This window comes from Azospirillum thermophilum, assembly GCF_003130795.1.
GTDB classification, from domain to species: Bacteria; Pseudomonadota; Alphaproteobacteria; order Azospirillales; family Azospirillaceae; genus Azospirillum; species Azospirillum thermophilum.
Window position 1 is genome coordinate 1,581,235 of sequence record NZ_CP029353.1, and the last position, 114,439, is coordinate 1,695,673.

95 protein-coding genes, 4 tRNA genes and 5 pseudogenes (2 of these 104 running past the window's edge) are annotated in these 114,439 nt (G+C 69.7%); 41 read left to right on the top strand and 63 right to left on the bottom strand.

What is annotated here, in order from left to right; genetic code table 11:
- On the top strand, positions 1–171 hold the final stretch of the coding sequence (hemB, locus tag DEW08_RS13730; RefSeq protein WP_109327966.1) for a porphobilinogen synthase. The gene continues 834 nt to the left of window position 1, outside the view; only the last 171 of its 1,005 coding nucleotides appear in the window; the start codon falls outside the window, past its left edge; its stop codon occupies positions 169–171.
- Positions 172–230: 59 nt separating this feature from the next.
- Here hemB and DEW08_RS13735 read toward each other — a convergent pair whose 3' ends face one another.
- From DEW08_RS13735 to dapA, 3 genes are read right to left on the bottom strand one after another with little or no spacing between them, the layout of a single operon-like run.
- Entirely contained in the window at positions 231–1,262 is a 1,032-nt protein-coding gene (locus DEW08_RS13735; RefSeq protein WP_109327968.1) for a class I SAM-dependent methyltransferase, read from the bottom strand.
- 40 nt (positions 1,263–1,302) lie between these two features.
- Positions 1,303–1,779, bottom strand: a complete 477-nt coding sequence (gene smpB, locus DEW08_RS13740) for an SsrA-binding protein SmpB (RefSeq protein ID WP_109327970.1) — start codon at positions 1,777–1,779, stop codon at positions 1,303–1,305.
- A 31-nt stretch (positions 1,780–1,810) separates the two neighbouring features.
- Positions 1,811–2,686: a 4-hydroxy-tetrahydrodipicolinate synthase gene (gene dapA, locus DEW08_RS13745; protein WP_109327972.1), complete on the bottom strand. Its 876-nt coding sequence runs from the start codon at positions 2,684–2,686 to the stop codon at positions 1,811–1,813.
- Between the two features lie 30 nt (positions 2,687–2,716).
- On the opposite strand from dapA, the gene DEW08_RS13750 reads away from it, so the two are divergent.
- Together DEW08_RS13750 and DEW08_RS13755 are read left to right on the top strand one after the other, a co-directional pair.
- Positions 2,717–4,729 carry a lytic transglycosylase domain-containing protein gene (locus tag DEW08_RS13750; protein WP_245986243.1) on the top strand — a complete coding sequence of 671 codons (2,013 nt, stop codon included), beginning with the start codon at positions 2,717–2,719 and terminating at the stop codon, positions 4,727–4,729.
- Between the two features lie 234 nt (positions 4,730–4,963).
- A complete protein-coding gene (locus DEW08_RS13755) occupies positions 4,964–5,188 on the top strand; it encodes a hypothetical protein (RefSeq protein WP_109327976.1) in 225 nt (74 codons plus the stop codon).
- 36 nt (positions 5,189–5,224) lie between these two features.
- Here the strand turns inward: DEW08_RS13755 and mltG are convergent, their stop codons facing one another.
- From mltG to DEW08_RS13785, 6 genes are all read right to left on the bottom strand, one after another.
- Positions 5,225–6,232 (bottom strand): endolytic transglycosylase MltG, encoded by a 1,008-nt coding sequence (mltG, locus tag DEW08_RS13760; RefSeq protein ID WP_109327978.1) that lies wholly within the window; start codon positions 6,230–6,232, stop codon positions 5,225–5,227.
- Between the two features lie 27 nt (positions 6,233–6,259).
- Positions 6,260–7,522 carry a beta-ketoacyl-ACP synthase II gene (fabF, locus tag DEW08_RS13765; RefSeq protein ID WP_109327980.1) on the bottom strand — a complete coding sequence of 421 codons (1,263 nt, stop codon included), beginning with the start codon at positions 7,520–7,522 and terminating at the stop codon, positions 6,260–6,262.
- 93 nt (positions 7,523–7,615) lie between these two features.
- Positions 7,616–7,855, bottom strand: a complete 240-nt coding sequence (locus DEW08_RS13770; RefSeq protein ID WP_109327982.1) for an acyl carrier protein — start codon at positions 7,853–7,855, stop codon at positions 7,616–7,618.
- A gap of 169 nt (positions 7,856–8,024) precedes the next feature.
- A complete protein-coding gene (gene fabG / locus DEW08_RS13775; RefSeq protein ID WP_109327984.1) occupies positions 8,025–8,762 on the bottom strand; it encodes a 3-oxoacyl-[acyl-carrier-protein] reductase in 738 nt (245 codons plus the stop codon).
- An 8-nt stretch (positions 8,763–8,770) separates the two neighbouring features.
- A complete protein-coding gene (gene fabD / locus DEW08_RS13780) occupies positions 8,771–9,712 on the bottom strand; it encodes an ACP S-malonyltransferase (RefSeq protein ID WP_109329851.1) in 942 nt (313 codons plus the stop codon).
- A gap of 161 nt (positions 9,713–9,873) precedes the next feature.
- Positions 9,874–10,818 carry an acyltransferase family protein gene (locus DEW08_RS13785; protein ID WP_245986245.1) on the bottom strand — a complete coding sequence of 315 codons (945 nt, stop codon included), beginning with the start codon at positions 10,816–10,818 and terminating at the stop codon, positions 9,874–9,876.
- 436 nt (positions 10,819–11,254) lie between these two features.
- Here DEW08_RS13785 and rpsF point away from each other — a divergent pair, with 436 nt between their 5' ends.
- The 11 genes from rpsF (at position 11,255) to DEW08_RS31195 (ending at position 21,271) form a co-directional block, all read left to right on the top strand.
- A complete protein-coding gene (rpsF, locus tag DEW08_RS13790) occupies positions 11,255–11,695 on the top strand; it encodes a 30S ribosomal protein S6 (RefSeq protein WP_109327988.1) in 441 nt (146 codons plus the stop codon).
- Positions 11,696–11,968, top strand: coding sequence for a 30S ribosomal protein S18 (rpsR, locus tag DEW08_RS13795; protein WP_109327990.1), 273 nt, complete (start codon positions 11,696–11,698; stop codon positions 11,966–11,968).
- A gap of 37 nt (positions 11,969–12,005) precedes the next feature.
- A complete protein-coding gene (locus DEW08_RS13800; RefSeq protein ID WP_109327992.1) occupies positions 12,006–12,977 on the top strand; it encodes a DUF2232 domain-containing protein in 972 nt (323 codons plus the stop codon).
- A complete protein-coding gene (rplI, locus tag DEW08_RS13805; protein WP_109327994.1) occupies positions 12,977–13,537 on the top strand; it encodes a 50S ribosomal protein L9 in 561 nt (186 codons plus the stop codon). Before DEW08_RS13800 ends, rplI begins: the two co-directional genes overlap by 1 nt.
- Positions 13,538–13,792: 255 nt before the next feature.
- Positions 13,793–15,040 carry a cyclopropane fatty acid synthase gene (locus DEW08_RS13810; protein ID WP_109327996.1) on the top strand — a complete coding sequence of 416 codons (1,248 nt, stop codon included), beginning with the start codon at positions 13,793–13,795 and terminating at the stop codon, positions 15,038–15,040.
- A 183-nt stretch (positions 15,041–15,223) separates the two neighbouring features.
- Positions 15,224–16,747: a replicative DNA helicase gene (locus tag DEW08_RS13815; protein ID WP_109327998.1), complete on the top strand. Its 1,524-nt coding sequence runs from the start codon at positions 15,224–15,226 to the stop codon at positions 16,745–16,747.
- Positions 16,740–17,855 carry an alanine racemase gene (gene alr / locus DEW08_RS13820; RefSeq protein ID WP_109328000.1) on the top strand — a complete coding sequence of 372 codons (1,116 nt, stop codon included), beginning with the start codon at positions 16,740–16,742 and terminating at the stop codon, positions 17,853–17,855. The genes DEW08_RS13815 and alr overlap by 8 nt, the downstream gene beginning before the upstream one ends.
- Positions 17,856–17,871: 16 nt before the next feature.
- Positions 17,872–18,648, top strand: a complete 777-nt coding sequence (locus DEW08_RS13825; protein WP_109328002.1) for an MlaE family ABC transporter permease — start codon at positions 17,872–17,874, stop codon at positions 18,646–18,648.
- Positions 18,649–18,659: 11 nt separating this feature from the next.
- On the top strand, positions 18,660–19,448 hold the full coding sequence (locus DEW08_RS13830; protein ID WP_109328004.1) for an ABC transporter ATP-binding protein: 789 nt from the start codon (positions 18,660–18,662) through the stop codon (positions 19,446–19,448).
- Positions 19,449–19,599: 151 nt separating this feature from the next.
- Positions 19,600–20,910: a solute carrier family 23 protein gene (locus DEW08_RS13835; RefSeq protein ID WP_109328006.1), complete on the top strand. Its 1,311-nt coding sequence runs from the start codon at positions 19,600–19,602 to the stop codon at positions 20,908–20,910.
- Between the two features lie 193 nt (positions 20,911–21,103).
- Positions 21,104–21,271: an RSP_7527 family protein gene (locus DEW08_RS31195; protein WP_168220362.1), complete on the top strand. Its 168-nt coding sequence runs from the start codon at positions 21,104–21,106 to the stop codon at positions 21,269–21,271.
- A 53-nt stretch (positions 21,272–21,324) separates the two neighbouring features.
- Here DEW08_RS31195 and DEW08_RS13840 read toward each other — a convergent pair whose 3' ends face one another.
- Together DEW08_RS13840 and map are read right to left on the bottom strand one after the other, a co-directional pair.
- Positions 21,325–21,906, bottom strand: coding sequence for an NUDIX hydrolase (locus tag DEW08_RS13840; protein ID WP_109328008.1), 582 nt, complete (start codon positions 21,904–21,906; stop codon positions 21,325–21,327).
- Positions 21,903–22,727: a type I methionyl aminopeptidase gene (gene map / locus DEW08_RS13845; RefSeq protein ID WP_109328010.1), complete on the bottom strand. Its 825-nt coding sequence runs from the start codon at positions 22,725–22,727 to the stop codon at positions 21,903–21,905. The genes DEW08_RS13840 and map overlap by 4 nt, the downstream gene beginning before the upstream one ends.
- A gap of 166 nt (positions 22,728–22,893) precedes the next feature.
- Between map and radA the strand changes: the two genes are divergently transcribed.
- The 4 genes from radA to DEW08_RS13865 all read left to right on the top strand — a co-directional run bounded on the left by radA (position 22,894) and on the right by DEW08_RS13865 (position 27,421).
- Complete coding sequence (radA, locus tag DEW08_RS13850; protein ID WP_109328014.1) at positions 22,894–24,321, top strand: DNA repair protein RadA; 1,428 nt, start codon at positions 22,894–22,896, stop codon at positions 24,319–24,321.
- A 14-nt stretch (positions 24,322–24,335) separates the two neighbouring features.
- On the top strand, positions 24,336–25,022 hold the full coding sequence (locus DEW08_RS13855) for a CvpA family protein (protein WP_109328016.1): 687 nt from the start codon (positions 24,336–24,338) through the stop codon (positions 25,020–25,022).
- A 128-nt stretch (positions 25,023–25,150) separates the two neighbouring features.
- A complete protein-coding gene (gene purF, locus DEW08_RS13860; RefSeq protein WP_109328018.1) occupies positions 25,151–26,602 on the top strand; it encodes an amidophosphoribosyltransferase in 1,452 nt (483 codons plus the stop codon).
- 96 nt (positions 26,603–26,698) lie between these two features.
- Complete coding sequence (locus DEW08_RS13865) at positions 26,699–27,421, top strand: SDR family NAD(P)-dependent oxidoreductase (RefSeq protein ID WP_109328020.1); 723 nt, start codon at positions 26,699–26,701, stop codon at positions 27,419–27,421.
- 40 nt (positions 27,422–27,461) lie between these two features.
- Here the strand turns inward: DEW08_RS13865 and DEW08_RS13870 are convergent, their stop codons facing one another.
- On the bottom strand, positions 27,462–28,064 hold the full coding sequence (locus tag DEW08_RS13870) for a cation efflux transmembrane domain-containing protein (RefSeq protein WP_211107131.1): 603 nt from the start codon (positions 28,062–28,064) through the stop codon (positions 27,462–27,464).
- Positions 28,065–28,434: 370 nt separating this feature from the next.
- Between DEW08_RS13870 and DEW08_RS13875 the strand changes: the two genes are divergently transcribed.
- On the top strand, positions 28,435–29,424 hold the full coding sequence (locus DEW08_RS13875) for a response regulator (RefSeq protein ID WP_109328024.1): 990 nt from the start codon (positions 28,435–28,437) through the stop codon (positions 29,422–29,424).
- 260 nt (positions 29,425–29,684) lie between these two features.
- Entirely contained in the window at positions 29,685–33,182 is a 3,498-nt protein-coding gene (locus DEW08_RS13880) for an indolepyruvate ferredoxin oxidoreductase family protein (RefSeq protein ID WP_109328026.1), read from the top strand.
- A 368-nt stretch (positions 33,183–33,550) separates the two neighbouring features.
- Here the strand turns inward: DEW08_RS13880 and der are convergent, their stop codons facing one another.
- The 4 genes from der to DEW08_RS13900 all read right to left on the bottom strand — a co-directional run bounded on the left by der (position 33,551) and on the right by DEW08_RS13900 (position 37,902).
- Positions 33,551–34,957, bottom strand: coding sequence for a ribosome biogenesis GTPase Der (gene der, locus DEW08_RS13885; protein ID WP_109328028.1), 1,407 nt, complete (start codon positions 34,955–34,957; stop codon positions 33,551–33,553).
- Between the two features lie 53 nt (positions 34,958–35,010).
- Positions 35,011–36,369: an outer membrane protein assembly factor BamB family protein gene (locus DEW08_RS13890; RefSeq protein WP_109328030.1), complete on the bottom strand. Its 1,359-nt coding sequence runs from the start codon at positions 36,367–36,369 to the stop codon at positions 35,011–35,013.
- Positions 36,369–37,013, bottom strand: coding sequence for a tetratricopeptide repeat protein (locus DEW08_RS13895; RefSeq protein WP_109328032.1), 645 nt, complete (start codon positions 37,011–37,013; stop codon positions 36,369–36,371). The genes DEW08_RS13890 and DEW08_RS13895 overlap by 1 nt, the downstream gene beginning before the upstream one ends.
- A 247-nt stretch (positions 37,014–37,260) precedes the next feature.
- On the bottom strand, positions 37,261–37,902 hold the full coding sequence (locus DEW08_RS13900; RefSeq protein ID WP_109328034.1) for a response regulator transcription factor: 642 nt from the start codon (positions 37,900–37,902) through the stop codon (positions 37,261–37,263).
- Between the two features lie 969 nt (positions 37,903–38,871).
- Between DEW08_RS13900 and DEW08_RS13905 the strand changes: the two genes are divergently transcribed.
- A complete protein-coding gene (locus DEW08_RS13905; protein ID WP_109328036.1) occupies positions 38,872–39,546 on the top strand; it encodes a response regulator transcription factor in 675 nt (224 codons plus the stop codon).
- Between the two features lie 303 nt (positions 39,547–39,849).
- Here DEW08_RS13905 and DEW08_RS13910 read toward each other — a convergent pair whose 3' ends face one another.
- Positions 39,850–40,542, bottom strand: a complete 693-nt coding sequence (locus DEW08_RS13910) for a LuxR C-terminal-related transcriptional regulator (protein ID WP_109328038.1) — start codon at positions 40,540–40,542, stop codon at positions 39,850–39,852.
- Between the two features lie 559 nt (positions 40,543–41,101).
- Between DEW08_RS13910 and DEW08_RS31200 the strand changes: the two genes are divergently transcribed.
- The gene (locus DEW08_RS31200; RefSeq protein WP_168220363.1) at positions 41,102–41,278 is read left to right on the top strand and encodes a hypothetical protein; all 177 of its coding nucleotides are present in this window, start codon (positions 41,102–41,104) and stop codon (positions 41,276–41,278) included.
- A 143-nt stretch (positions 41,279–41,421) separates the two neighbouring features.
- Here the strand turns inward: DEW08_RS31200 and DEW08_RS13915 are convergent, their stop codons facing one another.
- The 4 genes from DEW08_RS13915 to DEW08_RS30745 all read right to left on the bottom strand — a co-directional run bounded on the left by DEW08_RS13915 (position 41,422) and on the right by DEW08_RS30745 (position 45,317).
- On the bottom strand, positions 41,422–42,417 hold the full coding sequence (locus tag DEW08_RS13915) for a group II intron reverse transcriptase/maturase (protein ID WP_211107133.1): 996 nt from the start codon (positions 42,415–42,417) through the stop codon (positions 41,422–41,424).
- A complete protein-coding gene (locus DEW08_RS31700) occupies positions 42,414–42,575 on the bottom strand; it encodes a hypothetical protein (protein ID WP_211107135.1) in 162 nt (53 codons plus the stop codon). The genes DEW08_RS13915 and DEW08_RS31700 overlap by 4 nt, the downstream gene beginning before the upstream one ends.
- Positions 42,576–43,237: 662 nt before the next feature.
- Positions 43,238–44,881: an ATP-binding protein gene (locus DEW08_RS13925; protein WP_245986247.1), complete on the bottom strand. Its 1,644-nt coding sequence runs from the start codon at positions 44,879–44,881 to the stop codon at positions 43,238–43,240.
- Positions 44,882–45,134: 253 nt separating this feature from the next.
- Positions 45,135–45,317 carry a hypothetical protein gene (locus tag DEW08_RS30745; RefSeq protein WP_146214689.1) on the bottom strand — a complete coding sequence of 61 codons (183 nt, stop codon included), beginning with the start codon at positions 45,315–45,317 and terminating at the stop codon, positions 45,135–45,137.
- 300 nt (positions 45,318–45,617) lie between these two features.
- On the opposite strand from DEW08_RS30745, the gene DEW08_RS13930 reads away from it, so the two are divergent.
- Positions 45,618–47,702, top strand: a complete 2,085-nt coding sequence (locus DEW08_RS13930) for a potassium transporter Kup (protein ID WP_245986248.1) — start codon at positions 45,618–45,620, stop codon at positions 47,700–47,702.
- Between the two features lie 24 nt (positions 47,703–47,726).
- On the opposite strand, the gene DEW08_RS13935 is transcribed toward DEW08_RS13930, so the two are convergent.
- The gene (locus tag DEW08_RS13935; RefSeq protein ID WP_109328040.1) at positions 47,727–49,079 is read right to left on the bottom strand and encodes a GH1 family beta-glucosidase; all 1,353 of its coding nucleotides are present in this window, start codon (positions 49,077–49,079) and stop codon (positions 47,727–47,729) included.
- Between the two features lie 124 nt (positions 49,080–49,203).
- On the opposite strand from DEW08_RS13935, the pseudogene DEW08_RS13940 reads away from it, so the two are divergent.
- Positions 49,204–50,564, top strand: a pseudogene (locus tag DEW08_RS13940) (GH1 family beta-glucosidase).
- A 111-nt stretch (positions 50,565–50,675) separates the two neighbouring features.
- Positions 50,676–51,593: a response regulator gene (locus DEW08_RS13945; protein WP_109328042.1), complete on the top strand. Its 918-nt coding sequence runs from the start codon at positions 50,676–50,678 to the stop codon at positions 51,591–51,593.
- A gap of 22 nt (positions 51,594–51,615) precedes the next feature.
- On the opposite strand, the gene DEW08_RS13950 is transcribed toward DEW08_RS13945, so the two are convergent.
- Together DEW08_RS13950 and cobD are read right to left on the bottom strand one after the other, a co-directional pair.
- Positions 51,616–53,241, bottom strand: coding sequence for a sensor domain-containing diguanylate cyclase (locus DEW08_RS13950; protein ID WP_245986249.1), 1,626 nt, complete (start codon positions 53,239–53,241; stop codon positions 51,616–51,618).
- Positions 53,242–53,377: 136 nt separating this feature from the next.
- On the bottom strand, positions 53,378–54,388 hold the full coding sequence (gene cobD / locus DEW08_RS13955; RefSeq protein ID WP_342760736.1) for a threonine-phosphate decarboxylase CobD: 1,011 nt from the start codon (positions 54,386–54,388) through the stop codon (positions 53,378–53,380).
- A gap of 61 nt (positions 54,389–54,449) precedes the next feature.
- Between cobD and cbiB the strand changes: the two genes are divergently transcribed.
- Positions 54,450–55,412: an adenosylcobinamide-phosphate synthase CbiB gene (gene cbiB / locus DEW08_RS13960; RefSeq protein WP_211107137.1), complete on the top strand. Its 963-nt coding sequence runs from the start codon at positions 54,450–54,452 to the stop codon at positions 55,410–55,412.
- 56 nt (positions 55,413–55,468) lie between these two features.
- On the opposite strand, the gene DEW08_RS13965 is transcribed toward cbiB, so the two are convergent.
- The 3 genes from DEW08_RS13965 to cobU are packed head-to-tail and all read right to left on the bottom strand — an operon-like array spanning position 55,469 to position 58,130.
- Positions 55,469–56,944 carry a cobyric acid synthase gene (locus tag DEW08_RS13965; RefSeq protein ID WP_109328048.1) on the bottom strand — a complete coding sequence of 492 codons (1,476 nt, stop codon included), beginning with the start codon at positions 56,942–56,944 and terminating at the stop codon, positions 55,469–55,471.
- A 2-nt stretch (positions 56,945–56,946) separates the two neighbouring features.
- Positions 56,947–57,597: a cob(I)yrinic acid a,c-diamide adenosyltransferase gene (gene cobO / locus DEW08_RS13970; RefSeq protein ID WP_109328050.1), complete on the bottom strand. Its 651-nt coding sequence runs from the start codon at positions 57,595–57,597 to the stop codon at positions 56,947–56,949.
- The gene (cobU, locus tag DEW08_RS13975; protein ID WP_109328052.1) at positions 57,594–58,130 is read right to left on the bottom strand and encodes a bifunctional adenosylcobinamide kinase/adenosylcobinamide-phosphate guanylyltransferase; all 537 of its coding nucleotides are present in this window, start codon (positions 58,128–58,130) and stop codon (positions 57,594–57,596) included. The genes cobO and cobU overlap by 4 nt, the downstream gene beginning before the upstream one ends.
- Positions 58,131–58,322: 192 nt before the next feature.
- Between cobU and DEW08_RS13980 the strand changes: the two genes are divergently transcribed.
- On the top strand, positions 58,323–59,141 hold the full coding sequence (locus tag DEW08_RS13980; RefSeq protein WP_109329859.1) for an alpha/beta hydrolase: 819 nt from the start codon (positions 58,323–58,325) through the stop codon (positions 59,139–59,141).
- Positions 59,142–59,168: 27 nt separating this feature from the next.
- Here DEW08_RS13980 and DEW08_RS13985 read toward each other — a convergent pair.
- From DEW08_RS13985 to DEW08_RS14030, 10 genes are all read right to left on the bottom strand, one after another.
- Positions 59,169–59,243 (bottom strand) — tRNA-Val (locus DEW08_RS13985).
- A 92-nt stretch (positions 59,244–59,335) separates the two neighbouring features.
- On the bottom strand, positions 59,336–59,608 hold the full coding sequence (locus tag DEW08_RS13990) for an HU family DNA-binding protein (protein WP_109328054.1): 273 nt from the start codon (positions 59,606–59,608) through the stop codon (positions 59,336–59,338).
- A 159-nt stretch (positions 59,609–59,767) separates the two neighbouring features.
- Positions 59,768–62,191: an endopeptidase La gene (lon, locus tag DEW08_RS13995; RefSeq protein WP_109328056.1), complete on the bottom strand. Its 2,424-nt coding sequence runs from the start codon at positions 62,189–62,191 to the stop codon at positions 59,768–59,770.
- Positions 62,192–62,589: 398 nt separating this feature from the next.
- Positions 62,590–63,852: an ATP-dependent Clp protease ATP-binding subunit ClpX gene (gene clpX / locus DEW08_RS14000; RefSeq protein WP_109328058.1), complete on the bottom strand. Its 1,263-nt coding sequence runs from the start codon at positions 63,850–63,852 to the stop codon at positions 62,590–62,592.
- A 235-nt stretch (positions 63,853–64,087) separates the two neighbouring features.
- Positions 64,088–64,717 carry an ATP-dependent Clp endopeptidase proteolytic subunit ClpP gene (gene clpP, locus DEW08_RS14005; protein ID WP_109328060.1) on the bottom strand — a complete coding sequence of 210 codons (630 nt, stop codon included), beginning with the start codon at positions 64,715–64,717 and terminating at the stop codon, positions 64,088–64,090.
- Between the two features lie 101 nt (positions 64,718–64,818).
- A complete protein-coding gene (gene tig, locus DEW08_RS14010; protein WP_109328062.1) occupies positions 64,819–66,159 on the bottom strand; it encodes a trigger factor in 1,341 nt (446 codons plus the stop codon).
- A gap of 91 nt (positions 66,160–66,250) precedes the next feature.
- A tRNA-Leu gene (locus tag DEW08_RS14015) sits at positions 66,251–66,335 on the bottom strand.
- A 160-nt stretch (positions 66,336–66,495) separates the two neighbouring features.
- Positions 66,496–68,043, bottom strand: a complete 1,548-nt coding sequence (locus DEW08_RS14020; RefSeq protein ID WP_109328064.1) for a malonyl-CoA decarboxylase — start codon at positions 68,041–68,043, stop codon at positions 66,496–66,498.
- A gap of 74 nt (positions 68,044–68,117) precedes the next feature.
- Positions 68,118–69,590, bottom strand: coding sequence for an NAD(P)H-hydrate dehydratase (locus tag DEW08_RS14025; protein ID WP_109328066.1), 1,473 nt, complete (start codon positions 69,588–69,590; stop codon positions 68,118–68,120).
- A gap of 115 nt (positions 69,591–69,705) precedes the next feature.
- Positions 69,706–69,781, bottom strand: a tRNA-His gene (locus DEW08_RS14030).
- Between the two features lie 328 nt (positions 69,782–70,109).
- On the opposite strand from DEW08_RS14030, the gene DEW08_RS14035 reads away from it, so the two are divergent.
- Both DEW08_RS14035 and glnA read left to right on the top strand, forming a co-directional pair.
- Positions 70,110–70,448 (top strand): P-II family nitrogen regulator, encoded by a 339-nt coding sequence (locus DEW08_RS14035; RefSeq protein ID WP_012974531.1) that lies wholly within the window; start codon positions 70,110–70,112, stop codon positions 70,446–70,448.
- A 286-nt stretch (positions 70,449–70,734) separates the two neighbouring features.
- Positions 70,735–72,143: pseudogene (gene glnA / locus DEW08_RS14040) on the top strand (type I glutamate--ammonia ligase).
- A 138-nt stretch (positions 72,144–72,281) separates the two neighbouring features.
- Here glnA and DEW08_RS14045 read toward each other — a convergent pair.
- The gene (locus DEW08_RS14045) at positions 72,282–72,551 is read right to left on the bottom strand and encodes a hypothetical protein (protein ID WP_109328068.1); all 270 of its coding nucleotides are present in this window, start codon (positions 72,549–72,551) and stop codon (positions 72,282–72,284) included.
- 214 nt (positions 72,552–72,765) lie between these two features.
- On the opposite strand from DEW08_RS14045, the gene DEW08_RS14050 reads away from it, so the two are divergent.
- Entirely contained in the window at positions 72,766–72,981 is a 216-nt protein-coding gene (locus DEW08_RS14050) for a hypothetical protein (protein WP_109328070.1), read from the top strand.
- Positions 72,982–73,264: 283 nt separating this feature from the next.
- Here DEW08_RS14050 and DEW08_RS14055 read toward each other — a convergent pair whose 3' ends face one another.
- Together DEW08_RS14055 and serA are read right to left on the bottom strand one after the other, a co-directional pair.
- On the bottom strand, positions 73,265–73,975 hold the full coding sequence (locus tag DEW08_RS14055) for a hypothetical protein (protein ID WP_109328072.1): 711 nt from the start codon (positions 73,973–73,975) through the stop codon (positions 73,265–73,267).
- 108 nt (positions 73,976–74,083) lie between these two features.
- A complete protein-coding gene (serA, locus tag DEW08_RS14060; protein ID WP_109328074.1) occupies positions 74,084–75,334 on the bottom strand; it encodes a phosphoglycerate dehydrogenase in 1,251 nt (416 codons plus the stop codon).
- A gap of 241 nt (positions 75,335–75,575) precedes the next feature.
- On the opposite strand from serA, the gene arsC reads away from it, so the two are divergent.
- Positions 75,576–75,917, top strand: a complete 342-nt coding sequence (arsC, locus tag DEW08_RS14065) for an arsenate reductase (glutaredoxin) (protein WP_109328076.1) — start codon at positions 75,576–75,578, stop codon at positions 75,915–75,917.
- Between the two features lie 85 nt (positions 75,918–76,002).
- Positions 76,003–76,947 (top strand): 50S ribosomal protein L3 N(5)-glutamine methyltransferase, encoded by a 945-nt coding sequence (gene prmB, locus DEW08_RS14070; RefSeq protein ID WP_245986251.1) that lies wholly within the window; start codon positions 76,003–76,005, stop codon positions 76,945–76,947.
- Here the strand turns inward: prmB and DEW08_RS14075 are convergent.
- On the bottom strand, positions 76,854–78,248 hold the full coding sequence (locus tag DEW08_RS14075; RefSeq protein ID WP_245986253.1) for an exonuclease domain-containing protein: 1,395 nt from the start codon (positions 78,246–78,248) through the stop codon (positions 76,854–76,856). The two genes, prmB and DEW08_RS14075, sit on opposite strands and share 94 nt — an antisense overlap.
- Positions 78,249–78,627: 379 nt before the next feature.
- Here DEW08_RS14075 and DEW08_RS32355 point away from each other — a divergent pair, with 379 nt between their 5' ends.
- Together DEW08_RS32355 and DEW08_RS32360 are read left to right on the top strand one after the other, a co-directional pair.
- Entirely contained in the window at positions 78,628–78,834 is a 207-nt protein-coding gene (locus DEW08_RS32355) for a pilus assembly protein TadG-related protein (RefSeq protein WP_245986255.1), read from the top strand.
- Positions 78,834–79,079: a hypothetical protein gene (locus tag DEW08_RS32360; RefSeq protein ID WP_245986256.1), complete on the top strand. Its 246-nt coding sequence runs from the start codon at positions 78,834–78,836 to the stop codon at positions 79,077–79,079. The genes DEW08_RS32355 and DEW08_RS32360 overlap by 1 nt, the downstream gene beginning before the upstream one ends.
- Positions 79,080–79,112: 33 nt before the next feature.
- Here the strand turns inward: DEW08_RS32360 and DEW08_RS33805 are convergent.
- Positions 79,113–81,508 (bottom strand): annotated as a pseudogene (locus DEW08_RS33805) (ATP-binding protein).
- A gap of 547 nt (positions 81,509–82,055) precedes the next feature.
- Here DEW08_RS33805 and DEW08_RS14095 point away from each other — a divergent pair.
- A complete protein-coding gene (locus DEW08_RS14095; RefSeq protein WP_109328082.1) occupies positions 82,056–82,520 on the top strand; it encodes a hypothetical protein in 465 nt (154 codons plus the stop codon).
- Here the strand turns inward: DEW08_RS14095 and DEW08_RS14100 are convergent, their stop codons facing one another.
- The 12 genes from DEW08_RS14100 to DEW08_RS14160 form a co-directional block, all read right to left on the bottom strand.
- Positions 82,521–85,646: an efflux RND transporter permease subunit gene (locus DEW08_RS14100; RefSeq protein ID WP_109328084.1), complete on the bottom strand. Its 3,126-nt coding sequence runs from the start codon at positions 85,644–85,646 to the stop codon at positions 82,521–82,523.
- Positions 85,643–86,941, bottom strand: a complete 1,299-nt coding sequence (locus DEW08_RS14105) for an efflux RND transporter periplasmic adaptor subunit (protein ID WP_109328086.1) — start codon at positions 86,939–86,941, stop codon at positions 85,643–85,645. Before DEW08_RS14105 ends, DEW08_RS14100 begins: the two co-directional genes overlap by 4 nt.
- 15 nt (positions 86,942–86,956) lie before the next feature.
- Positions 86,957–87,580 (bottom strand): TetR/AcrR family transcriptional regulator, encoded by a 624-nt coding sequence (locus DEW08_RS14110; protein ID WP_245986261.1) that lies wholly within the window; start codon positions 87,578–87,580, stop codon positions 86,957–86,959.
- Positions 87,581–87,852: 272 nt separating this feature from the next.
- Positions 87,853–88,407, bottom strand: a complete 555-nt coding sequence (locus tag DEW08_RS31540; RefSeq protein ID WP_245986264.1) for a BON domain-containing protein — start codon at positions 88,405–88,407, stop codon at positions 87,853–87,855.
- Between the two features lie 803 nt (positions 88,408–89,210).
- Entirely contained in the window at positions 89,211–89,597 is a 387-nt protein-coding gene (locus DEW08_RS14120) for a response regulator (protein WP_109328091.1), read from the bottom strand.
- A 132-nt stretch (positions 89,598–89,729) separates the two neighbouring features.
- On the bottom strand, positions 89,730–90,065 hold the full coding sequence (locus DEW08_RS14125) for an STAS domain-containing protein (RefSeq protein WP_109328093.1): 336 nt from the start codon (positions 90,063–90,065) through the stop codon (positions 89,730–89,732).
- A gap of 78 nt (positions 90,066–90,143) precedes the next feature.
- Positions 90,144–92,261 carry a SpoIIE family protein phosphatase gene (locus DEW08_RS14130; RefSeq protein WP_109328095.1) on the bottom strand — a complete coding sequence of 706 codons (2,118 nt, stop codon included), beginning with the start codon at positions 92,259–92,261 and terminating at the stop codon, positions 90,144–90,146.
- A 14-nt stretch (positions 92,262–92,275) separates the two neighbouring features.
- A complete protein-coding gene (locus DEW08_RS14135) occupies positions 92,276–93,697 on the bottom strand; it encodes a methyl-accepting chemotaxis protein (protein ID WP_245986266.1) in 1,422 nt (473 codons plus the stop codon).
- Between the two features lie 813 nt (positions 93,698–94,510).
- On the bottom strand, positions 94,511–95,338 hold the full coding sequence (locus tag DEW08_RS14145; RefSeq protein WP_109328097.1) for a GNAT family N-acetyltransferase: 828 nt from the start codon (positions 95,336–95,338) through the stop codon (positions 94,511–94,513).
- Complete coding sequence (locus tag DEW08_RS14150) at positions 95,335–96,411, bottom strand: ABC transporter substrate-binding protein (protein ID WP_109328099.1); 1,077 nt, start codon at positions 96,409–96,411, stop codon at positions 95,335–95,337. Before DEW08_RS14150 ends, DEW08_RS14145 begins: the two co-directional genes overlap by 4 nt.
- 74 nt (positions 96,412–96,485) lie before the next feature.
- Complete coding sequence (locus DEW08_RS14155; RefSeq protein WP_245986268.1) at positions 96,486–98,546, bottom strand: MFS transporter; 2,061 nt, start codon at positions 98,544–98,546, stop codon at positions 96,486–96,488.
- A complete protein-coding gene (locus DEW08_RS14160) occupies positions 98,543–99,298 on the bottom strand; it encodes a hypothetical protein (RefSeq protein ID WP_109328101.1) in 756 nt (251 codons plus the stop codon). Before DEW08_RS14160 ends, DEW08_RS14155 begins: the two co-directional genes overlap by 4 nt.
- A gap of 278 nt (positions 99,299–99,576) precedes the next feature.
- Here DEW08_RS14160 and DEW08_RS14165 point away from each other — a divergent pair, with 278 nt between their 5' ends.
- Positions 99,577–100,026: an ATP-binding protein gene (locus DEW08_RS14165; RefSeq protein WP_109328103.1), complete on the top strand. Its 450-nt coding sequence runs from the start codon at positions 99,577–99,579 to the stop codon at positions 100,024–100,026.
- Positions 100,023–101,156: a hypothetical protein gene (locus tag DEW08_RS14170; RefSeq protein ID WP_109328106.1), complete on the top strand. Its 1,134-nt coding sequence runs from the start codon at positions 100,023–100,025 to the stop codon at positions 101,154–101,156. Before DEW08_RS14165 ends, DEW08_RS14170 begins: the two co-directional genes overlap by 4 nt.
- A gap of 3 nt (positions 101,157–101,159) precedes the next feature.
- Here the strand turns inward: DEW08_RS14170 and DEW08_RS14175 are convergent, their stop codons facing one another.
- Positions 101,160–101,375: a hypothetical protein gene (locus DEW08_RS14175; protein ID WP_109328108.1), complete on the bottom strand. Its 216-nt coding sequence runs from the start codon at positions 101,373–101,375 to the stop codon at positions 101,160–101,162.
- A 252-nt stretch (positions 101,376–101,627) separates the two neighbouring features.
- Between DEW08_RS14175 and DEW08_RS14180 the strand changes: the two genes are divergently transcribed.
- Positions 101,628–101,825 (top strand): helix-turn-helix domain-containing protein, encoded by a 198-nt coding sequence (locus DEW08_RS14180; RefSeq protein ID WP_109328110.1) that lies wholly within the window; start codon positions 101,628–101,630, stop codon positions 101,823–101,825.
- Positions 101,826–101,923: 98 nt separating this feature from the next.
- On the opposite strand, the gene DEW08_RS14185 is transcribed toward DEW08_RS14180, so the two are convergent.
- From DEW08_RS14185 to recJ, 3 genes are all read right to left on the bottom strand, one after another.
- Positions 101,924–102,526 (bottom strand): DUF4337 domain-containing protein, encoded by a 603-nt coding sequence (locus DEW08_RS14185; protein ID WP_109328112.1) that lies wholly within the window; start codon positions 102,524–102,526, stop codon positions 101,924–101,926.
- 216 nt (positions 102,527–102,742) lie between these two features.
- Positions 102,743–102,818, bottom strand: a tRNA-Glu gene (locus DEW08_RS14190).
- A gap of 70 nt (positions 102,819–102,888) precedes the next feature.
- On the bottom strand, positions 102,889–104,688 hold the full coding sequence (recJ, locus tag DEW08_RS14195) for a single-stranded-DNA-specific exonuclease RecJ (protein ID WP_109328114.1): 1,800 nt from the start codon (positions 104,686–104,688) through the stop codon (positions 102,889–102,891).
- A 200-nt stretch (positions 104,689–104,888) separates the two neighbouring features.
- Between recJ and DEW08_RS14200 the strand changes: the two genes are divergently transcribed.
- Positions 104,889–105,983 (top strand): glycerol dehydrogenase, encoded by a 1,095-nt coding sequence (locus tag DEW08_RS14200; protein ID WP_109328116.1) that lies wholly within the window; start codon positions 104,889–104,891, stop codon positions 105,981–105,983.
- 79 nt (positions 105,984–106,062) lie between these two features.
- On the opposite strand, the gene glpX is transcribed toward DEW08_RS14200, so the two are convergent.
- The 4 genes and pseudogenes from glpX to DEW08_RS14220 all read right to left on the bottom strand — a co-directional run bounded on the left by glpX (position 106,063) and on the right by DEW08_RS14220 (position 110,206).
- Positions 106,063–107,028: a class II fructose-bisphosphatase gene (gene glpX / locus DEW08_RS14205; RefSeq protein WP_109328118.1), complete on the bottom strand. Its 966-nt coding sequence runs from the start codon at positions 107,026–107,028 to the stop codon at positions 106,063–106,065.
- A gap of 79 nt (positions 107,029–107,107) precedes the next feature.
- Positions 107,108–108,399: pseudogene (locus DEW08_RS14210) on the bottom strand (homoserine dehydrogenase).
- Positions 108,396–109,667, bottom strand: a complete 1,272-nt coding sequence (locus DEW08_RS14215; RefSeq protein WP_109328120.1) for an LL-diaminopimelate aminotransferase — start codon at positions 109,665–109,667, stop codon at positions 108,396–108,398. Before DEW08_RS14215 ends, DEW08_RS14210 begins: the two are co-directional and overlap by 4 nt.
- Positions 109,668–109,840: 173 nt before the next feature.
- Entirely contained in the window at positions 109,841–110,206 is a 366-nt protein-coding gene (locus tag DEW08_RS14220; RefSeq protein ID WP_245986270.1) for a hypothetical protein, read from the bottom strand.
- Positions 110,207–110,507: 301 nt separating this feature from the next.
- On the opposite strand from DEW08_RS14220, the pseudogene DEW08_RS14225 reads away from it, so the two are divergent.
- Positions 110,508–112,306, top strand: a pseudogene (locus DEW08_RS14225) (PHA/PHB synthase family protein).
- A 28-nt stretch (positions 112,307–112,334) separates the two neighbouring features.
- On the opposite strand, the gene pdxR reads toward DEW08_RS14225, so the two are convergent.
- Positions 112,335–113,810 (bottom strand): MocR-like pyridoxine biosynthesis transcription factor PdxR, encoded by a 1,476-nt coding sequence (gene pdxR / locus DEW08_RS14230; protein ID WP_109328124.1) that lies wholly within the window; start codon positions 113,808–113,810, stop codon positions 112,335–112,337.
- 120 nt (positions 113,811–113,930) lie between these two features.
- Here pdxR and DEW08_RS14235 point away from each other — a divergent pair, with 120 nt between their 5' ends.
- On the top strand, positions 113,931–114,439 hold the 5' portion of the coding sequence (locus DEW08_RS14235) for a pyridoxamine 5'-phosphate oxidase family protein (protein WP_109328126.1). The gene runs 121 nt beyond the window's last position; the window shows 509 of its 630 coding nt (coding positions 1–509); its start codon is at positions 113,931–113,933; its stop codon lies off the right edge, out of view.

Consider the following 114,439-nt stretch of genomic DNA (forward strand, 5'->3'; position numbering starts at 1 on the left):
GCCTATCATGTGTCGGGCGAGTACGCGATGCTGCGCGCCGCCGCCGGCAACGGCTGGCTGAACTACGAGAAGGCGCTGCTGGAAACCCTGATGGGCTTCAAGCGGGCCGGCAGCGACGCCATCCTGACCTATGGCGCGGTGGATGCCGCGAAGCTGCTGCGAGCCGGCTGAGCGGCGGTGGACAGGTCGGGGCCGTCTTCGGGCGGACCCCGACCGCATCCTTCAGGTCCTTACTTGGGCGTGCCGCGCCAGACCTGGAACTGCGGGGTCTCCAGCAGCAGGTCGCTGTGGCCGAAGGCGCCCTTGAACAGCTTGCCGACGCCCGCCGTCCGCTGGGTCACCGCGACGAGCGACCCGCGCAGCTTCAGATATTGCTTGGTGCCGGCGACCAGAGCCTCCAGCATCCCGAAATCCTCGTCCTTGCCGCGGTGGAGCGGCGGATTGGAGAGGATCAGGCCGAAGCGGTCGCGGCTGCCCAGCCCGGACAGGCCGTCGCTGAGCACCAGCTCGGCATCCGGGACATTCTGCCGCGCCGCATGCAGGGCGAGCGCATCGACGTCCAGCAGGGTCAGCCGCACGTCCGGCGTACGCTCCCGCACCGCCCGCGCGATGACGCCGGCACCGCAGCCGAAATCCAGCACATTGGTCCCCGGCGCCACCTCCGGCAGCACGCTCAGCAGACACTCGGTACCGGCGTCGAGCCGGCCATGGGCGAACAGGCCGGGGTAGGACACCAGCTCCAGCGGCTCCCCGCCGCCCGGCACCGGCACCGGCACGCTCTCCCGCCAGTCCTCCAGCGAGCCGCGGGCATGGGCGTGGGTGCGGCGCGTCTCCAGAACGCGGACGCGCCGCTTGATGGTCAGCGTCTCCGGCTCGTCGAGCAACCCGTCGACGTGCTTCGGCGCCGAGGCGATGCCCTCGTCGTTGCCGCCGACGATCCACAGCGGAGCGCCGGGTTCCAGCCGGGAGGCCACGGCATGCAGCGCCATCCCGAAGGAGGCCCAGCCGCGCGGCAGGCGCAGCACGGCGGCATCGAAGGCCCCCTCGGCCGGCCAGGGCGTCGCCGCCACCTGCCCGCCGAGCGCCAGCCGGTGCCAGTTCGTGACCTCGGCCCCGCCCTCGGCGAGCGCATGCGATATCCCGCCGTCGCTGTCGAAGGCGACGAGGATGCGGCCCTGCGGACGGCGCTCCGCCAGGGCCTCCGCCGCCACCGCGGCCAGGGTGGCGTCGCGGTCGCCGGCACGATTGTCCAAACGGCTCAAGGGACCTGTTCCTGGGCTGGGGTGTGGAGAGCGGGCGGGATCAGCCCTTGTCCCGCATCAGCCGCGCCTTGTCGCGCTGCCAGCTGCGTTCCTTCTCCGACTCGCGCTTGTCGTGCTTCTTCTTGCCGGTGGCGAGCCCGATCTGCACCTTCGCGATGCCGCGGTCGTTGAAGTAGATCTGCATGGGGATCAGCGTCACGCCCTTCTGCTTGATCCCGGCGGCGAGCTTGTCGAGCTCCCGCCGGCGGACCAGCAGCTTGCGCGGGCGCTTCGTCTCGTGCTGCAGCCAGCGGCCGGCCTGCAGATATTCGGGGATGTACGCGTTGAACAGGTACAGTTCCCCGTCCTTCAGGCCGGCATAGGACTCGGCGATGCTGGCCCGGCCGCCACGCAGGGATTTCACCTCGGTGCCGGTCAGCATCAGACCGGCCTCGAGCGTGTCGTCGATGAAGTAATCGAAGCGCGCGCGGCGGTTATGCGCCGCGATGCGCTTCGCTTCCGGCTCTCGCGAAGCCAAGGCCGTCTCCTTCCTCCCGGTTCCGTACCGGTTATTTCAGCAGCCCGGCCCTGGTCATGGCGGCGCGCACGGCGCTCCGGGCGGCTTCCGACGCGGGGACGAGCGGCAGGCGGACGTCATCGCTGCACAGGCCGAGCTGGCTGGCGGCGAACTTGACCGGCGCCGGGCTGGTCTCCACGAACATGGCGTCGTGCAGCGGGGCCAGCACGTCGCGCAGGCGGAAGGCCTCCTTCAGGTCGCCCTTGGCCCAGGCGGTCTGCATGGCCGAGCACAGGGCCGGCGCCACGTTGGCGCTCACCGAGATGCAGCCGACGCCGCCCTGGGCGTTGAAGGCCAGCGCCGTCGCATCCTCGCCCGACAGCTGGATGAAGTCGGGATCGACCTCCTGCAGCAGCCGCGACGGGCGGGCGAGATCGGCGGTGGCGTCCTTCACGCCGACAATGTTCGGCAATTTCGCGAGCCGGGCCATCGTTGCCACCGACATATCCACGACACTGCGGCCCGGAATGTTGTAAATGAAGATCGGCAAATCCGCCGCGTCATGGATCGCCTTGAAATGCTGGTACAGACCCTCTTGCGTCGGCTTGTTGTAGTAGGGCGTCACGACCAGCGCAGCCTGCGCGCCCGCCTTCCTGGCGTGGCGGGTCAGGGCGATCGCCTCCTCCGTGGAGTTGGAGCCGGTACCGGCCATGACCGGAACCTTGCCTGCCGCCGCCTCGATGCACAGCTCGACGACGCGGTTGTGCTCTTCGTGCGAGAGGGTCGGGGACTCGCCGGTGGTGCCGCACGGGACAAGACCGTGGGTGCCCTGGGCAACCTGCCATTCGACGAAGGACTGGAAGGCGGCCTCGTCCACTTTCCCGTTCTTGAACGGGGTAAGAAGGGCGACGATGGAACCGTGAAACATGCCTGCCACCTCCGACGGACTTCAAGAAAAGTGTCGCGCACCTTAGCCGCCCCCGGCTGCCTGGGCAAGAGTGCCCGGACGGCCATCGCTTCCGCTGTCACAACCACTCTGGCAGGGCCGCTGATCGCCGTCCTGCTGTTCGCCGCACCGGCCGATGCCGGCCAGCTCGGCGCCCAGGATCTGGCCATCTACCGGCAGGCCTTCACCGCCGCCGACAACGAGCGCCACGACGAGGCGCTGCAGTTGGCGGCCCAGGCGAAGGACCGGCTGCCGGCCAAGATCATCCGCTGGATGACGCTGGCCACCCCCGGCGGCGGCAGCTTCGCGGAGATCGCCGCCTTCGTGCGCGAGAATCCCGACTGGCCGAACCAGGCGCAGCTCCGCCGTCAGGCAGAGAAGGCGATGCCGATTGACCTGGACGAGAGCCTGGTGCTGTCCTGGTTCCGCCAGTATCCGCCGCTGACCAACGACGGCGTGCTGCGCTATGCCGACACGCTGCTCGCCACCGGCGGGACGGAGCAGGCGGTGAAGCTGGTGCGCGCCCGCTGGGCGGAGGCGAACTTCACGGCGGACGAGGAAGCGGAGTTCCTCTCCCGCTACCGCTCGCACCTGCGCCAGCAGGACCACAAGGCGCGGCTCGACCGCCTGCTGTGGGAGCGGCAGGAGGCGCCGGTGCGCCGCATGCTCGCCTTCTTCGACGACGCCTACGACACGCTGATCGAGGCGCGCATCGCGCTGGACACCGACAAGTCCGGCGTCGATGCCGCCATCGCCCGGGTGCCCGCCTCGCTGCGCAACGATCCGGGCCTGCTGTTCGACCAGGCCCGCTGGCGCCGCCGCAAGGGCGACGATGCCGGCGCGCTGGAGATCATCGCCAAGGCTCCGGTGGACATGGGCCGGCCTCAGGCCTGGTGGGCCGAGCGGCATATCCTGGCCCGCCGCGCCATCGAGAAGGGCGACTACAACCTCGCCTACCGGCTGGTGAAGGCCCATGGCGTCGCCGACGGCAGCGCCCTGGCCGAGGCGGAGTTCCTCGCCGGCTTCCTGGCTCTGCGCTTCCTCGACCAGCCGTCGGACGCCTTCGGCCATTTCCACAAGCTCTACCGCTCGGTGACCGCGCCGATCAGCAAGGCGCGCGGCGCCTTCTGGTGCGGCCGCGCGGCGGAAGCGCTGGGCGAGGCCGCCAAGGCGAAGGAGTGGTATGCCCGCGCCGCCCAGTACGGCACGACCTTCTACGGCCAGCTCGCCGCCCGCCACATCGCCGGCGGCAAGGTCACCCTGCCCGCCGAACCGCACGTCACCAACGCCGAGGCCACCGCCTTCGAGCGGCGGGAGGTGGTGCGTGCCGCCAAGCTGCTGGCGGAGATCGAGGGACCGGACGACGAGAAGGTAACCGCCTTCCTGCGCCGCGTCAGCCTGGATGCCAAGGCGCCGGCCGACTATGCGCTCGCCGCCCGGCTGGCCCAGGAGGTCGGGCGCCGCGATCTCGCCGTCGCCGCCGCCAAGGACGCCGCGCAGAACGAGATCTATCTGGTGGAGGCCGGCTATCCGGTGATCGACGCCCGGCCGGAGGCCCCGGAAATCGCGCTGGTCCACGCGATCATCCGGCAGGAGAGCACCTTCAACACGCAGATCGTCTCCTCCGCCGGGGCGCGCGGCTTGATGCAGCTCATGCCGGGCACGGCTCAGCTCGTCGCCACCAAGCTGGGGCTGAAGCACGCCCACGCGAAGCTGACGAGCGATCCCGGCTACAACGTGAAGCTCGGCTCGGCCTATCTGGCGGAGATGATCGACCGCTTCAACGGCTCCTACATCCTTGCCATCGCCGCCTACAATGCCGGTCCGGCGCGGGTGCGGCAGTGGCTCGACACCTATGGCGATCCGCGCTCCGGCACGATCGACGCGGTGGACTGGCTGGAGTTGATCCCGATCTACGAGACCCGCAACTATGTGCAGCGGGTGATGGAAGCCCTGCTGGTCTATCGCGCGCGCCTGCAGGGAAGCCGGGCGGAGCTGAACCTGGACCGCGAGCTGCGGCGCTGAGCGAAGCAGAGGAGAGGACAGGCACGGGGCCGGCAGGACTGTCGTTCATGACAGTTTTCCGGCCCTGCTCTTTCCAGTCTTCAGCAAAAAAGTGGTACTTCCAAATCCCTGACCACCGGTGAGAAGCCCTTAATACTGTTTTAACCGCATCAGCGACTAATTCAGTTCACCCGCAGGTCGAAAAAGCCGCCCGGGACTCCGACAACACCGCACCGCTACAAGGAACACCCCGTCATGCGTGCACCGACCGTTCCGGACGAGATTCGCGAGGCCTGCCGCATTCATGCCCGGCTGCTGGACGCTTTCATCGACCTGACGCAGCGGGAACTGGCGCAACTGACCCCCGGCTTCATTGAGGAGAGCCTGACGGAGTCCCTGGAACGGCTGCGCGCCGCCCGCAAGTCCTATGGCGGGCTTGCCAGCCTGGTGGTGATCCACTCGGCGTCCAACGCCGCCTGAGGCGTATGGAAGCGCGCCGGGAGGCGCAGACGCGTCCTATTCCGAGGACGGATCGCCCTGCCCGCCCTGCTGCTGCCGCTGCTGCACCTCGCGCCACTTGGCGACGTTGCGGTTGTGGTCCGGCAGGGTCTTGGCGAAGACATGGCCGCCGCTGCCATCCGCGACGAAATACAGGAACTCGTGCCGCTCGGGCTTCATCACCGCCTGCAGCGAGGCCCGGCCCGGGTTGGCGATCGGCCCCGGCGGCAGCCCCGTCACCTGATAGGTGTTGTAGGGCGAATCGACCTTCCAGTCATTGCGCGTCAGCGCCCGGCCAAGCTCCCCGCTGCCGTCGGTCAACGCGAAGATCACGGTGGGATCCGACTGGAGCTTCATGCCGGCGTCCAGCCGGTTGACGAAGACGCCGGCCACGCGTGCCCGTTCCGCCGCGATCCCGGTTTCCTTCTCGACGATCGAGGCCAGCGTCACCGCCTGCTCCGGCGTCTGGAGCGGCAGCCCGTCGACGCGGCCCTTCCACGCCTCGGCCAGCGCCTGAGTCATGGCGTGCTGCATCCGCTCGACCAACGCCGCGCGGCTGTCGCCATAGGAGAAGTGATAGGTCTCGGGAAGCAGGCTGCCGTTCCTCGGCACCTGCTTGACTTCGCCGGTCAGCGCCGGCTCCTTCTCAAGCAGGGCCATCACCTGTGCCGAGGTCAGCCCCTCCGGCACCGTGAAGCGGCGCACGACGGTGCGGCCCTGGCGCATCTGCTCCAGGACACCTTCGATGCTGATCCCGGGGGCGAAGGCATACTCGCCCGCCTTCAGGTCACGCACCGAACCCGACAGCTTGGCGCCGGCCGCGAAGACCAGGGGCGAGGAAATCACCCCGGCATCGCCGAGCGTCAGGGCGATGCCCTCCAGGCCCAGGCCACGGGGAATGACGACGGTTTCCTGATGGTCGAGCGGACCGGGGGCCATGTAGCGCATGGTCCCCCAGAGCCCGAGTCCGCCGGCGGCAGTGGCGAGGACGAGAGCCCCCGCGGTGATACGGAGGCCCCAGCCCATTCAGCCCCTCCTCCGGAGTTCGCGGATCTACGCGAACTCCTTGAAGACCAGCGAGGCGTTCGTGCCGCCGAACCCGAAGGAGTTCGACAGGGCGGCGCGGACGCGACGCTCCTGCGCGACCTTCGGCACCAGATTGACGCCCAGGCAGCTGTCCGACGGATTTTCCAGGTTGAGCGTCGGCGGGACGATGCTGTGGTTGATCGCCTTGATCGAGTAGATCGCCTCGACCGCACCGGCGGCCCCCAGCAGGTGGCCGATCGCCGACTTGGTGGAGGACATCGCCAGCTTGTCCATGGCCGACCCGAACAGGCGCTTCACCGCCCCCAGTTCGATCTCGTCGCCGAGCGGCGTGGAGGTGCCGTGGGCGTTGACGTAATCGATGTCCGCCGGCGACAGGCCGGCGCGCTTCAGCGCGGCGGTCATGGCGCGGAAGCCGCCGTTGCCGTCATCCGCCGGGGCGGAGATGTGGTGGGCGTCGCCCGACAGGCCGTAGCCGACGATTTCGGCGTAGATGTGGGCGCCGCGCTTCTTCGCGTGCTCCAGCTCCTCCAGGATCACGACGCCGGCGCCTTCGCTGATGACGAAGCCGTCGCGGTCCTTGTCATAGGGACGCGACGCCTTGGACGGCGTGTCGTTGAAGCTGGTGGACAGCGCGCGCATGGCCGCGAAGCCGCCGACACCCAGACGGCTCACCGCCGCCTCCGTGCCGCCGGCGACCATCACGTCGGCGTCGTCCCACATGATCAGCCGGGCGGCGTCGCCGATGGCGTGCGCGCCGGTCGAGCAGGCGGTGACGACCGCGTGGTTCGGCCCTTTGAACCCGTGGTTGATGGAGATGTGGCCGGAAGCCAGGTTGATCAGGCAGGCCGGGATGAAGAAGGGCGACAGGCGTCGCGGCCCCTTCTCGTGCAGGGTGACCGCCCCGTCGGCGATGCCGGGCAGGCCGCCGATGCCGGAACCGACCATCACGCCGGTCCGCTCCCGCTCCTCCTCGGTCTGCGGCTGCCAGCCGGAGTCCTTGATAGCCTCGTGGGCCGCGGCGATCGCGTAGAGGATGAAGTCATCCATCTTACGCTGGTCCTTGGGCGGAACGAAGAGGTCGGGGTTGAAGTCCCCCTCGCCGCTTCCGCGCGGAACCTGCCCGGCCACCTTGGAGGGAAGGTCGGAGACGTCGAAACCCGTAATCCCCCGGATGCCCGACTCGCCGGCGACCAATCGCTCCCAGTTGAGTTTATGGCCCACACCGAGCGGCGTGACCAGACCGAGGCCGGTGACGACGACACGTCTCATGGGAATCTTCCTTGACCTTGTCCTCTCGGAATCACGGCGACGGCCAGGCCACGGCAACCGTGGCGGCTGGCCATCGGAGTGTGCCGCCCTTTATCAGGAGGCGGAGTTCGCATTGATGAAGTCGATGGCGTCCTTCACCGTCAGGATCTTCTCCGCGGCGTCGTCCGGAATCTCGCAGCCGAACTCTTCCTCGAAGGCCATGACCAGCTCGACGGTATCCAGGCTGTCGGCGCCGAGGTCGTCGATGAAGGAGGCGTTCTCCGTCACCTTCGCCTCTTCCACACCCAGGTGCTCCACCACGATCTTCTTCACGCGCTCGGCGATGTCGCTCATCTTTTTTGACCTTCCAATCCTTGAAACCGCTCGGGATAATCCGGTCGGAGCACCACGCGGGAACGTGCCGTCCTGCCGTGAAAAGCCCAGTCCGATAACATATTTCGTCAGCCTTGACCAGCGCCCGCGGGGGCTGGCCGGCTCCGGCGCCTCACTATGGCTTGCCGCCTCAGATCATGGCCATGCCGCCGTTGATGTGCAGCGTCTGGCCGGTCACGTAGGCGGCCTCTTCGCTCGCCAGATACACGACTCCGGCGGCGATTTCCCCCGGCTCGCCCATGCGGCCGGCCGGGATGGCGGCGAGCAGCTTTCCCTTCTGCTCGTCGTTCAGGGCGTCGGTCATCGCCGTGGTGATGAACCCCGGCGCGACGCAATTGACGGTGACGTTGCGCGACGCGACCTCGGCGGCCAGCGCCTTCGACATGCCGATCATGCCGGCCTTGGAGGCGGCGTAGTTCGCCTGCCCCGGATTGCCGGTGACGCCGACGATGGAGGTGATGCCGATGATGCGGCCCCAGCGGCGCTTCATCATGCCGCGCAGCACGGCGCGCGACAGGCGGAAGGCGGCGGTCAGGTTCACGTCGATGACCTGCTGCCAGTCCTCGTCCTTCATGCGCAGCGCGAGCTGGTCGCGGGTCAGGCCGGCGTTGTTCACCAGGATGTCGACGCGGCCGAGCGCGGCCTCGGCATCCTTGGCGAGCTGCTCGGTCGCGGCGGCGTCGGCCAGATTGCCGGCGACCACCTTGGCCCGCTCGCCGAGCGAGGCCGCCAGCTCCTCCAACGCCGAAACACGGGTGCCGGACAGGGCGACGGTGGCGCCCTGCGCGTAGAGCGCACGCGCGATCGACGCGCCGATGCCACCGGAGGCCCCGGTGACCAGCGCGCACTTGCCGGTCAGGTCGAACATGGATTGCCTCACAGGGTCTTGAGGAAGGCTTCGACGTCGGCCGGGGTGCCGATGGACACCGCCGACAGCTCCTTGTCGATTCGCTTGGTCAGGCCGGCCAGCACCTTGCCGGAGCCGATCTCCACCAGCGTGTCGACGCCTTGAGCCTTCATGAACAGAACGCTCTCGCGCCAGCGCACCATGCCGGTCACCTGCTCCACCAGCAGGCGGCGGATCTCGTTGGGATCCGACACGGCCGACGCGGTGACGTTGGCGACCACCGGCACGACCGGGGCGGAGATGGTGACCTTCGCCAGCGCCTCGGCCATCGCGTCGGCGGCCGGCTGCATCAGCGGGCAATGGAAGGGGGCGCTGACCGGCAGGCGGACGGAGCGCTTCAGCCCCCGCTCGGCCGCCAGCACGATGGCGCGATCGATCGCCTCGGCATGGCCGGAGAGGACGACTTGGCCCGAGGAGTTGTCGTTGGCGACGGTGCAGACCTCGCCCTGGGCGGCATCGGCGGCGATGGCCTGCGCCTGCTCCAGCTCGGCGCCCAGCAGGGCGGCCATGGCGCCCTTGCCCACCGGCACCGCCTTCTGCATGGCCTGGCCGCGCAGCTTCAGCAACCGGGCCGTGTCGGCCAGCGTGAAGGCGCCGGCGGCACAGAGGGCCGAATACTCGCCGAGCGAGTGGCCGGCGACGAGGGCGGCATGCTTGGACAGATCGACCCCGCCTTCGGAAGCCAGCACCCGCATGACGGCGACGCTGACCGCCATCAGGGCGGGCTGGGCGTTCTCGGTCAGCGTCAGGTCGGCCTCCGGCCCTTCGACCATCAGGCGCGACAGGCGCTGGTTCAGCGCGTCGTCCACCTCCTCGAAGGTGTGGCGTGCGACTTCGAACGCCTCTGCCAGCTCACGGCCCATGCCGACGGCCTGACTGCCCTGCCCCGGAAAGACGAACGCCCTGGTCATGCTGCGGAACAACCCTGGATGAAAGGCCGGCCACCCCCTGGCGGCACGGCAGATTGCGCGACAGTCATACCCGCCCTTCTGGTCAAGTCAAGCGACGCGCGTGATCCCGATCCCTTTCATCCGCCAAATCATGATCCACAAAAGCCCGGACAAGTCCGTTCTCAGGCCTTTCCGATCAACGTAACGCGCGTCAAAGGACGCAAGGACGCCAATGATTCCAGGATCATAGGCCCGGTGATCCCGGCAACCAATGCGACCAGGAACACCACCAGATCCCCCGCGCCCATCCGATGCAGGACCATCCGCGCCCCGGCAGTGAACAGGGCGTGGTGGAGGTAGATCGGGTAGGACGACCTGCCGATCAGGCGGAAGATCCGGCTGTGCGGCATCGCATGCAGCAGCGTCACCGCACCGCCCATGCCGCACAGCAGGGCCACCCCGCTGTTCCAGCCGAAGCTGTAGTCGAGGAAGCCGAGCAGCGACGCCTGATGCACCGCGACCCCCGCCGCCAGCGCGACGCCCGCCGCCCAGACCCGCGCCGCCCGCGGGACCTGCGCGCCGAACCGCGTCACCGCCAGCCCCAGGAGGAAGTGCGGCAGCAGCGTGACGGCGATGTCGACCGAGAAGAGGTTCGAGTCGGTCCAAAAGGTCAGGCAGCCGGCGACCGACGCCACGAACGCGATGATGAAGCGCTCCGGCCGGTCGAGCAGGCCGGCGACCTCCAGCGCGGCGACCATCGCGAAGATCAGCAGCAGCGCCTGCAGGTACCAGAAATGGGCATAGGGGAAGAGGTAGATCCGCCACATCTGCGCCGGCGCGAACGTTCCGTGGGCGCCCGGCGCATGGGTCTGCAGCAGATAGAAAAGAGTGGAGATGATCAGGAAGGGGACCCCCAGCCGGCGCAGCTTCTTCAGGGAGAACTCCGCAAGTTCGGCCCGCCGCACCGGCCGGTAGGCGTAGACCAGGCCCGACAGGAAGGTGAAGACCGGCATGCGAATCAGGTCGAAGCTGCTGGTCGCGTAACGATAGATCGAATCGTCACCCACCTGCATCCCGGCGCCCGGGATCCCGACGACATGGTAGGCGACCAGCAGCAGACAGGCCAATCCGCGTAATTCGACAACACGATAGGGCTTCTCGGGGCTCTGCATAACTCCCCCCATTCCGGGACCGGGATCGGGGCGGCGCGTCGAGGCCGGCCGCCCAATGGCTGAACCCAAGCTAGAATCAAGTTCGGAAATCGAAGAAAATGCATTGGAACTCATGCCATGGAGTTCCCGGCCCCGCCCGTTGGCGTTCGCGATTTCGCGTCGGAGACGCAGGCTTGACGGGAGTGGTGCCAATTCCAGGCGACCCCGGCTTTCGGGGCAGGCGGGACTTGCCGGACAAGAAGATAAGGCTTGCCCGGAGGGTTGTTCTGTGTATAGTCCGCCGCTTCGAGCTCCTTGCCGGCGGCATGCCGTCGGCTAGGCCCGGGCGGCTGACCTCATCCAGGGCGGATGCGGGAGCAGCGCCGGACCATGAACAGCCATGGGGAGTAAAATGGCGCTCTACGAGTGCGTGCTGATCGCACGCCAGGACATCTCGGCCGCGCAGGCCGAGCAGCTCGGCGAACAGTTCGCCCAGATCATCCGCGACAACGGCGGCTCGGTCACCAAGACCGAGTACTGGGGCCTGAAGACGCTGGCCTACAAGATCAAGAAGAACCGCAAGGGTCACTACACCCTGTTCAATCTCGACGCGCCGGCCGCCGCCGTCGCCGAGATGGAGCGGAACATGAGCATCAACGAGGACGTCCTGCGCTTCATGACGGTCCGCGTCGATGCGCTCGATGCCAACCCGTCGGCGATGATGCAGAGCCGGGGCGAGCGTGGTGACCGCGGCGATCGCGGCGACCGCGGCCCGCGCCGCTTCGACGACCGTGGCCCGCGCCCGCCGCGCCGCCAGGAAGTTGCCGCCGCTGCCGAAGGGGAGACCGCATAAATGAGCGACAAGCAGACCACGGCCGCTCCGGCCCGCACCGGGGGTGGCCCGCGCCGCCCGTTCTTCCGCCGCCGCAAGACCTGCCCGTTCTCGGGCGCCAATGCTCCGGCGATCGACTACAAGGACGTCAAGCTCCTGTCCCGCTTCATCTCGGAGCGCGGCAAGATCGTCCCGAGCCGCATCACCGCGGTCTCGACGAAGAAGCAGCGGGAGCTCGCCCGCGCCATCAAGCGCGCCCGTTTCCTCGCCCTGCTCCCCTACGTGGTGAAGTAAGGCGTCGCAACGGACGACCGAAGGCAAAGGTGTCCCTATGGCCGCCGCCCTGACCACCCTTCTGGCGCTTGCCGTGCTGGGCGGTCTGATCAGCGCGTTCTTCTACCTCGCCGTCCTGTTCGGCGGGTTCGGCGCGCTGATCCTGGGCTATCTGGCGCCGCTGCCGCTGTTCGCGGCCGGTCTGTGGGCGGGAGCCTCCGTGGCCCTGCTCGCCGGCTTGGCCGGTGCGGTGGCGGTGATGGTCGTCAGTTCGGGCAGCGTGCTCGTGCCGCTGACCTATCTGGTGACCGCGGCGGCCCCGGCCGTCCTGGTGTGCAGGCAGGTCCTGCTGGCCAGGGTGGTTCCCGGAGACGGCCCCGAGGGGGGACTTGAATGGTACCCGCCCGGACGGACCCTGATGGGTCTGGTCGGGATGGGGGTCGCGGCCCTGCTCGCCGCGGCGGGTCTGACGCTCGACCAGCCCGGCGGGCTGGAGGGCGTGGTGCGCCGGATCCTGGCCCGCATCGCGGAGCCGGTCTTCAGCGCCCAGGGCCAGACGGCCCCGGATCCCGACGCGATGTGGATGGCGGCGGCCCTGCCGGGGCTGGTTGTCGTGTCGTGGTTGACCATGACGATCGTCAACGCGGCCCTGGCCCAGGGGGCGCTGATGCGGTTCGGCCGCAACCGGCGCCCGGCCATGAGGCTGGTCGACCTCGACCTGCCCTGGTGGCTCGCCCCGGCATTCCTGGGCGCGATCCTGGCTGCTTCGGTGTTGCCGGACCCGTTGGGTTTCCTGGCGCTGAATCTGGCGCTGATCCTGACGGTGCCCTTCGCCTTTGCCGGGCTTTCGGTGGTGCATGCGTTCGCCCGGCGGCGATCGGCCCGCGTGCCGATCCTCATCGGGTTCTATCTGTTCCTGTTTCTCTTCGGGTGGCCGATCCTGCTTTTGGTCGGCCTGGGCATGATCGAGCAATGGATCGGGCTGCGCCGCCGCCTTACCGCGGCGGGCCCCGGTCAGGAGGACGAGTGATGGAAGTTATTCTGCTGGAGCGGGTCGAGAAGCTCGGCCAGATGGGCCAGGTCGTGAAGGTGCGTCCCGGCTTCGCCCGCAACTATCTGCTGCCGCAGAAGAAGGCCATGCGCGCCACCAAGGCGAACCTGGCCGTCTTCGAGAAGCAGAAGGCCCACCTGGAGGCCGTGAACCTCGAGCGCCGCAAGGACGCCGAGCACGTCGCCACCAAGATGGACGGCGTGTCGGTCGTGGTGATCCGTCAGGCCGGCGAGACCGGCGTGCTGTACGGTTCGGTCACCCCGCGCGACGTCGCCGAGGCGCTGGCCGGTGCCGGCTTCACGGTCGACCGCAAGCAGGTCGTGATCGACCAGCCGATCAAGACGCTGGGCCTGTTCAAGCTGCGCGTCGTCCTGCACCCGGAGGTCAGCGTCACCGTGACGGTGAACGTCGCCCGGTCGCAGGAAGAAGCCGAGCTGCAGGCGCAGCGCGGCGGCATGGTCACCGCCGCCGACCTGGTCGAAGAGGACGAGCAGCCCGACTATGCCGAGGCTGCCGCGGAGAACGCCGAGGAGGCCTGATCGCCTTCCGGCCGGAGCCTTCGGGCCTCCGAACAGAACCGCTCGTCCGGAAGCCGCCCACCCCGCCCGGGGTCGGGCGGCTTTCCGCATTTGCAGGGCTGTGTTGCGTAAAACACCTGAAAACACAGCCATCTATGCGGAACAGTAGATCATTTCCAGCTTGCATTGACCGAAAGCCGGGCCGTTTTGGCCGGATGAAATATTGCAGCCCGTCTTTCCCTGTCCACACACTCGTGGAACACGGAGGGTATCACGATGCTGCTGACTCGACTGATCGCCCAGTTGATCGCCAAAGCCATCGGGGATGGGGCCCTTGACCTCGTCGATGCCGACGGGCACCGCCGGCGGATCGGCCGCGGGACGCCGTCCCTGACGCTTCGCTTCCACGACCACCGGGTGCCGCGCGACCTGCTCGTCAACCCGCGCCTGCATTTCGGCGAGGCCTACATGGACGGCCGCATCTCGGTGGAGGGCGGCACGATCTACGACATGCTCGACCTCGTCACCCGCGGCACGGAGGTGCATGGGGCGCTGGGCCGGGTGCTGGAGACGCTGTCGCCGGCGCTGCGGCTGGCGCAGCAGCACAATCCGCTCGACCGGTCGCGCAAGAACGTCTCGCACCATTACGACCTGTCGCAGGCGTTCTACCGGCTCTTCCTCGATCGCGACATGCAGTATTCCTGCGCCTATTTCGCCCGGCCCGACATGACGCTGGACGAGGCGCAGGAGGCCAAGAAGCGGCACATCGCCGCGAAGCTGCTGCTGGCGCCGGGCATGCGGGTCCTGGACGTCGGGTGCGGCTGGGGCGGCATGGCGCTGTATCTCGCCCGCGAGGCCGGCGTGCGGGTCACCGGAATCACCCTGTCGGCCGAGCAGCTCGCGGTGGCGCGGGCGCGGGCCGAGGAGGCCGGCCTTGCCGACCGCGTCACCTTCGAGCTGCGCGACTACCGCCAGATGACCGGCCGGTTCGACCGGATCGTGTCGGTCGGCATGTTCGAGCATGTCGGCGTGCCGCACTACGGCACCTACTTCGCCAAGCTGCGCGACCTGCTGGCGCCCGACGGCGTGGCGCTGCTGCATTCCATCGGGCGGCTCGACGGGCCGGGGGCGACCAACCCCTGGATCCGCAAGTACATCTTCCCCGGCGGCTATTCCCCCGCCCTGTCGGAGGTGCTGCCCCAGGTCGAGAAATCCGGACTTCTGTCCACAGACATCGAGATCCTGCGCCTCCACTATGCCGAGACGCTGCGCCACTGGCGCAGCCGCTTCGTGGCGCACTGGGACGAGGCGAAGGCGATGTATGACGAGCGCTTCTGCCGCATGTGGGAGTTCTATCTGGCGGGCGCCGAGATGAGCTTCCGGTCGCAGGGCCACATGGTCTTCCAGCTCCAGTTGGCGCGCTCCATCGGCGCGGTGCCGATGGTCCGCGACTACATGGTCCGCTGCGAGGAGGCGATGGCGCAGGAGAGGGAGCGGGAGCGGACGCTGCAACATCACGCCTGACTGTGGCATTCCGGCCGGCCGCCGACTCGGGTCCACGGCCGGCCGGGCGACGGCGCATCAAGGCGTTCGTCCCGGTTATCCCCGTCATTGTCCCCAGGTGGATAACACTTATTCACAGAAATTCGGCTGGGCCTGCACCGTTCGCACAGCTCGCCGGCGGCCGGCTTTGCTAGAGTGCCGGCCATGGACGACAAGACCACCCAGCTCTTCGAGCCGCGCCTGCCGGACGCCGGCTCCGCTCGCGTCGGCGCGGTGAAGCCCGTCGCCGAGTACCGCACCCCGCCCAGCAACGAAGAGGCGGAGCAGGCGCTGCTCGGCGCGATCCTGGTCAACAACAAGGCCTATGAGAAGGTCGGCGAGTTCCTGAAGCCGGAGCATTTCTACGATCCGGCGCACCAGCGCATCTTCCGCGCCATCGCGACGCTGATCGACCGGGGGCAGATCGCCAACCCGGTGACGCTGAAGGCCTATTTCGACAACGACCCGGATCTGGCGCCCGACGGCGGCAGCGCCTACCTCGCCGAACTGGCGGCCAACGTCGTCACGGTGGTCAACGCCGCCGATTACGGCCGGACCATCCACGACCTGTTCCTGCGCCGGCAGCTGATCGAGGTCGGCACCGACATGGTGAACGAGGCATACCGCCACGACCTGGAGAGCACGGCGCTCGACCAGATCGGCGAGGCGGAGAAGCAGCTGTTCGACCTCGCCTCCACCGGCGACGTGCAGGGCGGCTTCGTCGCGTTCGGCGAGTCGGTCAAGCACGCCATCGCCACGGCGGAGGTGGCGTTCCGCCGGTCGAGCCATGTCACCGGCGTCACCACCGGCCTGATCGACATCGACCGCAAGCTGGGCGGCCTGCACCCGTCGGACCTGGTCATCCTGGCCGGCCGTCCCTCGATGGGCAAGACGGCGCTGGCGACCAACATCGCCTTCAACGCCGCCAAGGCCTATATGCGGTCCAGCGGGACGGAGGGCGGCGTGGTCGGCTTCTTCTCGCTGGAAATGTCGGCCGAGCAGCTCGCCACCCGTATCCTGGCGGACGAGGTGCAGGTGCCCGGCGACAAGATCCGCCGCGGCGAGATCCGCGACACCGACTTCCCCAAGTTCGTCCAGGCCAGCCAGGACCTCGCCCGCTGCCCCTTCTACGTGGACGACACCCCTGCCCTGTCGGTCGCCGCCGTGCGGACCCGCTGCCGCCGGCTGAAGCGGACCCACGGGCTGAGCATGGTGGTGGTCGACTACCTGCAGCTCCTGCGCGGCTCGTCCTCGCGCGGCAGCGAGAACCGGGTGCAGGAGATCTCGGAGATCACGCGCGGCCTGAAGGCGATCGCCAAGGAGCTGGACGTGCCGGTGGTGGCGCTGTCGCAGCTCAGCCGCGCCGTCGAGCTGCGCGAGGACAAACGGCCACAGCTCGCCGACCTGCGCGAATCGGGCTCGATCGAGCAGGACGCCGACGTCGTGATGTTCGTTTTCCGCGAACAGTACTATCTTGAGCGCGCCGAGCCTTCGCGCCGGCCCGAGGAGAGCGACGACAAGTTCAACGACCGCTATCAGCGCTGGCAGCAGCGCCTGGGCGAGGTGCACAACACCGCCGAGGTGATCATCGCCAAGCAGCGCCACGGTCCGATCGGCACCGTCCGTCTCTACTTCGACGGCCAGTTCACCAAGTTCGGCGACCTCGACCGACGCCATGACGATGACTGACGATTTGCGGCGCGCCAGCGCCATCCTGACGATCGACCTCGGCGCCCTGGTGGACAACTGGCGCCGGCTCCGCGACCGTGTCGCCCCGGCGGAATGCGCCGCGGTGGTGAAGGCCGACGCCTACGGGCTCGGCGTCTCCCGAGTCGTCCCGGCGCTCGCCGCCGCGGGCTGCCGCAGCTTCGTTGTGGCGCAGTTCGAGGAGGCGCTGAAGGTCCGGGCGCTGGCACCGGAGGCCCGCATCCTCTGCCTCGGCGGACTGCCGCCGGGCGCCGAAGGCGACATGGTGGAGCAGCGCATCCTGCCGGTGCTGAACCATCTGGGGGAGGTCGCGGCGTGGCGCTCCCATGCCGCCAGGCGCGGCAAGGCGCTGGCGGCGGTCATCCACATCGACACCGGCATGAACCGGCTCGGCCTCGGCCCCGACGAGCTGGACGCGCTGGTGAACATGCCGGAATGGCTGAACGGCATCGACGTCCGCTACTGGATGACCCATCTGGCCTGCGCCGACGAGTTCGACTCGCCGATGAACCGCCAGCAGCTCGACCGCTTCAAGGCGGCGCTGGCGCGGCTGCCGAAGGCCAAGGCGAGCTTCACCAACTCCTCCGGCATCTTCCATGGCCCGGACTTCCATTTCGACCTCGCCCGGCCGGGCTGCGCCCTCTATGGGGTGAACCCGACGCCCCATCTGGACAACCCGATGCGCGACGTGGTGCGGCTCGACGTCCGGGTGCTTCAGGTGCGCAACGTTGACAGCCCTATGACCGTTGGATACGGTGCCACCCACCGCGTCGAGCGGAAGGGGAAAGTTGCAACCATCGCAGTGGGTTATGCCGACGGATACCTGCGGTCGCTGGGCGGTCGCGGCCATATGTTCGTCAACGGCAGGCCGGCGGCGGTGGTTGGGCGCGTGTCCATGGACCTGCTGACGGTGGACGTCACCGACCTGCCCGAGGAGGCCGTGCAGCCCGGCGGACTGGTCGAGCTGATCGGCCCCAACCGCCCGGTCGACACCGTGGCGGCCGAAGGCGGCACCATCGGATACGAGATCCTCACGTCGCTCGGGCCGCGCTACCACAGGGTCTATCTCGACCCGCCGGCAATGACCTAACTGTGCGGGCCGTCTGATGGGTTTCCTCGCCGCCACCGGCCGGGCCTTCCTGGTTTTCCTCGAAGCGACCGGCCGCCTTGCGCTGTTCACCGCCTCCGCGCTGTCGCACTGCGTGCGGCCGCCCTTCTATCCGCGGCAGATCCTGCGGCAGATGATCGACATCGGCTTCTATTCGCTGCCGGTGGTCGGGCTGACCGCGCTGTTCACCGGCATGGTGCTGGCGCTGCAGAGCTACAGCGGCTTCTCCCGCTTCCAGGCGGAAGGCGCCATCGCCACGGTGGTGGTGCTGTCGGTGACCCGCGAGCTGGGGCCGGTCATGGCCGGCCTGATGGTCGCCGGCCGCATCGGCGCCGCCATGGCGGCCGAGATCGGCACCATGCGGGTGACCGAGCAGATCGACGCGCTGTCCACCCTGTCCACCAATCCGCAAAAATATCTGGTGGTGCCGCGGCTGATCGCCGGGCTGACCATGCTGCCGATCCTGGTGGTGGTGGCCGACATCATCGGCGTGTTCGGCGGCTTTCTGGTCGGCGTGTACCGGCTGGACTTCAACCCCAGCTCCTACATCAACCGCACCTGGGAGTTCCTGGAGACCATCGACGTGGTGTCCGGTCTGGTGAAGGCGGCGGTGTTCGGCTTCATCGTCTCGCTGATGGGCTGCTACCACGGCTACCACTCCAAGGGCGGCGCCCAGGGCGTCGGCATGGCGACCACCAATGCGGTGGTGTCGGCCTCCATCCTGATCCTGGTGTGGAACTACCTCATCACCGGCCTCTTCTTCTCGACCAAGTGAGCGCAGTCGCCATGTCCGCCAACCCGGCCGCCGTTCCCAAGATCGCGCTCAGCAACGTCTACAAGCAGTTCGGCCCGAAGAAGGTGCTGAACGGCATCGACCTGGACGTCGGCAAGGGCGAGTCGCTGGTCGTGATCGGCGGGTCCGGCACCGGCAAGTCGGTGATGCTGAAGTGCATCCTGGGCCTGCTCAGCCCCGACTCGGGCTCCATCAGGGTGGATGGCGAGGAGACGACCCGGCTGCGCTCCCGCGAGCGGGAGAAGATTCTGCACAAGTTCGGCATGCTGTTCCAGGGCGCCGCCCTGTTCGACAGCCTGACCGTCTGGGAGAACGTCGCCTTCGGCCTGATCCAGGGCGAACGGATGCCGCGTGGCCGCGCCAAGGAGATCGCCATCGCCAAGCTGGGCGCGGTCGGCCTGACGCCCGATGTGGGCGAGCTGTCGCCCGCCGAACTGTCGGGCGGCATGCAGAAGCGTGTCGGCCTTGCCCGCGCCATTGCAGACGAGCCGGAGATCATCTTCTTCGACGAGCCGACGACCGGCCTCGACCCGATCATGGCCGACGTGATCAACGAGCTGATCGTGCAGTGCGTGAAGGATCTCGGCGCCACCGCGGTCACCATCACCCACGACATGGCGTCGGCCCGCAAGATCGCCGACCGGATCGCCATGATCCACCAGGGCAGGATCATCTGGACCGGCCACGCCCGGGACATCGACCATTCCGACAATCCCTATGTGGACCAGTTCGTCCACGGCCGGGCGGACGGTCCGATCAAGATGCAGGTGCGGGCACTCTGACCACCCGCCCCACCGGCCATCACAGCGGCCGGCCTGCACGGAAAATCGCCGCAGACTGCCCGCGGACGGCCGGAGGGCTTTGACGACCGGTGCCCGGGCGGAGTAACCCTTCGCCCACGCATAAGCTGTTTCGGCACAGGAACCATCCTCCATGACCGCACCGCGCGACCGCGTGCTGGACGTTCACGATCGTCCGCCGCCGGCAACCTTTCTGCTGCTCAGCCTGCAGCATCTCTTCGCCATGTTCGGCGCCAACGTGCTGGTGCCGATCCTGACGGGGCTCGATCCGTCCGTGGCGCTGGTGACCAGCGGACTCGGCACGCTGATCTATCTGGCCTTCACCAAGTGGCGCCTGCCCGCCTATCTCGGTTCCTCCTTCGCCTTCATCGGGCCGATCGTCACCGCCACCCAGATCGGCGGGGCCGGCGGCGCGCTGGTCGGCGCCTGCGCGGCCGGCGCCGTCTATGTGATCGTCGCCTTCCTGATCAAGGGCTTCGGCGTGCGCTGGCTGCTGGCGATCCTGCCGCCGGTGGTGGTCGGGCCGGTGATCGTGGTGATCGGGCTCGGCCTCGCCTCGGTCGCGGTGGGCATGGCGCAGAACACCGCGGGCGGCGGCACCTACAGCCTGCCGCATTTCCTGCTGGCGCTGGCGACGCTCGGCAGCATCTTCGTCTACTCCATCGTTCTGCGCGGCTTCTTCACGGTGGTGCCGATCCTGCTGGGCATCATCACCGGCTATTTGCTGGGGGTAGCCGCCGGAATGGTCGATTTCACGCCGGTCGCCAGGGCCGAGCTGTTCCAGGTCCCGAACTTCCACCTGATGTTCGCCGGCATGAAGGAGGGCGCCTCGGTCTGGGCGATGATCCTGCTGATCGCGCCGGTCGCCATGGTGACCATCGCCGAGCATATCGGCGGACAGATCGTGCTGAGCCGGGTGGTCGGCCGCAACTTCATCGCCGACCCGGGCCTTCACCGCTCGGTCATGGGCGACGGCGTCGCCACCATGGTCGCCGGCGCGCTGGGCGGCCCGCCGGCCACGACCTATGGCGAGAACATCGGCGTCCTCGCGGTGACCCGCATCTTCAGCGTCTGGGTGATCGCCGGGGCGGCGACGCTGGCCATCATCCTGGGCTTCGTCGGCAAGCTGTCGGCCTTCCTGACCACCATCCCCACCGCGGTGATGGGCGGCGTGTCGATCGCGCTGTTCGGCGTCATCGCCTCCTCCGGCATCCGCACGCTGATCGAGGGCAAGGTCGACCTGGGCGACAAGCGCAACCTGCTGATCTCCTCCACCATCCTGGTGATCGGCATCGGCGGCGCCACGCTGAAGTTCGGCGACGGCGGCTTCGTCGTCTCCTCGATGGCGCTGTCGGCGGTGCTGGGCGTGCTGCTGAATGCCCTGCTGCCAGGCCGTGGCACCGGCGGCGATGCGGAGGCGATCCTCTCCTCCGACCACATCTGATCCGCCCGTCTTCGACACCCATGGTCCCGGCAGCCCATCGCTGCCGGGACCATTTGTTCGTTACGCGGATGCAGCATCCGCATTATCGCACTGCACAACGCGCACTGGTCGGTCAACCTCCCTGCCCTAAATCTCTTGGCGGAGAAACAAACAAGGGAGGGGACGTCACTCGCCATCGACGAGGAGACTCCCTATGAAAGAGACCATGTACGAGTTTGTGCGCGACCCGCGTTCCGAGGAAGACATCTATCGCGAGGCCATGGAAATGCGCTCGGAGTTCATCCGCAGCGCCGTCCGTTCGCTGTGGCGTTCGCTGACCGGCGCCGGCGGCGCGGCGGGTGCCGCAGCCCGCGCCCACTGACCGGGATACGCCGGGCAGGACAGATCTCCTGACCTGCCCGGCAGGGCACCCCTCTAACGGCGGCCCAACGCCGCCAGACCTTCCCGCAGTTCAGGCAGAAGCACTGCCCCCAACATCGCGATCACCGGCAGGAAGGCGTACTCCCCCCTGGCGACCGCGGCCAGCAGTTCGCTGCGGCTGTGGAGTTCGATGCGCATTTCCTCCATGTCGCCGCTGTCCGGCTCCGCCACCTGGCGGGCCTGCCGGGCATGGAACATGTGGCACTGGCAGCCGCGGTGGTTGCCCTGCATCACGAAGCTGCCGAGCGCCGTCCAGTCGTCGGAGGCATAGCCCGTCTCCTCCAGCAGTTCGCGCCTAGCCCCCTCCAGCGGATCCTCGCCCGGCGCCAGCGCGCCGGCCGGGAAGGTCAGGCTGACCCGCCGCGCGCCATGCTTGTAGCAGCGCAGCATGACCGCCCGCCCCTCCTCGTCCTCCACGAAGATCACCGCGAAGTCCGCCTGCTCGACCTGATAGAAGCTGTCGACCCGGCGGCCGTCCGGCAGTTCCACCGTTTCGGCGCGGACCTTCAGGAAGGGGCTGGCGTCGAGCAGCTCGCGGCTGCCCAGGACCCGCCAGGGCTTCAGCTCGTCGCTCACGCCGCCGCTCCTTCGACGCGCTCGTAGGGCGGTTGGGTGTAGCCGGCCGGCGAAAGGGTGAAGATCTCGCAGCCATCCTCGGTGATGCCGATCTGATGCTCGAACTGCGCGGACAGGGAACGGTCGCGGGTCACCACCGTCCAGCCGTCCGACAGCAGCTTCACGTCCGCCTTGCCGGCGTTCAGCATCGGCTCGATGGTGAAGACCATGCCGGGCTTGAGCTCCACCCCGGTGCCGGGCTTGCCGAAATGGTCGACATGCGGCGCGTCGTGGAAGACCTGGCCGATGCCGTGCCCGCCATAGTCGCGCACCACCGTGTAGCGGTTCGCCTCCGCCAGGGTCTGGATGGCATGGCCGATGTCGCCGAGACGGGCGCCGGGCCGGGCGGCGGCGATTCCCGCCATCATGCAGCGATAGGTGACGTCCACCAGCTTGCGTGCCTTCACGCCCACCCTGTCGCCCACGAAGAACATGCGGCTGGTGTCGCCGTACCAGCCGTCGAGGATGACGGTGACGTCGATGTTCACGATGTCGCCGTCAGCCAGCCGCTTGTCGTCGCTGGGGATGCCGTGGGTCACGACATGGTTGGGGGAGATGCAGCAGGCCTTCGTATAGCCGTGATAGCCGATGGTCGCCGGAATGCCGCCATGATCGCGCTGGAAGGTCTCCACCAGCTGATCGAGGTGGGCGGTGCTGACGCCCGGGACCACGAAGTCCGTAATATAGTCCAGCGTCGCGGCGGCCAGCCGGCCGGCCTTGCGTATCGCCTCGAACGCCTCCGGCCCGTGCAGCACGATCTGCCGTTCGTCCTTCTTCGCCACGAAAACTCCTTCCGAATTCAGCCCCGGTCGGCCGGCTCCATCCGCCGCACACTATCCATTCCGGGCGTCCGGGAAAAGCCACCGCATTTTTGCGGCGCGACCGTAGGATTCCAGAAGACGGCTTGCTATATGTGGGCGGCCATCAGCCCTTCGGACTACAACTGCTTTGGCCAAGCCGACGTCCCGATATGCCTGCCAGTCCTGCGGCGCCACCTTCCCGAAATGGGCGGGGCGATGCGACGCGTGCGGGGAGTGGAACACCCTGGTCGAGGAGGCCGTTCCCGACTCCGCGCCGAAGGGCTTGAGCGCCGGCCGCGGACGCAGGATCGAGTTCGTCGGGCTGAGCGGCAGCAGCAGCGCCCCGCCGCGCCGCCTGACCGGCATCGCCGAGTTCGACCGGGTGTGCGGCGGCGGCCTCGTCCCCGGCTCGGTCCTGCTGATCGGCGGCGATCCCGGCATCGGCAAGTCGACCCTTCTGCTCCAGGCCATGGCCCGGCTGGCGCAGGACCACCGCTGCGCCTACGTCTCGGGCGAGGAGGCGGTGGACCAGGTCCGGCTGCGCGCCGTGCGGCTCGGCTGCGCCCAGGCTCCGGTGGCGCTGGCCTCGGCGACCAGCGTCCGCGACATCGTCTCGTCGCTCGACGCGGCGGACGGGCCGGACATCATCGTCATCGATTCGATCCAGACCATGTATGTGGACAATCTGGACAGCGCCCCCGGCACGGTGGCGCAGGTCCGCGCCAGCGCGCAGGAGCTGATCCGCGTCGCCAAGCGGCGGGGCGTCGTCCTCCTGCTGGTCGGGCACGTCACGAAGGAGGGCATGATCGCCGGCCCCCGCGTGCTGGAGCACATGGTCGACACGGTCCTTTATTTCGAGGGCGAGCGGGGCCACCAGTTCCGCATCCTGCGCGCGGTGAAGAACCGTTTCGGCCCGACCGACGAGATCGGCGTGTTCGAGATGGGCGACGCCGGGCTGGGCGAGGTCGCCAACCCCTCCGCCCTGTTCCTCGCGGAACGCCGGGGCGACGTCTCCGGTGCCGCGGTCTTCGCCGGAATGGAGGGCACCCGCCCCGTGCTGGTGGAGGTGCAGGCCCTGGTCGCCCCCTCGCCGCTTGGCACGCCGCGGCGCGCCGTGGTCGGCTGGGACAGCGCCCGGCTCGCCATGGTGCTGGCGGTGCTGGAGGCGCGCTGCGGCGTGCAGATCGGCGCCAACGACGTCTACCTGAACGTCGCCGGCGGCCTGCGCATCACCGAACCCGCCGCCGACCTTGCCGTCGCCGCGGCCCTGGTGTCCTCCCTGACCGGGGAGCCGGTGCCGGCCGACACGGTGGTGTTCGGCGAGATCGGGCTGTCCGGCGAGGTGCGCGCGGTCGGCCAGACCGACACGCGGCTGAAGGAGGCGGCGAAGCTCGGCTTCTCCTCCGCCATCTTCCCGGCGCGCCGGGGCGGCGGCGGCCGGGCGTCGCGCAGCGACAACGGATTGAAGACGGTGGAACTCCACCACCTGGGCGAACTGATGCCGCTGTTCCAAGCCGGAACGCGGCCCGCTCGCGGCCGGTCGCAGGACCGGGACCGCGACGAGTATCGAGGCTGAGGCACCGAGAGTAAATGGACACGATCCCGATCAACCCGGCGGACCTTGCCGTCATCGGCGTTCTGCTGCTGTCGGCCCTGCTGGCCTTCACCCGCGGCATGGTGGCGGAGGTGCTGTCCGTCGTGGCCTGGGCGGGTGCCGCCTTCGTGACGCTCTACGCCCTGCCCTACGCGCTGCCGCTGGTCCAGCAGCACATCAAGGTGGAGATGGTCGCCTATGCCGCGACCTCCGTCGGCCTGTTCGTGGTGGCGCTGATCGTGCTGACCATCCTCGGCCGCGGCATCTCGCGCGGGGTGCAGAACTCCGGCCTGTCGGCGCTGGACCGCTCGCTGGGCTTCGTCTTCGGCATCGCCAAGGGCGCGATCCTCGTGTCGGTCGCCTATCTGTTCTTCATCTGGCTGGTCCCCAACCCGGCGGAGCATCCCGCCTGGCTGCAGACCGCCAAGACCCGCCCCTTCCTGGCCGCCGGCGCCGAGACGCTCTACGGCTTCGTTCCGGAGAACCTCCGCAAGGAGGGGCTGGGCGCCATCGACATCGCCGGGGCCAAGGCCAAGCAGGCCATCGAGGCGAAGGCGGCGCTCGACCGCCTGTCCACCCCGGTCCCCGGCGCGCCGAAGACCGCAGATGCGCCGAAGCCCGATACGGGCTATAAGGATCGGGATCGTGGCGACCTTGAAAGATTGATCCAGAACCAGCGCTGAGGGATGGCGCGGGACGGAAAGAGTTTGTATAGACGCGCCACCGACCGTGCCCGGTATCGGGGGCGGCCCTGAGCACAGCATGACCGACGCTTCTCGACTGACGCTCCTCGACTGACAGGGACCCTGCGATGCTGACGACGCATCCGTTCGACGATGACAAGCTGCGCGAAGAGTGCGGCGTGTTCGGCATTTTCGCCAACACGCAGGCCGCCGCGATCACGGCGCTGGGGCTCCACGCCCTGCAGCACCGCGGACAGGAGGCGGCGGGCATCGTCAGCTTCGACGGCAACCGGTTCCACCTGCAGCACACGATGGGTCTGGTGGGCGACCATTTCAGTTCCGAGGCGGTCATCGCCAAGCTGAAGGGCGGCCAGGCCATCGGCCATGTCCGCTATGCCACCACCGGCGACACCACCATCCGCAACGTCCAGCCGCTCTATGCCGATTTCGAGTTCGGCGGCTTCGCGCTGGCGCATAACGGCAACCTGACCAACGCGCAGACGCTGCGCCGCCAGCTCGTGCGGCGCGGCTGCCTGTTCCAGTCCACCACCGACACCGAGGTGATCGTCCATCTGATGGCGATCGCCCGCGGCGGCTCGCCCGTCGACCGGCTGATCGAGGCGGTGCGGCAGGTGGAGGGAGCCTTCTCGCTGGTGGCGCTGACCTCCGACGCGGTGATCGGCGTGCGCGACCCGCTGGGCGTCCGTCCGCTGGTCCTCGGCAAGCTGGGCGACACCCACATCCTGACCAGCGAGACCTGCGCGCTGGACATCGTCGGCGCCGATTTCATCCGCGACGTCGAGCCGGGCGAGATGGTGGTGCTGGACAAGGACGGCGTGCACAGCATGCGACCGTTCCAGCCGCAGAACCGCCGCTTCTGCATCTTCGAGTACATCTACTTCGCCCGGCCGGACAGCGTGATGGAGGGCACCTCCGTCTATCAGGCCCGCCAGCGCATCGGGCGGGAACTGGCGCGCGAGGCCGGCGTCCCCGCCGACGTGGTGGTGCCGGTCCCCGACAGCGGCGTCCCGGCCGCGCTGGGCTACGCCATGGAAGCCGGGGTCCCCTTCGACCTGGGGATCATCCGCAACCATTATGTCGGCCGCACCTTCATCGAGCCGACCGACCAGATCCGCCATCTGGGCGTCAAGCTGAAGCACAATGCCAACCGCGCGATGATCGAGGGCAAGCGCGTCGTGCTGGTGGACGACAGCATCGTGCGCGGCACCACCTCCAAGAAGATCGTCGAGATGGTGCGGGCCGCCGGCGCCGCCGAGGTGCACATGCGCATCTCCAGCCCGCCGACCTCCCACCCCTGCTTCTACGGCATCGACACGCCGGAACAGAGCAAGCTGCTGGCCCACCGCCTGTCGGTGGATGAAATGCGGGACTTCATCAAGGCCGACAGCCTCGCCTTCATCTCGCTGGACGGCCTCTACCGCGCGATGGGCGAGCCGAAGCGCGATCCGTCGAACATCCGCTATTGCGACGCCTGCTTCACCGGCGATTACCCGATCGCGCTGACCGACAACCTGGACAGCCCACCCGTCGAGGCCAACGCGGTGCGCATCCGGGCCTGACGGCCCTGCGGGTTCCCGACGAGAGCCGGCCGCTTTCCCGCGGTCGGCTCTCGTCGCATCCCTCTCCCTCCACGAAGAACTGCCGAGCCCTGATCCATGTCCCAAACCGTCGGCTCCCGGCTTGAAGGCCGCATCGCCCTCGTCACCGGCGCCTCGCGCGGCATCGGCGCCGCCGTCGCCAAGCGGTTCGCCGCCGAAGGCGCCCACGTCATCCTGACCGCCCGCACCGTCGGCGGCCTGGAGGAGGTGGACGACGCGATCTTCAAGGCGACCGGCCGCAACGCCACGCTGGTTCCTCTGAACCTGCAGGAGTTCGACAAGATCGACCAGCTCGGCTATTCGGTCTACCAGCGCTTCGGCAAGCTGGACATCCTGGTCGGCAACGCCGGCGCGCTGGAGACGCTGGGGCCGGTCGCCCAGTATGATCCGAAGCTGTGGCAGCGGGTGATGGACGTCAACGTGACGGCCAATTTCCGCCTGATCCGCTCCTTCGACCGGCTGCTGCGCACCTCCGACGCCGGCCGGGCCATCTTCGTGACCTCCGCGGCGGCCGGGCAGCCCTATCCCTACTGGTGCCCCTATGCGGCCAGCAAGGCGGCGCTGGAGATGATGGTGAAGACCTATGCGATGGAGATCGCCGCCTCGCCGCTGCGGGTCAACCTGATCGACCCGGGCGTGGTGAACAGCAAGCTGCGCACCCAGGCCTTCCCCGGCGAGGATCCGAAGTCGCTGACCCAGCCCGAGCAGGTGACCGGCCGCTTCGTCGATCTGGCCGAGACCGCCTGCACGCAGCACGGCGAGATCGTGGCGGCGCAGTAGGCGCCCCGCCCGACACAAGTAAAGGGGCGATGCCGGCGCCTCAGTGCGCCGGCGTCGCGTGATAGGCCCGCAACTCGGCCGTCGCCTGCCGCAGGATCGACCAGGCGGCGCCGAGCGCCAAGCAGGCGATGACCGTGCCGACCAGAAGGTCCGGCCACCCTTCCCCCAGGTTCCAGACACCGGCCGCGGCCACCATCACCGAGATGTTCGCCAGCGCGTCGTTGCGCGAGCAGAGCCAGACGGACCGCATGTTGGCGTCGCCGCGGCGGCCGGCGAACAGCAGGGCGGCGACCGAGATGTTGGCGGCCAGCGCCAGCAGCCCGACAAGGCTCATCACCGGCGCATCCGGCACGGTGCCGGCAAGCGCATTCCAGGCGGTGGAGCCCAGCACCCAAAGACCCATCGCGCCCAGCGACAGCCCCTTCACGATGGCGGCCCGCGACCGCCACTCCAGCGCCTTGCCCAGCACCCACAGGCTGACGCCGTAGTTCGCCGCGTCGGCGAGGAAGTCCAGCGCGTCGGCGCGCAGGGCCATGGATTGCGCCTCGATGCTGGCGACCATCTCGATGGCGAACATCAGGGCGTTGACGACCAGGGCGAGGCGCAGAATCCGCCGGTAGTCGGCCTGCCCGCCCCGCGGCATGCGTCCCCCGCCGCCTCCGCCGCCTCCGCCGTTGCTCCCGCAGGACCCGCCGCAGCATCCGCCGGCCATCGTCCGTCCCCCTCTTGCCGTCACCGATCCGGAGGATAAGGCCGCCCCGGCGGCGAGGCAAAGGAGAATTAGACAGGGCTAATGCGCCGGCAGGCGTGGCGCGCCACCGGACACCATGCCGCCCCCGCCGGACGGGCGCCCGGATGTACCACCACCCCCTTCGGAGGGAGCGGGAGGTAGGCACGGCGGTGCCGACGGGGAGGGTCGATGACGCGTTGGTCGTTCCCTCCACTCCGCAGCCTGAAAACCGGGCCGGGAGGGCGGATATCCGGGAAGCAGCCTTGCCTCCCGAGGATCCTTCATGACCAAACGTGCCGCCACCCCGCTCAAGATCCTCGTGGTCGACGACAACCCGCTCCTCCAGCGGGCCATGAAGGACATGCTGGGGCTCTGGGGGGTCGGGATCATCAGCACCGTCGGCAACGGGCAGGAGGCGATGGAACTGCTGCGGCGCGACCGCTTCGACCTGCTGGTGACCGACTGGGTGATGGAGCCGGTCGGCGGCCAGCAGCTGATCGAGTGGGTGCGCAAGTCACCGGCCAGTCAGCGCACCGATCTGCCGATCATCGTCCTGACCGCCAACGCCGACCTCTCCACCGTCCGGGCCGCCTGGGACTCCGGCGCCGACTCCGTCCTGGCCAAGCCTGTCGCCGCCGCCACGCTGGCGAAGCGGATCGAAGCGGTGCTGAACCGGCGCGAGGCGGTGGTGAAGCCGTTCCCCAGCGCGAAGCGCCCTCCCGCCGGGGCGGGCGAAGCCAAGGCCGCCGACGATGCCGGGGTACCGCAGGAGTCCGAGGCTCTGCCCGGCGTCGCGGCGACGCCGCGCCTGCCGTCGCCCACCGCGCCGCGCACGGCCGCCTATCTGCGCTCGTCGGACCACAAGCGCGTGCGGCTGCTGCTGGCGCTCGACCGGCTGGAGGCTGCGATCGAGCGGCCGGACCCGCTGGCGCCCCGGCTGCGCCGCGCCGTCGCCGACCTGCAATCGGCCACTGCCGGCGACCATACCGCCTCCTCCATCGTGTCCTCGCTCGCCACCTGCGTCACCTGGGTCGATCCCGACACCGACGGCTACAGCGACGCGCTGCACGCCCATGCCGCCGCCCTGCGCTGGTTCGCCGGGGACGAGGGCGGTCCGCAGTCGGCCGCCGTCGTGCTGAGCCTCGTCCGGACCCTGCGGGCGACCGTGCGGACGCTCGCCACCCGCGGTCAGGTCGATCTGGGGGGCTGGCCGGAGCGGCCGGGCGGACAGAATGGCGCCCCCTCCCCTGAGTCCCCCCTGCCCCCCGCCTGAGCGCCGCCCCATATCCCTTGCAGAGGGACGAGGGGTGATGCGGAATTTCCGCGGTGGCGGCAATTCCATGCGCTCTGTGTCCGACGACTGCGGGTTGCCGAACCCTTCTTGCTTTTTGAGTTCGGCCTCCTGACTGTCGTTGCGACATACGACAGCCTTCATTACCTTTTCGCCCATCCAACAAAGCAGCGGCCAGCGGTCGAATCCTGGCCGGCCATGCCGCAAGATCGTCGGCGCCCCGCAAGGGAGGGAAAGGTACAATGGCTCTCGCAACCGTCTCACTCGACGACAAATACGCCCTGGAACAGGGGCGCGTGTACCTGACCGGCACCCAGGCGCTGGTCCGCCTGCCGATGATGCAGCGGCAGCGCGACCTGGCCGCCGGGCTGAACACCGGCTGCTTCATCTCCGGCTACCGCGGCTCGCCGCTGGGCGGGTTCGACCAGAATCTGTGGAATGCCCGAAAGTTCCTGGAGAAGAACCATATCCGCTTCCAGCCCGGCGTGAACGAGGAGCTGGGCGCCACCGCGGTGTGGGGCAGCCAGCAGGTCGGCATGTTCCCCGGCGCCAGGTATGACGGCGTCTTCGCCATGTGGTACGGCAAGGGGCCGGGCGTCGACCGGTCCGGCGACGTGTTCAAGCACGCCAATGCCGCCGGCACCTCCAGGAACGGCGGCGTGCTGGTCCTGACCGGCGACGACCACAACGCCAAGTCCTCCACCTTCCCGCACCAGTCCGAGCATGCCTTCATGCATGCCATGATCCCGGTCCTGAACCCGTCGGGGGTGCAGGAGATCCTGGACTATGGCCTTATCGGCTGGGCGATGAGCCGCTATTCGGGCTGCTGGATCGCCATGAAGACGATCGCCGAGACGGTGGACACCTCGGCGTCCGTGTACATCGACCCGCACCGCGTCTCCCCCCTCGCCCCGACCGACTTCCCGATCCCGCAGGGGGGCCTGAACATCCGCTGGCCCGACCCGCCGCTGGAGCAGGAATACCGGCTGATGAAGCACAAGCTGTACGCCGCCCTGGCGTTCGCGCGTGCCAACAAGCTCGACAAGGTGATGCTGGAGAGCGCACGGCCGCGCTTCGGCATCGTGACCACCGGCAAGAGCTACCTGGACGTCCGCCAGGCCTTCGACGAGCTGGGCATCACCGAGGAGATGGCCGCCGACTGGGGCATCACCGTCTACAAGGTCGGCATGCCCTGGCCGCTGGAGCGGGACGGCGTGCGCCACTTCGCCGAGGGCCTCGAGGAGATCGTCGTCGTCGAGGAGAAGCGCGCGGTCATCGAGAACCAGCTCAAGGAGCAGCTCTACAACTGGCACCCCGACGTCCGCCCGCGCGTGGTCGGCAAGTTCGACGAGGAGGGCGAGTGGATCCTGCCCTCCGCCGGCGAGCTGTCGCCCGCCCAGATCGCCGTGGTCATCGGCCGCCGGCTGGAGCGTTTCGTCGACAACGAGAACCTCAAGCGCCGCGTCGCCTTCCTCGACGCGCAGGAGAGGCAGAAGGCCCATCAGGCCCGCGTCATCCGCAAGCCGACCTTCTGCTCCGGCTGCCCGCACAACACCTCCACGGTCGTCCCGGACGGCTCGCGCGCGCTGGGCGGCATCGGCTGCCACTACATGGCGACCTGGCTGGACCGCAAGACCGACACCTTCACCCAGATGGGCGGCGAGGGCGTGCCGTGGGTCGGCCAGGCGGCCTTCACCGAGGAACAGCACATCTTCGCCAACCTCGGCGACGGCACCTACTACCACTCCGGCATCCTGGCGATCCGGCAGGCCATCGCGGCCAAGGTGAACATCACCTACAAGATCCTGTTCAACGACGCGGTCGCCATGACCGGCGGCCAGCCGGTGGACGGCACGCTGACCGTCCAGTCGCTCGCCGCCCAGCTCCGCGCCGAGGGGGTGCAGCGCATCGTCGTCGTCTCCGACGAGCCGGAGAAGTACGGCGTCGGCTCCGGCCTGCCGCAGTACACCACCGTCGAGCACCGCGACGACCTGGACCGCGTGCAGAAGGAGATGCGCGAGGTCGGCGGCGTCAGCGTCCTGATCTACGACCAGACCTGCGCCACCGAGAAGCGCCGCCGCCGCAAGCGCGGCAAGATGGTCGACCCGGCCAGGCGGGTGGTCATCAACGAGCTGGTCTGCGAGGGCTGCGGCGACTGCTCGGCCAAGTCCTCCTGCGTCTCCGTCGTCCCGCTGGAGACCGAGTTCGGCCGCAAGCGGCAGATCGACCAGTCCTCCTGCAACAAGGACTATTCCTGCACCAAGGGCTTCTGCCCCAGCTTCGTGACCGTCGAGGGCGGCCAGCTCCGCAAGCCCAAGCCCGCCGCCAAGGCGGTGGACTCGGCCCCGCTTCCCGCCCCGGCCCTGCCGGCGCTGGACGGCAAGCCGTGGAGCATCTACGTCACCGGCGTCGGCGGCACCGGCGTCGTCACCATCGGCGCCCTGATCGGCATGGCCGCCCATATCGAGGGCAAGGGCGTCGGCGTGCTCGACATGACCGGCCTCGCCCAGAAGGGCGGCGCCGTCACCAGCCACATCCGCATCGCCCCCACCCCGGAGGACATCCACTCCGTCCGCATCGCCGCCGGCGGCGCCGACGCGGTCCTGGGCTGCGACATCGTCGTGGCGGCGGCCGGCGACGGCCTGTCGAAGATGACCGCCGGCCGCACCCGCGCCATCATCAACACCCACGACACCATCACCGCCGACTTCATCAAGAAGCCGGACATGGTGATCCCGGTCCGCGACCTGGTCGGCGACATCCGCAAGGCCTGCGGCGGCGACCAGTCGGTGGATGCCTTCGACGCCACCCGCCTCGCCACCGCGCTGCTCGGCGACAGCATCTACGCCAACCCCTTCCTGATGGGCTACGCTTGGCAGAAGGGCCTGATCCCGCTGTCCGAGGACGCCATCCTGAAGGCGATCGAGCTGAACGGCGTGTCGGTCAGGCTGAACAGCGACGCCTTCCAGTGGGGCCGCCGCGCCGCCGTCGACCTCGCCGCCGTGGAGGCCCTCGCGGCCCCCGCCCCGGTGGCGCAGGACGGCAGCTTCATCATCGACCAGCGCCGCCCCTCCCAGAGCCTGGACGAGATCATCGAGCGCCGCACCCGCTTCCTGACCGACTATCAGGATGCCGCCTACGCCGCCCGCTATCACGCCCTGGTCGACTGGACCCGCCGGATCGAGCAGCAGAAGGTGCCCGGCTCCACCGCCCTGACCGAGGCGGTCGCCCGCGCCCACTTCAAGCTGATGGCCTACAAGGACGAGTACGAGGTCGCCCGCCTCTACACCGACACCGGCTTCGTCGAAAACGTCGCCAGGATGTTCGAGGGCGACTGGAAACTGACCTTCCACATGGCCCCCCCGGTGATGGGCGAGACCGACGAGACCGGCGGCGAGCCCAGGAAGAAGACCTTCGGCCCGTGGATGCTGCGGTTCCTGAAGATCCTCGCCAAGGGCAAGCGCCTGCGCGGCACCGCCCTCGACCCGTTCGGCCGCCTCGCCGAGCGCAAGCTGGAACGCCGCCTGATCGAGGAGTACGAGGGCGTCATGGGCGAGGTGCTCCACACCCTGACCCGCGACAACCACGCGCTGGCCGTCGAGATCGCCGGCCTGCCCATGGAGATGCGCGGCTACGGCCACATCAAGACCCGCAACGTCGAGGCGGCCAAGGCGAAGGAGGCGAAGCTCCTCCAGGCCTACCGCCAGCCGGCCCGGCCGCAGCCGATGGCGGCGGAGTAACGGCGGGAGCAGCGGGGTGCGGGAGGCGTCGCCTCCCGCGCTCTCCACCGAGGGCCGAAGGACCCTCGGCCCCCGCTACGGGAAAGGCGCCGTTCAGCGTGTTGTGCAGTGCGTTTCTGCCGCACAATACGGTGGAGGGCGCTTTTTGCTTTTTACAGCAATGACTTGATCGCAACCGTATGCCAGCGGATGTTGTGCATCGGATGCACAATCCGGGCGATGGGTGCGGGCCAGACGACCGGGCAAACGAAAGGCGCCGCTCCCACGGGGGAAACGGCGCCTGTCGACCGGGACATGTGACCGTAAGCGCGCCCAGGCGTCAACCACCGCCTGCAACGCCGCACCGTGGTTCAGTCGTCGGCGACCGATCAGTCGTCGGCGAACGGGTTCTTGCCCTTGCGCAGCAGCAGGCGCAACGGCACGCCCGGCAGGTCGAAGGTCTCGCGCAGGTCGGCGATGAGATAGCGCTGGTAGGACTCCGGCAGATCCAGCGGCTTGTTCACGAACAGCGCGAGGGTCGGCGGCCGGGTCTTCACCTGGGTCATGTAGCGGATCTTCAGGCGGCGCCCTTCGATCAGCGGCGGCGGATGATGGTCCAGCACGCCCTCCAGCCAGCGGTTGAGCTGGGAGGTCGGGATGCGGCGGTTCCACACCGTGTAGGTCGCCAGCACGGCGTCGAGCAGCGTGTCGAGCTTCTGCCCCTTCAGGGCGGAGATCGTCACCACCTTGACGCCCTTGATGTAGCCGAGCGCCGCTTCCAGCTTGTCCTCGACCTGCTTCAGCGCCAGGGCGCGGTTCTCCACCGCGTCCCACTTGTTCACCGCGATGACCAGCGAGCGCCCCTCGCTGATCACCATGCGGGCGATGGTCAGGTCCTGCTTGTCCAGGATCTGGCCGGCATCGACCACCAGGATCACGACGTTCGCCATGCGGATGACGCGCAGGGCGTCGGCCACCGCCAGCTTCTCCACCTTCTCGTCGACACGGGCGCGGCGGCGCATGCCGGCGGTGTCGACCAGCTTGAACCGGCGGTCGCGCCAGGTCCAGTCCACGCTGATGGCGTCGCGCGTCATGCCGGCCTCCGGGCCGGTCAGCACCCGCTCTTCCCCAACGAGGCTGTTGAGCAGCGTCGACTTGCCGACGTTCGGCCGCCCGACGATGGCGATCTGGATCGGCTTGGCCTTGTCCTCCTCCGGCTCCGGCTGGTCGCCGATGGGGATCTCGTCCTCCTCGGAGCCGATGGAGCCGGCGGCGGCCTGCGCCTCGGCGTCCGCGTCGTCCTCCTTCGCGTAGGGCATCAGGGCCTGGACGAGGTCGGCCATGCCCTCGCCATGCTCGGCGGAGATGGCGAGCGGTTCGCCGAGGCCGAGCTCAAACGCCTCGTACAGCCCGGGCATGCCCGCCTTGCCTTCCGCCTTGTTGGCGACCAGCACGACCGGGGTCCGGCCCTTGCGCAGCAGGTTGGCGAAATGGCGGTCGAGCGGCGTCACGCCGGCCCGCGCGTCGATGATGAACAGGGCGACGTCGGCCCGGTCCAGCGCCCGTTCGGTCTGGCGGCGCATCCGCGCCTCCAGGCTGTCGTCGCTCACATCCTCAAGCCCCGCGGTATCCACCACGGTGAAGGACAGGCCGCCGACATGGCCGGGCGCCGCCCGCCAGTCGCGCGTCACGCCCGGCGTGTCGTCGACCAGCGCCAGCTTCTTGCCGGCAAGACGGTTGAACAGGGTCGATTTGCCGACGTTCGGCCGACCGACGAGCACCACAGTGAAGGACATGGGGCCGGAGGCCTCTCAAAGGTAATCAAAAGGTCTGCGCGCCGGGGCGCCGGTCACCGGTAGGCGACCAGCGTCCCATTGTCGCACAGGACATATAGAGTGTTGTTCGCGACCACCGGAGACAAGTAGCCGGCGTCCGGCAACTGGCGCGTGACCTGCACCGATCCGTCCGCCGGCGACAGGCCGAGCAGCCGGCCGTCCGACCCGGCGACCCACAGCCGGCCGCCGGCCAGCACCGGGCCGGCCCAGACGATCGGGCCGGTGCGGTCCTCCGGATCCTTGAAGCGGTCGAGAGGCGCCACCCAGCGCACCCGGCCGCTCTGCCGTTCGACCGCCACCATCTCGGCGTCGGTCGTCACGACGAACAGATGGTCGCCGGCCACCCACGGGGTCTGCACGCCGCCGACGTCGCTTTCCCACAGACGGTTGCCGATCCGCTCGTCCACCGCGACCATGCGGCCGGAATGGCTGATGGCATAGACCATGTTGCGGTCCATCACCGGCAGGCCGACGATGTCGGCCAGACTGTTCAGCGCGCCGCTGCGGCGAACCGCCGCAAGGCTCTCCTGCCAGGATACCCGGCCGTTCTCCGGCCGCAGTCCATACAGCTCGCCCGAGGAATAGGGGGCGACCACCAGCGTGTTGGTGGCGGCCGGGCTGCTGCTGGCCAACAGGCCGGCGGTCTCCAGGATGCCCTGGTGCGACCACTGCACCGTCCCGTCCGACGTGGACAGGGCGACGAGCTGGTTGTCGATCGTCAGGACGAACAGGCGCCCGTTGAGCACGGTCGGCGCGCCGCGGACCGGGCCGGGGATGCGCTTGCGCCACTGGACATTGCCCGAGGCGGGATCGAGCGCCAGCACCTCGGCGAAGCCGGTGGCGGCGAAGACGCGCCCCTCGGCATAGGCGACGCCGCCGCCGGTGGCGGCGCCGCGCTCGCTCTCCGGCTTGGTCTCGACACGCCAGACGGTGCGGCCGCTGCCGGCGTCGAGCGCCGTGACGTTCGCCTCCGAGTCCATGGCGAAGACGCGGCCGTCGGCGACCACCGGCGGGCTGAGCAGGCGGCGGCCGCTGCCGGAGCCGCGGCCGACGTCGCCGCGCCACGCCTCGGCCGGGGAGGCCGACAGGGCGAGATGGCCGAGCGCGTGGTCCGGCGTGCCACCGGGCTGCGCCCAGGCCGGGTTGGTGACCGGCGCCGGCAGCAGGACGGGGTTGGCGGCGATGCGCGGATCGGCCTCGACCTTGCGCTCGCGCGTCAGCACGGAGACCCGCTTGCCCGGCAGGGGCGGATCGGGCGTCTTGCCGAGCCAGCCGTCGATCGTTTCGCAGCCGCCGAGCAGGAGGGCCAGCAGCGAGGCGGACAGGAGAGCGGTGCGGCGCAGGGACCGCTTGCTGGACAATGTGCGGGTCATCAGGTCTTGCCGTAGAGGGCGGCGAGGTCCGTCGCGCGCGAGCGGACACCCGCCGGCGCCGCCGAATCGTCGGCCAGTTGCTGGAAGAGGGTGCGCGCCCGCTCCTTGTCGCCGCTGCGCACGGCGAGCACGGCGGTCATCTCGCGGGCGGTGAAGCGCCAGGGACTGCTGTCGGCGGTCAGCGGCTGCAGCTTCGCCTGGAGCTGGGCCGGCTCGCCCGTCTCCATCCGCTGCATGGTGCCGAGAAGCGTGGCGAGGTCACGGTAGACGGCGTCGACCGAACCGTTGGCGGCGATGCCGTCATAGACGGCGGCGGCGTCGGCCGGCTTGCCCTGGCGGACCAGCAGGGCGGCGGCGTTGAACTGCGCCAGCGCGGCCATGCGCGGATCCGCCTTGCCGGCGAAGGCGCTCAGCGCCTCCACCCCCTTCTCCGGACCCTGGGCGGTCTGCGAGATGGCGGTGACGAGGGCGGCCGTCTCCTGCTCGTGGCGGGACTGCTGCCAGTTGCGCCAGGCGGTATAGCCGCCGGTGCCGGCCACCAGGGCGATCGCGGCGGCGGCCATGTAGACGCCATAGCGCTTGAACAGCCGCTCGGCCCGGTCCCGGCGCAGATCCTCATCGACTTCGCGGAAAATATCGCTCATGGCCCTGCGGTGGCGTCCTTCGGGTTTCGGCTTCGGATTTCGACAAAGGGCCGGATAGCACTGGTATCCCGGCCGGTCAAGGTTCTGGTCCTGCCGGACGGAGGGACGAAGCGGTGCCGGCCGGACAAAAAGGAAGCGCCGCGAAGGGGATGGACCTTCGCGGCGCCGCCCGGTGCGCTTCCCGAAATCTTCCGCCGGTTCCCCCGAACGTCCCGGTCCTGCGGGCGGGGCCGGCGGTTGCCCTGCCTCAGGCGCTCATCGCCGCGGCGGCGATGACGGCCTGGGTGCGGTTCTTGACGCCCAGCGACTTGAAGATCGCGGTGACGTGGATCTTCACGGTGCCTTCCGACAGGCCCAGCTCGTAGGCGATCTGCTTGTTGGACTTGCCGAGGCGCAGGCATTCCAGCACCTCGCGCTGGCGCTGCGTCAGGCCGTAGCCGGCGCCGCGGTCGACCACCTCGATCTGGCGGCGGCGGGGGGCGGCCTCGGCCGTGGCGGCGGTCAGCGCGCCCGGCGGGACATAGATGCCGCCCGAGAAGACGAGGTTGAGCGCGCCCATCATGACCTTGACGCTGCTCGACTTCGGAATGTAGCCGGTGGCGCCGTGATCGAGCGCGCCGCGGATGTCGGACAGGGTCTCCGACGCGGAGATGATCACGACCGGCACGCCCGGCTGCTGCGCCTGCACCTGGTGCAACCCGTCGAAGCCCGGCCAGCCCGGCATGTGCAGGTCCATCAGGACGACGTCGAAGCCGCCCTTGCGGCACTGCTCGACCAGCTCGTCGAAGGTCCCCGCCTCCACGAAGGTGGCGTCGGTGTGGAGCTGCTCCAGCAGCCGCCGCAGGCCCTCACGGAACAGCAGATGGTCGTCCCCGATCAGAATCTTCATGGTCCCCGTCACCCTCGTTTGCCGGCCTGCCGATCGCGAAGCGGACCGGCCTTCCGCCTGCCTGCCCCCGGTCGCCAGGACTTTTGCCCCTCGAGACAAGATCGATCGATCTTCCGGCGGTTGATCTTCCGGGCGACCCCCGCGGTGCCGGGACCAACCTGCCAAATCGATTTGGCTTGATCAGACAGGTACCACATTCGGAAGACGCCCAGTATACCGACAAGGGCCATAGGTCATTCGCCTTCGCACGATCCCCCGGCATTCCCCCTCGGTCAGAGAGAGACAATAGAGCCCTGGCCGAATGTCATAGGGGACGTCGCTAAAGGCAAGGCGATGTCACGTCTTTGTCGCTCGCCGGGTGGGACGACTACTGTCCGCGCCCGGCCAGGGCCGGCAGATTTTCGCGGAACAACCGGGCGGCTTCTTTTGTTTCTGATCTGAAACAGGCCATTAACCCATATTTGGGCTAGCGAAGCCCTGCGAGGCCTAGCCCACACATGTCGAAAGGACAGATGTACCAAAGCGCGTTCGTCTGTGACCCGTTCAGCACACCACATTCCAGAGGTGTTACCGTACAGAGACGGCAAAACGCCGATGTGGTGCGCTTGACGCCCTCGTGAGGTGCGCTTGACGCTCTCGGTGGATAATCTATCGTTTGATTTACGGGATGCGTCTTCAATTTCTAAAATTATTCCAGCCTTGTCAAGTTTTTTTCCACTTTTAGAGAATATGTCCAGGGAATTCGATGGAATGACGCAGCGAATTGGTCCGAAGCGGATTGTACCGGGACGATGGATTTCAGCGTGCCGATCCTCCTCATCGCACAGGCGGCCCCGGCGCCCGGTGGGCGCGGAAGCCCGGATCGGGCCGGCCGTGGATGCCTCCTCCAGACAGAGCTGACCCATGCAAACGCACCATGAGTACGCCCAAGAGAAAGCATCTCACCAGACCCGCAACGCGGTGAACCCCATGCATGTTTGCCTGATCCTCGACAACAACGCCCTGACGGAGACCGTGGTTCAGGCGCTCGATCGAGCGGGCCGGCATCGCGTCACCGTGTTGCACGACATTACGGAACTGACGCAGAGCACGCTGACGCCGGACGCCATCCTGATCGGACTGCAGCAGTTCACCGCATTGCGCGAGAACGAGCCGATGGTCTATCTGCGGTTGTCGCGCCGCTCGCGGATCGTGGTGGTGCTCTCCTCGCGGGAACTGCTGGACGCCGCGCACATCCTGGCCTTCGCCGACGCCTGGGTGTTCGAGGACATCAACGTCGACCGGATCAACGAACTGCTGGACCTGGGGCTGGAGGGCCATTGCCTGATGCCCAAGCAGTTCCTTTCGCGGCTCGGCGTCGACGAGATCAGGCTGACCCTGCTGCCGCGCCTGTCGGAGCCGGAGTTCGAGACGCTGCGCCTGCTGGGCCAGGGAATGAACAACCGCACGATCGCCAACACGCTCGGCCTGTCGGAGGCGGTCATCAAGTCGATGGTCCGCAGCGTGCTGTCCAAGCTGCACTTCCGCAACCGGACCGAGGCCGGCGTGTTCGCCGCCCGCCAGCAGGGCGCCCTGCAGCCGGCCCGCGACGGCCTGATTCCGCCGCACCTGCACGCCGCGCAGCAGCACCGCGCCCGGGCCTGACCGCCCCCGCGGACGTCCGGCCGCGTCCGCCGCACACCCGCTCCGGTCATACCGCCGGACCGGGGCGTGCAGGCATGTCGGCGCCTCGAGGGGGAATGACGGGGGTCAGGAGCCGGGCTGCGCCGGCGCATGCGAAAGCGCCGAGCGGAACCGAATCCCGCTCGCTCGCGTCATCGCGGAAGGTGGTGTCAAAGGAGAAGCAAGGTCCGGCAGGGAGGGAGCCGCGCGTCGGCGGCCCCGCGATCCTGGTCCGGTTCTGTCGTATGGCGTTCCGTCAGAGGAGCGCCGGAGTTGCAAAGACCTTTACTGGTGCGCCGCCGCCGCCGCGACTGCGCCGGAGCCGGCCAGCTCGCCGCCGATGCCGTTGTTGAGCGCCCAGATGGCAGCCTGGGTGCGGTTCGAGGCGTTGATCTTGCGCAGCAGGCTCTTCAGGTGAACCTTGACCGTCGCTTCGGTGATGTTCAGGTGGTTGGCGATCATCTTGTTGCTGTCGCCGTTCAGCAGGCAGCGCAGGATCTGTACTTCGCGCTGCGACAGCCCCTTGCGCGACACCGGGACGTCGGCCCCGTTGCCGTTCACCCGGCCGGAGATCAGCAGGGCCGCGAGGTGGGTCGGGAACACCTTCTCGCCCATCATCACCAGCTTCAGCGACTGGGCCAGGGCGTCGGAGGACAGATCCTTCATCAGGTAGCCGTCGGCGCCGGCCTCGAGCGCGTTGGCCAGGCGGCGGGTGCAGAGATCGCTGGTCAGGATGACCATGCGGGTCTCCGGCAGCAGGGCGCGCAGGCGCCGCATGCCGTCGGCCTCCTCGTCACCGCCATTCATCAGGTCGAGAAGAACGAGCTGCGGACGCAGGCCGTTCTCGACGGAGATCAACGCCTCGCGCAGGTTCCCGGCTTCGGCGACGATCTGGAAAGGCGAGTCGTCGAGAAGCCGCTTGAGCCCTTCACGGAACAGCTTATTGGAGTCGATCAGAAAAGCGCGCACAGTGTCCATCGTCAACTCCCGCGATTTTATCTAAAGTTATTTGGAAATTCCGGATCCCCGTTAGGGAAGCCGGTTATCCAAGGCGTTCGATCATGCACCCCATTGCGGCAATCATGTGCCGATATTTTGGGTGATGTTACCCATGTGTCGCGAACAACGTTACCACTCTCTGGTGTTAGCAAAAGAACGCATTGGGCATATGCGTAAAGCAGCTTTCCGCACTGTAGATCCTCGGGATCAATTAATGCACTCTTTTGCTTTGTCCGGTGGGATTAACTTCTATGTTAACCACCACCAATTTGGAACCCCTGACGCGCCTGCGGCGAAATAATGTCACAGAGTGTGCACGCGGATTGTGTGGCACCATAATCCAGCGGTCTTTTGTGCGCCGCAGCATGATCTGCCCAACCGTCCGCCATTGGGCCGGATGGAGAGGCCGGGAGGGCCGCCGCGGGTGGCGTCATAGGCCTTTTTCCGTATATCCGGCGGCACGCCGATGTTCCCTCCCCCTGGAAAAGCGGGAGGCGCCGTTCCTATCTGGTGTCGGCCGGAACGGGCGGGAGGGACCATGAGCACGTTGCAGATCACCGGGGCGGCGATGCTGGCCTATCTCCTGCTGCTGGCGCGCAGCGCGTGGAAGCAGGGGGAGATGCGGCAGTTCCTGCGCAGCCTCGCCGTCCTGGCCGTGCTGTGCGGAGCGATCGCCGGGACGGTCGCGGCGGCCATCGCGCTCGACACCCGCTGAGCCGCGGCGGCCGGCGCCGCGCGGGCGCAAGCTCACGCGCACAGACTGAGGCGCAATCGGCATAGGGTGCGACCCGAGAAGGTCGCACCCCTGCCACACCACCCGGCATGCGGGTCCGCACCGGGCGGTTCGGGGGATTGAGGTCATGCGAGCCTGGGCAGTCCGAGTTGGTCTGCCCATTTGATGGTGAGGACTGCATTGAGAAGCTTGCCGCTGTTGCCCCACCAGCGTCGGCCATTGGCCGCGATTCGTTGGGCGACGGCGGGCTTGGCCCCTCTGGCCGTCAGTTCCCGGAAGATGGTCTTCCCCCGCTTCCACTGCTTGAGCTGAATGGCCCGCAGCCGGTGGCGTATCCATTCGTCCAGCGTTCGCCGGACCTTTGGAGTTTGCGCCAGTCGGAAGTAGGCTTTCCAGCCCAGCAGGAAATCGCGCAGCCTCGCCACCACCGCGGCCATCGACCGTCCCGTCAGCCGGGGCGTCAGGTCGCGGATGTGGTCCTTGAACGCCGTGATCGCCTTGTCGGCGACCCTCCGCCTGACCTCTCCCTTCGGTCCGGCCCAGAAGGCATAGCCGAGGAATTTGCGGCCGAAGACGGGGGCCACGGCGCTCTTGGCTTCGTTCACCGTCAGGTGCAACCGGCCATGGAGGCGCCGCAGCAGGGCCATCACCCGCTCTCCCGCCCGACGCGACCGCACATGGACGTTGCAGTCGTCGGCGTAGCGGCAGAAGGCATGGCCCCGGCGTTCCAGTTCCTTGTCCACCTCGTCCAGGATCAGATTGGCCAGCAGCGGCGACAGCGGTCCCCCTTGCGGGGAACCCGTCCGACGCCGTGCGACCGCCCCATCGTCCTCCATGACGCCGGCATCCAGGTAGGCCCGCACCAGCCGGATGATGGCCGGGTCCGGGACCCTCTTGGACAGACGGTCGATCGGAAGGTCATGGTCGATCCGGTCGAAGAACTTCTCCAGGTCCACATCCACGACGATCCGCCGGCCGGACTGCACGAAGCTTTGCGCCGCAAGGACGGCGTCGTGCGCACTCCGGCCGGGACGGAAGCCGTAACTGTGGTCGCTGAAGCCGGGATCGAGGATCGGCTGGAGAACTTGCAGCATCGCCTGTTGGATCAGGCGGTCCGTCACCGGGGAATGCCGAGTGCGCGCTCGCCACCCCCAGGTTTCGGGATCATCACGCGACGCACCGGCTGCGGCCGGTACGTCCCCTCCCGCAGGCTGTCGCGGATCGCCGGCCAGCGGCTCTTCAGCAGTGCGGCGGTCTGGTCGATGTCCAGGCCGTCCACTCCCGCTGCACCCCCGTTGGCCCGCACCTTCCTCAACGCTCGCAGAAGGTTCTCTCGCGCCAGGACCGCATCCAGCAGCCCCGGCCCCATGGCGTCCGTGTCCCGGCGCGGGCGCTCGGCTTCGTCAAGACGGGCCTCCGGACGGGCTTCACCCGTCCTCCTCTCCCGCCTCCCGGATCGCTCCGGCATCTGACGCATGGCCTCACGCATCGTCGGGTGGACTCCATTCTCCCTCGTTCGGCCCTTCGGTCCGGCTCGCGCCTCGCCTACTATGGCCTCTGCTGACTTCCCGCTCCGGCTCGACGCCGTCGCCCTTTCAGGCGCAAGGCGGGATCTCCCCAGGTAAGAACGCGTTCCTTCGCTGCACGACCGCCGGATTTACGCCACCGACCCTTGGTCACAAGAGCTTCGCGGTTCCATGCCCGCTCGCCCTGGTCGGCACCGCCTCATATCCGGTTCTTGTTCATCGGCCCGCAGCTGCGATCCACGCTTCCTTCCCACGGTCGGTTGCCCTTCCGCAGTTGCGCTTCTCTTCGTTCGCCGTGACCAGCTTACGGAGGGACTTACACCCTCAAGAACGCGCTAATGCTGGGCGCACAAAGAAAAGGCCCTTCCCCGGGCGACGGCGAAGGGCCTTCGAGCGCCGGCAGGGCCGGGATGGATCAGATCTGCCCGCGCTCGTGCGCCTGACGCATAAGGACATATTGGCGCATCATCTGGTTACGGAAGCGGTAACGGGTGCGGCCCGGTTCCACCACCGCCGCCAGGACGGCGCCGTGATCCTCCCGCGTCAGGCGTTCCAGAAGGTCGCTCGTCACCGGTCCCGCCGTCTCCAGATCCTCCGGATCGAAGGTGCCGTAGGAGTCGGTCGGGCAGAGCGCGCAGGACAGCAGCATGTCCTCCAACTCCAGGCGCCGGTCGCCGGCCAGCGCGCGGGCATAGCCGTCGACGATGCCCCGCTCCGCCTCCTGCAGGCAGCGGGCGACCGCATAGGCCAGATCCTCCTGCTCCACCACGTTGCTGCCGCGGCTGACGGCGCTGCGCGCCGCGTGCAGGCAGAGGAGCTGGGCATAGTAGGGCAGCCCGCGCACGAACTCGGCGATGCGCTGCATGACGTCGGGAGCGAAGCTGATGCCGGCATTCTCCGCCCCGGCCTGGATCAGCCGGCCGATCTCCTGGTCGGTCATCAGCGGCAGATGGACCGGCACCAGCGAACGCTGGATCGACGGATGCTTGCCGAGGAGCTGGTCCAGGTTCTCCGCCACGCCGACCACCAGCATGGTCACCGGCGCCGCGCTGTCGGACAGGTTCTTGAACAGCTCCGCCAGCTTGTTGCGGAAGTCCTCGTCGGTGACGCGGTCGTACTCGTCGAGGATCAGCAGGACATGGGTGGCATGGATGCCCGAGAGGATCTCGTTCAGTTCGGTGACGCTGAAGCCGCCTTCCGGCAGAAGCTCGTTGAAGTTGGCGAAGCTGCGGCGCGCCGCGAAGGGGTTGTCGTGGGCCGAGCGGTAGTAGGTCGACGGGATCTTCTTCAGGAAATGACGGAAGATGTCCTCGAAGCTCAGCTCGCCGCTGCAGGTCAGCTTCAGGGCGAGGTAGCCGGCCTGGCCGGCGATCTTCTCGATGGCGTTGGCGACGGAGGTCTTGCCCCGGCCGCGGTCGCCGAAGAGGATGACGTGCGCCCGCTCCTCCTCGATGGCCGAGATGATGCGGCGCAGCGTGTCGGTGCGGCCGATGAAGAGGGAGTTGAGCTGCTGCTTCGGCCGCGTCGGCGTGAAGGCCTCGCGCAGAAGGCCGTTCAGCTCCGGCGTCAGCCCCTTCAGCATCGCCGGCGCGCCGACGGCACCCGGGCCGCGCAGGGCGCCGTTGACCGACATGGTGAAGCGCGGCAGTTCCGCCCCGCCGTCGTCGCCGGCCGCGCCCTGGGCGCCGCCCGGAGGCGGGAACATGCGGCTGCGGCGATCGCTGGTCGCGTCGGGGCGCAGGATGTCCGGTCCGCGCATCGGCGCCGGGTCGCCCCCGCCGTGCCCGCCCAGCCCCTGCCCACCCGGCCCCTGTCCACCCGGCCCCGTCATGCCGAGACCGGCGATCTCCGCCGGCCCGCCGACGGAACGCAGATGCGGCTGGCCGGCAGGTCTCCCGGCAGGCTGCATGCCCGGCCCGGCGAACCCGCCGAAGCCCGCGGCATCGGCCGGAGCGTTGCCGGGGATGCCGCCCGGGGCGTTGCCGGTCACCCCTCCCGCCATCGACACCCGCTCGTCCGCACCGGCGGCCGACCGCCGCTTCCGAAAGAAATTCCGCATTCCTGCCGTACCCCGAGCTGTCCGCGTTGACGGCGTCGCCTGTGTCCGGAGTCTTGCGATTCTACTCCGGGCGAGACGCGCACCCCGGATGTAAGCGATGGGAGTGCCGGATTGCGCTGGGATTCCGGATATCATACCGACGCAGCACTGCCCGTACGGAGGCCCCTTTCGGCGAAAACGGAGCCTCCGCGAACGGAGGGGGACGGACGGCGGCGCCGCGTCGAAGGCCGCCGCCCCATCCGGAGGCGGACCGTCAGCCGACCATGGTCCAGCCGTAGAGCGCCACCATCAGCGCGCTGAACGTCACGAACTCGCGCAGGAACGCCAGAGCCGACATGGCACCCTCCCCTTCTGTTCTGCCGCCGCGGACCGTCTGGACATGTCCCGGCCGGCCGGTCGATGGGCTGCCGGCCCCTGCCGGTACTGCCCGATGCACCGACAGATACCGGAACAGATACCGAACATCAAGCTCAATGTTCAGCTTACGTTCGTTTTGTCTCCCTCATACGTTCCATGATGCGCGACGGATCGCGGCCCCCGGAGCCGGAGCCGGTACTCCGTTCGACAATCGTACGGAATGCGACCGAGTTGCAGCGGCGGTCGCTTCCATATGTTGCGTACCGCTGTATTTGATGTAATGACGGGCCAAGCGGGGACGCCGCCGCTGCTGCGGTGGTGTGCCGCGGCAGGGCCCGGCTGGGTAGGCCAGTCGGATAATCGAAGAGCAGGACCGCAGATGAGCACCGATAGCCAACCGGGGTCCGGACCGACCGGCCAGCCCGATCCGGCCCAGACCGACCGGGGTCGGGCGGGCCAGGATCCGGGCGCGACGGCGCAGGCCGCCGGGATACCGGCCGCCGACGGGCCGGGCGCCGATGGGCCGTCAACCGACACCCCGGCCACCGACACCCCGGCCGCCGACACCCCGACGAACGGCCAGCAGGAGCCGGCTGACCACGGATCGGGATCGAACAGGCTGCCGGCACTGGTGCTGGGGGCGCTGGGCGTCGTCTATGGCGACATCGGCACCAGCCCGCTCTACACCCTGCGCGAGGCGTTCGGCGAAGCCGGACTGCCTCTGACCGAGGCGACGGTGCTGGGCATCCTGTCGCTGGTGTTCTGGGCGCTGATCCTGGTGGTGACGGTCAAATACGTGATGGTCATCATGCGGGCCGACAACCGCGGCGAAGGCGGCGTTCTCGCCCTGGGCTCGCTGGCCCATCGCGGGCTCGGCCAGAAGCGCAGCAACCGCATCCTGGTCAGCCTCGCCATCCTGGGCATGGCGCTGTTCTACGGCGACAGCCTGATCACCCCCGCCATCTCGGTGCTGAGCGCGGTCGAAGGCCTGAAGGTGGTGGCGCCGCGGCTGGAGCCCTTCATCGTCCCGCTGACGCTGGCCGTCATCGTTCTGCTGTTCGTCTTCCAGCGGCAGGGCACCGGGCGGGTCGGCATCTTCTTCGGCCCGGTGATGGGGCTGTGGTTCTCCGTCCTCGCCATCCTCGGCCTGATCCAGATCGTGCATGCGCCGGACGTGCTGCGGGCGGTGAGCCCGACCTACGCCATCGCCCTGTTCCAGGCCAACGCGCTGCTGGCCTTCGTCGCGCTGGGCGCGGTGGTGCTGGCGGTGACCGGCGCCGAGGCGCTCTATGCCGACATGGGGCATTTCGGCCGGCGCCCGATCCGGCTGGCCTGGATGTACATGGTGCTGCCGGCCCTGCTGCTGAACTACTTCGGCCAGGGCAGCCTGCTGCTGCATGAGCCGGAGGCGCTGGAGAACCCCTTCTACCATCTGGCGCCGGACTGGGCGCAGCTTCCCCTGGTGGTGCTGGCGACGGCGGCGACGGTGATCGCCAGCCAGGCGGTGATCTCCGGCGCCTTCTCCCTGACGCGGCAGGCGGTGCAGCTCGGCTATCTGCCCCGGCGCGAGATCCGGCACACGTCGGAGCACGAGATCGGGCAGGTCTACATCCCGCGCAACAACTGGATCCTGCTGGTCGGCGTGGTGATCCTGGTGATCGGCTTCGGATCCTCCAGCAACCTCGCCGCGGCCTACGGCGTGTCGGTGACCGGCGCGATGGCGATCGACGCCATCCTGGCGGCGGTGGTCGCGTGGCGCCTGTGGCGCTGGAACCCGCTGCTGGTGATCGTCGCCTTCACCGGGTTCCTGGCGATCGACCTGATCCTGTTCGGCGCCACCCTGACCAAGGTGCCGCAGGGCGGCTGGTTCCCGCTGGCCATCGCCTTCGGCGTCTACCTGCTGATGACGACGTGGCGCCACGGCCGCAAGCTGCTGACCGACCGGCTCTATTCCGACGCCCTGCCCATGGAGCTGTTCCTCAGCCGCATCACGCCGCAGTCGCCCCAGCGCGTCGCCGGCACCGCGGTGTTCATGACCGGCCGCTCCGACCTCGTGCCGCACGCCATGCTGCACAACATCAAGCACAACCGCGTGCTGCACGAGCGCGTCGTCATGGTGACGGTGAACATCGAGGAGGTGCCGCGCATCAGCGACGACCGCACCATGGAGGTGGACAAGCTGGGCAAGGGCTTCTGGCGCGTGGTGCTCCACTTCGGCTACCTGGAGCAGCCGAACATCCCGCGCGCGCTGGAGTCCTGCCGCCGCTTCGGCCTGCATCTCGACCTGATGGACACGTCCTTCTTCCTGGGACGCGAGACGCTGATCCCGTCCAGGCGCCGCGGCTTGCCCGGCTGGCGCGAGCCTATGTTCATCCTGATGTCCAAGACCGCCCTGTCGGCGACCGAGTTCTTCTGCATCCCGCCGGGGCGCGTGGTGGAGCTGGGCACCCAGGTGGAGATCTGAGGCCCGGCCCCGCCGGGGCGTGCGCTACGCGCCCCCGGCCCGCGCCTGCCGGATCAGGTCGGCATACCAGCGCGACGAGGCCTTCGGCGTGCGCTTCAGCGTCTTGAAGTCGACATGGACGAGGCCGAAACGCTGGCCGTAGCCGTTGCCCCATTCGAAGTTGTCGAGCAGCGACCAGACGAAATAGCCGCGCACGTCGGCCCCCAGCGCCATCGCGTCGCGCATCGCCGCGTTGTAGGTCTTGAGGTAGGCGATGCGGTGGGGATCGTCGACCGCGCCGCCGGCGTCCGGCGCGTCGCTGCCGCCGCAGCCGTTCTCCGTCACCACGATGGGCAGCCGGTAGCGGCGGGAGATGGTCAGCAGCTCCTCCCGGAAGGCGTCGGGGAAGATCGCCCAGCCGACGGCGCGCGAGGCCTCGCTGTTGGCCGCGGCGGCCGGCGCATTGCCCCAGCCATAGCCCCAGGTGCGCTCCGGCTCGGTCTTCGCGAAGATCGGGCCGTAATGGTTGAGGCCGAACCAGTCCACCGGCCGGGCGATGCGCGCCATGTCGCCGGGCTGGACATGGGGCTCGATCGCCTCGGCGGTGCGCGGCGGGTAGTGGCCGCGGATCTGCGGATCGGGGAAGACGAGGTTCCAGTGCTCGTCCAGCAGGGCGGCGGCCTCGCGGTTCTCCGGCGTGTCGGTTTCCGGCACCACGACCTGACGGTTGTGGATGGCGCCGATCGAGGCCTGGGGGACCAGGGCGCGCAGCACGTCCACCCCGGCGCCGTGGGCGAGGTTGACGTGGTGGATGGCGCGCAGATGCTGCACCCGGTCGGTGATGCCGGGCGCCGCCCAGGGGATCGCATAGCCGAAGAGGGTGAAGACGGAGAACTCGTTGAAGGTGGCCCAGCGCTTGACGCGGTCGCCGTAGCGGCGGGCGCAGAGCGCGGCGTAGTCGGCGAACCAGCCGGCGCTGTCGCGGCTGGCCCAGCCGCCGAGGTCGTGCAGGGCCTGCGGCAGGTCCCAATGGTAGAGACAGGCCCAGGGCTCGATGCCGGCCTCCAGCAGCCGGTCGATCAGCCGGTCGTAGAAGTCGAGGCCCTTGTCGTTCACCGCGCCGCGTCCGCGCGGCAGGATGCGCGGCCAGGACAGCGAGAAGCGGTAGGCCCCCACCCCCATGCCCTTCATCAGGGCGATGTCCTCGGCATAGCGGTGGTAATGGTCGCAGGCGACGTCGCCGGTATCGCCGTTGACCACCCCGCCGGCGGTGCGGCAGCGGGTGTCCCAGATGCTGGGACCGCGGCCATCCTCGGCGGCGGCGCCCTCGATCTGGTAGGCGGAGGTGGACACCCCCCAGACGAAACCCTGCGGATAGGGGGGCGGCGTGGCGGACATGCTTCCTCCAGGAGGTCGGGCGGGAGACCGGGTGGGCGGACGTTTTCGCGTATACTACCTTTGGCAGAGTGCCTGTGGAATGGGCATAATGGGGCGTCCGAACCCTGCTGCGGAGCGGCCTGCCATGACGTCGTCCCTTCCCGGGTCCTTTCCCGGCCCCTTCCCCGCCGGCTTCCTGTGGGGAGCCTCCACCTCCGCCTTCCAGATCGAGGGGGCGGCGACGGAGGACGGGCGCGGCCCCAGCATCTGGGACAGCTTCTGCAAGCTGAAGGGACGGGTCGACAACGGCGACACCGCGGACGTCGCCTGCGACCATTACCACCGCTATGCCGAGGACGTCGCGCTGATGCGGGACCTCGGGCTGCAGGCCTACCGCTTCTCGATCTCGTGGCCGCGGCTGCTGCCGCGCGGGCGCGGCGCGGTGAACGACAAGGGCCTCGACTTCTACGACCGGCTGATCGACCGGCTGCTGGAGGCCGGCATCGAGCCCTGGGCCTGTCTCTACCATTGGGACCTGCCGCAGGCCCTGCACGACCTCGGCGGCTGGGCCAGCCGCGACAGCGCCGGCTGGTTCGCCGACTATGCCGCGCTCTGCGCCCGCCGCTACGGCGACCGCGTCAAACGCTGGGCCACCTTCAACGAGTTCTCCGTCTTCACCCTCTTCGGCTACGCCTTCGGCTGGGGCGCGCCGAGCATCGCCGACCGGGCGGTGCATCTGCAGGTCATCCACCACGTCAACCTCGCCCATGGCGCCGGGGTGGACGTGCTGCGCGCCCTGGTCCCCCAGGCCTCCATCGGGCGGTGCACAGCGTGCAGCCCATGCGGCCGGAGACCGACCGGCCGGAGGATGTCGAGGCCGCCGCCCTGTTCGACGAACACTGGAACTGGGCCTTCCCCGATCCGCAGATCCGCGGCCACTACCCGCCGCGGATCGCCAGGGCGATCGAGCCCCATGTCCAGCCCGGCGACATGGCGCGCATCGCCCGGCCGCTCGACTGGTTCGGCCTCAACCATTATGCGCCGGTCTACGGCCGGGCCGATCCGGAGTTGATCTGGGGCTTCGGCTTCGGCTCGCCGCCCGCCGACATGCCGCGCACCGACGTCGGCTGGCCCTATGATCCCAGCGCCTTCCGCGACGCCCTGCTGGAGCTGACCCGCCGCTACCGCCTGCCGGTCTATGTGACGGAGAACGGCTTCGGCACCAAGGCGGAGGAGGCGCCGGATGACGGGGGAGTGGTCCGGGACGGCGCCCGCATCGACTATCTGCGCGCCTGCATCGGCGAGATGGCCCGCGCCCGCCAGGAGGGGGCCGACGTGCGCGGCTATTTCGTCTGGTCGCTGCTGGACAATTTCGAATGGGGCGGCGGCTACGGCACGCGATTCGGCATCGTGCGCGTGGACTATCCGACCCAGCGGCGCGTCCCGAAGGAGTCGGCCCGCTGGTATGCCGGCCTGATCCGGCAGAACCGATCGGACGCGCGGTAAACTGTCGCAGAAACACACAATATGTCAGCACCGAAACCTATTGCAATTTTCTAACCTTCTTTACAAAGTTCCGATCCGGAAATTGCCTGCCCCGGAGAGGGACGCCCCGCCATGACCGAGACCGTGACCGCCCTGGTGGTCGATGACGAGGAAATGACGCGCGCCATCGTCGGCGGCTATCTCGCCCGTCTCGGTTACCGCACGCTGGAGGCCGGGAGCATCGCGGCGGCCTGGGACATCCTGTCGGCGCCGGGCTGCCCGGTCGGCGTCCTTCTGCTCGACCGCCGGCTTCCCGACGGCGACGGGCTGGAGCTGTTGCCGCGGATGCGCGCCCTGCCCCATCTGGCCGAGCTGCCGGTGATCGTGCAGTCGGTCGCCGACAGCGGGGCGGAGATCGCCGCCGCGATCCGCGCCGGCATCTTCCATTACATGACCAAGCCCTATGACGGGACCCTGCTGCGCTCGGTCGTCGGCGCGGCGGTGGAGAACCACGGGCGGCTGAAGGCGCTGCGCGGCGACGTGCGCAGCCGCACCGACGCCATGGCGCTGATGCGCGGCGGGCGGTTCCGGCTGCGCACCCCGCAGGAAGCCCGCGATCTCGCCATCGCCCTGTCGGCCGCCGCCCCGGCCGCGCGCGGCCTGACCTTCGGCCTGACCGAGCTGATGCTGAACGCGGTGGAGCACGGCACGCTGGGGATCGGCTTCGAGGCCAAGCGGCGGCTGAAGGCGCCGGGCGCCGCGGCCAACGCCTATGCCGAGGAACTCGACCGCCGCCTCGCCAGCCCGGACTACCGCGACCGCTTCGTGACCGTGGAGGTGGAGCGCGACGAGCGGCGGCTGACCATCACCATCACCGACATGGGCGGCGGCTTCGACCATCGGCACTATCTGGCCGCCGACCCGGCGCAGAACACCGCCGCCCACGGGCGCGGCATCGCGCTGGCCCGCCTCGCCGGCTTCGCCGAGCTGACCTATCTCGGCGACGGGAACCGTGTGGTCGGTGTGGTGGAGCTGGAGGAGGGGCGGTGACGGCCGGGCGCCGCCCGCCCCCTCACATCCCCGGATCGTAGACGATCACCCGGTTCCGCCCCTCGCGCTTGGCGCGGTAGAGGGCGAGGTCGGCACGGTGGATCGCCTTTTCCAGCGTGTCGGTCGCCCCTTCCACGCCGGCGATGCCGATGCTGCAGGTGACGTTGAGCGGGCCGCCGGGGCCGGGAATCGGCAGGCGGGCGATATGGCGGCGCACCCGCTCCGCCACGACGCGGCTTTCGTCGGCGGTGGCGCCGGGAAGCACGACGACGAACTCCTCCCCGCCGAGGCGTCCGAGGATGTCGTACTCGCGCAGGATGGTCTGGCAGCCGCCTGCCACCATGCGCAGGGCGTCGTCGCCGGTGGCGTGGCCGTAGCTGTCGTTGATCCGCTTGAAATGGTCGACGTCGAGCACGAAGACCGCCAGCGGCTCGCAGAAGCGATGGGCGCGGGCAAGCTGCTGGCGCCCCAGCTCCATGAAGGAGCGCCGGTTGTAGATGCCGGTGAGGGGGTCGCGCGACGCCATGTCGCGCAGCGCCTCCTCCATGTTGCGGCGCTCCGTATAGTCGTAGATCCAGGCGAGGTTGACCGGCACGCCCTGGATCACCGCCTGGTTCACCGTGAACAGCGTCCAGAAGGGCGACCCGTCGGCGCGGCGGAACTGCACCTCCATGTTCACGACCGACTTGGCGGTGCGCAGCCGATCCAGCACACGCTCGCGCTGGTGGTCGTCCACATAGTAGTCGCGCGCCCGGCTGCCGATCAGCCGCTCCCGCGACAGGCCGATCAGTTCGGCGAAGCGCGTGTTGACGAAGACGATGCGGCCGTCGTCCCGCCGCGAGACGGAGACGCCGACCGGGCTCTGCTCCAGGATCGCCTCCAGCCGCGCCTCGTTGGGCAGCCCTTCGGCCAGATCGTGGATGACGCCGACGATCCCGTTGGTGCCGCCGCCCTCGTCGGCGAGCGAGGCCTTGGTCAGGCAGACCATGCGGGTGCTGCCGTCGGCAAGCGGAACCGCCTCCTCGTAGCTGGTCTGGCCCTGGCGGGCGAAGAGCTGGCGGTCCTGCGCGACATGCGCCTTGGCGGTGCGCGGACTCATCACCGCGAAGCTCGACTTGTTCAGGATCTCCGTGCGGGAGAGGCCGGTATACTGCTCGAAGGCGGCATTGCAGGCGACGTAGCAGCCGCGCTGATCCTTGATGAAGACGGGCACCGGCAGCCGGTCGAACAGCCGCTGCTGGGCGTCGACGTGGCGGCGCAGCTCCATCTCCCGCTGCCGGCGGGCGGTGACGTCGGTGAAGACGTGCAGTTCCACCGGCCGGCCGGCCGGCCCCGGAACGGTGCTGACCGCCTCCACCACCCACAGGCTGGTGCCGTCGGTCCGGCGCAGGCGGCGCAGGCCCGGCGTGTCGTCGCCCTCCTCCCCCGCTGCGCCGGGCGGCTCGAAGCGGGTGAAGCGGCTGCCGGCCAGGACGCCCGAGGGCTGGCCGAGCAGATCGTAAAGCGCCCGGTTGGCATAGAGGATCAGCCCGTCCGGCGACAGGGCGCAGACCGGCGCCGGCAGGGCGTCGTAGGCCGCCCAGGCCATCATGCACGCCTCCTCGCCCTGTTCCTCCACCACCATCACCGCACTGCCCGTTTCGTACATGGGCGGGTGTGTCCCACAAAAGATTATTTCACAGGATCGAGCCTCCTTGCCAGAAAGCTCTGATTACTGGAAAGCATGCTACGGGATGCCGGTCCGTTGGCCTCGTCCATGTTGTTGAATACACTGACGGTCCCGTTTACGCCAGCATTCCACGGCATGCAGCGGCAAGTCGCCGCATGGCCTCGTCATCGGGTGGAAGTCCCAGCCGCAGCCAGTCCGCCCGGTAGTCGAACCTCCTGACCAGGATCCCGGATGCGCCCAGCGCAGTATAATGCGCAAACGCGTTTGGCGTGCAAACGAGTCGATAGAGCGCCGTTCCCCCGACCACCTCCAGCCCCGCCGCCACCAGGAGGCGATCAAGCCGCTCGGCCGCATCCCTCAGGCGATTCCGCGTCGCGGCGATCCAGTCAGGGTCGGACAGCGCGGCGGTCGCGACGGCGAGCCCCGGACCCGAGACGGCCCAGGGACCGATGGCCGTCCGCAGCGCCGCCGCCAGTTCCGGCGCCGCCAGCGCGATGCCCAGGCGAAGCCCGGCGAGCCCGAAGAACTTCCCGAAGGAGCGCAGAACCACCAGCCCCGGCCGGCCGGCCTGCGCGGCGACGCTGGCCGCCGGATCGGGATCGGCGAAGGCCTCGTCCACCACCAGCCAGCCGCCGCGCGCGGCCTGCCGGTCGGCGAGCGCCAGCAGATCGGCCGCCGGCAGCAGACGCCCATCGGGGTTGTTCGGGTTGACGACGACCAGAACCTCGGCCTCCGTTCCGTCCGGCCGGGCCACCTCCTGGACGCGGTGGCCGGCGGCGGCCCAGCAGGCGGCGTGCTCGCCATAGGTCGGCGCCAGGACGGCGACCCGTCCCGGCGCGCGCAGCCGCGGCAGAAGCTGGATCAGCGCCTGCGAGCCGGAAGCCGCCGCCACCATGTCCGGCGACGGGGCGCCGTAGCAGGCCGCCGCCGCCTCGCGCAGGCGGCGTTCGGCAGCCCGGCCGGGAAGCCGGGTCCACGCCTCGGCCGGGATCTCCGGCACCGGGTAGGGCCAGGGGTTGATGCCGGTGGACAGGTCGATCCATGGCTCCGGCGCACCGGGGAATGCGGCACGCGCGCCGTCGAGGTCGCCGCCATGCAGAAGATCCTTCTCCAAGCCCTTGGTCACGCCTGCGCTTTGCGCCATCATCCCGCCCCTGTCGCTCCCTGTCCTGCGGATGTCCCAGCCCGTGCCGTTCCACCCGTTCCTGCTCGCCGCCGCTTTGGCCATCGAGGCCGCCGCCGGCTATCCGGACGCACTCTACGCCCGGATCCGCCATCCCGTCGTGTGGATCGGCACGCTGATCGGCCATCTCGACCGCGCCCTGAACGATGAGCGCGAGTCCTTCGACCGGCGCAAGGCCTACGGCGTGCTTGCCGTGGCGGTCCTGCTGCTGGTGGTCGGCGGCGTGGCCTCCGCGGTGGCCGGGCTGTGCCGCGCCCTGCCGTTCGGCTGGCTGTGGGAGGCGCTGCTGGCCTCGACCCTGCTGGCGCAGCGCAGCCTCTACGACCATGTCGCCGCGGTGGCCGACGGCTTCCGCCGCGACGGGCTGGCCGGGGCACGCCAGGCGGTATCGATGATCGTCGGCCGCAATCCCGAGACGCTGGACGAGCCGGCGGTGTTCCGCGCCGCCATCGAAAGCCTGGCCGAGAACTTCTCCGACGGGGTGGTGGCGCCGGCCTTCTGGCTTCTGGTCGGCGGGCTGCCGGGACTGGCGCTCTACAAGGCGATCAACACGGCCGACAGCATGATCGGCCACCGCACGCCGCGGCACGAGGCCTTCGGCTGGGCGGCGGCGCGGCTGGACGATCTGGTCAACCTGCCGGGCTCGCGCCTGACCGCCCTGCTGATCGTCGCCGCCGCCCGGATCACCGAAGGAGCGTCCGCCGCCGACGCCTGGAATTCCGTGCGCCGCGACGCCCGCCGCCACCGCTCGCCCAACGCCGGCTGGCCGGAGGCGGCGATGGCCGGGGCGCTCGACCTGCGGCTCGGCGGGCCGCGGGTCTATGGCAAGACCCGGATCGAGGATGTCTGGCTCGGCCCCGGCCGCACCGCCGCGACGGTGGAGGACGTGAAGCGCGCCCTGTTCCTCTACCGCCGTGCCTGCCTCGTGCTGATCGCCGGGGCGCTGCTGCTGGCCATCCTGCTGTAGGGCGCGCCATCAACCGTTCGTGCGGGCCGTTCGTGCGGGCCGTTCGTGCCGGCCGTTCAGCGCGCCGCCGCCAGCATGGCGTCGATGTCGGCATGCTGCTCCAGCCGTTCGGCGATGCGGTCGAGGGCCGACTCCACCGTCGCCTCGTAGGAGGCGCCGCCGCCCGCCGCCCCCAGCCCGGCGAGAAAGGCGGAGCGGAACCCGTCCGCGGCGAACAGCCCATGGAGATAGCAGCCCGCCACACGGCCATCGGCCGACCGGGCGCCGTCGGTGCCGCCGGCCGCCAGCCGCAGCACGGGACGGATGCGATCCTCCCCCTCGGTCCGGCCCATATGCATCTCGTACCCGGCCACCGTCTCGCCGGTCGAAGTCTCGGTTGCCGTCGCCTCCTCCAGCACCTTCGGACCCTTCAGCACGGTTTCGACCGCCAGGAGGCCGAGGCCCGGCGCCTCCCCCGGCGGCCCCTCGATGCCCTCGGGGTCGGCGACGATGCGGCCGAGCATCTGGTAGCCGCCGCAGATGCCGAGGATCCGGCCGCCGCGCCGCCAGTGGGCCAGCAGGTCGATGTCCCAGCCCTGCGCCCGCAGGAAGGCGAGGTCGGCGATGGTCGCCTTGGTGCCGGGCAGGATCACGAGGTCGGCATCGGCCGGCAGGGGCTGGCCGGGGCGCACCATGGTCAGCGACACCGCCGGTTCCTGCGCCAGCGGATCGAAATCGTCGAAGTTGGCGATGCGCGACAGCATCGGCACCGCGATGCGCAGCGTGCCGCCGGCCCGCCCGCGCAGGCGGTCGAGCGCCACCGCGTCCTCCGCCGGCAGGAGAGAGGCCTCCGCCAGCCAGGGAACCACGCCGTAGCTCGCCCAGCCGGTATGGCGTTCCATGATGCGGAGCCCCTCATCGAACAAGCGAACGTCGCCGCGGAACTTGTTGATGAGAAAGCCCTTCACCAGCCGGCGTTCCTCATCCGGGATGAGAGCGTGCGTTCCCACCACGCTGGCGATGACGCCGCCGCGGTCGATGTCGCCGACCAGCACGACGGGCACCCCTGCGGCGGTGGCGAAGCCCATGTTGGCGATGTCGCCGGCGCGCAGATTGACCTCCGCCGGGCTGCCGGCCCCTTCCACCACCACGATATCGGCTTCGTCCTTCAGCCGCCCGAAGCTCTCCAGCACGGTGCCGAGCAGGCCGCGCTTCAGCGACTGGTAGTCGGCGGCGCGGGCCGTGCCGACCACCTGCCCGCGGACGACGATCTGCGAGCCGATGTCGGACTGCGGCTTCAGCAGGACCGGGTTCATGTGGACGCTCGGCCGGACGCCGCAGGCCCGTGCCTGGAGCGCCTGGGCCCGCCCGATCTCGCCGCCGTCCGCCGTCACCGCCGCGTTGTTGGACATGTTCTGCGGCTTGAAGGGCCGCACCGTCAGCCCGCGCCGGACCAGCGCCCGGCAGAAGCCGGCGACCAGCAGGGACTTGCCCACGTCGGAGCCGGTCCCCTGGAACATGATGGCGCGCGGCGCACCGGAGGGGGCCGCCATGGTCAGAACTCGATCCCCGGCTGGGCCTTCACCCCCGCCTCGAACGGGTGCTTCACCAGGGTCATCTCGGTCACCAGATCGGCGGCGGCGACCAGCTCCGGCCTGGCCGTGCGGCCGGTGACCAGGACGTGCAGGCCGGACCGGCGGCCGGCGAGGACCGGCAGCACCTCCTCGACCGGCAGGTAGCCCATGCGCAGCGCGATGTTCATCTCGTCCAGCACGATCAGGCGGTAGCGCGGGTCGGCCATCATCGCCTGCGCCTTCTCCCAGGCCCGGCGGGCGGCGGCGACGTCGCGCTCGCGGTCCTGGGTCTCCCAGGTGAAGCCCTCACCCATGGCGTAGAAGTCCACCAGATCATCGAAGCGCTCCAGCGCCACCATCTCTCCCGTGGACCAGGCGCCCTTGATGAACTGGACGACGCCGACGCGCATGCCGTGGCCGACCGCCCGCATGATCAGGCCGAAGGCGGCAGTGGACTTGCCCTTGCCGTTGCCGGTGTTGACCATCAGGAGTCCCTTCTCGATGGTCTTGCCGGCGATCACGCGGTCCTGCAGGGCCTTGCGGCGCTTCATCTTCTCGGCATGGCGCCGGGCGGCCTCGTCAGGCTCGGAACCGGAGTCGGACGCGGGCGGGACGAGTGGACTGTCGGTCACGGCAACTCTCCTTTCACCGCCAGCGGCAGGCCGGCGACGGTCAGAACCACGCGGGGAACCCGCGCGGCGATGGCTTGGTGAAGCCGCCCGGCCTGGTCGCGGAAACGCCGGGCGAGCGCGTTGTCGGGCACGATACCCAATCCGACCTCGTTGGACACCAGAACGATTCGTCCGGGCAGGTCGTCGAGCGCCGCGACGAGCCCGGCAACCCTCGCCTCGACATCGGCATGGGGGCCGGACTCCTCCATCATCAGGTTGGTCAGCCACAGGGTCAGGCAGTCGACCAGGACGCCGGCATCGGCCGCGGCATGGCGGCGCAGCGCCCCGGTGAGGTCCAGCGGCTCCTCCACCGTCTCCCATCCGGCGCAGGCGCGGTCGCGGCGGTGCTGCGCCACCCGCTCGGCCATCTCCTCGTCCCAGACGCGGGCGGTGGCGACATAGATCCGCCGCCCCGGCCGGGCGCAGACCAGCCCCTCGGCATAGCGGCTCTTGCCCGAACGGGCGCCGCCCAGCACCAGCGTCACATCGGCCATCCGCCCCCTCCTGCCTTCCACAGTCACGACCGGGGCGACTGTGGCAAAGGCGGCCGGCCGCGTCAAACCGGGCATCGGCGGGCGGCCATGCGTCCGGACGGGGTGGACAGCCGCCCGTCCGGGCTCCATTCTCTTTCGCACCGCAACATCGCGCCCGCCCGCCATTTCCCGCCCGCCATCATTCCGACGGACATGCAGACGCTCGAAATCATCCACCGCCCCCCGGCGCCCGGTTACCGGGGCCCGGCCCGGCCTGCGCCGCTTCTGTTCGTTCATGGCGCGTTTTCCGGCGCCTGGATCTGGGACGAGACGTTCCTTCCCTGGTTCAGCGCCCAGGGCTGGGACAGCTATGCCGTCTCGCTGCGCGGCCATGGCCGGAGCGCGGGGCGGGAGCGGCTGGACTGTTTCGGCATCGCCGACTATGTCGAGGATGTGCTGGAGGCGGCGGACCGCTGCCCGGCGCCACCGGTTCTGGTGGGACATTCCATGGGCGGCATGATCGTGCAGCGGGCCCCGATCCATCGCCGCTTTCCCGCCGCCGTGCTGATGGCCTCCGCACCGCCCTTCGGGCTGTGGGAATCGACCCTGGGCCTCGCCTGGCGCGATCCCTACGTGTTTCAGCAGATGGCGATGCTGAGCAGCTTCGGCGGCAAGGCGATCGATCCGGAGGCGATCCGCCGGGCCATGTTCTCCGACGACGTCCCGCCGGCCGAGGCGGCCCGCTACGAGCCGTTGCTGCAGGAGGAGTCGCGCCGGGTTCTGCTGGACATCGGCGGCTGGATCCCCTTCCCGCCCCTGCCGGCCCGCGGCTTCCCCTTCCTGGTGATGGGGGCGGAGCGCGACCTGCTGATCCCGCCCGACCAGGTGCGCGCGACCGCCCGGCTGGTCGGCGCCGAGCCGGTGATCCTGCCACGCATGGGCCACACGATCATGCTGGAGCCCGGCTGGCGGACCGCCGCCGAGCGCATCGCCGACTGGGTGATGGAGAGAACGGCGGTGGCGGCGGTGTAGTCCCAAGGAAATGGTGGGCAAAGGAAATGGTGGGCGATGAGGGGATCGAACCCCCGACATTCTCGGTGTAAACGAGACGCTCTACCGCTGAGCTAATCGCCCGCCGGCACCGCCCGGATGCGGACGGCGGCCGTAAAAATGAAACCGGCCGGACAGGCTGTCCGGCCGGCCGCACTATGCCCTGAAAGGGCGGATCAGTTCAAGGCGTCCTTCAGGGTCTTGCCGGGCTTGAACTTCGGCAGCTTGGACGCCGGGATGGTGATCTTTTCACCGGTGCGCGGGTTGCGGCCCTCGCTGGCGGCGCGCTCGGCAACGGCGAAGGTGCCGAAACCGACCAGACGAACCTCGTCTCCCTTCTTCAGCGAGTCCGAGATGCCCTCGAACACAGCGTCGACCGCCTTGGTTGCATCGGCCTTAGACAAGCCCGAGGCATCGGCGACGTGCGTCACAAGATCATTCTTGTTCACTTAATCCCCCTTCCAAATTCGACAAAATACTAGCGATCGAAAGCCACCCCACGACTTTTCGACCGCGAAGCATAGACGCAGCAAAGCCGGACCGTCAATTGCGCAGGGCCGGCTTGGCCGCGGAAAACTATCCGGGGCGATAGCCCCGGATCAAGCCGTTTAGTGGCGGACCAGTTCCCCACCCTTTTCAGGCTGCGCCTTGTCGGTCTGCGCCTTGGCGGCGGCCGCCTCGACCTCGGGTTCGGTCCACTCGATGGGCTCCAGCGCGCGGGTCAGCGCGTGCTTCAGCACCTCGTCCACCGTGCCGACCGGAAGGATCTCCAGCCCGCGCTTCACGTTGTCCGGGATGTCGGCCAAGTCCTTCTCGTTGTCCTTCGGGATCAGCACATGCTTGATGCCGCCCCGCAGGGCCGCCAGCAGCTTCTCCTTCAGGCCGCCGATCGGCAGGACACGGCCGCGCAGCGTGATCTCGCCGGTCATCGCCACGTCCTTGCGGACCGGGATGCCGGTGAGGACCGACACGATGGAGGTCGCCATCGCGACGCCGGCCGACGGGCCGTCCTTCGGGGTCGCCCCTTCCGGCACGTGGACGTGGATGTCCTTGCGCTCGAACAGGGTCGGCTTGATGCCGAAGGCGACGGCGCGCGACTTGACGTAGCTCTCGGCCGCCTGGACCGATTCCTTCATCACGTCGCCCAGCTTGCCGGTGGTCGTGACCTTGCCCTTGCCGGGCAGGCTGACCGCCTCGATCGACAGCAGCTCGCCGCCGACCTCGGTCCAGGCGAGGCCGGTGGTGACGCCCACCAGATCCTCCAGCTCGGCCTCGCCGAAGTGGAAGCGGCGGACGCCGGCATATTTGTCGAGGTTGCGGCGGGTGACCGTGACCTTGCCGCCGGAGCCCTTCATCAGGATCTCCTTCACGGCCTTGCGGCAGAGGTTGGCGATCTCGCGCTCCAGCGAACGCACGCCGGCCTCCCGCGTGTAGTAGCGGATCAGGTCGCGCAACGCGTCGTCGGAAATGCTGAACTCGCCCTTCTTCAGGCCGTTCGCCTCGATCTGCTTCTCGATCAGGTGGCGCTTGGAGATCTCGACCTTCTCGTCCTCGGTATAGCCGGCGACGCGGATGATCTCCATGCGGTCAAGCAGCGGCTGCGGCATGCGCATCGTGTTGGCCGTGCAGACGAACATCACGTCCGACAGGTCGTAGTCGACCTCCAGGTAATGGTCGTTGAAGGTCGAGTTCTGTTCGGGATCCAGCACCTCCAGCAGGGCCGAGGAGGGATCGCCGCGCCAGTCGGCCCCCAGCTTGTCGATCTCGTCCAGCAGGAAGAGCGGGTTCGACGACTTCGCCTTCTTCATGCCCTGGATGACCTTGCCGGGCATCGAGCCGATATAGGTCCGCCGGTGGCCGCGCACCTCCGCCTCGTCCCGCACGCCGCCCAGCGACATGCGGACGAAGTTGCGGCCGGTAGCCTTGGCGATCGACTTGCCGAGCGAGGTCTTGCCGACGCCGGGCGGACCGACCAGGCAGAGGATCGGACCCTTGACCTTGTTCATGCGGTTCTGCACCGCAAGGTACTCGAGGATGCGCTCCTTGACCTTCTCCAGGCCGTAATGGTCGGCGTCCAGCACCTTCTCGGCCAGCTTCAGGTCGCGCTTCACCTTGGTGCGCTTCTTCCACGGAATGGAGAGCATCCAGTCCAGGTAGTTGCGCACGACGGTCGCCTCGGCCGACATCGGGCTCATGGAGCGCAGCTTCTTCAGCTCGGCCAGCGCCTTCTCGCGCGCCTCCTTGGAGAAGCGGGTCTTGTTGATCTTCTCCTCCAGCTCGGCGGCCTCGTCGCGACCGTCCTCGGTCTCGCCAAGCTCCTTCTGGATCGCCTTGAGCTGCTCGTTCAGATAGTACTCGCGCTGGGTCTTCTCCATCTGCCGCTTGACGCGGTTGCGGATGCGCTTTTCCACCTGCAGGACGCCGATCTCGCCCTCCATGAAGGCATAGACCCGCTCCAGCCGCTCCGACACCGTCGCGCATTCCAGAAGCTGCTGCTTCTCCGGAATCTTCAGCGCCAGGTGAGAGGCGACCGTATCGGCCAGCTTGCCGGCTTCCTCGATCTGGTTGATCGAGACCAGCACCTCCGGCGGGATCTTCTTGTTGAGCTTGATGTACTGCTCGAACTGCGACACGACGGCGCGGCTCAGAGCCTCGAGCTCCTGGTTCTCCCCGGTCTTCTCCTCGACCAGCTCGGCGTAGGCCTGGAAGAACTCCTCATTCTCGGCGAACTTCGTGATCGACGCGCGCTGGCCGCCTTCGACCAGCACCTTGACGGTCCCGTCCGGCAGCTTCAGGAGCTGCAATACGGTGCCGACGGTGCCGACGCTGTAGATGTCGGCGGGAGTCGGATCATCCTGCGCGGCGTTCTTCTGGGTGACGAGCAGGATCTGCTTGTCGTCCTTCATCACGTCTTCCAGCGCGCGCACGGACTTCTCGCGCCCGACGAACAGCGGCACGATCATGTGGGGGAACACCACGATGTCGCGCAGCGGCAGGACCGGGTAGAGGGCACCACGGGGGAGTTCGAACATGGACAGGGCCTCTTGAGAAAGAACGCCGCCAGCCCGGGATGGGCCTGGGGTACCCACCGCCTCAGGATGAGCGCGGCAGAGCGGGGAAACGGCACGCTGACTAACGTGGCACACGCCCCATCCCCCTTCAAGGGGCAGCGCCCCCTACCGCCCGGTTTCACCGCCGGGGCACGAAAAAATCCCCGGCAAAGCCTCCGCAACAGCCCCTTCCGGCCCCCTCGCCCCCGCCTGCCCGGCAATCCGGCCGGCAAACGGCACGCAGGGCGGCCGATCGCCGCAGACTCGGGTCTCCAGGCAAGGAAAAAGGGCGCCGAAGCGCCCTTTTTACCGTCTTGCATAGCCCGCTGTGCGGTTCCGAGTCCCGCGGGAGGCCGGCTGCCGGCCGATGAACCCGGGGATCAGGCCCCCGGCGCCTCGGTCCGGCGGTCGGCGTGGACGTAGAGCGGCTTGGCGCGGCCCTCGACCACCTCCTTGTTGACCAGGATGCTCTCGACGCCGGTCAGGCCGGGCAGCTCGAACATCGGGTCGAGCAGGATGGATTCCATGATGGACCGCAGGCCGCGCGCGCCGGTCTTCCGCTGGATGGCCTTGTGCGCGATGTTCCGCAGCGCGTCGTCGGAGAATTCCAGCCGGACATCCTCCATCTCGAACAGGCGCTGGTACTGCTTCACTAGCGCGTTCTTCGGCCGGGTCAGGATCTCGACCAGCGCCGCCTCGTCCAGGTCGGCCAGCGTGGCGACGACCGGCAGACGGCCGATGAACTCGGGGATCAGGCCGAACTTCAGCAGATCCTCGGGCTCCACCTCGCGCAGGATCTGCCCGGTCGAGCGCTCGTCCGGGCCGCGCACGTCGGCGCCGAAACCGATCGAGGTGCCCTTGCCGCGCTGGGCGATGATCTTGTCCAGGCCGGCGAAGGCGCCGCCGCAGATGAAGAGGATGTTGCTGGTGTCGACCTGCAGGAACTCCTGCTGCGGATGCTTGCGCCCGCCCTGCGGCGGCACGGAGGCGACGGTGCCCTCCATGATCTTCAGCAGGGCCTGCTGCACGCCCTCGCCCGACACGTCGCGGGTGATCGACGGGTTGTCGGACTTGCGGCTGATCTTGTCGACCTCGTCGATGTAGACGATGCCGCGCTGCGCCCGCTCGACATTGTAGTCGGCGGCCTGCAGCAGCTTCAGGATGATGTTCTCGACGTCCTCGCCGACATAGCCGGCCTCGGTCAGCGTCGTGGCGTCGGCCATGGTGAAGGGGACGTCGATGATCCGCGCCAGCGTCTGGGCCAGCAGCGTCTTGCCGCAGCCGGTCGGACCGATCAGCAGGATGTTCGACTTCGCCAGTTCGACGTCGTTGTGCTTGGTGCCGTGGGCGAGCCGCTTGTAGTGGTTGTGCACGGCCACCGACAGGACACGCTTCGCATGATCCTGGCCGATCACGTAATCGTCGAGGACAGCGTGGATGTCGCGCGGCGTCGGGACCCCATCGCGGGACTTGACGAGGGTCGTCTTGTTCTCCTCGCGAATGATATCCATGCACAGTTCGACGCATTCATCGCAGATGAATACCGTCGGACCGGCGATCAGCTTGCGGACCTCGTGCTGGCTCTTGCCGCAGAAGGAGCAGTAGAGCGTATTCTTCGAATCGCCGCTGCTGGACTTGCTCATCGGTACTCCGTCATCTCGCGGGGGACGTTAACAGAACGCACTTACCATCAGCCACGGCGTCCCCCGACGCCGGTCCTCATCTCAAGCTTGTCTCCGGCCGGGCCTTTGACAAGGTCACCAATTCGACGCGGCTCCCCGACAGGCCGCAAAAGAACCGGATCCCCGCCATTCAACAACAGGGACCCGGTCCGATCAACCCTTTGTTGGAGGGTCCTCTCCCGAGGAGCGGACGACGTCAGGAGGAGTGGTTGTCGCCACCCGGGCGCTTCTCCACGACCTCGTCGATGAGACCGAAGGCCTTCGCCTCTTCCGGAGACATGAACTTGTCACGCTCCATCGCCGCCTCGATCACGTCGAGCGACTGGCCCGTGTGCCTGGCGTAGATGTCGTTCAGGCGCGAGCGCAGCTTCAGGATCTCCTGCGCCTGGATCTCGATGTCCGCGGCCTGGCCCTGGGCGCCGCCCGAGGGCTGGTGGACCATGATGCGGCTGTTGGGCAGCGAGAAGCGCTTGCCCGGGGCGCCGGCGGCCAGCAGCAGCGAGCCCATGGACGCGGCCTGGCCCATGCACACGGTGGACACCTGCGGACGGATGTACTGCATGGTGTCGTAGATGGCGAGACCGGCCGAGACGTATCCGCCCGGCGAGTTGATGTACAGCGCGATGTCCTTGTTCGGGTTTTCCGATTCAAGGAACAGCAGCTGAGAGCAGATCAGGCTGGCGACGGCATCGTTGACCCCGCCGATCAGGAAGATGATCCGCTCCTTCAGCAGGCGCGAATAGATATCGTACGCACGCTCGCCCCGGTTGGTCTGTTCAATGACCATCGGGACCAGAGCATTCATCTTCGGTTCGAAGTCGTACATGTTCTTGATTCCCTGCCCCCGCAGCTCAATCGTCAGAGCGGATCCTGATATAGGTACGAAAAGGGGCGACCGGTAGGCCGCCCCCTTCACTTCGTCGCGGCTCAGGCGGCGGCCGCTCCGTTTTCGTCCTCCGGATCCTTCATCAGCTCGTCGACGGAGACCGTCTTCTCGCTGACCTTGGCGAGTTCGAGGATGAAGTCGACGACCTTGTCCTCGAAGATCGGAGCGCGGAGGCTCTCGAGCGCCTGCTGGTTCTGGCGGAAGAACTCGAACACCTCGCGCTCCTGGCCCGGGAAGCGGCGCGCCTCGTTGATCAGGGCGCGGTTCACCTCGTCCTGGGTGACCTGGACGTTGTTGCGGCGGCCGACCTCGGACAGCAGCAGGCCCAGGCGCACGCGGCGCTCGGCGATGGTGCGGTACTCGGTCTTCAGCTCGTCCTCGGGCTTGTTGGCGTCCTCGCCGGCGGTGCCGTTCTTCAGCTCCTGCTGCAGACGCTCCCAGATGCCCTCGAACTCGATGTCGACCATGCCCTGCGGCACCTCGAACGCGTGCGTCTCGGCCAGCTTGTCGAGGAGCTGGCGCTTCACGCGCAGGCGCGACATGTTGGCGTACTCGCTCTTGATGCGGTCGCGGATGGCGTCGCGCAGGGCCTGGAGGCTCTCCATGCCGAACTCCTTGGCGAGCTCGTCATTGACCTCGGCCGGAACGGTCTTGCGCAGCTCCTTGACGTCCACCTCGAAGACGGTCGCCGCGCCCTTCAGGCGCTCGTGCGGGTAGTCCTCCGGGAAGGTCACGGAGACGGTCCGGTGCTCGCCGGCCTTGGCGCCGACCAGCTGCTCCTCGAAGCCCGGGACGAAGCGGCCGGCACCCAGCTCCAGCGGGTAGTCCTTGCCGTCCATGCCCGGCAGCGCCTCGCCGTCGACGGTGCCCGCGAAGTCGATCACGGCGATGTCGCCGGTCTCGGCCGGGCGGTCCTCGGTGACCGGGGCCTGGGTGGAGTGGGCGGAGGCCAGCTTCTCCAGCGCCTCGTCCACCGCCTTGTCCTCGACCTCGGCGACCGGCTTCTCCAGCTCGATCGAGCCGAAATCGCCCGGCTCGATGTCGGGCAGCAGCTCGACGCCCATGGTGTAGGTCAGATCGCCGCCATCCTCGTACTTCTCGACGTTGATCTTCGGCTGCAGCGCGGGGCGCAGGCCGCGCTCGCCCATCGCCTGGCGCGAGCTGTCGGCGATGGCGTCCTCCAGCACCTCGGCCAGCACACTGCCGTGGTAGCGCTGCTTGATCACGGCGACCGGCACCTTGCCCGGACGGAACCCCGGGAGCTGAACCGTCCGGCGCAGCTCTTCGAGCTTGCCGTTCACCTTGGTCTCGATGTCCTGGGCCGAAATGACGACCTTGTACTCGCGCTTCAGTCCGTCGGCGCTGGTCTCGGTGATGTTCATCGGAACGAAAGCCTATCTCGTTGGTCCGGCCCGGCGGCGCCCGTCCGGGCGGCCCGAAACCGTGTTTACATTGCGGTCCAAAGGGCTGCCATGGTGCGGGCGAAGGGACTTGAACCCATACGACCGAAGTCACCGGAACCTAAATCCGGCGCGTCTACCAATTCCGCCACGCCCGCAATCATGGCAATGGCAGTCTGCGACGGGTGCCGGGACACCCGCCGGACCGCCGGCGAAGATCGCTCTATAGCATAGCGTGCCGGCTGCAAACAGGCAAAATGGGCCAGCCCCCCACCGTCCGCGCGGCATGCCGTCCGGAGGGGGGCGCGGCCCCCGCCCCTACCCCGCCGCCTTCGCCAGCGAGCGGATCGAGGAGGACGTCACGATCCTGCCCTCCCCGCTGTAGGCCTCGTGGTTGGCGTCGATCTCGCCCAGCCGGTAGCGGTAGTTGATCATCATGCCGCCGGACTGCCGCAAGCCCTTGACGGAGCGGTCGGCAAGCCAGTTCAGCCGTTCCATCCGCGCGCCGTTGGTCAGGTGGAAATGGGCGACCGGGTCGAGCGCCCGCGCCCGCGCCCCGCCCGGCCGGTCGGACCTGCGGGCGGGCGCCTGGGCGGTGGCGAGGTAGCGCGCGCACAGCCGCATCAGCGGACCGCGCAGGCACTTCTGCAGCTCTTCGTCCTCGTCCCAGGACGGGATTGCGAGCGCCCGCTGAAGCAGCGGGGCCTCATCGGCGGCCGAATCGCCTGTGCTTCCGGCAGCGGCCTCGACCTCTTGCGGCGAATCGCCGCCGCCCCCGAGCCTGTCCGCCAGCCTGTCCGCCTCGGCCGCGGTCAGCAGGGCGTCACCGTCGCGGTCCAGCTCGGCGTCGAGCCAGCGACGGAATCCGGGGATCGGCGACAGGGTGGCGAAGGTCTTGATGTTCGGGAACTCGCCCGTCAGCCCGTCCACCACCCGCTTGATCAGGAAATTGCCGAAGCTGATGCCGGCCAGCCCGGTCTGGGCGTTGGAGATCGAATAGAAGATGGCGCTGTCGGCGCTCTTCGGATCGCACACCGGCGCCGACGGGTCGAGCAGCGCATGCACGTTGTCCGACATGCCCTGGACCAGGGCCACCTCGACGAAGATCAGCGGCTCGTTGGGCATGCGCGGATGGAAGAAGGCGAAGCAGCGCCGGTCGGAATCGAGCCGGTCCTTCAGGTCCTGCCAGCCGCGGATCTCGTGCACCGCCTCGTACTTGATCAGCTTCTCCAGCAGCGAGGCCGGGCTGTCCCAGGTGATGCGGTGCATCTCCAGGAAGCCGACGTCGAACCAGCTCCGCAGCAGGTTCTTCAGGTCGTCCTCCAGCGCCTGCAGCAGCGGCTCGCCACGCGCCATCTCCATCAGCTCGGCGCGCAGGTCGACCAGGAACTTGACGCCCTCCGGCAGGCCGTTGAACTGGGTGAGCAGCCGCAGCCGCGGCGGCTCCAGCGCGCGGCGCAGCGCCCGTTCGGCATGGCCGCGGGCGACCGGGTCGTGGGCAGCCTGGAAAGTGGCCATCGCCTCGGCCACCGCGTTGCGGTCCACGTCGAAGTCGCGGGCCAGCATCAGGAGGAAGTTGCGGCGCCCCTGCGGTTCCAGCGCCAGATAGGTGCGGCCGAGCTGGGCGGCACGGGCGCGGGCGGACACCTCGCCGCCGCGCCCCTCCAGGCAGGCCTCGATGTGCTCGCGAAGGCGGTCCGCGTCCTCCTTCGGCAGGCTGGCGCGGGGTGGCGCGCCGACGACGCCGCGGGCCGACGCCGCGATCTCCCGCCAGCGGGAGCGCAGGTTGTCCAGGGCACGGTCCAGGAAGCCGGGCTGCGAAGGCGGCGCGGGTTCCAGGGTGGAGAGGTCCGACGTCTCGCTCATGCTCCGGAGTCTGGCCCGCGCCCCCTCCGGTTGCAAGGGGGCGGATGGCCGCGGACGGCGCCTCGCCGTCCGGGTTACCGCGACGGGGCGCCGCCCTTCAGCTTTTTCAGCGCAGCCGGCAGGCAGCCCGGCAGATCCTCCGCGATCAGGCCGGGGCCGACCGCCGCCGCCGCCTCGCCATGCAGCCAGACGGCGGCGCAGGCGGCGTCGAAAGCGTCCATGCCCTGGGCGATCAGGCCGAGGGCCACCCCGGCCAGCACGTCGCCCGACCCGGCGGTCGCCAGCTCCGGCGGCGCATTGATGTTGATCACCGCGCGCCCGTCGGGGGCGGCGATCACCGTGTCCGCCCCCTTCAGCAAAACGACCGCCCCGCTGCGCCGGGCGGCGGCGCGGGCGCGCGACAGCTTGTCGCCGCCTGCCTCCGCGGCGCTGCCGAACAGCCGGGCGAACTCGCCCTCGTGGGGGGTCAGCAGGCAGCGGCCGTTCAGCCGGTCCAGCAGGTCGGCGGGGGCTCCGGCGAAGCTGGTCAGCGCGTCGGCATCCAGCACGCAGGCCTTGCCGGCCGACAGCGCCGCGAGCACCCGCGCCCGGGTGTGCACGCCGACGCCCGCCCCCGGCCCCAGCAGAACCGCGGTCCTGCGCGGATCGGCGAGAAGCTCGCCGAAGGCGGCGTCATCCTCCACCGGCGCAACGATCACGCTGGGCGAGCCGGCGGCATAGATGGGAAACGCCTCCGGCGGGCAGGCGACCGTCACCAGCCCGGCCCCCGCGCGCAGCGCCGCGACGGAGGCGAGGCGCCCCGCACCGGTCATCCGCCCGCCGCCCAGCACGACGGCATGGCCGCGGGCATATTTGTGGCCGTCGGCCTTCGGCCAGGGGAAGCGGCGGCGCCACAGATCCGGCCCGTTGACGAGGGTCCGCGGCGCGATCTCGTCCAGCACCCGCTCGGGGATCCCGATGTCGGCGACGATCACCTCGCCGCACAGCAGGCGGCCGGGCAGCAGGACATGGCCGGGCTTGCGCCGGAAGAAGGTGACGGTCAGCGCCGCCTGCGGGGCCACCCCCAGCACCTGCCCGCTGTCGCCGTGGACGCCGCTCGGCACGTCCACCGCCACCACGGTGCGCCCGGCCATCGCCCGGACGACCTGCAGCGCCACGCCCTCCAGCGGCCGGCCGAGCCCGGCCCCGAAGAGCGCGTCGATCACCAGCGGGTTGCCGTCCAGCAGATAGGGGTCCGCCGCCTCGATCGGGCCCGGCCAGCGCTCCGCCGCCACCGCCGCGTCGCCGCGCAGCGCCGAGCGGGTGCCGAGCAGCCCGAGCCGGACCGGCCAGCCGGCCTCCAGCAGCAGCCGCGCGACGACGAAGCCGTCGCCGCCGTTGTTGCCCGGCCCGCACAGGACGGTGGTGGGATGCGGCGCCCAGCGCTCGGTCACCGCCTGGACGACGGCGGCGCCGGCCGCCTCCATCAACGCCGGACCGGACACGCCGCCGGCGATGGTCAGCGCGTCGGCCCGGTACATCTCGGCGACGGACAGCAGTTCGTCCATGGCAGCGCTCCGATTCCCAGCCGGACAAGCCTGAAGAGAGGCAGACAAGCATAGACGCCCGGCAAGCGGCGATCCAGCCACCCGGACGTTCAGGCAAATCGAAGAGAAGGGAAGATGGGGCGATGGATGGGACTCGAACCCACGACCACTCGGACCACAACCGAGGGCTCTACCAACTGAGCTACCATCGCCACCGTGGGGCCGCCTATGTGCCCCAACGGCGAGGCCCGGTCAAGAGGAGTTTTGACAGATCCCTCAAAAAAAAGTTCCGCCCGCCGTCCGGCCATCCGGAGGGCGCGGCGCCGGGACGGCTTGCGCCAATTGCACAAATAATGTTCACTTCGCCGCATCCTTTGGCAGCCGGATGCCGCTGCGGATGGCAACCGCCTCCGCGCCACCGGGGTCCCGCACTGCCGGATCGGAGCGGCGGTGTCTGGCACGCTCCGTGCTTATCACTGGCGCGTCGGCAGAGCCGTGGACGGTGCCTGCCGGCGTTGGCACCTCGTACACGAGAGACCCATGAAGAAGATCGAAGCCATCATCAAGCCGTTCAAACTCGACGAGGTGAAGGAGGCCCTTCACGAGGTCGGGATCAAGGGGATCACCGTCACCGAAGCCAAGGGCTTCGGCCGCCAGAAGGGTCACACCGAGCTGTACCGGGGCGCGGAGTACGTCGTGGACTTCCTGCCGAAGGTGAAGATCGAGGTGGTGATGGAGGATTCCCTGGTGGAACGGGCGATCGAGGCGATCCAGCAGGCCGCCCACACCGGCCGCATCGGCGACGGCAAGATCTTCGTCACTCCCGTGGAAGAAGTCGTCCGCATCCGGACCGGGGAGAAGGGCGCCGACGCGATCTGATCGCGCCGCCGACCGCCTGCAACCGGATCAACCTGCCCGGCACCTGCCAACATGCGCCCTGCCCGACTGCACGATCGACCGGCGTCCATCCGCAAGCCCTGCGCAACAATCTGCTGCCAGCGCTTTGGGGGTGCGACTTTTTTTGCTCGCTCGTTGTGCGTGGGGTTCGGTCGTGACATAACGTCCGCCGCAAGCGCCGTCATCCGCCCGTCCATCCGGCCTACCGGCGCCGAGGGATCGGCTTGACGCAGCGGGACCCAAACCTCTTAAGCGTGGAAAAAGAGCAATGTCCGACATCAGCAAGGTCTTCGACCTGATCAAGGAACACGACGTCAAGTACGTGGACCTCCGCTTCACTGACCCGCGCGGCAAGCTGCACCACACCGCCCAGCACGTCTCCACGATCGACGAGGACGTGTTCGAGGACGGCATCATGTTCGACGGCTCCTCGATCGCCGGATGGAAGGCGATCAACGAGTCGGACATGATCCTCCAGCTCGATCCGACCACCGCCGTCATGGATCCGTTCGCGGCCCAGCCGACGCTGAACATCCTGTGCGACGTGTTCGACCCGGGCACCGGCCAGTCCTACGAGCGCTGCCGCGCGGCATCGCCAAGGCGGCCGAGCGCTACATGGCGTCGGTCGGCATCGGCGACACCGCCTATTTCGGTCCGGAAGCCGAGTTCTTCGTCTTCGACGACGTGAAGTTCTCGGTCGAGATGAACAAGGTCTCCTACGAGTTCGATTCGGAGGAGGGTCCCTACACCTCCGGCAAGGACTATGAGGACGGCAACCTGGGTCACCGCCCGGGTGTGAAGGGCGGCTACTTCCCGGTCGCGCCGGTCGACAGCGGCTCGGATCTGCGCGCCGAGATGCTGAGCGTGCTGGCCGAGATGGGCGTGCCGGTCGAGAAGCACCACCACGAGGTGGCCGCCTCGCAGCACGAGCTGGGCATCAAGTTCGACACGCTGGTCCGCACCGGCGACAACATGCAGTACTACAAGTACGTCGTGCACAACGTCGCCCACGCCTACGGCAAGACCGCGACCTTCATGCCGAAGCCGGTCTTCGGCGACAACGGCTCGGGCATGCACATGCACCAGTCGATCTGGAAGGAAGGCCAGCCGCTGTTCGCCGGCAACCAGTATGCCGACCTGTCGGAGCTGGCGCTGTACTACATCGGCGGCATCATCAAGCACGCCAAGGCGCTGAACGCCTTCACCAACCCGACGACCAACTCCTACAAGCGTCTGGTCCCGGGCTATGAGGCTCCGGTGCTGCTGGCCTACTCGGCCCGCAACCGTTCGGCCTCCTGCCGCATCCCCTACGTCGCCTCGCCGAAGGGCAAGCGCGTCGAGGTGCGCTTCCCGGATCCGTCGGCCAACCCGTACCTGGCCTTCGCCGCCCTGCTGATGGCCGGCCTCGACGGCATCCAGAACAAGATCCATCCGGGCGACGCGATGGACAAGAACCTGTACGACCTGCCGCCGGAAGAGCTGGCCCAGGTCCCGACCGTCTGCGGATCGCTCCGCGAGGCGCTCGACAGCCTGAAGGCCGACAGCGCCTTCCTGCAGAAGGGCGACGTGTTCAGCAAGGACATGATCGAGTCCTACATCGAGCTGCGCACCGAGGAGCTGCTGGCCTTCGAGACCATGCCGCACCCGATCGAGTACAAGATGTACTACTCGGTCTGATCACGGACCGTCGGAATACCGCGATCCGCCCGGCCCGCAAGGCCGGGTGGACCCGCCGGTGGACCTTGCAGACGGACCCCGCCGCACCCCTGCGGCGGGGTCTTTCCTTTTCAGCCTCCCCCCGCGCAGGTCCGGGCCTCACCGCCCGGCGCGGCCGATCCAGCGCGGCAGGGCCGGCGGCGGGCAGGAGGGGCGGGCGGCGCAGTCGGCCCTGGCGCAGCCGCAGGCCGGGAACAGGCAGGCGTCGCCGTTGACGTCGGTCGCCCGCACGGCGAGGTCATAGCGGACCCCGCGCATGATCCTGGCGCCGGACGTGCTGTGCTGCTCGTAATGCTCCACCACCACCCGCACACGGGTCAGCAGGGCGCGTTTTTCCTCGATCGCGGACTTGTGGTTTCCGGGGTTCATCGTCACCGCCCCCTCCCCTGCCAAGAGTTGCGTTCCCGCAGAGAAGGAAACGCGACGGACACGGAAAAGGCGCGAGGTGCAGGCGTCTATCGCCATCCGGGCATCCGGCGGCCGGCCGCGGTAACCGCCACGCAGCCCGACGCCGCCTCGGCACCAACGCCGCGCCAGGGCTGTTGCGGTTGCCGTAACGCGAACGGACGGAACGAGGACCGGAATGAAACGGGAGTATGACCGCGACCGGCTGCGCCGCGTCGCCGCGGCACTGGGGGATAGCCACCTCTACGACAAGCACCATACCGGCGAGTTCATCGCCATGCGGCTCAGCGACAGCCTCGCCGACCTGCCGGGCTTCGATGCCGAGCGGGTGCAGGACACGCTGATGCGGCTGGCCGAGGCCGCGCTGCGCGCCGACGAGGATGGCCGGGCGTGACGGCCGGGCGTGAGCATGCGCCGCCCGCCCTGTTGAGGGCGGATACGGAACCCCCATACCCGGACAGACAGGAGAGCCCGACGATGGCCGACACGCCGACGCAGAAGCAGCAGCAGTCCGACAAGCCGCAGGAGAAGGTGACCGGCACGCCGGGCCCGAGCGACCGCGACGAAGCGGCCCCGGCACCCCCGGCACCGGCGAGAACATCGACCCGAAGACCGGCGAGAAGTTCATCGAGGGAATCGGCGGCGCCTGACGCCCCCGGCAGCGGACCGGCGGCCGGTCAGCGGCGCTGCCGCGGCAGGTAGCGCGACACCTCGCCGTTGCAGGCGCGGCTGACCCGCTCATACTCCTCGCGGGTGTCGACCTCCGCCTGGCGGCGGTCGCGCTCGCGTCCGAATTCCTGGATGGTGGAGCGGAGCGCCGCTTCGACCGGGCGGCGGATGGCTGCCAGGGCCTGCTGCTGGCTGCGGGCATGCACCGGCCCGGCGGCGGCCAGCGCATCGTCCAGGCGGCGGCGGACGATCGGCGCGAACTCCCGCACCAGTGCCTGATCCACCGCGACATGGCGCATCTCGTGCGCCAGGACCTCCCTGTAGATGCAGCTGTCGGGCGGCAGCTCGCGGGCGACCAGCACGACATGCTGCTGGATGCCGAAATTCACCAGCAAGGCGCGCGGCTGGGCGCAGACCGTCCCGTCCGGCATCGCCTGGAAGATGGCGCTGAGCTGCGACTGCTCGCCATAGCGCGCCTGGGTCAGGCCTAGAACATGGCCCTGCGAGACACCGGCCGGCCCGGGGGCGCGACCGGGCATGGCGCCGAGCTGGGCGACGGATTTGGTCAGGTCGGTGCGCAGCGGGGCGAACTGCAGGTCCACCTTCACCTGGGCCGGCGGACCGGGCCGGCAGGCGGCGGCATGCGCCGGTTCCGCACGAAGCGCCGCAGCGCCCGCCACGGCCATCGACAGCAGAAGGGCGACGCGACAGAGGGTCATAGGCCCCAATGTCGTCGCCGCCCCGCTTTCAGGCAAGAGGCGTTTCGCAGCAGTCAGCCCGCCCCTTTATCCGTACCCCCACCGCTTGCGGCGGCGGGAGGGCCCGGCTCACTCGCCACGGCGGCCGGGGTAGAGGAAGCGCGTCTTCAGCGTGCCTTCGACCTCGCGCAGCTCGTTGGCCAGCGCCTGCTCGTCCACGTCGCCGTCGACGTCGACGACGACATAGCCCAGCTCCGGATCGGTCTGCAGGTACTGCGCCGCGATGTTGAGGTTCCGGCCGGAGAACACCTCGTTGATCTTGCGCAATACGCCCGGACGGTTCTCGTGGACGTGCAGGAAGCGGGTGCAGCCCTCATGGACCGGCAGGCCGACCTGCGGGAAGTTCACCGCGCCGACGGTCGAGCCGTTGTCGGAGTATTCCAGCAGCTTCTGCGCCACCTCGCTGCCGATGTTGGCCTGCGCCTCCAGCGTCGAACCGCCGATGTGCGGGGTGAGGATCGCCGACCTGATGCCGCGCAGCGGGCTTTCGAAGACTTCGCCGTCCGATCCCGGCTCCTTGGGGAACACGTCGATCGCGGCGCCCAGGATATGGCCGTCCGCCATGGCGGCGGCGAGCGCGTCGATGTCCACCACCTGGCCGCGGGCGGCGTTGATCAGGTGGCTGCCCTTCTTCATGGTCCGCAGCTCGCGCTCGCCCATCATGTTGCGGGTCTGCGGGGTGTCCGGAACATGCAGCGTGACGACGTCCGAGGAGGCCAGCAGCTCCTCCAGCGAGCTGCAGGGCTGCGCATTGCCGAGCGCCAGCTTCTTCAGCACGTCGTAGAAGCGGACCTTCATGCCCATGGCTTCCGCCAGGATGGACACCTGGGTGCCGATGTGGCCGTAGCCGACGATGCCCAGCGTCTTGCCGCGGATCTCGTAGCTGTTCTTGGCCGACTTCATCCAGCCGCCGCCATGGACGAGCTGCGACTTCTCGAAGATGCCGCGCATCAGCATGATGATCTCGCCGATCACCAGCTCCGCCACCGACCGGGTGTTGGAATAGGGGGCGTTGAAGACCGGGACGCCGATGCGGCGCGCCGCCTTCAGGTCCACCTGGTTGGTGCCGATGCAGAAACAGCCGACGGTGATCAGCTTCTGCGCCGCCTCCAGCACGCGGGCGGTCAGGTGGGTGCGCGACCGGATGCCGAGGATATGGACCGACCCGATCCGTTCCAGCAGCTCCCCCTCGTCCAGCGCATGCGGCAGCCGCTCGACGGTGGCATAGCCGCCGCCGGCGAACTCGCTGATCGCGTTGTCGTGCACCCCTTCGAGGAGAAGGATGTTGATCTTGTCCTTGGAAAGCGAAAGCTTGGTCACGGCCGGACCCCGTTCCTGTCTAGACCCCGCCTGACGCGGGCCACCCGTTTGGCGAGCGCGCAAGGTAATACCAAGACGGACCCTTGTCACGCGCGGGTTGTTGCGTTGCGGCAGCGCGCTTCGCATGGCGGTCTGGCGCGGCATGCACGACGCGCGGCCGTTGGCGCGCGGGGGCGGTCGGTGTATCTGTCGGAGACATGGAACCGGGCCCGGCCGGGGGCCCTGCGACAGGGGGAACCGCATGAGCGACGTCACGATCTACCACAACCCGCGCTGCTCCAAGTCGCGCCAGACGCTGGAGCTTCTGCAGTCGCGCGGCATCGCGCCGGTGGTGGTGGAGTATCTCAAGACCCCGCCCTCGCCCGCCGAGCTGTCGGAGATCCTGAGGAAGCTGGGCAAGGGTCCGCGCGACATCCTGCGCTCCAAGGAAGCGGCCGAGGCCGGCATCGCCAGTGAGCTCGACGGCGATGCGCTGGTCGCCGCCCTGTCGGCCAACCCGAGCGCCATCGAGCGGCCGATCGTCGTGAAGGGCGACAGGGCCCGCGTCGGACGGCCGCCGGAATCGGTGCTGGAAATCCTGTAAGCTCCCTCCCCACCCTGCAAACCGGTGCCGGCCGCCGCCGCCGGCCCTTCCCGTCCTGCCAACCGCGCTCGAGAGGCGACCTGCCGTGCCCGACCAGATTTCCGCCGAACACATCCCCGCCACGGCCGCCGCCGAGCTGCTGACCGTGCGCGATTTAATCCGCTATGCCGTCAGCCGCTTCAACGAGGCCGACCTGGACTACGGCCAGGGCACCACCACCGCCTATGACGAGGCGGTCTTCATGGTGCTGGAAGGGTTGAGGCTGCCGATCGACCAGCTCGACCCCTATCTCGACGCCCGCCTGACGACGGCCGAGCGCAAGGCGCTGGCCGAGCTGCTGCACGCCCGCGTCACCACGCGCAGGCCGGCCTCCTACCTGCTGAAGAAGGCCTACATCCAGGGCATCCCCTTCTATGTGGACGAGCGCGTGCTGATCCCGCGCTCCTTCATCGGCGAGCTGCTGTTCTCCGACCTGTTCGGCGGCGACGACTTCACGCTGGTCGAGGATCCGACCTCGGTGGAGCGGGTTCTCGACCTCTGCACCGGCTCCGGCTGCCTCGCCATCCTGGCGGCGCGCATCTTCCCGGAGGCGCAGGTCGATGCGGTCGACCTGTCCGCCGACGCGCTGGAGGTGGCGAAGCGCAACGTCGCCGACAGCGGCTACGAGGACCGCATCACGCTGCACCAGGGCGACCTGTTCGCGCCGCTGAAGACCCGCAAGTACGACGTCATCATCACCAACCCGCCCTATGTCGACGCCGAGGCGATGGACCTGCTGCCGGAGGAGTTCCGCCACGAGCCGGAGCTGGCGCTGGCCGGCGGCAAGGACGGGCTGGACATCGTCCGCCGCATCCTGAAGGAGGCCGCCAAGCACCTGACGCCGGAGGGCGGGCTGCTCTGCGAGATCGGCACCGGCCGCGAGGTGCTGGAAGCCTACTACCCGGAGATCGACTTCCTGTGGCTGGAGACGGCCAACAGCTTCGGCGAGGTCTTCTGGCTGACCCGCGACCAGTTGAAGGGCATCAAGTAACCGGGCCTGTCAGCCCCCGGGCCCGGCGCTTCCCCCTCATCGGCCGCCAGGGACGCGCCGGTCGACAGACCGCGCGCCTGCCCGTGGGTGGTGATGCCCTGCCGCTCCAGCCGGGGCAGCAGGGCGGCGGCGAGCTCCGCCTGCAGCAGGGCCGGGGCGAACAGGCCGACCCGCGCGTCCGGCCGCAGGCCGAAGGCCGCGGCGACGACCTCCAGCGGGGCCCCGGTCAGCGCCGGGTCGAGAACGGCGGCAAGCCGGCCGAGGTCGAGGGCCGGCGGCATCTCCGCCGCCACCCCCGCCGCGGCACAGTCGCGGGCCAGGGCGGCCAGGGCGGCGTCGACCTCCACCCCGACGACGACGCAATGGTGCAGCGCCTCCGCGATCGCCGGCCAGACCGCGGCGAAGGGACGGGCGCCGGCGACCATGTCCGGCGAGACGCCATGACGGGCGGTGGCCTCGGGAGTGACCGGCTCGCCGGGATCGACCAGGACGTTCAGGGAAACGGTGCGGAAGACGCGGGCTCCGGCGAGGCGGACCGTGCCGACCGCCGCCACCCGCCCGTCCTCCGGTCCGGCGCCGGTGGTGGCGACCCACAGCGCGACGAAGGGGATGGCGGCGAGCGGCGCGTCCTCGTCCAGGCTGGGACCGCGGGAGAGCGGGCGCAGGACCACGCTGCGGTCGCCGGGAAGCAGCGGGTGCAGGTCGGCGCCGCGCACGGGGAACAGCAGCGCCACCCCTGCCTGCAGGCCGAGGTCGGCGAGCCGCACCGGAAGCTCCTGCCCGTCGCGCCGCCGCACCGCCGCGGCAACCGGCCCGTCGCTCTCCCTCGCCCGCTCGATGGCGCGGAACAGGTCGGGGCGCGAGATCACGTCATAGATGTCGCCGCCCGGCTCCGCCCCCAGCAGATGCCCGGCCGCGCTGTTCAGCAGGTCGATCCTGCCGAGATCGTCGAGGATGACCGCCGGCTCCTCCACCAGATGCAGGGTGCGCGAAAGCCGCTCCCCTGCCGCGCTGCCGCCACGGCGCTCCCGCTTCAGCACCTCCGCCGCGGCCTGGGCCAGACGCCCCAGCTCGTCCCGCCGGGCGGACCAGTCCGAGTCGCCGCGCGGCCGTGCCGACTCCCACGCCTCGCGCAGGCGGTCGAGGTCGCGGAAGTGACGGTTCAGCACCGCAAAGGCGATCCACAGGCCGGCCATCGCCACGCCGGCCGCACCGCCGGCGGCCAGATCCGGGCTCCGCCCCTCCGCCGGCTGGAAAAGCTCAAGCCCGAGGAAGACCAGAGCCCCCGCTGCCACAGCCATGCCAAGAATCGCAACCCGCCATGCACTGCCCATCATCGGGCCGTCTCCGCCTGCCTTGACCTGCCGGTCCCCGATGGGGAATCTACTGCCGGCGCGCACGGCGGAGAAGGTCGTGACGGGATGCTCCCCACTCGATCACGGCATGTGACTTTTTCGGTCCCGCAGAGGGACGGCCGCAACAGGCCTTTGACACCTGCCGTTGAAGAGCATGCATAGGCAAACAGTCGTGTCATTGTTGTGTAAAATGCCCAAGAAATGTTCCGGCCGGTTCTTCTTCGCCTTTGCCTCGAATGCGTGGTTTTCCCGGCGTTAAACCCGTGTTAAGACCAACCGGGTTATCGTTGCTCATAACCAATTTGATAGAATGTCTGGAGGCCGCATGACTTTGGTCTATCGTCCCCTTCCCTACGGCGGCCAGCACGAGGTCCGGCGGACGGGGGGCAGGATCATAGCCATGGTGGTCGCCGCCCTCGCCGTCCCGACCATAGTCGGGGCCGGCTGCACGGTGGACGCGTTGCGCGGCGTGGCGGTCCAGGCCCGGCTGTCGCAGGCGGTGGATGCCGCGGCGCTCGCCGGGGCCGCGTGATGTTCGATGCGCAGCGCGACGGCCACATCCGCAGCTTCTTCGAGAAGGCCTATCCCAGCGGCTTCCTGGGATCGAGCCTTTCCGCCCTCACCATCGCCGAGGATCCCTCCGCCGGCACCCTGACGGTCAGCGGCCGGGCCACGGTGCACGCCGTCTTCCTGCGCCTGCTCGGCGAGGGCGACGTGACGGTGGAGGCCCGCTCGGTCGTGCGCCGCACCAGCCAGGCGATTCGCAAGAGCCTCTGACCGAAGGTCCCTGCGGGGTCGGAGCGCCACAGGTCAGGACGCCGATTCGGCCGGATCGGGCAGCCGACGCGGAAAGCGCAGCAGGAAACAGGCGCCCTTGCCCTCCTCGCTCTCCAGGGCGATGGAGCCGCCCATCGTCCGCGTCATGATGTTGTAGCAGATGCTGAGGCCCAGCCCACTCGCCCCGCCCCGCGCTTGGTGGTGAAGAAGGGGTCGAAGATATAGGGACGGATCGAGTCGGCGATCCCCTTGCCGTCGTCGCGATAGCGCAGCTCCACCCAGCCGGGATCCGTCTCGCGGGCGGTCAGCTCGATATGCCCCTCCTGCCCCTCCTCGAAGGCATGGACGAGCGCGTTCATGATCAGGTTGGACAGCACCTGCGAGAAGGCACCGGGATAGCTGTCGACGATCAGGTCTGGCTGGATGTCCGCCGTCACCCGGACCCGCGACTTGCGCAGCCGCGGCCGCAGGCTCAGCAGCACCTCGTTGACGTAGCCGGCGAGGTCGAAGGCCCGGCGCTCGTCGCTCGCCTGATCGACCGCCACCTGCTTGAAGCTCTGGATCAGGGCGACGGCGCGCTCGATGTTGGTCATGATCATGCGCGTCGATTCCCAGGCCACATCCAGGAAGTCCTGGAAGTCGCTGCGGCGCACCCGTCCGGCATCGAACAGCGCGCGGATCTTGCCGACCTCCTCGCCGAGATGGGAGATGGCGGTCAGCGTCACGCCGATCGGCGTGTTCACCTCGTGCGCGACGCCGGCGACGAGCTGGGCGAGCGAGGCCATCTTCTCCGCCTGGATCAGATTCTCCTGCGCGATGCGCAGGTCGGTCAGCGCCTGTTCCGCCCGGTCCTTGGCGGCCAGCAGCTCGGCCTCCGCCTGCTTGCGCTCGGTCACGTCGGTGAAGGTGCTGACGAAGCCGCCACCCTCCATCGGCGCGCCTTCCACCTCGATCACCCGGCCGTCGGACAGCACGCGCTCGAACCGGTGGGGACCGGCTGCATCGCCAGCTCCACCCGCGCGCGCACCTGCTCCTCCGGGTCGCCGGGGCCGTAGGAGCCGCGGTCGACATTGAAGCGGACGAAGTCCGCGAAGGGCCGGCCGACCGCCCCGTACTCCGGCGGGAAGCCCAGCAGCTCCAGGAAGCGGCGGTTCCAGGCGACCAGCCGCAGCTCGTCGTCGAAGGCGCTGAGGCCCTGGCCGATGCTCTCCAGGACCGCCTGCAGCAGGGCCGACTTGCGCGCCAGCTCCTCCTCCGCCCGCTTGCGCGCGGTGATGTCGAGCGCGACGGTGACGATGTGGCTGACCTCCCCGCCCTCGTCGGTCAGCGGCATCTTGGTGGTCAGCCAATGGCGCCGCCGCCCCTCGGTATCGGGGTGGCTCTCCTCGAAGAAGGGGATGCCGCGGCCGGTCTCGATCACCAGCCGGTCGAGCCGCTCGGCCGAGGAGCCGCCGCCGGCCACCGGCGTCGCCCCGTCCTCCAGGTCGCCCGGCTCGATCCCGTAGGTGTCCCGGTAATGGCGGTTGACGAGCTGCAGCCGCCGCTCGCGGTCGCGCACGTCGATCAGGGCGGGGATCGCGTCGATGACGCCCTTGAGGATCTCGCGGCTCTGCCTGACCGCCTCGTCGGCGATCAGGCGGTCGGTGATGTCGGTGTAGGTGCGCACCTGCCCGCCGTCGGGCAGCGGGACAATGTGCACCTCGATGAAGCGGCCGTCGGCCTGGGGGCGGGCATAGGTCAGTTCGCGCTCCGGCCGGCCGAGCCGCTCCATCAGGTAGCGGACCTGCGCCTCCACATCGTCGCCGAAGTCCGGCGCGTCGGGCGGCAGCAGGATCTGCCGGGTGCCGAGCTGGAAGCGCGAGATGTCCTCCAGCGTCGGCAGCCGCGCCGCCATCTCCTCCGGAATGCCCAGCAGGTCGAGGAGCTTGCGGTTGTAGGTGACGATGCGGAGGTCGGCGTCCAGCAGGGCGATGCCCTGCCCGATGTTCTCCAGGGTCTGGCGCAGCATCTCGCTCTTGCGCGCCAGTTCGGCCTCGGCCCGCTTGCGGGCGGTGATGTCGGTGTAGGTCTTGACGAATCCGCCGCCGGGCAGCCGCCGCGTCCGCACCTCCACCACGCCGCGGCCGGGGCGGACATGCTCGTAGATCGGCACGTCGTCGCGCCGGGCAAGCGCCAGCTTGCGGCGGACATGCTCCTCCGGATCGCCGGGGCCGTACTCGCCCCGCCCGGCGCTGAAGCGGATGTAGTCCTCGTAGCGGGGATCGGGGAACAGGTCGTGCGGCACGTCGTAGAGGTCGAGCAGGCGCCGGTTGATCGCCAGCACCTTCATGTCGGCATCGACCATGATGACGCCCTGGTCCATCCGTTCCAGCAGGTCGCTCAGCTGGGCGTTGCGCCCCTCGGCCGCCGGGTCGCTCACCTCGCTCCACAGGCTGAGGCGGCTGCCGTCGGGAAAGTCGTGACGGTCGCAGCGGTAGCGGCGGCCGTCGGGCCGGCGCCGCAGCGCAGCGTCCTCCCCGTCCTCCCCGGCCTCCACACCGCCGTGGCCGGGGCCGGCCGTGCCATCGCGCAAGGCCGGCGACAGCTCGGGGAACATCCGCTCATAGGCCGCGTTCCAGCGCAGGGGCCGTCCGTCCGGGGCGTCGAGCCGGACCCCCTGGTCCATCCGGGAGAGCAGCACGGAAAGCAGGAGCGAGTCGTCCGGCCCGCCCTGCGTCGGGCGGGGATGCGCATCGGGCGATGCGGTGGCGGACGCGGCGTCCGTTCGTCTCGTCATGCGGGCAGTCTAGCAGGGCCGGGCCGGTTGCACACCCAATGTCGCCTCCGGTGCACCACCGATGCGGCAAAGCGCCCATACCGCCGGGACCTTCCGCGGCGGATCGGAAGGTGCTTTTTTAATCTTTTGGGAACCGTCGCCTCCCTAGCCTGTCGCGACAGCGCCCTTCCCCTCCCGACCGCACAGGTCCGACGCCGCCCGTGTCCAGCATCGCCGCCCTTCCCCCTCCCTCCGCTGCGCAGCCCGTCTCGGGCGTGTCGAAGCTGCGGCAGATGCTGGCCAGCGACGCGGTCGCCGTCACCCCGATCCGCCGCATCCCCGGCGAGGAGGAGCGGCGGCGCTCCTCCCCGGAACTGGAGGCGGCCGACGAGGCGCTGAAGGGCAGCGGCCGCGCCCGGCTCGACGAGACGCAGGGGCGCACGCGCGGCGCCGGCGCGTCGGCCGGCGGAACGGCCGCGGGCGGTCCGGACGGCGGTGCTGCGGTCAGCGGCGGCCCGGTTCCCTTGACCGGCCTGCCGAACGCCCGCTTCGTGGCGCAGAGCATCCATCAGGAGGCGATGGGGACCGGTCTTCATATCGAGCCCTGGTCCTCCGCCATCGCCGCCTATCGCAAGGCCGACGCCGGACCGGCGGGCGGCCCGATGCTGAACAGCCTGGCGGTCTGATCAGTCGCCGCCCGGCACCGGATGGGCATGGTCGGCCGCCGGGGCCGGACGCCGGCGCAGCAGCCTGCCCGCCAGCCGGCCGACATCCTCCATGTAGAGATAGAGCGTCGGCGTGATGTAGAGCGTCAGCACCTGCGACACGCAGAGGCCGCCGACCACCGCGAGGCCGAGCGGCTGGCGCAGTTCCGCCGCAGCACCATGGGCGATGGCGATGGGAAGCGTGCCCATGATGGCCGCCATGGTCGTCATCATGATCGGGCGGAAGCGCAGCAGGCAGGCCTGCTCGATCGCCTGGGCGGCGGTCATGCCCTGGTTGCGGCGGGCGTCGATCGCGAAGTCGATCATCATGATCGCGTTCTTCTTCACGATGCCGATCAGCATCAGGATGCCGATGATGGCGATGACGCTCAGCTCCTGCCCGAACAGGATCAGCGTCGCCAGCGCGCCGATGGCGGCCGAGGGCAGGCCGGACAGGATGGTGATCGGGTGGATGAAGCTCTCATAGAGCACGCCCAGCACGATGTAGATCACGATCACGGCGGCCAGCAGCAGGATGCCCTGGCTGGCCTGGGCGTCCTGGAAGACCTGGGCGGTGCCGGCGAAGCCGGTGGTGATGGTGGCCGGCAGCCCCATCTCGCGCTCCGCCTTGCGGATGATGTCCACCGCCTCGCCCAGCGAGGCGCCGGGCGCCAGGTTGAAGGACAGCGTCACCGCCGGCAGCTGGCCCTGGTGGTTGACCGCCAGCGGGCCGGCGGTGCGCTCCACCCGCGCGAAGGCGTCGAGCGGCACCAGCCTGCCCGTGGTGGCCGAGCGGACATAAATGCGCGACAGGGCGGTGTCGTCCTGCTGGTACTGCGGCAGCAGCTCGATCAGCACCTGGTAGTCGTTGCTCGGCGTGTAGATGGTGGAGACCTGCCGCTGTCCGAAGGCGCTGTAGAGGGTGGAGCGGACGAGGTCGACGCCGATGCCCAGCGTCGCCGCCTTCTCGCGGTCGATGTGGACATAGGCCTGGGGGTTGTTGAGCTGCAGGTCGCTGGTCACGTCCTGCAGGACCGGCATCTCGCGCAGGGCCGCCTCCAGCCTGCCGGCCCACTGGTACAGCTCGTCGAGGGCGAGGCCCTGGATGGTGTACTGGTAGAGGCTCTTGGCCGACCGGCCGCCGATGCGCAGGTTCTGCGACGGCTGCATGTAGACCGCCATGCCGGGGATGCCGTTCACCTGCCGGCGGAGCTGCTGGATCACCTCGGTCACCGGCGGACGCTCGTTGCGCGGCTTCAGCGTCAGGAACATGCGCCCCTGGTTGCCGGTCGAGCCGCCGACGCCGACCGAGGAGGTGACGTCCTGCACCGCGGGATGGGCCTTCATGATGGCGGCGACGCGCTGCTGCCGTTCCGCCATCGCCGGGAAGGCGATGTCGGGCGACGCCTCGGTCGTCACCTGGATCTGTCCGATGTCCTCGGTGGGGAAGAAGCCCTTGGGGATGGCCTGGAACAGCAGGACCGTTCCGACGACGGTGCCGAGCATCAGCAGCCCCATCAGCGGCCGGTGGCGCAGCGACCAGCGCAGCGTGACGGCATAGCCGTTGAGCACGGCCGAAAAGCCGGCTTCCAGCTTGCGGCCGAACCAGCCCTCCTCCTCGCCGTGCTTCTCGGGGGTCAGGAAGCGGGAGCACATCATCGGCGTCAGCGTCAGCGACACGAAGGCCGACGCCGCGATGGACATGGTGACCACCACCGCGAATTCGTGGAACAGGCGGCCGACCACTCCGCCCATCAGCAGGATCGGGATGAACACCGCCACCAGCGACAGGGTGATGGACACGATGGTGAAGCCGATCTCGCGCGAGCCCTTGATCGCCGCCTCGAAGGGCTTCATCCCCTCCTCGATGTAGCGGACGATGTTCTCCAGCATGACGATGGCGTCGTCGACGACGAGGCCGACCGCCAGCGTCAGCGCCATCAGCGAGATGTTGTCGATGGAGAAGCCGAACAGGTGCATGCCGGCGGCCGTCGCGATCAGCGAGATCGGCACGGCCAGCGCCGGGATGATGGTCGCCGACAGGCGGCGCAGGAACAGGAAGATCACCATCACGACCAGCGCGATGGTCAGGCCCAGCGTGAACTGCACGTCCTCCACCGCCTCGCGGATCGGGACGGACCGGTCGTTGACGATGCGGATGGAGGCGGCCGGCGGAAGCTGCGCCTGGAAGGTCGGCATCAGCGCGCGCACCCGGTCCACAACCTCCACCGTGTTGGCGTCGGGCTGGCGCTGGACGGCCAGCATGATGCCGCGCGTGCCGTTCAGCCAGCTTGCCGTCCGGTTGTTCTCGACGCTGTCCTGGACCGTCGCCACGTCGCCCAGCCGCACGGGCCCGCCGCCGCGGTAGGCGACGATCAGCTCGCGGAAGGCGGCGGCGTTGGGAAGCTGCGGATTGGCGGCGATGACGAGCTGCTGCTTCTCGCCGCTCAGCGAGCCGACCGGCGTGTTGGCGTTGGCCGCCGTCATCGCCTTCTGCAGCTCGTCGATGCCGATGCCGCGCAGCGCCAGCGCGTTGGGATCGACCTGGACCCGGACTGCATATTTCTGGGAGCCGTAGATCTGCACCTGCGCCACGCCGGGCAGCGTGCCGACGCGCGGCTGGACCGTCGTCTCGGCGATGTCGTTGAGCTGCGACAGCGGCAGCGTCGGCGACGACAGGTAGACGAACAGGATCGGCTGGTCGGCCGGATTGACCTTGCGGTAGCTCGGCGGGTTCGGCAGGTCGGCCGGCAGGCGGCGCAGCGTGCGGGCGATCGCCGCCTGCACGTCGGCCGCCGCCGCGTCGATGTCGCGCTCCAGCACGAACTGGATGGTGATGGAGGTGTTGCCGAGCGTGCTGGACGAGGTGATCGTGTCGATGCCGGAGATGGTGGAGAACTCGCGCTCCAGCGGGCTGGCGACCGAGGCCGCCATGGTCTCCGGACTGGCGCCCGGCAGGGCGGCCGACACGTTGATGACCGGAAAATCCACGCGCGGCAGCGCCGCGGTCGGAAGCTGGCGGTAGGCCGCGAGGCCGGCGAGAACCAGGGCCGCCGTCAGCAGGATGGTCATCACCGGACGGCGGATGCAGAGTTCGGAGAGGTTCATGACGCGCCTCCCGGCGCCGCGGCGTTGGCCTCGGTCTTCTTGCCGCCCTCGGCCGGACGCCCGTCGGCGTTGGGGGGATGGGCATTCGACTTGTCGCCGGACGGCTTGTCCTGCCCCTTCTCCGGCCCCTTCTCCGGCCCCTTGTCGGGATTGCTCCTGTCGGGGCCGCGCTCGGCCACCTTGGCGCCGGGATAGAGGCGCGACTGGCCATCCACCACCACGCGGTCGCCGCCCTTCAGGCCGCCGGCGATCACCGCGGTGCCGTCCTGGGTGCGCGCCACCGCCACCGGCCGGACCTCCACCGTGTCGTCGGGCTTCACGACGTAGACGAAGCGCCCCTGCTGGCCGGTCTGCACCGCCGTGTCGGGGACGGTCACCGCCTGGGGATCGACGCGAAGCGTCAGCACCACGTCGACGAACTGGCCGGGCCACAGCCGCGTGTCGGCGTTGGGAAATTCACCCTTCACCTGGATGGTGCCGCTCTGCTGCTCCACCTGGCTGTCGACGAAGGTGAGTTTCCCCTCGGCCGGCGCCGTGCCGCGGTCGCCGGGGATGCCGGCGGTGACCAGCGGCGCCCCCTGGCGCATCGCCTCGCGGATCGCCGGCAGATGGCGCTCCGGCACGTTGAAGGACACCATGATCGGGCGAAGCTGCGTCAGGGTGACGAGCGGGGTGGCGTCGGCGGCGCGGACCATGCTGCCCGGCCGGGCATTGATGGCGCCGGTGCGACCGTCCATCGGCGCCGCGATCCGGGTGAAGCTGAGCGAGACCTTGGCCGCCTCGACGGCGGCGAGATCGGCCTTCACCGTCCCCTCCAGCGCCTCGGCGGCTGCGACGGCGGTGTCGTACTGGGTGCGGGAGACGGCGTTGGTGCGCAGCAGCTCCGCATAGCGCCTCATGTCGTTGCGCGCCTTGTCGAGGTTGGCGCGGTCACGCTCCAGATTGGCCTGCGCCTGGCGGAGCTGGGCCTCCAGCGCGCGGGAGTCGAGGGTGAAGAGCGGGTCGCCGGCCTTCACCTCCTGACCTTCGGTGAAGTGGACCGCCTCCACCACCGTATCGACACGCGCCTTGATGGCGATGGCGGCGATCGGCTGGACGGCGCCGATGGTGCTGATGCGGTCCGGCATCGGCTTCACCTCGGCGGCGCGGGTGACCACCGGAACGCCGCGGGCGCCGCCGCCGGGGGATGCGGCGGTGGCGCTCCGCCCTTCCCCGCCCGGCTTCCCGGCGTACCAGAAGCCGCCGGCGCCAAGCAGGGCCAGCACCAGCAACGCCAACAGGATACGTCTCGTCACGTCCGAACTCCGGGGCTACGCGTTCGCGATGGCAGAGGAATGGGAAGGAAGGGCCGGCTTGTCCGGCGGCGCCGCGGCGGTGGCCGCCAGCACGAGGTCGAGAATGGCGCGCTCCAGCACGTCGCGCGGCTGGCTGCCGCCCATCATGATGCCGCCGCGCACCATTCCGATGACCAGAAGCGGGGTCATCGCCGTGTCCACCTGGCGGAACTGTCCGGCGGCGATGCCGTCCTCCAGCACCGCGCGCAGCGCCTCGGCGATGCGGGCGCTGCGGCGGCGCAGGATGCGGCGGGTGCGGTCGGCCAGATCGGAATGGTCGCCGCCCAGCAGTTTCAGCGTCGTCAACTGCTCGTTCAGCGTGTCGATCAGCGCCGAGATCATGGCGGTCAGGCGGTCGGTCGGGGCGGCGCCGGGATCGGCCGGCCCGTGCAGCCTGTCCTCCAGCCGGGACAGGGCGCGCTCCAGCGTCTCCAGATAGAGATCTTCCTTCGAAGGAAAGTAGCGGTAGAGCGTGGCCTTGCCCACACCGGCCGCCCGCGCCACCTCGTCCATCTGGACCTCGGCGTAGGAGCGGCCGGCGAACAGGGCGTCGGCCGCGGCGAGGATGGCCTCGCGCCGTTTGGCTCGCCAGTCGGGCATCGTGTCCAAAGGCATAAAATGGAACTCGCCGGTTTCAAAAAGGGACGATAGCCCAAGCCGGCCGGCTGTCAAGGGGGACCATTCAGACCCGAACGGTTTCGCCGGACCCTGGGCAGGTTTTCCGAACTCCGCCCGCCCATGCGGGGTCCGATCTGGAGAAACCTGCTTAGCAGCCGGCGATGGCGGAATGGTGACGGCCCGATGAAAAAGCCCTCCTCCCGCGCGGGAGGAGGGCTTCTCCGACGAACACCCGTCAGGCCGGGGCCGGACGATCAGGTGCTGGTGCCGGGGGTGCGGGCGGTGGTTGCCGGCGTGCCGGTGCCGATGCCGCCGGAGGTGCCGCTGGTCGTCCCGGCAGTGCCGCCTGAGCCGCCGCCGCCGCTGCCCGAACTGCGGCCGGTCAGGCCGCTGGAGGCGTCGGCCGGACCGCCCACCCCGGCGGACGCCATCGCGGAGGCTCCCGCCCCGGTGCCGGTCCCGCTGGTCGACCCGCCGCCGGTGCTGCTGCCGAGCCCCATGTCCTGCCGGCTGCCGGAGCCGGTGTCCTGCCGGACGCGCAGGTTGTTCTGGACATGGGTCACGCCGGAGACGGACTCCGCCAGGTCCTCCGCCCGCCGCCTGACGGTGCGGTGGTCGACATGGCCGGACAGGGTGACCTCGCCGTTGCTCACCGTCACGTCGATGTCCGAGGCGTCGACATAGGGATCGTCGGTCAGGCGGTCGTTGATGTCCTCGCGGATCCGCTCGTCGAGAGCGGGTGTAGCCGCGCGGGCCGCGGCCGCGATGCTGCGCGCGGATCTCGTCCTCGTGGCGGCGGCGGGCGGCATCGTCGTCGCCGAACCAGGAGGCGATCTCGTCGCCGCCCGTTCGAGGAAGCCGCGCCGTGCTGGGCCGTAGCCCGGGGCCGGCCATCGTGCGCCATGGCCCGGCCGTAGCCGCCGCCATAGCCTTCGTGCGCGCCGGCGCCAGGAGGCGGTCCCGGAGGAGGTCCCAGGAGCGGTCGCCGCCGCCGAATGGCCCTGGTGCCGTAGTCCCGGTGCCGAAGCCCCTCATAGTCGCGGTCGATGTAGTCGCCGCGGTCGCCGAAGTCGCGCATGCCCTCTTCCCGGCCGCCGAGGTCGCGTCCGCCGCGGGTCTCGCGACCATAGCCCGAACCGCCCGAATATCCGCCATAGCCGGAGGAGCCGCGCCGCGTGAAGCCACTGCCATAGCCGGCGCCGCGCTCGACCTCGTACCGGTCGTCGCCGCTGCGGGAGCCGAAGTCGCGACGGCCCCAGTCGCCGGCATCGAACCCGCGTTCGTCACCATAGCCGCGCTCGCCCTCGCGCCAGTCGCGGCCCTCGTTCCGCCATGTTCTCGTGCTGTGCCATGGTGGTCTGCTCCCTCATGCGTTCGTTCGTCCGCCGCGGGCTGCTTCCCGGCGGCGCTGAACGGTCAACAGAGGGGTCGGAGAGGGCGTTCCGGAATTCTTCCGCGCCTCCCTGGGCGGGGCGGGCCGATCATGGCACGGGGCTTGCGTGATATCGCCCCGGTTGGTTCCACGCATGGCCTTACGGCTCCGGTGCTCGGCTCCGGAGCCGTTTTTTTGGTCAGGCTGGTCGAAGGGCGGGCAACCGCCCCGGCCGCGGCCTCAATCCTCGGGCAGGGACAGGCCCAGCAGACGGCCGGCGGCGGTGCGCAGCTCCTCGTTCAGGAACGGCTTGTAGAGCACGGCGTCGGCATTGAACATCTCGGTCATCTTCAGGACATAGCCGGCCGGCAGGTTGGGGGCGCCGCCGGACATGGCCAGCACCTTCACCCCGGGATACTCGGCACGGATGGCCTTTATCAGCTCGACCCCGTCGACCTCCGGCATCAGGACGTCGGTCACCACCAGGTCGAACGGCCCCTTCTGCAGCTCGTTCAGGGCGAGCCGGCCATTCTCCGCCTCGATCACCTCGAGCCCCAGCGACTCCAGGTATGCCACAACCGACAGTCGGACGGCGGGGGAGTCCTCAACAACCAGAATTTTAGCCATCACCCGTATTTCCCGTCCCCGTGACCAGACACGCACCACTCAGTCGACTGAACGCACGGGCATCCGGTCAAGGTGAATCAGCATTATTGCGTCATTTTGCAGCAACCGGCCGGCGTCGCGGCCGGCAGGCGCTCAGGACAGCGCCGCTACGGCCTCCTCGGCCTTCCCGTGGATCTCGAACAGCGACGAGAAGCCGCTGAGATCGAACACCTCGCGGATGTGCGGCGCCATGGCGGCCAGCGCGATCCGTCCGCCCGCCGGCCGGGCCCGCTTGGCGGCGACCAGGAGCGAGCGCAGACCGGCCGAACTGATGTAGGTCAGCGGCTCCATGTCGACAACCACGCGGCTCGCCGAGCTGCCCACCGCCTCGACCAGATGGGTCTCGAATTCGGCGGCATTGCTGCTGTCGATGCGCCCCTCGGCCTTCAGAACGGTGACGGAGCCAACGGTCTGCTTGCTGATGTTCATTCCTCGCCCTCACGGGTTCATGTTTGGCGCCCGTGTATAGCACGGCTCCCGCCCCGATCCCTAGACACCTCTGCTGCCTCAGGCCTGCGCCGCCGCCATGGCCGGGAGGGCCGGAGCGCCGTCCTGCGCCGCCATCCCGTGCCAGCGCAGGACGAGGCAGGTGATGTCGTCGGACTGCGGCGCGCCGGCGGTGAAGCGGGCGACGTCGGACAGGATGCCGTCCAGCCCGTCCCTCGCCGAGGCGGCGGCCTGCGCACCGACCACGGCCGCCAGCCGCCCGTCGCCGTACATCACCTCGGCGTCGTTGAAGGCCTCGGTCACGCCGTCGGTGAAGAGGACGACCATGTCGCCGCTCTCGAGCCGCAGCGACCGTTCGGCATAGGGCATGTCGGGCATGGCGGCCAGCGCGATGCCGGGCGTGCGCGCCAGTTCCGCAACCGTGCCGTCGCGCGACAGGCGCAGCGGCGGGTTGTGGCCGCCGTTGGAGTAGGCGAGTTCGCCGGTGCGCAGGTCGAGTTCGCCGTAGAAGACGGTGACGAACATCGACTGCTCGTTCTCCGCGGCCAGCAGGTTGTTGACCCGCCGCATCGTCTCCGCCGGACCGACGCCCGACTCGGCGATGGCCCGCAGCATGGTGCGGGTGATCAGCATGAAGAAGGCCGCCGGAATGCCCTTGCCCGACACGTCGGCGATGACGATGGCGACCTTGCCGCCGGGAATCGGGAAGAAGTCGTAGAAGTCGCCGCCGACCTCCTTGGCCGGGACCATCCGGGCCGCCACCTCCATCTGCGGCAGGCTGGGGAAAACCTGCGGCAGGATGGTGAGCTGCATGGTGCGGGCGATCTCCAGCTCCTGCTGCAGGCTGATGAGGCGGCGCTTGTCGGCCAGCGCCTCGCGCAGGTCGCGGACGAGCTGGACGAGCTGGACCTGCTGCGTGCTGACCCGCGTGGCGAGGCGGGAGAAGCCGAGCGCCAGCAGCCCGAGCTCGTCGCTGACGCCCTTGGACTGGGCGGACTGCGGGTCGTAGGTCGCCATCTCGATCTGCCGCAGCTCGTCGAGCAGGCTCTGCCGCGCCTCGTCCTCCAGGGTGACGGCCAGCGTCTCCATCTGGCGGCGGATGAAGCGCTGCTGGCGGCGCAGGCGGCGTTCGCGCTGGCCGGCCGACCGCTCGATGTCGCGCATCACGCCGCGGAACACCTCCACCGCGCGGGCGATGCGCCCGATCTCGTCATTGCCGGCGGGCAGCTCGACATAGCCCATCGCCCGGCCGGCCGAAAGGTCCTGCAGCGCCTGCACCGCCGTGTCGAGCGTGGCGAAGTTCTTGCGCAGATAGCCGTAGAGCAGCGCCAGCGCCGCCAGCACGAGCAGGGCGACCGCCGCGACATAGGCGATGGTCCACAGCCGCCGCTCCGCCGCCGCCTGCGTCACGTCCAGCGCGACCAGCACCGTGGCGACCCGGCCGCCGGCGAGGTCGGCGATCGGCAGGCTGGCGAGGTCGTAGCTCCGTCCCTCGGCCTGCAGGGGAAGGATGACGCGCTCCGCCGGGCGAAGCAGGGGCTGGATGACCGGCCACAGCGGATCGTTGGCCCCGGCGACCGGCTCGCCCGCCCGCGACACCGCGAAGACCCGGCCGCCCACCGCCTTGCGCAGCGCGTCCAGCGCCGCCGGCAGGCCGAGGCCGATGACCGCCGCCCCGGTGACCGACGTCCCGGAATGGACCGGGGAGGAGGCGGTCACCAGCAGCCGGTCGCCGGCCCCGATGCGCAGGCCGCGGGGCAGCCGCTGCCCGCCCAGCAGGGTGTCCACCTGCGTCTTGCCCAGCAGCGGCGCCGGGTCGAGCGAGCGGTCGGTGCTGTAGAGCAGGGCGCCGGTGGAGGCGAAGAGGTTCACGTCGGCGAAGCCGGCGCGGGCGGTGATGCCCAACGCCTCCAGCCGGCGGCTCAGCGGCGCGCGCTCACCGGCGCCCAGCGCCTGCGCCACCTCCGGGTCGGAGGCCAGCCGGCCGAGGGCGAGGTCGGCCCTGCCGGTCGCGGTGGTCATGGCGAGCTGCCAGGAGGATTCCAGCCGGGCCAGCTCCAGCTCCCGCGCGTGGCGGTCGGCGGCGTCCTCGCGAAGGCCGGCCATCCCCAGCAGAAGGGCGGAGACCACCGCGGTGGTGGCGAGCACGAAGAGGATGATGCGGGTCTGGAGCAGCATCGGTCGGCGCCTCTTCAGGACCGCGGGATGACGAAGGGCCGCGCCACCGGCAGGGCCAGCAGCGAGAGCACCAGGGCGGAGGCGGCGAGTTCCCCGCCATTCCAGTCGAGCGCCACCGCCCACAGCAGGGCGGCGACCAGCGCCACGGCGGTCGCCCGCAGCACCGTGCCGGCGCCCCCGCGAACCTGCCGCCGCACATAGGCGAGCGACAGGCCGGCGGCGAGGCCGCCCCCGGCGAGCGCCGCGACCAGCCCCGACAGGGCGGCACCGCGCAGCAGAAGGACCGCGCCGCACGCCACCGCCAGCCCGGCGAGCAGGGCGGCGCCGCGCACCCGGCGCGCCGGCGCGCTGCGGCCGGCCAGCAGTCCGGCCAGCAGCGCCACGCCGCCGGCCGCCAGGAAGGCGGGCACGTCCTCCGGCACGCCGCGTGCCGCGGGAACCGCGGCAGCCGCCGCCAACGCGGCGGCGGCGACCGCCAGAGCGACATAGCCCTGGGCGTCGCTGGCCCGGGCATCGACCACCCGCCGCGGCGGGGTCGCCAGCCCCGGCCCGAGGGCGTCCAGGGTGCGGTCGCGCGCCGCCTCCACCGCGCGGGCGACCTCGGCGTCGAAGACCGCGCTGCGCACCTCGTCGGCATGGGCGGCGAAGCGCTGGCGGCGGTCATGCATCAGGAAGACCGCCGCGTTGCAGGCGAGCAGCAGCCGGCCCAACTGGTCGCGCGGCCGGCGCCCGACGAGGGTCGAGAAGTCGCCCAGCGCCGCCGAGGCCATGACCGCGGAGAGCCGCCGCAGCGGGGCGAGCAGGATCGCCGACACCAGCGCCGCCGACATCTCGGCCAGCAGCAGGGTCACCGCCAGCGCGCCGAGCGCCACCACGGTCAGCTCGCGCAGGATCTGGGCACGGATGGCGCGGGGGTGGACGCCGACCAGCACATGGCCGAGGGTGTGGCTGACCGTCTCGCCGGCGTCGCGCAGCCGCATCCGCACCACGAGATAGCCTTCGCGCTCCACCGGGCGGGCCGCCACGGCGCGCGACGCCGGCTCGGCCACGTCCCTCATGGCATGGATCAGGCCGGCCAGCCGATCGGGCTCGAGGCCCACGGCCTGCAGCACCTGGTCCTTCTCCCCGAGCACGGCGATGAAGCCGGTGTCCGGGTTGCGCTGCGCGATGCCGCCGAGATACTCGTCGAGCCCCGGCAGCCGGTCGAGCGGGATGCCGTGGAACAACGCCCGCTCCAGCTCCGCCTGCACGGAATCGGCGATGGCCGCCGCCTTGGTCGCCCGCGCCTCCGCCAGATTCTGCTGGGCGAGCTGCGTGCCGAGCAGGCCGACGCCCGCCATGGTCAGCAGCGCCGCCAGCAGAACGATCAGCGGGATGCCGACGCGGAAGGCCAGGGTCCGGCGGGCCGCCGTGGGGATGTCGCTCGTCATCGTCATGCCAGTTCGTCCAGCCGGGCAACCTCGCGCTCACCCTCCGCCAGCAGCGCCGCGCGCGGCGCACCGCGTCCTTGAAGGCGGCAACCGGCAGGCCGAGCGTGTCCGCCGCCCGCCCCGCCCCCGCTTCCCCGTCCGCGGCGGGCGGCGGCCCGGACCGGGAACCGGCGAGGGTCTCGATCTCCTGCGCCAGCCCGGCCAGCACCCGGCGCGGGCCGCGGGCGATCCAGACGCCGGCCAGCCAGGCGAGCAGCAGGACCGGGGCCGCGACCGCCAGCGCCCCGATGGAGAGCTGCAGCGCGTAGCTCTGGATGGGTTCGTCGACCACGTCGGCCGGCAGCCGAAGCAGGACCGCGCCCGCATTGGTGCCGAAGCTGGTGGTGATGCCGATGCCGAACAGCATCTCCGGCCCGCGTGTCAGGGTCCAGACACCCGGGCTGGCGACCTGTTCCGGCGTCGCGCCGACCTCGCCGACCTCGACGGCGTCGGTGGAGAAGAGGGCCACCCCCTCCTCGTCGAGGATGGCGATGGACAGCAGGTCCGGCAGGGCGACGCGGGCTCGCTCCAGCAGCGGCGGCACCTGCGACAGCTCGGCGAGGGCAAGGCCGAGGTTCAGCTGGGCCTCCAGCGAATCCTTCGTCTCGCTCAGCACGAACCCCGCCTGGGAGGCGACCGCCTCCTGCAGCCGGCGGTGCTGCTCGCCGACCCAGAGGACGACGGCCGCCATGGCGGAGACGAGGACCGTCACCGCCAGGAACGCCGCCAGCCGCGCCGAGAAACTGCCCGTGCCCATGCGCCCTCTCCCCGCCCCTGCGTTCAGGCCGCCGCCGTCTGCGGCCGGCCGGGCGCGGTCTGGATGGCGCGGCCGACCAGGGCGTACCAGCGGGTCGCCGTGGCCGGGTCGCCGCCTTCCGGAACGCGGCCCCAGACGCGGTTGCCGCCGTCGAACAGATCCCCGCGGGCGGCCAGTTCGTCCACCGGCACGAGCAGCGCCGTGGCGCGGTCCATCTGCGCATGCTCGGCCGCGTCGCGGTGGAGCAGCAGGCGGACCAGCCCCTCGCCCACGCGGATCAGCCGCCTGGGATGGAGGCCGTGGCCGGCGAGATGGCCCCAGCTCCGGTGGTTGCGCGGGCTGACGGTGGTCAGCAGATGGCGCCGGCCGATGCTGTCGGATACCGCGATGCGCCAGTCGATCAGCCGGTGGTGCAGGCCGCGCCCGCGCATCGCCGGATCGACCATGGCGGAGGACATGTGGGCGACGAGCGGCAGGTCCTCGGCCGGCAGCGGCAGGTCGCGGCCGCGGTTGTGGTCCTCCGGCCCCGGAATGCCGAGCGCGCCGTAGGCGACCAGCTCCCCGTCCTGGAAGATGCCGGCGGTCAGGCCGCGCGCCCCGAGATGATCGGCGATGAAGTTCCCGACCTCTCCCGCCATCCGGTAATGGTCCGGGTCGTCGAGCGTGGCGACGATCCGCTGGCGGAACGCCGTCAGCCGGTCGCCGTCCGCGAGCGTCAGCATGCGCGCGCTCAAGTCCTCCGGCAGTTCGGCCACCAGGAGGGCGAGCCGGGCTTCCGCCAGGGCGAAGGCCTCGGCTCCCTCCGCCGGCGGGCGGGCGGCAGCCTCCGCGCCGTGGGACAAACCGGTCATGATTCGATGATCTCCGCGAAATTGAGCAGGCCGATCGGGGGATAGAATTCCAGGTCCCGCACGGTGGCCATGTTGATGATGACGGAGAAGCGCTTCAGCGTCTCCACGGGGATGTCGGCCGGTCTGGTGCCGTCCACCATGATCTGGGCCGCCTTGAAGGCGGTGAAGCGCCCGATGCCGTAGCTGCTGCTGGCCAGCGCCAGCATCGCCTTGTCGGTGCGCACGATCAGTTCGGTGACGGAGAAGGTGGGGAGCCGGTGACGCAGCGCCTCCTCCGCCACGACGGAGCGGTTGTGGAAGGCGATGAAGGTGTCGGGGCCGATATAGAGCATCTCCGCCCCGCGCGAGGCGGCGCGGGCGATCAGATCCGGGACGGCGGGGGCCGAGGGTTCGCCCGACGCATCGATCGGCACCGGCTCCTCGATCAGTTCCAGCCCGCGCAGCGCCGCCTCCGCCCGCAGCCCCTCGACGGCGAGGACGGAGTTGCGTTCGATCGGGTTGAAGATGACGCCGAGCCGCCTGATCGGCCGGTAGGCCTGGATGGTGTTGAGCTGCACCGACACCGGCGCGATGTGGACGGTGCCCGTCACGTTGCGGCCGGGACGGGTGAGGTCGGGCACGATCCTGGCGTCCACGGGGGCCGCCACGAAGGTGAAGACCACCGGGATGTCGGTGATGTGCCGGCGCGGATCCGCCTCGTCATAGGGGCCGACCAGCGCGCGGGTCTGCGGCGTGCCCCAGCTGTAGATCAGGTCGGGACGGGTGTCCCGGATCTCCTCAATGATGGCGGGCATGCGGCCGGCGTCGCCGCCGGTGTTGCGGATGGTGTATTCGGCGCGGATGCCGCGGCGGGCGAGATAGTCCTTGAAGCCGAACTCGTTGTCGCTCTCGCCCCGGCCCAGCACCATGGTGATGCGGAAGGTCCGGTCGGGGACCGCCGCCAGCGACTCCTCGGCCAGGGCGCCGCGAAACGGCGCCAGGGCGCCGGCGGCACCGGCGGCGGCCCCCAGGGCCAGCAGCCGCCTGCGGCCGGGATCGAAGGGGGTTCGGATGGGCCCAGTCTTGTCGGGCATCGCTCAAGCCTCCTGCGGGCGGGCGGCGGGGTCGCCCCGCCCGGTTCGGAAGAGTATCCAGAAGATCAGTGCGCTCAACCCGCACAACAGGCCGATGCCGAGCATGGCCTCCCGGTAGGAGGTCGCGACCGCCACCCCATCGCCAGCATCGGGCCGACGGCGCCGCCCAGCCGCTCGATCAGGCGGTACCAGCCGATGGCCGCGGTCTCCGGCAGGCCGCCGTCGCGGGCGATCTGCGAGACGAGCGTCAGTTGCGGCGCGCCGATCAGCGCCTGGGCGAGGCCGAACAGGGCGATCGCCAGCGGCGGCCCCCACAGCGTGTCGGTGGCGAGGATCGGCAGGCAGCTCACCAGCGTGCCGACGCCGCCCAGCGTCACGAATCCGCGCCGGGCCTGCCAGCGGTCGGACAGGCTGGCGGCGAGCGGCGACACCAGGATGAAGGCGACGAAGTACATCATCTGCACCCGCCCGACCTCCGCCTTGCTCGCCCCGTCGGCGGTCAGCAGGAGCGGGACGAGACAGAAGAGGAAGGCGGTGGAGGCGATCTTGGTCGGCACCGCGCTCAGCAGCATCAGCGAGGTGAAGCGCAGGTCGCGGAACAGCGGCCACGCGCTGCCCAGCGCCGGCCGGGCCGCCGCCGGGCGGGCGGTGCCGGCCTGCGGGCGCACGCGCATCAGCAGGATCGTCACGGCGATGCCGGCGCTGAAGGCCAGGACCGCCCCGATCAGGAAGGTGGCGCGGAAGCCGGCCTGGTCGGCGATGATGCCGCCGCTGACCGGGCCGCAGACGCCGGCCGCCAGCAGCGCCCCGATGAACATCGCCATGCCGCCGGCCCGGTTGCGCGGCGTGGTGTGGTCGACCACGATCCCCTGCGCGGTGATCAGCACCAGCCCGTAGCCGAGCGCGGTCAGGCAGCGCCACACCATCAGCCAGACCAGCGAGGACGCGAAGGCCGTCATGGCGAGGCTGAAGGATCCCAGAAGCGCGCCCAGCAGGAACGCCCGGCTGCGCCCCCAGCGCTCGGAGAAGCGCGCGCCGCCGGGCTGGGACAGCGCCCAGATCAGCATGAACATGGTGATCGGCAGGCTGACCACGAGATCGGGCGTCAGCCAGGGCACCTGCGTCGCGAAGGACTTGGCGTAGGCCGGCAGGAAGGGCCGCGACAACTCCTCGGACAGGCAGAAGAGGAAGACAGGCAGCCGCAGGAAGACGAGGTTGAAGGGCGCGGACGCGGTTCCGGCCTGCCCCGGCGCGCGGAAGCGGAAGCGCTGCGCCAGCGCGGCCAGCCCCTGCTCCGCCCGGCGGGTGCGCGGATCGTCGGGCCCATGGGCGGCGCGGAACGCCTCCACCCGGCGGGTCAGGGCGGCATAGCGGGCGTTGACCCCGTCGAGCAGGCCGCGCGCCTCGGCCGCCATGTCCGGCTCGCCGTCGGCCGGCGCAGGCAGCGGCGCGGCGCGGAAATCGCCCTCCTCCGCCCGCTCGGCCAGCAGGCGCAGCGCGAGCACCCGCCGCATGGCAAGGTTCACGACGAGAAGCAGCACCTCGAAGATCAGCAGCACCGACACCAGCACGACCGACAGCACGTCGAGCATCAGGTCGGCCGACGCCTTGGCGAGAAAGGCGGCATCGACGCCGACATGGACGCGGCCGGCCGGCCGGTCCGGATCGCCGAGACGCTGCAGGCGGTCGATGAAGCCGGCGGCGAACCGTCCCTGCGGGCCGGCCGCCAGGCGGTCCGCCGGAAGCTGCGTCATCCCCTGGAGCGGCCGGCCGGCCGCCGCCAGGATCCGCCCGGCGGGGTCCGTCACCGCCACATAGGCGATGTCCTGGTGGCGCGCCGCCTCTTCCTCCAGCAGCCGGTCGACGCCCGGCATGCGGTCGAGCGGAATCCCGGCCTTCAGGCCGCGGTCGATGCGCGACGCCAGAAGCTCGGCCACCGTGCCGGCCTTGCGGGCCAGCTCCGGCTGGAACAGCGGGTCGAAGCTGCGCAGCGACAGCCAGGAGGCCACGCCGGCCGCGATCAGCACGATGGCGACCGAAACGACGGTCAGGCGGAAGACCAGCGCGTTGATCGGGTCGCGCGACGCCGCCACGCGCCGGCCGCCGCTGCGCGCCTTCCGGAAGAGGCCCATCATGGGACGACCGCCTGGGGCGTCGCCCGCTCCATCGCATCCATGTCGCGGTCGAGGTCCGCCATGGCGGCGTCCGCCTCGGCGACCCCGGCCTGCAGGCGCCGGCGCACGGCGCCGCTGATCGCGCCGCTGCCGGCCGCCTCCCCGGCCAACCGCCGGCCGCCGCGCCCGACCACCAGGACCACCGCCCCCAGGGTCGCCAGCGCCGCCACGCCCAGCAGGACCAGCAGGCTGGTGAGGAGATGCCGGGCGACCGCGTTGATCCGCTCGTTCAGGCCGGAGAGCGAGGAGCGGATGATGACCTCGCCGACGAGCTGGCCGAAGCTGTTGCGCACCCCGGCGCCGAGGATGATCGCGTCGCCGTCGATGCGCTGGCGGATGCCGCCCGGCACCGGCGCGCTGTCCGGCTCCCACGCCACGGTCGAGGGACGGCCGACCGAGGACAGGTTGGCGGCGAAGAGGACGGTGCCGTCCTCCCCCACCACCTCGGCATTCTCGATCTCCTCCGGCTCGGCGGCCCGCTCCACCAGGCCCTGCACGTCCACCAGCTCCGACAGGTCGAGGCCGAGCGTCAGGCCGTACTCGACGCGGCGGCGCACCTCGTCCGCCACCACGGACAGGCGCGAGCTGGTTACATCATGCAGGGTCCGCTCGAACTTCAGGGCGGCCAGCACCATCGACAGCAGGACGGCGAGCGCCACCGTGGCGGCAATCACCGCTCCGGTCCTCAACGCCAGCGCACGTCCCAGAATCATTGCGAATTCCACTTTCCGCCGGTGCGAAACCCTCGGCCGGACACGCCGGGTACCACCGGAAATGGTACCTTCTTAGGCGAACCGATTTACAAAAGAACCGCGATAGCAATCCCGTTGCAAGCGGTTTCGCTGCTCGCGATACTTGCGCGCGGGCGGCCGTGCCCAACGGAAACAGCGCTTGAGCTTGGCCGCCGCGACAGCGATCATCCCGGTTGCTCACATCCAGGTTGCCCACCCATGGCCGGCGCGCCCGGCAGAACGGACGGACAAGACGCCCGATGATCGACGCGCTCGAACTGGTTATCGCCAACGACCTCGCCGAACTGGGCCGGCTGGCCGAGGCGGTGGACGATTTCGTCGGGCGGCACGGGCTGCCGATGGAGGTCGGCTTCAAGCTGAACCTCTGCTTCGACGAGCTGATCACCAATACCGTGTCCTACGGCTATCCCGACGGCGGGCGTCACGAGATCCGGGTCAGGCTGACGCTGGAGGAGACGGAACTGCAGGCGGAGCTGGTGGATGACGCCGCCCCCTTCGATCCCTTCGCGGAGCGTCCGGCGCCCGATCTCGACGCCGACGTCGACGAGCGTGCGATCGGCGGGCTCGGCATCTTCCTGGTCACCCGGTCGGTCGACCGCGCCAGCTATCGCCGCGAAGGCGACCGCAACGTCGTGCGGCTGATCAAGGCGATCCCGCCGACACCCGCCGCGCAGGGCGCCCTGCAATGACCGGCGCCGGCGCCCGGTCCCCATCCGCCGCGGCGGAGCGGGCCGTGGCGCTGGTCCGCGCGCTCGACGCCGCAACGACGCCGCAGGATGCCGACGCGCTTTCCCGGCCGGCCGCCGCCCTCGGGCTCGCTCCCCGCATGCCCGGCGATCCGGGAGAGGAACTGAGGCGGGGCGGCGTGGCCGGGCTGCGCCGGCATCTCTGGGACGCCTACGGGCCGGCGCTGGAGGAGCGCTTCGGCCTGCCGCTCTGCCGCCACCTGACGGCGGTCGTGGCGGACGCGGAGGCGGGACCGCCCGATGCCGTCGCCACCGCCGGCGCGCTGGCCCGCCTCGCCCGGCAGGGGCGGATGGACCATCGCCAGCGGCCGAGCGGACCGCTGCAGCGCTCCATCGAGGCGACGGCGGCTGCCCTGGCGGAAAGCGTCGGAGGGGAGGCCGAGAGGCTGCGCCGGACCCTGGAGACGCCGGACGCCCCCGACCTGCGCGCGGTGTCGCTGATGGTCCTGCGCATCGAGGGGGTGCGCTGGGTTCTGGACATCCTGGACCACCCGCCGGCCCTGGCCCGCCTGTCGCGGGATGCCCGGCGCCTCAGCCGGCGGGCGCTCGGCCGGTCGGCGGAGACGATCCGCGGCTTCATCGCGGCGCGCGACCTGCTGTCGCTTTACGACAACGCCTCGGTGGTGTCGCAGGTCGACCATCTCCTGACGCTCGCCGGCCGCCTGCTCGATGCCCTGCGCGACGGCGAGGAGGAGCGCACCGCCTTCGTCGCCCCGGACGACGAGACGGCGTTGCGCGGGTTCGGTGCCGCCCTGGCCGATCTCGCGGACGTGCTCGGACGGATCGCGTTGCGGTCCGTCGCCGCCCGCGACCTCTCGCCGGCGCTGGCGGTCACCGCGCTCAAGCAGTTGCACTGCCTGCACCTGCTGGCAAGCCGGCTCGGACCGGACCGGCCGCCGGAGTTCGAGACGCTGGAACTCGTCATCGCCCGTCAGGCCGAGGCCGCGGCGCTCGCGCTGCGCGGAGCACGCGGGCAGTCCGCCGGCCTGCCGGACGAAGCGCACCGGGAGCAGGCGGCGGCTCTTTCCCTCCTGCTCCACAGCCTTGGGCTGGAGCCTCCGGCCAAACCTTAGGCGTCAGGCGTCGCCGACGATCGCCGTGATGCGGCCGCTGCCGCCGCAGGTTGGACAGGACTGCCCGCCGAGCCGGCCGCTGCCGCCGCAGTCGGGACAGGGCGCCTCACCCGTCTGCCGGGTGCCCGGAACCGATTCGTCGCCCCGCCCCACGGCACTGCCCGGCTGTGCCGGCACCACGACGCGCCGCCCTTCGTCGCCCGTCTTTTGGTTGGTCATGATCGCTCCTCTGCGCGTGCGCGTCTGCCGCCTCAACAGCCGCGCAACCGGGAAGTTCTGGTCATGACCGGCAGCGCTGCCACTACAACCAATGCTGAGCGGACATTTCTGCTCTGCGCTGCTTCGCAACAATCTGTTGCATGACATCGGGACCGGCCTTTGCCATGCTTTGGAACTGTGGACGTGCGACATCAGGACGTCCCGTTGGAGCGCGTAATGCGTCACAACCTCTATCAGCGGAGTCGGCGGCCGATGACCGGGGCGCAATGCCAGGCGGCCCGCTTGCGGCTGGGCTGGTCGACCCGGCAACTGGCAGCCAAGGCCGGCGTGCCGTGGTCGGAGATCATACGGTTCGATTACGGCACCGGCGAGGTCGCGCCCGAGGTGGTGGCCGCCGTGCAGATGGCCTTTCGCCGGGCCGGGCTGGACCTGCGCCAGCTCCAGCGCTGAGCGTCGGCGCAAAGGGCAAAGGCGGCGGGTACCGCCGCCGCCCTTTCGTTTTCCGGCCCGGCTCCGCCGGTGCCCGCCCCCCTCAGTGTCCGCCCCCCTCAGTGCCCGCCGAGATGCAGGGCCGTCGGGGCCAGCCAGCCGAGCAGCGAGATCGCCACGCCCGCCACGCCCAGCGCGCCGGACAGCCAGGCCAGCGGCAGGAAGCCGGTGATGACGGTTGCCGAGGCCAGAACGATGGCGATCTGGAAGGCGGCGGAGGCGTACTCGTACATATGGTAGGCGGCCAGCGAATGGTCGCGGACCGCTTCCGCCTGCTTGGCGCGCGCCGCCAGTTCCTTGCGGCCTTCCTGCGTCTCCGGCTCGGTGTCGTACCGCAGGGCGGTCTGGGCCCAGACGTCGATCTGCTTCTGGATGGCGTCGCGCTGCGCCTGCGGAAGGTCGGCCGACAGCTCCAGCTTCGCGGCCTCCCCGGCGGTCCGCATGGTGGTCATGCGAATGGTCTTGGCCTGGAAGAAGGCCCAGAAATTCGCCGCCTCGATGTTGCGGTTCAGGGCCTCGGTCTGGGCACTCTTGCCCGCGGCCTCGGCGATGGCCAGCAAGGCCGCCAGGATGGCGATCATCAGGCCGATGCGGCGGTTGCTGGAATGATGGCCGTGGGCCGCCTCGTGCGCCTTCTCGTGATGCTCGAACGCTTCGGACATGGTCCCGCTCTATCCCGTTTTCCTCTCCTGCCCGCCCCGGTCGCGGCGGGGTCCCGGGCGCGCGCAGAATGCTATGTTGCGGCGCATCATGCCACCTCCTTGTGCGGAGGCGCTATGACTTTCGTCGAGAGGCGGAAAGGCGGCTTCGGCACCGTGGACAGGGAAAAGGCCCGGCGAAGCGCCGGGCCTTTTCAAATTCGGTCGCACGGGAGGAAGTGGCGTCCCCGACGGGATTCGAACCCGTGTCGCCGCCGTGAAAGGGCGGTGTCCTAGGCCTCTAGACGACGGGGACGTCGTGCGGTGGAGCGCTTTCTATAGACGCCGCAGCGGGAAGGCAAGCGCTTTTTTCGGCGGCATCCGGGTCAGTGCGACTGGGCCGGCGCGGCGTCGTCGATCAGCAGCTGGACGGACTCGCTGCCGTTCCAGCGGTCGATGCGCAGGGTGCCGGCGACGTGGAACGGGGTGCCGCGGCCGGTCAGCAACGCCTGGCCCAGCGCACTGTCGAGGGCACGGAAGGCGATGGCCTTCAGCCGCGCCCCGTCGTTGCCCTGCAGGAAGCAGCGCACGTGATTCGCCCCCACCACGTCGGCCCGCACCACCCGCGCATCGGCCAGGGCGAAGCGCGGCTCCGAGTTGCCGGTGCCGAAGGGACCGAGCCTGCCCAGCGTCTCGACCAGCGCCGGGGTCGCCGCACCGACGGACAGGGCGCCGTCGAGCTGCAGCATCGGCACCAGCGGCGCGGCCTCCACCTGCTCGCGCACGCGGCCGGTCAGGAACTCGCGCAGCTCGCCCAGTCTGGCCCCCGCCACGGTGAAGCCCGCCGCCATGCGGTGGCCGCCGCCGGCGATCAACAGCCCCTCCTGCCGCGCCGCGATCACCGCGGCCCCCAGGTCGACGCCGCGGACCGAGCGGCCGGAGGCCTTGCCGACGACGGTGCCGTCCGCCCCCTCCTCCAGCGCCACGACGCAGGCCGGGCGGCTGTAGCGCTCCTTCAGCCGGCTGGCGACGATGCCGATGACGCCGGGATGCCAGCCCTCGCCGGCGATGAAGACCAGCTCGGCCTCGCGGTCCGACAGGGCTTCCAGCCGGGCGATGGCGTCGTCCAGCACCCCCTGCTCCACCGCGCGGCGCTCGGCATTGTGGGCTTCGAGCTTCTGGGCGAGGTCCATCGCCTCCAGCGGGTCGTCGGTCGAAAGCAGGCGGGCGCCGAGGTCGGAGGCCCCCACCCGCCCGCCGGCATTCACCCGTGGTCCCAGCACGTAGCCGGCGTGATAGGCATCGGGCTTGTCCTTCACCCCGGCGACGTCCGCCAGGGCGGCGAGGCCGGGATTGCAACGCCGGGCCATCACCTTCAGCCCCTGCGCCACCAGCGCGCGGTTCAGCCCGGTCAGCGGGACGACGTCGCACACCGTGCCCAGCGCCACGAGGTCCAGCCACTCCATCAGGTTCGGTTCGGGCCGCTCGCGGTAATAGCCGGCCTGCCGCAGCGCCCGGTTGATCGCGACCACCGCTAGGAAGGTCACCCCGGCGGCGCAGAGCGTGCGGTAGGCGCCGTCCTCGTCCAGCCGGTTGGGGTTGACCAGCGCCACGGCGGGCGGCAGCCGTGGCTCCGCCGCATGATGGTCGAGCACCACGACGTCGAGCCCGGCCCCGGCCGCCGTCTCCAGCGCCGCGAAGGCGGAGATGCCGCAATCGACCGTCACCACCAGCCGCACGCCCTCGGCCTTCAGCCGCAGCAGGGCCGGACCGTTGGGGCCGTAGCCCTCCTTCACGCGGTCGGGCACATAGACGCGGAGATCGGCGCCGGCCGCCCGGAAGAAACGGCGCAGGACCGCGGCCGAGGTGGCGCCGTCCACGTCGTAGTCGCCGAAGACCGCGACCGGCTCCCCCTCCAGGATGGCGGCGGCGATGCGGGCGGCGGCCTTGTCCATGTCCTTGAAGCGCGACGGGTCGGGCAGCAGCGCCTTCAGCTTGGGATCGAGGAAGTCGTCGCAGGCTTCCTCCGTCACGCCGCGGGCGGCCAGCACACGCCCGACGATCTCGGGCAGGCCGCGCCCCTGCGCCAGCGCCCAGGCCATCCGCTCGTCATAGGGCCGGGCCTGCCAGCGCTTGCCGGACAGCGATCGGGTGATGTTCAGGAAGGCGGGAGCGGTGTCGGTCATGGACGCTCGGGCAGCCACGGGACGGGGAAGGCCGAAGCCATAGCAGATGACGGACGCGCCCGGCCATGCTCCGCTGCGGGGGGCGCCCATGCGCGGACGGCCCCTTGCCGCCCATGGTGCGCCGCAGCTTGAGACACATCAATGCGTGCATGCGGGTGATTTGATCCACTGCCCGGACCATGACGCGGAGGAGGAAACCCATGATCACCACCGCGATTTTCCCGGCCCGCTACGTCCAGGGCGAAGGCGCCCTCGACAATCTGGGCGAGGATCTGGCCCGGCTGGGCAGGAAGGCGCTGGCCGTCGTCGACCCGTTCGTTCTGAAGACCCTGCGCGGCCGTCTGGTGGATGCCGCCGCCGGCCGTCTCGACCTCGACGTCCAGGAATTCGGCGGCGAATGCTCCGACGAGGAGATCGCGCGGCTGACCGCCCTTGCCCGCGCGCAGGGGGCGGAGGTCGTCGCCGGCGTCGGCGGCGGCAAGGCGCTGGACACCGCCAAGGCCGTCGCGCATGAGCTGAACGCCCGCACCGCCATCGTCCCGACCCTGGCCTCCACCGATGCGCCGTGCAGCGCCCTGTCGGTGATCTACACCGCCGACGGCGCCTTCAAGCGCTATCTGGTCCTGCCGCGCAACCCGGATCTCGTCCTTGTCGACACCGGCGTGGTGGCGCAGGCGCCGGTCCGCTTCCTCGTCTCCGGCATGGGCGACGCCCTGTCGACCTGGTTCGAGGCGGAGGATTGCCGGATCAAGCGCGGCGGCAACATGACCGGCCGCATGGGCCCGATGACCGCCTTCAGCCTGGCGCGGCTCTGCTACGACACGCTGCTGGAATACGGCGTGCTCGCCAAGTCGGCCTGCGAGCAGAAGGTCGTCACGCCGGCCCTGGAGCGCATCGTCGAGGCCAACACGCTGCTGAGCGGACTGGGCTTCGAGAGCGGCGGGCTGGCCGCCGCCCATGCCGTCCACAACGGCCTGACGGCGCTGGAGGAGACGCACCATTACTGGCACGGCGAGAAGGTCGCCTTCGGCACGCTGACCATGCTGGTGCTGACCGGCCGCCCGGCGGCGGTGCTGGACGAGGTCTACGGCTTCTGCCGGTCGGTCGGGCTGCCGACCACGCTGGCCGACATCGGCCTCGCCACGGTGAGCGACGAGCGGCTGCTGCTGGCCGCCGAGCGCGCCTGCGCCGAGGGCGAGACCATCCACAACGAGCCCTACGAGGTCACCCCCCGCCGCGTGCTGGCCGCCATGAAGGCCGCCGACGCGGAAGGCCGGCGGCGCAAGGGGCTGTAGAAGCCTCCGCCCCAAAAAAGAAGGGGGGCTTGCGGTCGTCCCGCAAGCCCCCTTTTCCGTGTCCGGAGACCGGAGACGCTTACTTCACGCTCTTCTTGCGGGTGAAGTTGTGGTGCGCTTCGATGTAGCGGACGGTGCCCGACTTCGAGCGCATGATGACCGAGTGGGTCACCGCACCGCCGGCGAGGCGGCGGACGCCGCGCAGCATGGCGCCGTCGGTCACGCCGGTGGCGGCGAACATCACGTCGCCCTTCGCCAGCTCGGTCAGGCTGTACTTCTTGTTGAGGTCGGTCACGCCCCACTTGGCGGCGCGGGCCTTCTCGTCGTCGTTGCGGAACAGCAGGCGGCCCTGGAACTGGCCGCCGATGCAGCGCAGGGCGGCGGCGGCCAGCACGCCTTCCGGCGCCCCGCCGGAGCCGACATACATGTCCACGCCGGTGCCCGGCTGGCTGGTGGCGATCACGCCCGACACGTCGCCGTCGGAGATCAGCATGATGCGCGCGCCGGCCTCGCGGACGCGGGCGATCAGCTCGGCATGGCGGGGACGGTCGAGGATGCAGACCAGCAGCTCCGACACCTCGGAGCCCTTGGCCTTGGCCAGCGCCTTCAGGTTGTTGGCCGGGGTCTCGTCGAGGTCGACGATGCCGTCCGGCAGGCCGGCGCCGACGGCGATCTTGTCCATGTAGACGTCGGGGGCGTTGAGGAAGCCGCCCTCCTCCGCCATGGCGACGACGGCCAGGGCGTTCGGGCCGCCCTTGGCGGTGATGGTGGTGCCCTCCAGCGGGTCGAGCGCGATGTCGACCTTCGGACCCTTGCCGATGCCGGCGCCGACCTTCTCGCCGATGTAGAGCATCGGCGCCTCGTCGCGCTCACCCTCGCCGATCACGACGGTGCCGTCGATGTACAGCGTGTTGAGAGCCTGGCGCATGGCGTCGACGGCGGCCTGGTCGGCGAGCTTCTCGTCGCCGCGCCCCATCAGCAGCGAGGCCGACAGGGCGGCGGCCTCGGTCACGCGGACGGCTTCCAGCGCCAGGTTCCGGTCCATATTGGACAGGTCGACATGAGCAGACATGGTAATACTCCCCCCGACTCTTCGGTCGTGTTGGTTTGATCTGTAAGGTCTGTCAGAACTGTTCGATGCGGATCATGCGCGGCGGCTCGACCACCGTCTGCTGTTCGCCGATCGTCTTCAGCGCCTTCTGCATGGCGGCCTCGGTCGTCTCGTGGGTGGTGAGCACCACCGGGACGGCCTCGCCCGGCGAGCGGCCGCGCTGCAGGAACTGCTCCATGGAAACGTTCTGATCGCGCATGGCGGCTGCGATGTCGGCTATCACACCGGGCCGGTCCACCACCATCAGGCGGACGTAGTAAGCCCCCGCCGCGCCTCCATCGGCGACGGCGCGGCCGCGGACAGGCGGCTGGCCGGCACCCCGAAGGTGGGGGTGGACCGGCCGCGGGCGACGTCGATCAGGTCGGCGACGACGGCCGACGCGGTGGGCCCCGCCCCGGCGCCGCGGCCGACGAACAGAACCCGGTCGACGAAGTCGCCCTGGGCGACGACGGCGTTGAACACGCCGTCGACCGCGGCGATCGGAGCGCCCTTCGGCACCATGCAGGGATGCACGCGCTGCTCGATGCCCTGGTCGGTGCGGCGCGCGATGCCCAGCAGCTTGATGCGGTAGCCCAGCGCGTCGGCATAGTCGAAATCGACGGCCGAGACGTGGCGGATGCCCTCGACATGGACGCCGGCGAAGTTGACCGGCGTGCCGAAGGCGACGGAGGTCAGCACGGCCAGCTTGTGCGCCGCATCGACGCCGTCGATGTCGAAGCTGGGGTCGGCCTCGGCATAGCCCAGCGCCTGGGCGTCGGCCAGAACGTCCGCGAAGTCGCGGCCGGTCGTCCGCATTTCCGTCAGGATGTAGTTGCAGGTGCCGTTGAGGATGCCGTGGATCTCGGTCACCCGGTTGGCCGCCAGACCTTCGCGCAGCCCCTTGATGATCGGGATGCCGCCGGCGACCGCCGCCTCGAAGGCGACGGTCAGGCCACGGGATTCGGCGAGGGTCGCGATCTCCGTCCCATGATGGGCCAGCAGCGCCTTGTTGGCGGTGACGACGTGCCGCCCCAGCTCCAGCGCCGTGTTGACGGTGTCGCGCGCCGGCCCTTCGGAACCGCCGATCAGTTCCACCACCACGTCGGCGTCGGGATGGGCGGCGAGCTTCACCGGGTCGTCGTACCAGGCGACCCTGGAGAGATCGACGCCGCGGTCCTTGCCCTTCGAGCGGGCGCTGACCGCCACCACCTCGATCCGCCGGCCGCAACGCTCGGCGATCAGATCGCCCTGCTGCTCCAGGAGTTTCAGGACGCCGGCACCGACCGTACCGAGACCGGCGACCGCGATTTTCAGGGACGACGTCATTTCGCTTTCACCGGCTCGAGAAGGGCGGCACGCGCCTCGGGGTCCTTGCTCGCCGCGGCGCCGGCCGCGTTGGAGCGGAAGAACTCCTTGATGTTGCGGGTGGCCTGGCGGATGCGGTGGACGTTCTCCACCAGCGCCAGACGGACATGGCCGTCGCCGTACTCGCCGAAGCCGATGCCCGGCGCCACGGCGACCTTGGCCTCCTGCAGCAGCAGCTTGGAGAACTCCAGCGAGCCCAGGTGGGCGAACTGCGGCGGGATCGGCGCCCAGGCGAACATGGAGGCGGCCGGGCTCGGCACCTCCCAGCCGGCGGCGGCCAGCCCCTCGATCATCACGTCGCGGCGCTGCTTGTACATGGCGCGCACCTGCTCCACGCACTCCTGCGGGCCGTTCAGCGCGGCGGCGGCGGCGACCTGGATCGGCGTGAAGGCGCCGTAGTCCAGGTAGGACTTGATGCGGGCCAGCGCGGTGATCAGGGTCTTGTTGCCGGTGGCGAAGCCGATGCGCCAGCCCGCCATCGAGTAGGTCTTCGACATCGAGGTGAACTCGACCGCCACCTCGCGGGCCTCCGGGATCTCCAGGATCGACGGAGGCGGCTCGCCCTCGAAGAACACCTCGGCATAGGCGAGGTCGGACAGGATGTAGATGCCGTGCTTGCGGCAGAACTCCACGATCGGGCGGTAGAAGTCGAGGCCCACCACCTCCGCCGTCGGGTTCGACGGATAGTTCAGCACCAGCGCCAGCGGCTTCGGCACGCTGTGGCGCACGGCGCGCTCCAGCATGTTCATGAAGCTGTCGATGTCGGTGGAGGTGCCGTTGGCCTGCCCGACCGGCAGGTGCCGGACCGAGGCGCCGGCCAGGATGAAACCGAACGGGTGGATCGGATAGCTGGGGTTGGGCACCAGGATGATGTCGCCCGGGCTGGTGATCGCCTGGGCGAGGTTGGCGAGGCCCTCCTTCGACCCGATGGTGACGATGCACTCCGTCTCGGGGTCGATGGTGACGTTGAAGCGGCGCTTGTAGTAGGCCGCATGCGCCTTGCGAAGACCCGGGATGCCGCGGGAGTTCGAGTAGCGGTGCGTCTTCGGATCGCGCACGGCCTCGACCAGCTTCTCGACGATGTGCGGCGGGGTGGGCTGGTCGGGGTTGCCCATGCCGAGGTCGATGATGTCCTCGCCGGCGGCGCGAGCTCGCGCCTTCATCGCGTTGACTTCGGCGAAGACGTAGGGCGGCAGACGCTTGATGCGATGGAATTCAGTGTTCGACATGGAGGCTCCGGATCCGTTCCGGCCACGCCAGAAACCACGAAACGCCAGCGGACCGGGACACACGTTCTACCGCCGCGACCCCGCCGATGCGAGGCAAATTTCGCAATACCGCCCCCGCAGGATCGGGTGTTGCGCGGATGGGCCGCCCGCTCCCCGGTCGGACGGCCGGGAAGTCAGCGCCTGCCCGGCGTCAGGTTGGGCACGGGCGGCACCGGAATCGGGGTCGGCAGCGTCTCCGGCACGGGCTGGGAGAGCGCCTCCGAATGGTACTTCTGGCCGACGGAGCGGTCGCGGGCCAGCCTGTCCATCTGGGTCTGGCGCTGCGCCTCGGTCGAGATGTCGGTCGGCCGCGGCGGGACGGTGCCCAGCGTCGGGTAGTCGGGGTTGGTCCCGCTCATGGCACGGATGGGCGACGGATTGTCGCTGACCGGCGACGGCTCCCCCGTCACCGAGCCGAGAAGCCCGGTATCCAGCGCGCGGTCGCTGCAGGCGCACAGGGCAAGCGGCAGGAAAACGGCAGCGGATGCAAGACGATGCAATCCCCCGGCGTCACAACGACCCCCTGTACGCTTCCGCATTGTATGATCTCCGTCCTGTACCGCGTCGCCGCGCTTGTGCTGCGGGCTGTGAAATGAAATCTTCATGGCTGCGGTGTATGAGGGGCGGCAGCGTCTTGCATATGCCGGAGCAACAGGTTCCACCGACTGTTCAGGTTTGACCGACCGCCCACAAGCGCAGGACCCCTTGCACCACCGTTGCCCTGTATAACCGTCCCCTTGCCCCCCAAGAAGCGCAAAACGCGCCCAACGCCGATTTCGACTTACAAGAAGGACCGTGCCAATGGCCGAGAACCAGGCCCCCGACGTGAAGCTCCCCGATCCGGTCGAAATGTCGCGCGCGATGACCCGCATCGCGGAACAGAGCCAGCGCCTCGTCTCTGAGTTCCTGACGCGCCAGACCGCGGACGGCGTCGGCCAGAGGAACCCGGACCCGATGGGCGTGGGGCATGCCTTCCTCGAGATGACGACGCGCATGATGGCCGACCCGGCCAAGCTGATGCAGGCGCAGATGTCGCTCTGGCAGGACTACCTCACCCTGTGGCAGCGCACCACCCAGCGCTTCCTGGGCAGGACACCCAGCCGGTGATCACCCCGTCCAAGGAGGACCGGCGCTTCAAGGATTCGGCGTGGGACGAGAACACGCTGTTCGACTTCATCAAGCAGTCCTACCTGCTGTCGGCCCGCTGGATGCAGTCCACCGTCAACCAGGTGGAAGGGCTGGACGACCACACCGCCAAGAAGGTGGACTTCTACACCCGCCAGTTCGTCGACGCGATGGCGCCCTCCAACTTCGTCATGACGAACCCGGAGGTGCTGCGCACGACGATCGAGACCGGCGGCGAGAACCTGGTCAAGGGCCTGGAGCACCTGCTGAAGGACCTGGAGCGCGGCAAGGGCGAGCTGCGCATCTCCATGACCGACTATGACGCCTTCGAGGTCGGCCGCAACGTCGCGGTGACGCCGGGCAAGATCGTCTACCAGAACGACCTGATGCAGCTGATCCAGTACACCCCGACCACGGCGGAGGTGAACAAGCGGCCGCTGCTGATCGTGCCGCCCTGGATCAACAAGTACTACATCCTCGACCTGCGCGAGAAGAACAGCTTCATCAAGTGGTCGGTGGACCAGGGCCACACGGTCTTCGTCATCTCCTGGGTCAATCCCGACGAGAAGCTGGCCGCCAAGACCTTCGAAGACTACATGTTCGAGGGTCCGCTGGCCGCGCTGGACGCCATCGAGAAGGCGACCGGCGAGCGCGAGGTCAACGCCATCGGCTATTGCCTGGGCGGCACGCTGACCGCCTCCACCCTGTCCTACATGGCGGCCAAGAACGACGACCGGATCAAGTCGGTCACCTTCTTCACCACCATGCTGGACTTCACGGAAGCGGGCGAGCTGTCGGTCTTCATCGACGAGGAGCAGCTCTCCTACATCGAGAGCCAGATGGCCGAACACGGCTATCTCGACGGCTCGAAGATGGCGACCACCTTCAACATGCTGCGCGCCAACGACCTGATCTGGTCGTTCGTCGTGAACAACTACCTGCTGGGCAAGGATCCGTTCCCGTTCGACCTGCTGTACTGGAACAGCGATTCGACCCGCATGCCCGCGGCGATGCACAGCTTCTACCTGCGCAACATGTACCAGAAGAACCTGCTGGCGAAGCCGGGCGGGATCACGCTGGGCGGCGTGCCGGTCGACCTCGGCCGGATCAAGACGCCGACCATGTTCCTGTCGGCGCGCGAGGACCACATCGCGCCGTGGAAGAGCACCTTCGCCGGTGCCAAGCTGCTGGGCGGACCGGTGAAGTTCGTGCTGGCGGCCTCCGGCCACATCGCCGGCGTCGTCAACCCGCCGGCGGCCGAGAAGTACTGCTACTGGACCACCGACAAGCTGGCGAAGACCCCGGACGAGTGGCTGCCGACCGCCAAGCAGACCCCCGGCTCCTGGTGGCCGGAGTGGAACAAGTGGGTCTCCAAGTTCGCCGAGGGCAAGGTCCCGGCCCGCGTGCCGGGCAGCGGCGCCCTGCCGGTGATCGAGGACGCCCCGGGCTCCTACGCCCGCGTCCACATCAGCTGAGGCTCGCCGGTTCGGCGGGGGTGTGGCGTCACGCCCCCGCCAGCCCAGCAAGGTCGCGGACGGCCGCCGCCAGCGTCTCCTCCCGGTGGGAGGCGAAGCCGAGGACGAGGCCGTTCAGCGTCCGATCCTCCAGACCATAGGCCGACAGCGGCGGACAGAGCAGTCCCTGCCGCTGCGCCCTTGCGGACAGGTCCCGATCCGGCAGGTCCGGCGGCAGGCGGACCGTGACATGCAGTCCGGCCTCTCCCGGTTCCGGAACGGCGACGCCGCCCAGATCCCGCCCCAGAGCGTCGAGCATGGCCGCGCGGCGGCCGGCGTAGAGCGTGCGCATCGCCCGCAGGTGCGAGGCGAAATACCCTTCCGCCAGGAAGCGGTGCAGAGCCGGCTGCGGCACGATGCTGGTGCCGCCGTCGAAGTGCCGCCGCGCCGCCGCGACCGGCTCGACCAGATCGGGCGGCAGCACCACGTATCCGAGCCGCAGGCCGGGAAACATCACCTTGCTGAAGCTGCCGACATAGATCACCCGCCCTGCCCCGTCGAGGCCTTGCAAGGCGGCGAGCGGCGGCCCGGCGTAGCGGAACTCGCTGTCGTAATCATCCTCGACGATCCAGGCGTCGTTGGCCGCGGCCCAGTCCAGCAGCTCCAGCCGGCGGCGCAGGCTCATCGTCACGCCGAGCGGAAACTGGTGCGACGGGGTGACCAGCACCAGCCGGGCGCCGGGGCCGCGCCGGGCGCCTTCCGCCACTACCAGCCCTTCCGCGTCGACCGGCACCGGGACGAGGCCGGCGCCGGCCCCTTCCAGCGCGGCGCGCGTGCCGGGCCAGCCGGGATCCTCCACCCACACCGTCTCCCCCGGATCGAGAAGAAGCTGCACCGTGACGGCGAGCCCCTGCTGCGCGCCGGACACGATCATCACCTGCTCCGCCTCGCAGCGGACCGCGCGGACCGCGCGCAGATAGTCGGCCACCGCCGCCCGCAGCGGGAGATATCCCATCGATTCGGCCTCGACCGCCAGGGTCCGCCCGCCGGTCCGCCAGCTTCGCGCCAGAAGCTGGCCCCATAGCGCGAAGGGGAAGGCCCGCCGGTCGGGCGATCCCAAGCCGAAGGGACGGTCCGGACTGTCCCGCCGCAACGGCAGGGAGCGGGTCAGCAGGGCGCCACGCGCCGACAGGCCGATGTCCCGCCGGCTGCCGCGCCGCGGCACCGCGCCGTCGGGCGGCGTGTCCGGCAGGGATGCGGCGACGAAGGTGCCGGCCCCCGCCTTGCCGGTGATGTAGCCTTCGGCGAACAGCGTCTCGTAGGCCGTCACCACGGTGTTGCGCGACAGGCCCCTGTCCCGGGCCAGCGCGCGGGTCGGCGGCATGCGGTCGCCCGGGCGCAGCCGGCCGTCGACCACGGCCTGCCGCAGGGCAAGATAAAGCTGGCGGTGGAGCGGCTCCGCCCCCTCCCGGTCGAGCGCGAGAGGGCCCAGGCCGGCAAGCACCGGCTTCGCCTTCCGTCCCATGCGCACGCCCTCCCGCGCCGTTCGAATTGGACCTGTCGGAAAGCCCAATGCGGACCTTTCTCAGGAACCACTTTGCCGGCCAAGCTGCGGCATCGCAACCGCCCACAGACATGCAGACCCATGACGACAGAGACGTCCGGCACCCGCCTCGCCCCCACACCCCGCACCCGCACCGTACGCATGCACGAGCGCGGCCAGTACGACGCCGCCGCCATCCACGCCATCATCGACGAGGCGCCGGTCTGCCACATCGGCTTCCTCGACGGCACCACCCCCGTGGTGATCCCGACCGTGCCGTGGCGCGTCGGGAACGAGTTGCTGATCCACGGCGCCTCCTCCAGCCGGATGATTCGCCGGCTGCAGGACGGCGGCGAGTCCTGCGTGACGGTGACGCTGATCGACGGCTGGGTGCTGGCGCGCTCCGCCTTCCACCACTCGGTCAATTACCGCTCGGTGGTGCTGTTCGGCCGGCCTCGGCTGGTGTCGGAGGAGCGGGAGAAGCGCGCGGCGCTCGACGCGCTGGTCGACAAGATCGAGCCCGGCCGCTCCGCGCGCGCCCGTCCGGCCAACGCTCAGGAGTTGAAGGCGACGGCCGTGCTGGCCTTCCCGATCGCCGAAGCGTCGGCCAA

Coding starts and splice junctions, on each gene's coding strand:
- fabD (WP_109329851.1), bottom strand. CDS start 9,712: ATGACCAGGGCGTTCGTCTTTCCGGGGCAGGGCAGTCAGGCCGTCGGC.
- DEW08_RS32360 (WP_245986256.1), top strand. CDS start 78,834: ATGTTCGATGCGCAGCGCGACGGCCACATCCGCAGCTTCTTCGAGAAG.
- DEW08_RS13935 (WP_109328040.1), bottom strand. CDS start 49,079: ATGTCCGCCACGCCGCCCCCCTATCCGCAGGGTTTCGTCTGGGGGGTG.
- DEW08_RS14025 (WP_109328066.1), bottom strand. CDS start 69,590: ATGGACGAACTGCTGTCCGTCGCCGAGATGTACCGGGCCGACGCGCTG.
- rpsR (WP_109327990.1), top strand. CDS start 11,696: ATGAGCGACAAGCAGACCACGGCCGCTCCGGCCCGCACCGGGGGTGGC.
- DEW08_RS13830 (WP_109328004.1), top strand. CDS start 18,660: ATGTCCGCCAACCCGGCCGCCGTTCCCAAGATCGCGCTCAGCAACGTC.
- DEW08_RS14110 (WP_245986261.1), bottom strand. CDS start 87,580: ATGCCCGACTGGCGAGCCAAACGGCGCGAGGCCATCCTCGCCGCGGCC.
- fabG (WP_109327984.1), bottom strand. CDS start 8,762: ATGTTCGACCTGACCGGCAAGTGCGCGCTGGTCACCGGGGCCTCCGGT.
- DEW08_RS13895 (WP_109328032.1), bottom strand. CDS start 37,013: ATGAGCGATATTTTCCGCGAAGTCGATGAGGATCTGCGCCGGGACCGG.
- clpX (WP_109328058.1), bottom strand. CDS start 63,852: ATGAGCAAGTCCAGCAGCGGCGATTCGAAGAATACGCTCTACTGCTCC.
- DEW08_RS14075 (WP_245986253.1), bottom strand. CDS start 78,248: ATGGCTGTGGCAGCGGGGGCTCTGGTCTTCCTCGGGCTTGAGCTTTTC.
- DEW08_RS13855 (WP_109328016.1), top strand. CDS start 24,336: ATGGACACGATCCCGATCAACCCGGCGGACCTTGCCGTCATCGGCGTT.
- DEW08_RS14145 (WP_109328097.1), bottom strand. CDS start 95,338: ATGACCGGTTTGTCCCACGGCGCGGAGGCTGCCGCCCGCCCGCCGGCG.
- DEW08_RS13925 (WP_245986247.1), bottom strand. CDS start 44,881: ATGCGGAATTTCTTTCGGAAGCGGCGGTCGGCCGCCGGTGCGGACGAG.
- DEW08_RS13815 (WP_109327998.1), top strand. CDS start 15,224: ATGGACGACAAGACCACCCAGCTCTTCGAGCCGCGCCTGCCGGACGCC.
- cobU (WP_109328052.1), bottom strand. CDS start 58,130: ATGGCCGATGTGACGCTGGTGCTGGGCGGCGCCCGTTCGGGCAAGAGC.
- DEW08_RS13980 (WP_109329859.1), top strand. CDS start 58,323: ATGCAGACGCTCGAAATCATCCACCGCCCCCCGGCGCCCGGTTACCGG.
- DEW08_RS13810 (WP_109327996.1), top strand. CDS start 13,793: ATGCTGCTGACTCGACTGATCGCCCAGTTGATCGCCAAAGCCATCGGG.
- DEW08_RS14055 (WP_109328072.1), bottom strand. CDS start 73,975: ATGACCCTCTGTCGCGTCGCCCTTCTGCTGTCGATGGCCGTGGCGGGC.
- DEW08_RS13825 (WP_109328002.1), top strand. CDS start 17,872: ATGGGTTTCCTCGCCGCCACCGGCCGGGCCTTCCTGGTTTTCCTCGAA.
- DEW08_RS13875 (WP_109328024.1), top strand. CDS start 28,435: ATGACCAAACGTGCCGCCACCCCGCTCAAGATCCTCGTGGTCGACGAC.
- DEW08_RS14035 (WP_012974531.1), top strand. CDS start 70,110: ATGAAGAAGATCGAAGCCATCATCAAGCCGTTCAAACTCGACGAGGTG.
- DEW08_RS14120 (WP_109328091.1), bottom strand. CDS start 89,597: ATGGCTAAAATTCTGGTTGTTGAGGACTCCCCCGCCGTCCGACTGTCG.
- dapA (WP_109327972.1), bottom strand. CDS start 2,686: ATGTTTCACGGTTCCATCGTCGCCCTTCTTACCCCGTTCAAGAACGGG.
- DEW08_RS13905 (WP_109328036.1), top strand. CDS start 38,872: ATGCATGTTTGCCTGATCCTCGACAACAACGCCCTGACGGAGACCGTG.
- DEW08_RS14165 (WP_109328103.1), top strand. CDS start 99,577: ATGATCGACGCGCTCGAACTGGTTATCGCCAACGACCTCGCCGAACTG.
- DEW08_RS31195 (WP_168220362.1), top strand. CDS start 21,104: ATGAAAGAGACCATGTACGAGTTTGTGCGCGACCCGCGTTCCGAGGAA.
- DEW08_RS14130 (WP_109328095.1), bottom strand. CDS start 92,261: ATGCTGCTCCAGACCCGCATCATCCTCTTCGTGCTCGCCACCACCGCG.
- DEW08_RS14160 (WP_109328101.1), bottom strand. CDS start 99,298: ATGATTCTGGGACGTGCGCTGGCGTTGAGGACCGGAGCGGTGATTGCC.
- DEW08_RS13900 (WP_109328034.1), bottom strand. CDS start 37,902: ATGAAGATTCTGATCGGGGACGACCATCTGCTGTTCCGTGAGGGCCTG.
- purF (WP_109328018.1), top strand. CDS start 25,151: ATGCTGACGACGCATCCGTTCGACGATGACAAGCTGCGCGAAGAGTGC.
- DEW08_RS13800 (WP_109327992.1), top strand. CDS start 12,006: ATGGCCGCCGCCCTGACCACCCTTCTGGCGCTTGCCGTGCTGGGCGGT.
- DEW08_RS14050 (WP_109328070.1), top strand. CDS start 72,766: ATGAAACGGGAGTATGACCGCGACCGGCTGCGCCGCGTCGCCGCGGCA.
- DEW08_RS13930 (WP_245986248.1), top strand. CDS start 45,618: ATGAGCACCGATAGCCAACCGGGGTCCGGACCGACCGGCCAGCCCGAT.
- alr (WP_109328000.1), top strand. CDS start 16,740: ATGACTGACGATTTGCGGCGCGCCAGCGCCATCCTGACGATCGACCTC.
- lon (WP_109328056.1), bottom strand. CDS start 62,191: ATGTTCGAACTCCCCCGTGGTGCCCTCTACCCGGTCCTGCCGCTGCGC.
- DEW08_RS14045 (WP_109328068.1), bottom strand. CDS start 72,551: ATGAACCCCGGAAACCACAAGTCCGCGATCGAGGAAAAACGCGCCCTG.
- DEW08_RS13910 (WP_109328038.1), bottom strand. CDS start 40,542: ATGGACACTGTGCGCGCTTTTCTGATCGACTCCAATAAGCTGTTCCGT.
- DEW08_RS14170 (WP_109328106.1), top strand. CDS start 100,023: ATGACCGGCGCCGGCGCCCGGTCCCCATCCGCCGCGGCGGAGCGGGCC.
- mltG (WP_109327978.1), bottom strand. CDS start 6,232: ATGGGCTGGGGCCTCCGTATCACCGCGGGGGCTCTCGTCCTCGCCACT.
- pdxR (WP_109328124.1), bottom strand. CDS start 113,810: ATGGGACGGAAGGCGAAGCCGGTGCTTGCCGGCCTGGGCCCTCTCGCG.
- DEW08_RS14125 (WP_109328093.1), bottom strand. CDS start 90,065: ATGAACATCAGCAAGCAGACCGTTGGCTCCGTCACCGTTCTGAAGGCC.
- rpsF (WP_109327988.1), top strand. CDS start 11,255: ATGGCGCTCTACGAGTGCGTGCTGATCGCACGCCAGGACATCTCGGCC.
- recJ (WP_109328114.1), bottom strand. CDS start 104,688: ATGACCGACACCGCTCCCGCCTTCCTGAACATCACCCGATCGCTGTCC.
- DEW08_RS14180 (WP_109328110.1), top strand. CDS start 101,628: ATGACCGGGGCGCAATGCCAGGCGGCCCGCTTGCGGCTGGGCTGGTCG.
- DEW08_RS32355 (WP_245986255.1), top strand. CDS start 78,628: ATGACTTTGGTCTATCGTCCCCTTCCCTACGGCGGCCAGCACGAGGTC.
- glpX (WP_109328118.1), bottom strand. CDS start 107,028: ATGGACCGGAACCTGGCGCTGGAAGCCGTCCGCGTGACCGAGGCCGCC.
- DEW08_RS13755 (WP_109327976.1), top strand. CDS start 4,964: ATGCGTGCACCGACCGTTCCGGACGAGATTCGCGAGGCCTGCCGCATT.
- DEW08_RS13965 (WP_109328048.1), bottom strand. CDS start 56,944: ATGGCGGCCCCCTCCGGTGCGCCGCGCGCCATCATGTTCCAGGGGACC.
- der (WP_109328028.1), bottom strand. CDS start 34,957: ATGTCCTTCACTGTGGTGCTCGTCGGTCGGCCGAACGTCGGCAAATCG.
- DEW08_RS14020 (WP_109328064.1), bottom strand. CDS start 68,043: ATGAGCGAGACGTCGGACCTCTCCACCCTGGAACCCGCGCCGCCTTCG.
- arsC (WP_109328076.1), top strand. CDS start 75,576: ATGAGCGACGTCACGATCTACCACAACCCGCGCTGCTCCAAGTCGCGC.
- DEW08_RS13835 (WP_109328006.1), top strand. CDS start 19,600: ATGACCGCACCGCGCGACCGCGTGCTGGACGTTCACGATCGTCCGCCG.
- DEW08_RS13945 (WP_109328042.1), top strand. CDS start 50,676: ATGACCGAGACCGTGACCGCCCTGGTGGTCGATGACGAGGAAATGACG.
- DEW08_RS13770 (WP_109327982.1), bottom strand. CDS start 7,855: ATGAGCGACATCGCCGAGCGCGTGAAGAAGATCGTGGTGGAGCACCTG.
- DEW08_RS13870 (WP_211107131.1), bottom strand. CDS start 28,064: ATGCCGCGGGGCGGGCAGGCCGACTACCGGCGGATTCTGCGCCTCGCC.
- DEW08_RS14100 (WP_109328084.1), bottom strand. CDS start 85,646: ATGAACCTCTCCGAACTCTGCATCCGCCGTCCGGTGATGACCATCCTG.
- fabF (WP_109327980.1), bottom strand. CDS start 7,522: ATGAGACGTGTCGTCGTCACCGGCCTCGGTCTGGTCACGCCGCTCGGT.
- DEW08_RS14150 (WP_109328099.1), bottom strand. CDS start 96,411: ATGCCCGACAAGACTGGGCCCATCCGAACCCCCTTCGATCCCGGCCGC.
- DEW08_RS14135 (WP_245986266.1), bottom strand. CDS start 93,697: ATGACGATGACGAGCGACATCCCCACGGCGGCCCGCCGGACCCTGGCC.
- DEW08_RS13890 (WP_109328030.1), bottom strand. CDS start 36,369: ATGACCCGCACATTGTCCAGCAAGCGGTCCCTGCGCCGCACCGCTCTC.
- DEW08_RS14185 (WP_109328112.1), bottom strand. CDS start 102,526: ATGTCCGAAGCGTTCGAGCATCACGAGAAGGCGCACGAGGCGGCCCAC.
- DEW08_RS14175 (WP_109328108.1), bottom strand. CDS start 101,375: ATGACCAACCAAAAGACGGGCGACGAAGGGCGGCGCGTCGTGGTGCCG.
- DEW08_RS14215 (WP_109328120.1), bottom strand. CDS start 109,667: ATGTCGAACACTGAATTCCATCGCATCAAGCGTCTGCCGCCCTACGTC.
- DEW08_RS31540 (WP_245986264.1), bottom strand. CDS start 88,407: ATGCCGCCCGCCGCCGCCACGAGGACGAGATCCGCGCGCAGCATCGCG.
- DEW08_RS13880 (WP_109328026.1), top strand. CDS start 29,685: ATGGCTCTCGCAACCGTCTCACTCGACGACAAATACGCCCTGGAACAG.
- tig (WP_109328062.1), bottom strand. CDS start 66,159: ATGAACATCACCGAGACCAGCGCCGACGGACTGAAGCGCGAGTACAAG.
- rplI (WP_109327994.1), top strand. CDS start 12,977: ATGGAAGTTATTCTGCTGGAGCGGGTCGAGAAGCTCGGCCAGATGGGC.
- DEW08_RS31200 (WP_168220363.1), top strand. CDS start 41,102: ATGAGCACGTTGCAGATCACCGGGGCGGCGATGCTGGCCTATCTCCTG.
- clpP (WP_109328060.1), bottom strand. CDS start 64,717: ATGTACGACTTCGAACCGAAGATGAATGCTCTGGTCCCGATGGTCATT.
- DEW08_RS13865 (WP_109328020.1), top strand. CDS start 26,699: ATGTCCCAAACCGTCGGCTCCCGGCTTGAAGGCCGCATCGCCCTCGTC.
- DEW08_RS14155 (WP_245986268.1), bottom strand. CDS start 98,546: ATGATGGGCCTCTTCCGGAAGGCGCGCAGCGGCGGCCGGCGCGTGGCG.
- DEW08_RS13950 (WP_245986249.1), bottom strand. CDS start 53,241: ATGTACGAAACGGGCAGTGCGGTGATGGTGGTGGAGGAACAGGGCGAG.
- DEW08_RS14200 (WP_109328116.1), top strand. CDS start 104,889: ATGATCACCACCGCGATTTTCCCGGCCCGCTACGTCCAGGGCGAAGGC.